Origin of the sequence: Thermococcus sp. (assembly GCF_027063845.1) — an archaeon.
Classification (GTDB): Archaea; Methanobacteriota_B; Thermococci; order Thermococcales; family Thermococcaceae; genus Thermococcus.
Genome location: NZ_JAMOQU010000019.1, coordinates 1 through 112,661 on the forward strand (window position 1 = coordinate 1; position 112,661 = coordinate 112,661).

Annotated in this window: 113 protein-coding genes, 1 tRNA gene and 1 pseudogene (1 of these 115 running past the window's edge); 62 read left to right on the forward strand and 53 right to left on the reverse strand. The window is 53.0% G+C overall.

The features are described 5' to 3' along the window. The 3 genes and pseudogenes from MVO87_RS01220 to MVO87_RS01230 all read left to right on the forward strand — a co-directional run. Positions 1–207, forward strand: a pseudogene (locus tag MVO87_RS01220) (phosphopantetheine adenylyltransferase); the annotation flags it as partial. After that, complete coding sequence (gene tpiA, locus MVO87_RS01225) at positions 173–853, forward strand: triose-phosphate isomerase (protein ID WP_297515688.1); 681 nt, start codon at positions 173–175, stop codon at positions 851–853. The pseudogene MVO87_RS01220 and the gene tpiA, both read left to right, overlap by 35 nt. Before the next feature lie 75 nt (positions 854–928). Next, positions 929–1,004, forward strand: a tRNA-Gln gene (locus MVO87_RS01230). 539 nt (positions 1,005–1,543) lie between these two features. On the opposite strand, the gene MVO87_RS01235 is transcribed toward MVO87_RS01230, so the two are convergent. From MVO87_RS01235 to MVO87_RS01260, 6 genes are all read right to left on the reverse strand, one after another. Continuing rightward, entirely contained in the window at positions 1,544–2,398 is an 855-nt protein-coding gene (locus MVO87_RS01235) for a hypothetical protein (protein ID WP_297515685.1), read from the reverse strand. Between the two features lie 25 nt (positions 2,399–2,423). Next, the gene (locus tag MVO87_RS01240) at positions 2,424–3,110 is read right to left on the reverse strand and encodes an eL43 family ribosomal protein (RefSeq protein ID WP_297551933.1); all 687 of its coding nucleotides are present in this window, start codon (positions 3,108–3,110) and stop codon (positions 2,424–2,426) included. A gap of 31 nt (positions 3,111–3,141) precedes the next feature. Beyond that, positions 3,142–8,436, reverse strand: a complete 5,295-nt coding sequence (locus MVO87_RS01245) for a DNA-directed DNA polymerase II large subunit (RefSeq protein ID WP_297551935.1) — start codon at positions 8,434–8,436, stop codon at positions 3,142–3,144. After that, positions 8,437–10,614, reverse strand: coding sequence for a DNA-directed DNA polymerase II small subunit (locus tag MVO87_RS01250; protein WP_297551937.1), 2,178 nt, complete (start codon positions 10,612–10,614; stop codon positions 8,437–8,439). After that, positions 10,614–11,867, reverse strand: coding sequence for an ORC1-type DNA replication protein (locus MVO87_RS01255; protein WP_297552007.1), 1,254 nt, complete (start codon positions 11,865–11,867; stop codon positions 10,614–10,616). The genes MVO87_RS01250 and MVO87_RS01255 overlap by 1 nt, the downstream gene beginning before the upstream one ends. 261 nt (positions 11,868–12,128) lie before the next feature. Beyond that, entirely contained in the window at positions 12,129–12,737 is a 609-nt protein-coding gene (locus MVO87_RS01260) for a DUF8183 domain-containing protein (RefSeq protein WP_297512120.1), read from the reverse strand. A gap of 686 nt (positions 12,738–13,423) precedes the next feature. Here MVO87_RS01260 and MVO87_RS01265 point away from each other — a divergent pair. From MVO87_RS01265 to nucS, 4 genes are all read left to right on the forward strand, one after another. Next, on the forward strand, positions 13,424–14,443 hold the full coding sequence (locus MVO87_RS01265) for a potassium channel family protein (protein WP_297512129.1): 1,020 nt from the start codon (positions 13,424–13,426) through the stop codon (positions 14,441–14,443). A gap of 181 nt (positions 14,444–14,624) precedes the next feature. Then, a complete protein-coding gene (gene radA, locus MVO87_RS01270) occupies positions 14,625–15,680 on the forward strand; it encodes a DNA repair and recombination protein RadA (protein WP_042692101.1) in 1,056 nt (351 codons plus the stop codon). 220 nt (positions 15,681–15,900) lie between these two features. Next, positions 15,901–17,202, forward strand: coding sequence for a hypothetical protein (locus MVO87_RS01275; protein ID WP_297515744.1), 1,302 nt, complete (start codon positions 15,901–15,903; stop codon positions 17,200–17,202). Positions 17,203–17,427: 225 nt separating this feature from the next. Next, positions 17,428–18,177: an endonuclease NucS gene (gene nucS / locus MVO87_RS01280; protein ID WP_297515741.1), complete on the forward strand. Its 750-nt coding sequence runs from the start codon at positions 17,428–17,430 to the stop codon at positions 18,175–18,177. On the opposite strand, the gene MVO87_RS01285 is transcribed toward nucS, so the two are convergent. After that, the gene (locus MVO87_RS01285) at positions 18,174–18,557 is read right to left on the reverse strand and encodes a DUF473 domain-containing protein (RefSeq protein WP_297515738.1); all 384 of its coding nucleotides are present in this window, start codon (positions 18,555–18,557) and stop codon (positions 18,174–18,176) included. The genes nucS and MVO87_RS01285 overlap by 4 nt on opposite strands. 9 nt (positions 18,558–18,566) lie before the next feature. Beyond that, a complete protein-coding gene (locus MVO87_RS01290; RefSeq protein ID WP_297515735.1) occupies positions 18,567–19,292 on the reverse strand; it encodes a proteasome assembly chaperone family protein in 726 nt (241 codons plus the stop codon). Between the two features lie 114 nt (positions 19,293–19,406). On the opposite strand from MVO87_RS01290, the gene MVO87_RS01295 reads away from it, so the two are divergent. The 8 genes from MVO87_RS01295 to MVO87_RS01330 all read left to right on the forward strand — a co-directional run bounded on the left by MVO87_RS01295 (position 19,407) and on the right by MVO87_RS01330 (position 27,529). After that, positions 19,407–20,180: an S-methyl-5'-thioadenosine phosphorylase gene (locus MVO87_RS01295; RefSeq protein WP_297515747.1), complete on the forward strand. Its 774-nt coding sequence runs from the start codon at positions 19,407–19,409 to the stop codon at positions 20,178–20,180. 109 nt (positions 20,181–20,289) lie between these two features. Further along, entirely contained in the window at positions 20,290–20,757 is a 468-nt protein-coding gene (locus MVO87_RS01300) for a thermonuclease family protein (RefSeq protein WP_297551938.1), read from the forward strand. 70 nt (positions 20,758–20,827) lie between these two features. Beyond that, a complete protein-coding gene (locus MVO87_RS01305; RefSeq protein ID WP_297551939.1) occupies positions 20,828–22,102 on the forward strand; it encodes an amidohydrolase family protein in 1,275 nt (424 codons plus the stop codon). After that, positions 22,089–23,072 carry a DUF835 domain-containing protein gene (locus MVO87_RS01310; RefSeq protein WP_297512799.1) on the forward strand — a complete coding sequence of 328 codons (984 nt, stop codon included), beginning with the start codon at positions 22,089–22,091 and terminating at the stop codon, positions 23,070–23,072. The genes MVO87_RS01305 and MVO87_RS01310 overlap by 14 nt, the downstream gene beginning before the upstream one ends. Continuing rightward, the gene (locus MVO87_RS01315; protein ID WP_297514875.1) at positions 23,065–23,604 is read left to right on the forward strand and encodes a [protein ADP-ribosylglutamate] hydrolase; all 540 of its coding nucleotides are present in this window, start codon (positions 23,065–23,067) and stop codon (positions 23,602–23,604) included. The genes MVO87_RS01310 and MVO87_RS01315 overlap by 8 nt, the downstream gene beginning before the upstream one ends. 123 nt (positions 23,605–23,727) lie before the next feature. Then, complete coding sequence (locus MVO87_RS01320) at positions 23,728–25,746, forward strand: PEGA domain-containing protein (protein ID WP_297514877.1); 2,019 nt, start codon at positions 23,728–23,730, stop codon at positions 25,744–25,746. Positions 25,747–25,859: 113 nt separating this feature from the next. After that, positions 25,860–27,302 (forward strand): NAD(P)H-hydrate dehydratase, encoded by a 1,443-nt coding sequence (locus tag MVO87_RS01325; RefSeq protein ID WP_297514881.1) that lies wholly within the window; start codon positions 25,860–25,862, stop codon positions 27,300–27,302. A gap of 14 nt (positions 27,303–27,316) precedes the next feature. Beyond that, positions 27,317–27,529, forward strand: a complete 213-nt coding sequence (locus tag MVO87_RS01330; protein ID WP_297514884.1) for a hypothetical protein — start codon at positions 27,317–27,319, stop codon at positions 27,527–27,529. A 142-nt stretch (positions 27,530–27,671) separates the two neighbouring features. On the opposite strand, the gene MVO87_RS01335 is transcribed toward MVO87_RS01330, so the two are convergent. Genes MVO87_RS01335 through MVO87_RS01345 form a run of 3 tightly spaced genes read right to left on the reverse strand, consistent with a single transcriptional unit; the run spans position 27,672 to position 29,116 of the window. Further along, entirely contained in the window at positions 27,672–28,229 is a 558-nt protein-coding gene (locus MVO87_RS01335; RefSeq protein ID WP_297514887.1) for an ArsR/SmtB family transcription factor, read from the reverse strand. Further along, a complete protein-coding gene (locus MVO87_RS01340) occupies positions 28,230–28,535 on the reverse strand; it encodes a DUF211 domain-containing protein (RefSeq protein WP_042692064.1) in 306 nt (101 codons plus the stop codon). Positions 28,536–28,540: 5 nt separating this feature from the next. Further along, positions 28,541–29,116: a winged helix-turn-helix domain-containing protein gene (locus MVO87_RS01345; RefSeq protein WP_297514891.1), complete on the reverse strand. Its 576-nt coding sequence runs from the start codon at positions 29,114–29,116 to the stop codon at positions 28,541–28,543. A 177-nt stretch (positions 29,117–29,293) separates the two neighbouring features. Between MVO87_RS01345 and MVO87_RS01350 the strand changes: the two genes are divergently transcribed. Then, entirely contained in the window at positions 29,294–30,697 is a 1,404-nt protein-coding gene (locus MVO87_RS01350) for an acetate--CoA ligase family protein (protein WP_297551941.1), read from the forward strand. A gap of 5 nt (positions 30,698–30,702) precedes the next feature. On the opposite strand, the gene MVO87_RS01355 is transcribed toward MVO87_RS01350, so the two are convergent. The 6 genes from MVO87_RS01355 to MVO87_RS01380 form a co-directional block, all read right to left on the reverse strand. Then, the gene (locus MVO87_RS01355; RefSeq protein ID WP_297513944.1) at positions 30,703–31,470 is read right to left on the reverse strand and encodes a hypothetical protein; all 768 of its coding nucleotides are present in this window, start codon (positions 31,468–31,470) and stop codon (positions 30,703–30,705) included. Between the two features lie 116 nt (positions 31,471–31,586). Beyond that, positions 31,587–32,354 (reverse strand): MBL fold metallo-hydrolase, encoded by a 768-nt coding sequence (locus MVO87_RS01360; protein ID WP_297513947.1) that lies wholly within the window; start codon positions 32,352–32,354, stop codon positions 31,587–31,589. Next, on the reverse strand, positions 32,351–33,196 hold the full coding sequence (locus MVO87_RS01365; RefSeq protein WP_297513950.1) for a DMT family transporter: 846 nt from the start codon (positions 33,194–33,196) through the stop codon (positions 32,351–32,353). The genes MVO87_RS01360 and MVO87_RS01365 overlap by 4 nt, the downstream gene beginning before the upstream one ends. A 48-nt stretch (positions 33,197–33,244) precedes the next feature. Beyond that, positions 33,245–33,688 carry a type II toxin-antitoxin system VapC family toxin gene (locus MVO87_RS01370; RefSeq protein ID WP_297513953.1) on the reverse strand — a complete coding sequence of 148 codons (444 nt, stop codon included), beginning with the start codon at positions 33,686–33,688 and terminating at the stop codon, positions 33,245–33,247. Continuing rightward, positions 33,678–33,869 carry an antitoxin family protein gene (locus MVO87_RS01375; RefSeq protein ID WP_297513957.1) on the reverse strand — a complete coding sequence of 64 codons (192 nt, stop codon included), beginning with the start codon at positions 33,867–33,869 and terminating at the stop codon, positions 33,678–33,680. The genes MVO87_RS01370 and MVO87_RS01375 overlap by 11 nt, the downstream gene beginning before the upstream one ends. 61 nt (positions 33,870–33,930) lie before the next feature. Next, on the reverse strand, positions 33,931–35,337 hold the full coding sequence (locus tag MVO87_RS01380; protein ID WP_297513960.1) for an ATP-binding protein: 1,407 nt from the start codon (positions 35,335–35,337) through the stop codon (positions 33,931–33,933). A 177-nt stretch (positions 35,338–35,514) separates the two neighbouring features. On the opposite strand from MVO87_RS01380, the gene MVO87_RS01385 reads away from it, so the two are divergent. Next, the gene (locus MVO87_RS01385) at positions 35,515–36,666 is read left to right on the forward strand and encodes a tryptophan--tRNA ligase (protein ID WP_297513966.1); all 1,152 of its coding nucleotides are present in this window, start codon (positions 35,515–35,517) and stop codon (positions 36,664–36,666) included. On the opposite strand, the gene MVO87_RS01390 is transcribed toward MVO87_RS01385, so the two are convergent. Continuing rightward, on the reverse strand, positions 36,663–37,625 hold the full coding sequence (locus MVO87_RS01390) for a hypothetical protein (protein WP_297513968.1): 963 nt from the start codon (positions 37,623–37,625) through the stop codon (positions 36,663–36,665). The genes MVO87_RS01385 and MVO87_RS01390 overlap by 4 nt on opposite strands. A gap of 92 nt (positions 37,626–37,717) precedes the next feature. Here MVO87_RS01390 and MVO87_RS01395 point away from each other — a divergent pair, with 92 nt between their 5' ends. Beyond that, a complete protein-coding gene (locus MVO87_RS01395; RefSeq protein ID WP_297513971.1) occupies positions 37,718–38,395 on the forward strand; it encodes a fumarylacetoacetate hydrolase family protein in 678 nt (225 codons plus the stop codon). Between the two features lie 2 nt (positions 38,396–38,397). Here the strand turns inward: MVO87_RS01395 and MVO87_RS01400 are convergent, their stop codons facing one another. The 4 genes from MVO87_RS01400 to MVO87_RS01415 are packed head-to-tail and all read right to left on the reverse strand — an operon-like array spanning position 38,398 to position 41,286. Then, positions 38,398–38,781: a hypothetical protein gene (locus MVO87_RS01400; RefSeq protein ID WP_297513974.1), complete on the reverse strand. Its 384-nt coding sequence runs from the start codon at positions 38,779–38,781 to the stop codon at positions 38,398–38,400. A gap of 39 nt (positions 38,782–38,820) precedes the next feature. After that, entirely contained in the window at positions 38,821–39,918 is a 1,098-nt protein-coding gene (gene trm14, locus MVO87_RS01405) for a tRNA (guanine(6)-N2)-methyltransferase (protein ID WP_297513977.1), read from the reverse strand. A 5-nt stretch (positions 39,919–39,923) separates the two neighbouring features. Further along, positions 39,924–40,997, reverse strand: coding sequence for a GTPase (locus MVO87_RS01410; protein WP_297551943.1), 1,074 nt, complete (start codon positions 40,995–40,997; stop codon positions 39,924–39,926). After that, positions 40,966–41,286, reverse strand: a complete 321-nt coding sequence (locus tag MVO87_RS01415) for a TIGR04076 family protein (RefSeq protein ID WP_297515725.1) — start codon at positions 41,284–41,286, stop codon at positions 40,966–40,968. The genes MVO87_RS01410 and MVO87_RS01415 overlap by 32 nt, the downstream gene beginning before the upstream one ends. Positions 41,287–41,360: 74 nt before the next feature. Between MVO87_RS01415 and MVO87_RS01420 the strand changes: the two genes are divergently transcribed. The 5 genes from MVO87_RS01420 (at position 41,361) to MVO87_RS01440 (ending at position 49,472) form a co-directional block, all read left to right on the forward strand. Then, on the forward strand, positions 41,361–42,824 hold the full coding sequence (locus tag MVO87_RS01420; protein ID WP_297515728.1) for a DUF515 domain-containing protein: 1,464 nt from the start codon (positions 41,361–41,363) through the stop codon (positions 42,822–42,824). 151 nt (positions 42,825–42,975) lie between these two features. Next, positions 42,976–43,863, forward strand: coding sequence for a hypothetical protein (locus tag MVO87_RS01425; protein ID WP_297515730.1), 888 nt, complete (start codon positions 42,976–42,978; stop codon positions 43,861–43,863). Between the two features lie 6 nt (positions 43,864–43,869). Then, positions 43,870–47,493 (forward strand): ATPase, T2SS/T4P/T4SS family, encoded by a 3,624-nt coding sequence (locus MVO87_RS01430; RefSeq protein ID WP_297551945.1) that lies wholly within the window; start codon positions 43,870–43,872, stop codon positions 47,491–47,493. A gap of 9 nt (positions 47,494–47,502) precedes the next feature. Beyond that, positions 47,503–48,555: a type II secretion system F family protein gene (locus tag MVO87_RS01435; protein WP_297514352.1), complete on the forward strand. Its 1,053-nt coding sequence runs from the start codon at positions 47,503–47,505 to the stop codon at positions 48,553–48,555. A gap of 5 nt (positions 48,556–48,560) precedes the next feature. Next, positions 48,561–49,472: a type II secretion system F family protein gene (locus MVO87_RS01440; protein ID WP_297514355.1), complete on the forward strand. Its 912-nt coding sequence runs from the start codon at positions 48,561–48,563 to the stop codon at positions 49,470–49,472. On the opposite strand, the gene MVO87_RS01445 is transcribed toward MVO87_RS01440, so the two are convergent. Beyond that, complete coding sequence (locus tag MVO87_RS01445; RefSeq protein WP_297514358.1) at positions 49,428–49,928, reverse strand: FKBP-type peptidyl-prolyl cis-trans isomerase; 501 nt, start codon at positions 49,926–49,928, stop codon at positions 49,428–49,430. The two genes, MVO87_RS01440 and MVO87_RS01445, sit on opposite strands and share 45 nt — an antisense overlap. Before the next feature lie 125 nt (positions 49,929–50,053). Between MVO87_RS01445 and MVO87_RS01450 the strand changes: the two genes are divergently transcribed. Further along, positions 50,054–50,350 (forward strand): hypothetical protein, encoded by a 297-nt coding sequence (locus MVO87_RS01450; RefSeq protein ID WP_297514377.1) that lies wholly within the window; start codon positions 50,054–50,056, stop codon positions 50,348–50,350. Here the strand turns inward: MVO87_RS01450 and MVO87_RS01455 are convergent, their stop codons facing one another. After that, entirely contained in the window at positions 50,351–50,842 is a 492-nt protein-coding gene (locus MVO87_RS01455) for a DUF2118 family protein (RefSeq protein WP_297514361.1), read from the reverse strand. It abuts the gene before it with no gap. A gap of 72 nt (positions 50,843–50,914) precedes the next feature. On the opposite strand from MVO87_RS01455, the gene MVO87_RS01460 reads away from it, so the two are divergent. From MVO87_RS01460 to MVO87_RS01480, 5 genes are read left to right on the forward strand one after another with little or no spacing between them, the layout of a single operon-like run. Next, on the forward strand, positions 50,915–51,835 hold the full coding sequence (locus MVO87_RS01460) for a DUF4129 domain-containing protein (RefSeq protein WP_297514364.1): 921 nt from the start codon (positions 50,915–50,917) through the stop codon (positions 51,833–51,835). After that, positions 51,813–52,265, forward strand: a complete 453-nt coding sequence (locus MVO87_RS01465) for a hypothetical protein (RefSeq protein ID WP_297514367.1) — start codon at positions 51,813–51,815, stop codon at positions 52,263–52,265. The genes MVO87_RS01460 and MVO87_RS01465 overlap by 23 nt, the downstream gene beginning before the upstream one ends. Next, positions 52,243–53,196 (forward strand): AAA family ATPase, encoded by a 954-nt coding sequence (locus MVO87_RS01470; protein WP_297514369.1) that lies wholly within the window; start codon positions 52,243–52,245, stop codon positions 53,194–53,196. The genes MVO87_RS01465 and MVO87_RS01470 overlap by 23 nt, the downstream gene beginning before the upstream one ends. Before the next feature lie 9 nt (positions 53,197–53,205). Next, a complete protein-coding gene (locus tag MVO87_RS01475; protein WP_297551947.1) occupies positions 53,206–54,498 on the forward strand; it encodes a DUF58 domain-containing protein in 1,293 nt (430 codons plus the stop codon). After that, the gene (locus MVO87_RS01480; protein ID WP_297551949.1) at positions 54,495–54,923 is read left to right on the forward strand and encodes a hypothetical protein; all 429 of its coding nucleotides are present in this window, start codon (positions 54,495–54,497) and stop codon (positions 54,921–54,923) included. Before MVO87_RS01475 ends, MVO87_RS01480 begins: the two co-directional genes overlap by 4 nt. On the opposite strand, the gene MVO87_RS01485 is transcribed toward MVO87_RS01480, so the two are convergent. Further along, positions 54,913–55,743: a carbohydrate kinase family protein gene (locus MVO87_RS01485; protein WP_297551951.1), complete on the reverse strand. Its 831-nt coding sequence runs from the start codon at positions 55,741–55,743 to the stop codon at positions 54,913–54,915. The genes MVO87_RS01480 and MVO87_RS01485 overlap by 11 nt on opposite strands. Positions 55,744–55,877: 134 nt before the next feature. Here MVO87_RS01485 and MVO87_RS01490 point away from each other — a divergent pair, with 134 nt between their 5' ends. From MVO87_RS01490 to MVO87_RS01500, 3 genes are all read left to right on the forward strand, one after another. Then, positions 55,878–57,377, forward strand: coding sequence for a carboxypeptidase M32 (locus MVO87_RS01490; RefSeq protein WP_297552009.1), 1,500 nt, complete (start codon positions 55,878–55,880; stop codon positions 57,375–57,377). A 91-nt stretch (positions 57,378–57,468) separates the two neighbouring features. Then, entirely contained in the window at positions 57,469–57,705 is a 237-nt protein-coding gene (locus tag MVO87_RS01495; protein WP_297513007.1) for an antitoxin VapB family protein, read from the forward strand. After that, positions 57,678–58,046, forward strand: coding sequence for a type II toxin-antitoxin system VapC family toxin (locus MVO87_RS01500; protein ID WP_297551952.1), 369 nt, complete (start codon positions 57,678–57,680; stop codon positions 58,044–58,046). Before MVO87_RS01495 ends, MVO87_RS01500 begins: the two co-directional genes overlap by 28 nt. Here the strand turns inward: MVO87_RS01500 and MVO87_RS01505 are convergent. After that, complete coding sequence (locus MVO87_RS01505) at positions 58,039–58,383, reverse strand: ASCH domain-containing protein (RefSeq protein ID WP_297513011.1); 345 nt, start codon at positions 58,381–58,383, stop codon at positions 58,039–58,041. The genes MVO87_RS01500 and MVO87_RS01505 overlap by 8 nt on opposite strands. A 9-nt stretch (positions 58,384–58,392) precedes the next feature. Continuing rightward, positions 58,393–59,505 carry a geranylgeranyl reductase family protein gene (locus tag MVO87_RS01510; RefSeq protein ID WP_297551953.1) on the reverse strand — a complete coding sequence of 371 codons (1,113 nt, stop codon included), beginning with the start codon at positions 59,503–59,505 and terminating at the stop codon, positions 58,393–58,395. Between the two features lie 60 nt (positions 59,506–59,565). Here MVO87_RS01510 and pcp point away from each other — a divergent pair, with 60 nt between their 5' ends. Then, complete coding sequence (pcp, locus tag MVO87_RS01515) at positions 59,566–60,165, forward strand: pyroglutamyl-peptidase I (protein ID WP_297551954.1); 600 nt, start codon at positions 59,566–59,568, stop codon at positions 60,163–60,165. On the opposite strand, the gene MVO87_RS01520 is transcribed toward pcp, so the two are convergent. After that, a complete protein-coding gene (locus MVO87_RS01520) occupies positions 60,151–60,480 on the reverse strand; it encodes a hypothetical protein (RefSeq protein WP_223211968.1) in 330 nt (109 codons plus the stop codon). The genes pcp and MVO87_RS01520 overlap by 15 nt on opposite strands. Before the next feature lie 118 nt (positions 60,481–60,598). Here MVO87_RS01520 and MVO87_RS01525 point away from each other — a divergent pair, with 118 nt between their 5' ends. Further along, positions 60,599–62,605 (forward strand): DUF460 domain-containing protein, encoded by a 2,007-nt coding sequence (locus MVO87_RS01525; protein ID WP_524540264.1) that lies wholly within the window; start codon positions 60,599–60,601, stop codon positions 62,603–62,605. A 32-nt stretch (positions 62,606–62,637) separates the two neighbouring features. Then, the gene (locus tag MVO87_RS01530; RefSeq protein WP_297551959.1) at positions 62,638–63,249 is read left to right on the forward strand and encodes a DUF2238 domain-containing protein; all 612 of its coding nucleotides are present in this window, start codon (positions 62,638–62,640) and stop codon (positions 63,247–63,249) included. Positions 63,250–63,259: 10 nt separating this feature from the next. Here MVO87_RS01530 and MVO87_RS01535 read toward each other — a convergent pair whose 3' ends face one another. After that, positions 63,260–63,559, reverse strand: a complete 300-nt coding sequence (locus tag MVO87_RS01535) for a transcriptional regulator (protein ID WP_297551961.1) — start codon at positions 63,557–63,559, stop codon at positions 63,260–63,262. A gap of 4 nt (positions 63,560–63,563) precedes the next feature. Further along, positions 63,564–64,178 (reverse strand): hypothetical protein, encoded by a 615-nt coding sequence (locus MVO87_RS01540; protein ID WP_297551963.1) that lies wholly within the window; start codon positions 64,176–64,178, stop codon positions 63,564–63,566. Positions 64,179–64,304: 126 nt separating this feature from the next. Here MVO87_RS01540 and MVO87_RS01545 point away from each other — a divergent pair, with 126 nt between their 5' ends. Beyond that, a complete protein-coding gene (locus MVO87_RS01545; protein WP_297514193.1) occupies positions 64,305–65,066 on the forward strand; it encodes a hypothetical protein in 762 nt (253 codons plus the stop codon). Here the strand turns inward: MVO87_RS01545 and MVO87_RS01550 are convergent. From MVO87_RS01550 to MVO87_RS01570, 5 genes are all read right to left on the reverse strand, one after another. Beyond that, positions 65,063–65,686, reverse strand: coding sequence for a CPBP family intramembrane glutamic endopeptidase (locus MVO87_RS01550; protein WP_297551964.1), 624 nt, complete (start codon positions 65,684–65,686; stop codon positions 65,063–65,065). The genes MVO87_RS01545 and MVO87_RS01550 overlap by 4 nt on opposite strands. Then, positions 65,679–65,975 (reverse strand): transcriptional regulator, encoded by a 297-nt coding sequence (locus tag MVO87_RS01555; RefSeq protein ID WP_297514188.1) that lies wholly within the window; start codon positions 65,973–65,975, stop codon positions 65,679–65,681. Before MVO87_RS01555 ends, MVO87_RS01550 begins: the two co-directional genes overlap by 8 nt. 1 nt (position 65,976) lies before the next feature. Further along, positions 65,977–66,546: a hypothetical protein gene (locus tag MVO87_RS01560; protein ID WP_297551966.1), complete on the reverse strand. Its 570-nt coding sequence runs from the start codon at positions 66,544–66,546 to the stop codon at positions 65,977–65,979. A gap of 62 nt (positions 66,547–66,608) precedes the next feature. Further along, positions 66,609–66,803, reverse strand: a complete 195-nt coding sequence (locus MVO87_RS01565; protein ID WP_297514201.1) for a TIGR04140 family protein — start codon at positions 66,801–66,803, stop codon at positions 66,609–66,611. A 70-nt stretch (positions 66,804–66,873) separates the two neighbouring features. Next, on the reverse strand, positions 66,874–67,851 hold the full coding sequence (locus tag MVO87_RS01570; protein ID WP_297514181.1) for a TIGR00269 family protein: 978 nt from the start codon (positions 67,849–67,851) through the stop codon (positions 66,874–66,876). Between the two features lie 53 nt (positions 67,852–67,904). On the opposite strand from MVO87_RS01570, the gene MVO87_RS01575 reads away from it, so the two are divergent. Beyond that, complete coding sequence (locus MVO87_RS01575) at positions 67,905–68,657, forward strand: hypothetical protein (protein WP_297551968.1); 753 nt, start codon at positions 67,905–67,907, stop codon at positions 68,655–68,657. Here MVO87_RS01575 and MVO87_RS01580 read toward each other — a convergent pair. After that, positions 68,641–69,801, reverse strand: coding sequence for a site-2 protease family protein (locus MVO87_RS01580; RefSeq protein ID WP_297514175.1), 1,161 nt, complete (start codon positions 69,799–69,801; stop codon positions 68,641–68,643). The genes MVO87_RS01575 and MVO87_RS01580 overlap by 17 nt on opposite strands. Before the next feature lie 74 nt (positions 69,802–69,875). Here MVO87_RS01580 and MVO87_RS01585 point away from each other — a divergent pair, with 74 nt between their 5' ends. Genes MVO87_RS01585 through MVO87_RS01595 form a run of 3 tightly spaced genes read left to right on the forward strand, consistent with a single transcriptional unit; the run spans position 69,876 to position 73,190 of the window. Then, entirely contained in the window at positions 69,876–70,994 is a 1,119-nt protein-coding gene (locus MVO87_RS01585; protein ID WP_297514172.1) for a glycosyltransferase family 4 protein, read from the forward strand. Further along, positions 70,991–71,974, forward strand: a complete 984-nt coding sequence (locus tag MVO87_RS01590) for a glycosyltransferase family 4 protein (protein WP_297514169.1) — start codon at positions 70,991–70,993, stop codon at positions 71,972–71,974. The genes MVO87_RS01585 and MVO87_RS01590 overlap by 4 nt, the downstream gene beginning before the upstream one ends. Continuing rightward, positions 71,952–73,190, forward strand: a complete 1,239-nt coding sequence (locus MVO87_RS01595; RefSeq protein WP_297551970.1) for a glycosyltransferase — start codon at positions 71,952–71,954, stop codon at positions 73,188–73,190. The genes MVO87_RS01590 and MVO87_RS01595 overlap by 23 nt, the downstream gene beginning before the upstream one ends. On the opposite strand, the gene MVO87_RS01600 is transcribed toward MVO87_RS01595, so the two are convergent. From MVO87_RS01600 to MVO87_RS01620, 5 genes are read right to left on the reverse strand one after another with little or no spacing between them, the layout of a single operon-like run. Continuing rightward, positions 73,187–74,410 (reverse strand): hypothetical protein, encoded by a 1,224-nt coding sequence (locus MVO87_RS01600; protein ID WP_297551972.1) that lies wholly within the window; start codon positions 74,408–74,410, stop codon positions 73,187–73,189. The two genes, MVO87_RS01595 and MVO87_RS01600, sit on opposite strands and share 4 nt — an antisense overlap. After that, positions 74,391–75,458 (reverse strand): glycosyltransferase family 4 protein, encoded by a 1,068-nt coding sequence (locus MVO87_RS01605; protein ID WP_297512762.1) that lies wholly within the window; start codon positions 75,456–75,458, stop codon positions 74,391–74,393. Before MVO87_RS01605 ends, MVO87_RS01600 begins: the two co-directional genes overlap by 20 nt. Before the next feature lie 5 nt (positions 75,459–75,463). After that, the gene (galU, locus tag MVO87_RS01610) at positions 75,464–76,294 is read right to left on the reverse strand and encodes a UTP--glucose-1-phosphate uridylyltransferase GalU (RefSeq protein WP_297512760.1); all 831 of its coding nucleotides are present in this window, start codon (positions 76,292–76,294) and stop codon (positions 75,464–75,466) included. Next, positions 76,291–77,574 (reverse strand): UDP-glucose dehydrogenase family protein, encoded by a 1,284-nt coding sequence (locus MVO87_RS01615; RefSeq protein ID WP_297552012.1) that lies wholly within the window; start codon positions 77,572–77,574, stop codon positions 76,291–76,293. Before MVO87_RS01615 ends, galU begins: the two co-directional genes overlap by 4 nt. A gap of 41 nt (positions 77,575–77,615) precedes the next feature. Further along, positions 77,616–79,154: a flippase gene (locus tag MVO87_RS01620; protein ID WP_297516776.1), complete on the reverse strand. Its 1,539-nt coding sequence runs from the start codon at positions 79,152–79,154 to the stop codon at positions 77,616–77,618. A gap of 116 nt (positions 79,155–79,270) precedes the next feature. On the opposite strand from MVO87_RS01620, the gene MVO87_RS01625 reads away from it, so the two are divergent. After that, a complete protein-coding gene (locus tag MVO87_RS01625; RefSeq protein ID WP_297516780.1) occupies positions 79,271–80,281 on the forward strand; it encodes an FkbM family methyltransferase in 1,011 nt (336 codons plus the stop codon). Positions 80,282–80,559: 278 nt separating this feature from the next. Here MVO87_RS01625 and mfnA read toward each other — a convergent pair whose 3' ends face one another. From mfnA to MVO87_RS01640, 3 genes are read right to left on the reverse strand one after another with little or no spacing between them, the layout of a single operon-like run. Next, positions 80,560–81,711 (reverse strand): tyrosine decarboxylase MfnA, encoded by a 1,152-nt coding sequence (gene mfnA / locus MVO87_RS01630; protein ID WP_297551974.1) that lies wholly within the window; start codon positions 81,709–81,711, stop codon positions 80,560–80,562. Between the two features lie 33 nt (positions 81,712–81,744). After that, entirely contained in the window at positions 81,745–82,920 is a 1,176-nt protein-coding gene (locus MVO87_RS01635; RefSeq protein ID WP_297514238.1) for a cation:proton antiporter, read from the reverse strand. Between the two features lies 1 nt (position 82,921). Continuing rightward, a complete protein-coding gene (locus tag MVO87_RS01640) occupies positions 82,922–83,170 on the reverse strand; it encodes a TIGR00304 family membrane protein (RefSeq protein ID WP_297514241.1) in 249 nt (82 codons plus the stop codon). 78 nt (positions 83,171–83,248) lie between these two features. On the opposite strand from MVO87_RS01640, the gene MVO87_RS01645 reads away from it, so the two are divergent. From MVO87_RS01645 to MVO87_RS01655, 3 genes are read left to right on the forward strand one after another with little or no spacing between them, the layout of a single operon-like run. Then, the gene (locus MVO87_RS01645) at positions 83,249–83,944 is read left to right on the forward strand and encodes an HAD family hydrolase (protein WP_297514244.1); all 696 of its coding nucleotides are present in this window, start codon (positions 83,249–83,251) and stop codon (positions 83,942–83,944) included. Continuing rightward, positions 83,916–84,539 carry a diacylglycerol/polyprenol kinase family protein gene (locus MVO87_RS01650; protein ID WP_297514247.1) on the forward strand — a complete coding sequence of 208 codons (624 nt, stop codon included), beginning with the start codon at positions 83,916–83,918 and terminating at the stop codon, positions 84,537–84,539. The genes MVO87_RS01645 and MVO87_RS01650 overlap by 29 nt, the downstream gene beginning before the upstream one ends. 38 nt (positions 84,540–84,577) lie before the next feature. Further along, positions 84,578–86,518, forward strand: coding sequence for an alpha-amylase/4-alpha-glucanotransferase domain-containing protein (locus MVO87_RS01655; RefSeq protein WP_297514250.1), 1,941 nt, complete (start codon positions 84,578–84,580; stop codon positions 86,516–86,518). Here the strand turns inward: MVO87_RS01655 and MVO87_RS01660 are convergent. The 3 genes from MVO87_RS01660 to MVO87_RS01670 form a co-directional block, all read right to left on the reverse strand. Further along, positions 86,515–87,165, reverse strand: coding sequence for a DUF257 family protein (locus tag MVO87_RS01660; protein ID WP_297514252.1), 651 nt, complete (start codon positions 87,163–87,165; stop codon positions 86,515–86,517). The two genes, MVO87_RS01655 and MVO87_RS01660, sit on opposite strands and share 4 nt — an antisense overlap. A 210-nt stretch (positions 87,166–87,375) precedes the next feature. Beyond that, positions 87,376–89,616 (reverse strand): 6-pyruvoyl-tetrahydropterin synthase-related protein, encoded by a 2,241-nt coding sequence (locus tag MVO87_RS01665; protein ID WP_297551976.1) that lies wholly within the window; start codon positions 89,614–89,616, stop codon positions 87,376–87,378. Continuing rightward, positions 89,613–90,044 (reverse strand): hypothetical protein, encoded by a 432-nt coding sequence (locus MVO87_RS01670; protein ID WP_297512697.1) that lies wholly within the window; start codon positions 90,042–90,044, stop codon positions 89,613–89,615. Before MVO87_RS01670 ends, MVO87_RS01665 begins: the two co-directional genes overlap by 4 nt. Positions 90,045–90,114: 70 nt before the next feature. Between MVO87_RS01670 and MVO87_RS01675 the strand changes: the two genes are divergently transcribed. Further along, positions 90,115–91,428, forward strand: a complete 1,314-nt coding sequence (locus MVO87_RS01675; protein ID WP_297512695.1) for a glycosyltransferase family 2 protein — start codon at positions 90,115–90,117, stop codon at positions 91,426–91,428. On the opposite strand, the gene MVO87_RS01680 is transcribed toward MVO87_RS01675, so the two are convergent. The 5 genes from MVO87_RS01680 to MVO87_RS01700 form a co-directional block, all read right to left on the reverse strand. Beyond that, entirely contained in the window at positions 91,421–91,915 is a 495-nt protein-coding gene (locus MVO87_RS01680; protein WP_297512694.1) for a hypothetical protein, read from the reverse strand. The genes MVO87_RS01675 and MVO87_RS01680 overlap by 8 nt on opposite strands. Next, positions 91,912–92,826 carry a tRNA-5-methyluridine(54) 2-sulfurtransferase gene (ttuA, locus tag MVO87_RS01685; protein WP_297552014.1) on the reverse strand — a complete coding sequence of 305 codons (915 nt, stop codon included), beginning with the start codon at positions 92,824–92,826 and terminating at the stop codon, positions 91,912–91,914. Before ttuA ends, MVO87_RS01680 begins: the two co-directional genes overlap by 4 nt. Positions 92,827–92,873: 47 nt before the next feature. Further along, positions 92,874–94,550, reverse strand: coding sequence for a hypothetical protein (locus tag MVO87_RS01690; protein WP_297551978.1), 1,677 nt, complete (start codon positions 94,548–94,550; stop codon positions 92,874–92,876). A 133-nt stretch (positions 94,551–94,683) separates the two neighbouring features. After that, complete coding sequence (locus tag MVO87_RS01695; RefSeq protein WP_297515712.1) at positions 94,684–95,727, reverse strand: DUF4855 domain-containing protein; 1,044 nt, start codon at positions 95,725–95,727, stop codon at positions 94,684–94,686. A gap of 150 nt (positions 95,728–95,877) precedes the next feature. Then, entirely contained in the window at positions 95,878–97,341 is a 1,464-nt protein-coding gene (locus MVO87_RS01700) for an NAD(P)/FAD-dependent oxidoreductase (protein ID WP_297515715.1), read from the reverse strand. 160 nt (positions 97,342–97,501) lie between these two features. On the opposite strand from MVO87_RS01700, the gene MVO87_RS01705 reads away from it, so the two are divergent. The 8 genes from MVO87_RS01705 (at position 97,502) to MVO87_RS01740 (ending at position 104,417) form a co-directional block, all read left to right on the forward strand. After that, a complete protein-coding gene (locus tag MVO87_RS01705) occupies positions 97,502–98,056 on the forward strand; it encodes a CBS domain-containing protein (protein WP_297515721.1) in 555 nt (184 codons plus the stop codon). A 39-nt stretch (positions 98,057–98,095) separates the two neighbouring features. Then, complete coding sequence (locus tag MVO87_RS01710; protein WP_297551980.1) at positions 98,096–99,238, forward strand: cation:proton antiporter; 1,143 nt, start codon at positions 98,096–98,098, stop codon at positions 99,236–99,238. A 10-nt stretch (positions 99,239–99,248) separates the two neighbouring features. Then, entirely contained in the window at positions 99,249–100,373 is a 1,125-nt protein-coding gene (locus MVO87_RS01715) for a cation:proton antiporter (protein WP_297551981.1), read from the forward strand. A 102-nt stretch (positions 100,374–100,475) separates the two neighbouring features. After that, a complete protein-coding gene (locus MVO87_RS01720; protein ID WP_297513631.1) occupies positions 100,476–101,090 on the forward strand; it encodes a MarC family protein in 615 nt (204 codons plus the stop codon). Positions 101,091–101,154: 64 nt separating this feature from the next. Next, positions 101,155–102,462 carry a histidine--tRNA ligase gene (gene hisS / locus MVO87_RS01725; protein WP_297513664.1) on the forward strand — a complete coding sequence of 436 codons (1,308 nt, stop codon included), beginning with the start codon at positions 101,155–101,157 and terminating at the stop codon, positions 102,460–102,462. 98 nt (positions 102,463–102,560) lie between these two features. Next, positions 102,561–102,947, forward strand: coding sequence for a DUF262 domain-containing protein (locus tag MVO87_RS01730; protein ID WP_297513634.1), 387 nt, complete (start codon positions 102,561–102,563; stop codon positions 102,945–102,947). Next, positions 102,944–103,777 (forward strand): GmrSD restriction endonuclease domain-containing protein, encoded by an 834-nt coding sequence (locus tag MVO87_RS01735; protein ID WP_297513637.1) that lies wholly within the window; start codon positions 102,944–102,946, stop codon positions 103,775–103,777. The genes MVO87_RS01730 and MVO87_RS01735 overlap by 4 nt, the downstream gene beginning before the upstream one ends. 64 nt (positions 103,778–103,841) lie before the next feature. Beyond that, complete coding sequence (locus MVO87_RS01740; protein ID WP_297513640.1) at positions 103,842–104,417, forward strand: DUF1524 domain-containing protein; 576 nt, start codon at positions 103,842–103,844, stop codon at positions 104,415–104,417. A gap of 130 nt (positions 104,418–104,547) precedes the next feature. Here MVO87_RS01740 and MVO87_RS01745 read toward each other — a convergent pair whose 3' ends face one another. Next, positions 104,548–105,300: a phospholipase D-like domain-containing protein gene (locus tag MVO87_RS01745; RefSeq protein ID WP_297513643.1), complete on the reverse strand. Its 753-nt coding sequence runs from the start codon at positions 105,298–105,300 to the stop codon at positions 104,548–104,550. Positions 105,301–105,437: 137 nt separating this feature from the next. On the opposite strand from MVO87_RS01745, the gene MVO87_RS01750 reads away from it, so the two are divergent. The 9 genes from MVO87_RS01750 to alaS all read left to right on the forward strand — a co-directional run. Then, positions 105,438–105,689, forward strand: coding sequence for a hypothetical protein (locus MVO87_RS01750; protein WP_297513646.1), 252 nt, complete (start codon positions 105,438–105,440; stop codon positions 105,687–105,689). A gap of 295 nt (positions 105,690–105,984) precedes the next feature. Next, positions 105,985–106,257, forward strand: a complete 273-nt coding sequence (sso10a, locus tag MVO87_RS01755; RefSeq protein ID WP_297513648.1) for an Sso10a family chromatin protein — start codon at positions 105,985–105,987, stop codon at positions 106,255–106,257. Positions 106,258–106,417: 160 nt separating this feature from the next. Beyond that, positions 106,418–106,996 (forward strand): SipW-dependent-type signal peptide-containing protein, encoded by a 579-nt coding sequence (locus MVO87_RS01760; protein ID WP_297513651.1) that lies wholly within the window; start codon positions 106,418–106,420, stop codon positions 106,994–106,996. Positions 106,997–107,029: 33 nt separating this feature from the next. Further along, positions 107,030–107,788, forward strand: a complete 759-nt coding sequence (locus tag MVO87_RS01765) for a SipW-dependent-type signal peptide-containing protein (protein WP_297513653.1) — start codon at positions 107,030–107,032, stop codon at positions 107,786–107,788. Then, positions 107,785–108,045 carry a hypothetical protein gene (locus MVO87_RS01770; protein WP_297551984.1) on the forward strand — a complete coding sequence of 87 codons (261 nt, stop codon included), beginning with the start codon at positions 107,785–107,787 and terminating at the stop codon, positions 108,043–108,045. Before MVO87_RS01765 ends, MVO87_RS01770 begins: the two co-directional genes overlap by 4 nt. Continuing rightward, on the forward strand, positions 108,042–108,530 hold the full coding sequence (locus MVO87_RS01775; RefSeq protein ID WP_297513659.1) for a hypothetical protein: 489 nt from the start codon (positions 108,042–108,044) through the stop codon (positions 108,528–108,530). Before MVO87_RS01770 ends, MVO87_RS01775 begins: the two co-directional genes overlap by 4 nt. Continuing rightward, positions 108,527–109,441: a signal peptidase I gene (locus MVO87_RS01780; protein ID WP_297513666.1), complete on the forward strand. Its 915-nt coding sequence runs from the start codon at positions 108,527–108,529 to the stop codon at positions 109,439–109,441. Before MVO87_RS01775 ends, MVO87_RS01780 begins: the two co-directional genes overlap by 4 nt. Then, on the forward strand, positions 109,422–110,444 hold the full coding sequence (locus tag MVO87_RS01785; RefSeq protein WP_297551986.1) for a DUF5305 family protein: 1,023 nt from the start codon (positions 109,422–109,424) through the stop codon (positions 110,442–110,444). Before MVO87_RS01780 ends, MVO87_RS01785 begins: the two co-directional genes overlap by 20 nt. Positions 110,445–110,491: 47 nt before the next feature. Continuing rightward, positions 110,492–112,661 carry the 5' portion of an alanine--tRNA ligase gene (gene alaS / locus MVO87_RS01790; protein ID WP_297514398.1) on the forward strand. Its footprint extends 572 nt past the window's final position, so 2,170 of the gene's 2,742 nt are visible here — the first part of the coding sequence; it begins with the start codon at positions 110,492–110,494; the stop codon falls past the right edge of the window.

Sequence of the window (112,661 nt, forward strand, 5' to 3'; positions counted from 1 at the left end):
CCGCTCGAGATAGTCGTGATTCCGATAATAAGGAGCTCCCTCGGCCCGAAGATAAGCTCCTCTCTGATAAGGGCCGGTTTGATAGACCCATTCGGCAGGCCCCTCTCCAGTGGAAACGAAACTCCCCGAAAGACGTTTAAGGGGAAAGGACTTAACACCAACGGTGATACCCATGGCAAAGCTGAAGGAGCCGATTATAGCGATTAACTTCAAGACCTACATAGAGGCAACAGGGAAGAGGGCGCTAGAGATAGCGAAGGCCGCCGAGAAGGTCTACAAAGAGACAGGGATAACCATAGTCGTCGCGCCCCAGCTCGCGGACCTGAGGATGATAGCCGAGAGCGTTGAAATCCCGGTCTTCGCCCAGCACATCGACCCGATTAAGCCTGGAAGCCACACCGGCCACGTTCTCCCAGAGGCAGTGAAGGAAGCTGGCGCGGTAGGAACGCTCCTCAACCACTCCGAGAACAGGATGATTCTGGCAGACCTCGAAGCGGCCATAAGGCGTGCCGAGGAGGTTGGTCTTATGACGATGGTCTGCTCCAACAACCCGGCCGTTTCCGCGGCGGTTGCAGCTCTCGGCCCGGACTACGTTGCAGTCGAGCCACCGGAACTCATAGGGACGGGAATCCCAGTCAGCAAGGCCAAGCCTGAGGTCATCACTGACACCGTTGAGCTGGTTAAGAAGGTCAACCCCGAGGTTAAGGTTCTCACTGGGGCCGGAATCAGCACGGGCGAGGACGTGAAGAAGGCTCTTGAACTCGGAAGCGTCGGAGTTCTCCTCGCGAGTGGTGTTACCAAGGCCAAAGACCCAGAGAAGGCGATAAGGGACCTGGTGTCGCTTATCGTCTGAGCCCCTTTTCCCACTTTTAAATACTGGTTTGTAGGCTTAAGATTTATAAGCCTGGACTCTGCTTTTCTATCGGGCAGCCCCGTGGTGTAGCGGCCAAGCATGCGGGACTTTGGATCCCGCGACCCGGGTTCGAATCCCGGCGGGGCTACCATAGAAACTTTGCCTTCGCAAAGTTTCATCAAAGTTTGTAGCTCTTTCTAGAAGGCCCTATTTCAAAATTTCAAATTAATTGGCTGTGTTGAGTAAGAGAACTTTTTAAATTGCCCCTTTTGGAAGGGTTTGATATTTAAATCGACGCCTGGAGGGCGTCAAGGGAAATAAACCCTTTTGAGGGTGTCGGCTCTAATGGTTCTCTCTTAAAAGGTACGGTTTTACAAGCAAAATCTGTGCTCCATTCGAGCCTTGAGCGGAGAGCTACCAACTTTTGGTGAAGCTTTTTCCAAAAGCTTCCTGTACTCTCAAACCCCTGGAGTGGGGCTTCGCCCCACCCTGAAACTTTGCCTGCGCGATGTCGAGCTTTGCTCGAGGTATGGGACAGCAGTTCCTCAGAGTTTGACCAAGTTCGTAACTCCCTAGAATCTAAATCAACGCCCAAAGAGACCCTCAAAAGAGGAGTAAACCCTCTATAGAGCTGTTTCAGTTTGTTCGCTCTTAAAAACTTCTTAGTCTCTAGCGGAATGCAGTCAAACTTTAGGGCTTTCTTAGTGTCCTCTTCTTGGGATGCATATTTAGATGTCTCCACAAGAAGAACAAAATAGATCTATCCTTTCTTGCGTGTTTGATCTTTTTTGCTTCTTTCAATTTTGAACTCTCAGCAGAGGAAACAAAAAGAACATCATCCAAAAACAATTTCATGAAAAACATTAGGAGAAATCCAGGGATTAAAAAAACCTCTGATGGAGACTTAAGGGTAAAATAACCCAAGACTAATATCATAAAAACAAACAATCCACAACCTTTTGACACTTTTAATGATATTAATAAAATGGAAACAGCAATAACCCAAATAATAACAGTCAGAACACTTACATGTACGAAGATTCCGCTCTTAATAAGTCCAACAATAACAAAGACTATTATGCTAATTCCAACAGCCGAGTACTCCCAAGTACGCGGAGTGAGATTTGGCTTTGGAGACAATTTTAGTTTTAGGCTTTCCTCAGCCATATAAATGAAAAATATAAACAGAAAGAACGCAACGCTAAATAAAGCTATCATACGGGGGAGATTGCTGATAAAATCCTTGGGATTATCTGATAGATACCTCGCAATTACAATTGAAACTGACAAAGCTAAAAAAGCATCAAGGAATGCACCAGCAATTTTGTCCATCCCCTTGTTTTTGTTGGAGGAATACACGTGACCTAAAGCAAATGACATAGCCATGAACATTGAGAAAACCGCTACAAAGACATATTCATCCTGTATCCCACTATCCTTGAGCATCTCCGACACAACAGTTGCGATTATCGTAGCAACTGCGATAAAGAAACTGAAGACGCTAATAGGATCTGGATGATCTGGATTATTTTTATCGTCAGCCATTAATCACCACCGTCTTCACTGTTTATCAAAACGCAAACTCCTCCACGCTGAACTGCTCGACGACTCTCTCGAAGTCAGTCTCAGGAGTGTAAACGAATCCACAGCGGGTGCACTTCAAAACGCCGTTCTCTTCGCTCAACGGGGAGAAGCAGACCGGACAGCGGTACTCCTCTCGCCTCAAAGAGTCATAAACCTCGTCCCTCATGACGAGCAGGTTGAGCTCGCTCTCCCAGTCCTCGTGGAGCATTCCCCAGTAGGGGGTCTCTACGGGGTAGAAGTCCTCGAGGATTAGGGCCTTAATCCCTATCCCCCTCACGCCAAGAGGAAGCCTCTCGGCGGGCTCAATGGAAACAACGAACTGGTCGTAGAACTCAATGTTCTCGGCCCTAACGGTTAAACCCCTCGACAGCCTTGAACGGAGCGGAATCAACTGGAGGAACAGGCTTTCCCGCTCGACGTCCCAGCTCGCGCTTATTGAGACGCTCCCCTTCACGAAGAACTGGGTTATCGAGCGCTCGTCCTTCTCTTCGCCAGCAAAGGAAAAGCCCAGCTTTCTCATCGCCCTTCCGAGGAAGTTCGGCCTGGGGAGCTTTTGGTAGTTAATCAGATACTCCCCTATCCACCCCGCAAGGGGCATGGAGTAGCCTATGAACGCCTGCCTCTCGACGCGCAGGTAGGCAACGCTGGGGAGGAGCTTGAACTGGTCGAGCATCGGAAGAAATAGGCAGAGGGACTATAAATAGCTAACTCCCGAAGAACTCATCGAGGCTTATGCGCTTCTTCCGCTTTGCCTTCGCCTTCTCCCTCTTGACTTCCTTCTTGAGGTCTATCGACTTTTCGGCCTTGGGCATCTTCTCCTTCTTGACCTCATTCTCTGCCTTCGCTTTCCCCGCCTTCCCGTTCTTTCCGTTGAAGCCGTCGAGGTAGCCGTTCTTTCCGTTGGAAGAACCCGTCCGCTCCCTAATCATCTTCTCGCACACATCCGCCGAGAAGCCGAGCAGAGTCCTCTGCTTTTCGGGCAAAACCGTCTCGAAGAGCGTCTTTATGTCCTTTTCGGTCAGGCAAATCCTCTGCCTCGTGTAGTCCTTGACTTTATAGCGGGTAACCAGCATCTTTGCAGTGGGCAGGTACTTTTCCACCGCACCTTTGCTCACAGTCAGGACGATTTTTCCACCGCACTTCGGACAGCGCCCGATGAGCGGAGGCCTCCGATATTTCGTGTTGCACTTCACACAGCGGAACTCCTGCCTCGTGAAGCTCCTCAGGTTACCCCTTAGGTCGGGAATCAGGTGGGAGTTGAGTATTGTTTCCGCAACGTGGTGTTCATCGACCGCGCGAATGCGCTCCGCCAAAGCGAGCTGTCTCTCGACCTTCTCGACCATGTCGCCGAGCTGTTTATACAGGCTCATCTTCGGACCAAGGCCTATGTCGTCCGTATCGTGGGTGAACTTTATCCCCTCGTACATCTCAGGCTTGCCGAGTCTATCTTCAACGCGCTCGATGAACTTAACTTCCTTCGGCGATTTCATCTCGTAGGTGGCTTTGTAGAACTCAAGGGGATAATAGCGAACGACGTCCATGTTGTGGACCTCGCTGTCCACCTCACGCGGGTCGAGCCTCGTCGTAACGACCAGCGGTGCGTCCATTTTACCGCCGCGCTTCTCGGGGAGGTAATACTTGCTGAAGTTTAGTAGCGCATCGAGGAGAAGCATTACAGCGTCCTCGTCGCCGTCGCATTGGTGTGTTACAATATTTTCATTTATTAGCACATCATGGTAGCTTTTAGCGTTCAATGAGAACACAAAGTCATCTTTAGGCTTGAGATATTCGACGTGCTTAACTTTGACAATCCATCCCATCTCATGTGAGTATCTGTCCCTGTTGTTTGTTTTGGCCGAATGAGTTGAATAGACAGAATTCTTGCGCTTACTGATGAACCCTATTTCTCTAAAGAACACATGGTAGTGCTCACCCGCAATGTTCAATGCATAAACTGTTGAGACGGGAACTTCGCTTCTACGTTCAAGGTGATAGAGCCTGCTACGAGCGTTTCCCCTGTTGGCATTCTTATCGAGAGTATAATATCCTCTGATTCCGAATTTCGAAATCAGTAGCGTTTCAATGTCCTCAAGGAGGGCCTTATTAACGCTGTAAACCACCACCCTCGGAACTGTACTGAGAGCACTTCCGTCGCCCTCAAAGTAAGCCCTCAGCATCTCCGCAACGGCGTCTTTCGGTAGTACATAAACCAGACTGGGAACGCGCTTTGTGTGGGCGTTCTTCCCTGCACTGAGAACTTCTGTGAAGAGCAGGTACAGAATACGCGAGCCAACGGTGACCTTCTCCCCGCGCTCATAGATTCCAAAACCATCACCGAAAGCCTCTCTCAATGCTCTCTTGAGGTCCTCGCGAACTTCATCGTCCGCTATCGAGAAGCTTATCTGGTAAACGCTGTTGCTTTCCCTCGCGTAGCCCTCGGCGAGGTAATAGCCAAGAACCCTCATCAGAGGCTTTATTGGAACAAAGCGCTTGATTGTGACTTTATCCCTCTTGAAAGCAAGCTTACAGTCGGGAACATCCTTAATGGACAGGCCCTTTTCCTCAAGAGCTTCAAGCACTCTGGAAAGCGGTACCGAGTCTCTCTGAAGGTAATCGTATTTGACTTCAGCCCCAATCAAAGAAAGCCAGTACGAAAGTCCGCGAACCATTATGGAATCCCAGAGGGATTTAAACTTCTCGTCAGCGAAGGCCTCCAACAGGTCAAGGTTTTCAAGGGAAACTTCTCCGAATTCAAGTCTCGGAACGAGTATCCTATCGCCCTCCTTCACCTCAAAGGCCCTCTTTTCCACGAACTTCCCGTTTTCGTAGACGAGAACCGGGTGATCGACGGTCGTTTCGAAGCTCCTCCCGAGTTCGAGCTCGAAGCGAATCAGGTGGTCGGTGCTTGGAGCTTTTATGACGTCCTCGATGTCGGTGAGAACAACCTTCCCGCTCTTGGGGTCAAAGGAGTAGACCTTAACGTTCCTCTTCGGCTTCCTTCTCACGTAGACCATATTTTCGTAGCTCTCCCCTTCAAACAGCTCGTAGAGCTCGCGGAGAGTTATCCTCGCAGGTTTTCCATCAATCTGGACTAAGATTCTCGTATCCCCAGGGAAGCAGTTCCTCCTCTTCGCCGCATGATAATACGGGTGCGCGTAGCCGACCAAAACGTCGGAGAAGCCTATTATCCTGCCGATGATTCCGGCAGAGGTGTGGGGCGCTAAACCGATGACGAGGTGGCCTATCAGGTCTTCCATCTTCTCGGCGTTGTAGAACCTCGGCAGACCGTAGAACTTCTCAAGCAGGTCATCGACGAAGCGCGCGACCTTGAGGAGGTATTTACCCGCCTCGTAGGAGAGGATTATGTCCTGAACCTTCAGCTCGACTATCTGGTCGTCCCTCTCAAGGGGCTTGCCCTCGAAGTCATGCGTATACCCGAGTTCGCGAAGCTTTTCAACGCTGACCCCTATCTCCTTCGGCTTGAAGTGGGTTATCGGAGCATCAGTGGCGTCGAAGCGGATTGTGCCGTCCTTGAAAACGTAGACGTCGTTCTTGACCCTCAGAAGGCCCTTTTCGAGGGGCTCGGCCATCTTGTAGCCCGAGGTCATACCCTTGACGCCCTTGAGCCTGTCGATGCCGTAGACCTTGACGTTCTCCATCGCCCTTCTGAGCAGTTCGGAGGGCTTTATTTCCCTCTCAGCGTAGGGCCTCAGCTCGACGTCACAGCGCGGACAGCGGAAGCCGAACTCCTTAGCCTCGCTTTCAGGATAATCAACGTTGCACTTGGGGCAGTGCCATAGGAGCTCCTTCCTCGTCCCGCAGACGGGGCAGAGGTGCTCGGGGCCAACGTGTCCGCACTTCGGGCACTTGAAGAATGCTATCTCAACCTTAGCAGTCTTGCCCTCCTCAGCGGCCTTCTTAATGTCCCTGCTCTGCCCGCCAGCGAGGCCAATCGGGAAGAGCACCTGAACAGGGGGCTTCATCTTCCTCTCCTTGGCCTTCTCGGGTCTGCCCATTCTGGCCCCTATCCAGCTTATTCCCCTGTCGCGGAGCTTTATCGGGTTGTTCTCGTTGATTATATCAATGACCGTGTGGAACGGCTTAGCCTTGAACTCCCACTCGAGGTTGCCGAGGGGCGTGAGAAGGGCCGAGCTCCAGGGATAGTCCACGACGATGACCTTCCTCCTGTCCTCTGTCCTCTCGAGCCTGTGGGGCAGGCCGAGGAGCTCAAGGTAGCGCTTGATTTGAGGGTCGTTTTCGAGGATTACCTTCTTCGCGAACTTCAGCTTCCTGAACTCGTCCCACTCGATTTGGGCGTTTAGTAAAGCCTTCTGGAGTTCCTCCACTTCCTCCGGCTTCAGCGTGTTCCAGTAGAGGGTGTAGTAGGGGTGGAAGGGTATGTCCAGAACCTTCGAGAGGTGTATCGCCAGCTCGACGCTCGGCTTAACCCGGAGTGGGTCTCTCAAAAGGCTTTCCAGAAAATCTGAGTCTATTTCAAGATATTCGGCTGCTTCCTCAACGGCCTCGCGCGGGTTGTCGGAGAAGGGCTTGAGCTCGACCTCGTAGAGCTCCTCGATTGCTTTCACCAGCTCCTGAACCCACCATTCCTCGACGTAGTTGGCCGGCAAAAGCGTCTGATTGTTCTCAACGAAGTCGCCGAAGTTCACGAGGGCATCTCCGACGTATAGAATCTCCTCAATCTCGTTTTTAACCCTAAGAGCCGTCTCGTAGTCGTCAACCCGTACGACGCTCCCGTCCTTGAGCTTGACTATCGGGCCTTCCACTGTTGTCGCGGGGGTAACGATACAGCCCTTTCCGGGCCTCTCGGTTTTCATCTGCGTTCCTATCGCTATGAACTCGTCGAGGATTATCATTGTGGCCGGGTTAACGCTCCACGTCGCGAAGCCGCTAACGCGACTCCTTCCGTAGCGCAGGCGGAAGCCACCGTTCTCTGAAGGCTCGGCAAAGAGGGGCCTGCCACCTATTATCTCCTTCGTGTACTTCTTGTTGGGGGCGATGTTGGCTCTAAACCTCTCGTAGAGCTCGTAGTAGAAGCCCTTTTCAACCTTCTCGGTGATTTCCTCTTTAGTTGAATCCTCGGCCTTGGATTCGTCGGCCTTGGGCTCCTCGGATTTGCCCTTCTCCTTGGCCTCCACGAACTCCTTTATCCAGTCCCAGCCTTCCACGCCCATCTTGTCTATGTACTTGACGAGCTTCTTTGCCTTCTGGAGGACGCCTTCCGCCAAAACGAGAATCGCTCCACCGCGCAGGTGGTTGGTCTCGACGCCGGGAACGTTCCTGTGACTCACTTCCACCTTATCGGTCTCTTCACCGGTTATCTCGATGGGGATGTTTCTCATCGCGAGCCTTACCTCATCGGCCTCGGGGTGATACTGCAGTCTCGTAACGGCTCTATGATAGAGGTCTATCTCCTCGACCATCCTCTCTATATGCTCCTCGCTCGGCTTGAAGCGGTCGAGGCCGAGCTTTTTCCTCACGTAGTCGCCAACGAGAACGCTCAACGCCTGAGCAGTTCCACCGGAGCTCCTAATTGGGCCCGCGTAGTAGAGGGCCAGGTACTCGCTGTTGTCAGCCCAGGTGTTGCGCTTGATTTTGACGTCAGCTATTCCCTCAAGCGGAGCCGAGACGATACCCTCTGTGAGTATCGCGAGGGCAGTTCTGACGGCCTGCTCCGCGTACTTCTCCTTGCTCCCCAGGTCGCCGAACTTGCCCTCGATGATTTCATCAACGACCTTAAGAGCCGCCAGTTCCTTACCGTACTCCTTGACGAGCTCTCTAATCCTTTCGGCGACTCCAGGGGGGCCGACGAGGCTCTCAACACGGCCGGCCATGTCGGTTGCTTGGGGAACCTCAACGTCGAGGCTTGGGTCTTTCCCCTGGGCCCGGGCCTTTCTCGCAATCTCGTAGGCCCTGTCAATCTCCCTCTGGAGTGATTCGAAGTAAGCCTTCATCTCAGGCGAGTAGAGCTCTTCCCCCATTCAAACCCCCTCGCAGAACTGGTCAAAGCTCACAACGGCTCTCAAACGGGCCGTCTCAACGTCTATTATCGGCACGCGCGCTGGAGTGGGAACTATGTTCACCATCTTCTGGAACTCGGTCTGGGCCTGCCAGGTTCCGCTGTTGATGACGAAGACGCCGTTGTAAATCCGGTACTCCATAACGTGAACGTGGCCGGCCTGGAAGAGGTCAGGAACGCTCTCGATGACGAGGGTATCCTCGGGGTCGGGAGCTATGGGAACCTTGTTCCCGAAGGTCGGCGCGAGGTGACGGAGCTTGAGCAAATCAACCATCGCCTCGGCGGGCCTGTGGTGGCTCCTCCCAGGAATGAAGTCAACGACGTCCTCTATGCCCCTTCCGTGCGCGATGAGAAACTCCCTGCCGTGGAGGTTTATCACCGCAGGGTTGCTTATTATCACGGCGTTTTTGAGCTTGTATATCGGCTTGGCGTACTCCTCGTAGAAGCCGGGCTGTGGCAGAGCGGTCCTCGCGGCGTCGTGGTTGCCCGGGCCGATGAACATGGTTATATGCTCCGGAACGTTGCGGAGGAGATTGGCCAATGCCTCGTACTGGTCGAAGATGTCGGGAATAGCCAGCTCGTTGTACTGGCCAGGGTAGATGCCGACGCCGTCAACGACGTCACCGCCGATTATCATGTACTTAATCCTGCTCACGAGCTCCTCCTCGGCCCTGCTGTTGACCTCGCCGTTGAGCCATTCGAGGAACTTCTCAAAGGCCTTCTCGCAGAACTTGTTGGAGCCAACGTGGATATCGCTCAGCAGGATAGCGTAGACCTTCTCTTCCAGTGGAGGCTTCTCGCGCCTGAACTTCGGCACATCCGGGAGGAAGACGCGGTTGGCGAAGAAGATTCCCCTGCCCGGCTGACCGCGGAAGGCAACGACCGAATCGGGCATTATAGCGTTGTATGCCTGTGAAGCGTTCTCCTTGTCCCTGCCGAGGAAGACCTTTATCCTCCCGGTCGCGTCCTCGACCTCGAACATGTAGCCCTTCGCCGTTTCGCGCTTGTCGTTGACGAGGCCGATTATCGTGACCTCGTCGTCCCGGACGTAGCTCAGCTTCGCGATGTCTATGACCGTCCCGATTTCGGGGTTCTCTCGGAAGATTCTGCGCATCTTCCTGAGCCTCGACTTGAAGTAGCTCGAGTAGGCCTGGATTATTATTTCACCCTCCTTGCTCGCGGCGTTCTTGACCTTCGGGGCTTCAAACTTCACGTTCTTGACGTCGAACGTTATCTCCCAGTCGTCGGGAATCTCCTTCGCGCGATAGCGGAAGCCCTCTTTGGGCCTTATCACAACGTCTTTGTACGTCGAGTAGCTCTTCTCGCCCTCGACGTCTTCTCCGACGTACGCTATGGGAATCCCGTAGTCGCCGTAGACGATTTTGGGCTTCACTCCGTTTCCATTCTCGCCGTTCTCGTAATACTCCTCACTGTCGGCGTAGTTTCCGTAGCCGTTACCGTTCAGGGGCTCGGCTTCCACTGGAAGTGAGTCCTCGACGACCTCGGTTAGTGACGAATCCAATGAACCAGCGGCCTCATCCACGAGTTCTTCAGGTTCAGGTGTTCCAGTGGAAACAAAACTCTCCCCCTCCGAAATCTCGCTGGAAATTGGTTCTTCAACGGGATTAGATGCAGGAGATTGCTCTGATTCAATGGTTGTTCCAGTGGAAATTGAAGTCCCACCAACAATTTCAGCAGGTTCAACGCTCTCTTCCCCAGAAGAAGCCGTGACAACCTCGCTTTTCACAACATCTCCAGTGGAAATAGAACCCGATGCTTTCATGGATTCAACGTTTTCAGAAGAGGGAATTTCTTCGGGCCGAGAGGCTACAACAGTTTTAGAAACTGGAGTTTCATCGGATTCAGCAAATTCCTCACGTATTTCCTCCTGAGAAGCCCCAAGAGGCTCTTCTTCCGAAACCTCAAGGGGGGTCCGCTCAGTGAGCTCTCCAGTGGAAAAGAGACCCTTCTCGGCGAGGAAGGCCTCGGCTGTGGATGAGTCTATGACGAAGGTCCCCCGAGCTTTGGCGAACTTTATCAGCTCGGCAAGCGTGAAGTCCCTCTTGTAGTGGGGTTCGAGGAGGTAGTAGGCGGAGGGAGTTATCAGGTATTTATTCTTGATTAAATCCTCAATCAGCATCAGAACAACCTCCTCTGCTTGGAGAGGGTGAGGGTAAGCAGGCTCCTAACCTGCTCGTCGTGGCGGTAGATGTTCTTCACCATGTAGGGGGTGACGTTTAGCCTTATCTCCTTCGTTCTGCCGTAGCGGCCCTTGCTCACGACCTTGGCGTTAATTATGCCGAGCATGTCGAGCTCGTTGATTAGGTCGCTCACGCGCCTCTGGGTTAACGGCTCGACGTCAAGGTGGTCGCAGAGGGACTTGTAGACGGAGTAAACGTCGCCGGTGTTGGCCGGCAGCTCACCGTTCTCGTCGAGCATGACTATCGCGTAGAGGAGGACCTTCGAGTGGAGCGGGAGGGTCTTTATGACTTCCTCCATCGTGTCCTGCTCAATCTTCTCCTGTGCCTTCCAGACGTGCCTTTCGGTTACCTTGCTCGCCCCCTCGCGCTCCGCTATCTCTCCAGCGACACGAAGCAAATCAAGAGCCCTCCTCGCGTCGCCGTGCTCGCGAGCAGCTAAAGCCGCACAGAGGGGAACGACCGCATCGTCAAGAACGCCCTCGTAGAAGGCCTCCTTTGCGCGCTGCATGAGAATGTCCCTGAGCTGATTGGCGTCGTAGGGTGGGAAAACGACTTCCTCCTCGCTCAAACTCGACAGAACGCGGGCGTCAAGATACTCCTTGAACTTGAGGTCGTTTGAAATTCCAATTATACTGACCTTCGCCCTCGAGAGCTCGGTGTTTATCCTCGTGAGGGAGTAGAGTATGTCATCCCCGCTCTTCTTGATGAGCTTGTCTATCTCGTCCAGAACGATGATTACAAAGCGCTCCCTCGCGTCTATAACTTCCTTTAGCTTGGCGTAGACCTCATCGGTCGGCCAGCCGACGAGGGGAACCTCTACACCGCTCTCCGCCTTGAAGTGGTTGACTATCCTCGCGAGAACGCGATAGTGGGTGTCGACTATCTCACAGTTGATGTAGATGACCTCGACGGGAATGTTGTACTTCTCGGATATCTTCTTGAGCTCCTCGGTTACGAACTTCACCGTCACGGTTTTACCGGTTCCGGTCTTGCCGTAGACGAAGACGTTCGAGGGCGTTTCACCCCTTAAAACCGGAACGAGGATATGAGCCAGCTCATCAATCTGCTCGTGTCTGTGAGGGAGTTCCTTTGGCGTGTAGCTGTGCCGCAGGACTTCCTTGTTCTTGAAAATCTTCTTGGCGTGGAGGTACTTCTCGAATATCGACGTCAGGTAGTCGTCCCTGTCCCCCATGGCTCCCATCTCCACCGGAAATCATACTCTCACGCCGTATTACCGTCGTAATTAAGCCCACAAATGGGAACATTTTGTCAAACATGCCAGATATTATCTGGATTTAATCCAGATATTTCTTGAAATTTTGCACATTGTATCAAATCTCCACCGGAAGCACCGGATACAGTGGAAAGCATAGCAAGTGTGGGGTCTGGGTTTATATGCCTTGTTGAACAGGAGAATGTAAAAGGAGAATGCAGAAAGAAGGGGAAGTTGCCCCTAAAGGTAGCCCCTATCCTGTTCTTCGGGAAGAACCTCAGCGAGAAGTGCCAAAGCCTCGTTCTCGGGCATCCCCACACGGGAAACCAGAAAGTCAAGAAGCTCCTCTCTGCTCGCACCCTTGCGAAGTCTCTCGTAGACCATCGCGAGCACGCGCTCCTTTAGCAGGGCCTCAAACTCCTCCTCGAGGTTAAGCGCCGAAACGGCTGAGAGCAGACCAACGAGAAGGGCCGAGAGTGCGTCGTTGAACTCCGCCTTACCGAGGTTGGAGGTGTCCAAGTCAACCGCGAGGTAAACGTCGTCGTTCATGCCCATAAGGAGGAACTTCATCAGGTTGATTTCCGCGTTCAGCCGAAGGAGTGCATGGTAGACCTTGAGCTTTTCGTCCTTGGTCATGGAAAACGTTTCAAGACCCATAGGGGCCAGCAGTCGTATGAAGCCTTCTCCGAACGAGAGAAGCAGTGTGAAGGGCATCTTGGGGTGCTCAGCCACATAGAGGTTCGGTTCAAGTTGCTTGACCTCCCAGGGCAGGTCCACGATGTCGTTGGCATCGTCCTTGCCGGAGCGCAACCAGTCGAGAACAACATCCCTAATCTCCACGGGAACCACCAACCGAAATACGGCGTTGGTGAATTAATGGTTTGCCCTTCCAGAGGAAACGGGAAAGTCAAATGCCCATAGATGTGCACGAGGTTTGGTATTTGGAAACCCGAAACAGATTAGGATTGGTTATTTCCACTGAAAGGAAAATGAACATGTGTGGCTATCAAAAGATGAGCACTAAAGAACAGTTTAGTTCAGTTTAGTTAAACAATAACGATTGCAGAATTAGAAAAGTTAAATAGCTTATATCCCCCCCAGAGTTTTGTTTCCAGTGGAGCGGGCTTTTGAAGCTTCCCATAGAAGACCGATTTAGAGTTGATAAAAAGCTCCCATTCTTCTTATCGGTGCCAGTTTTTATATCTTTCTATGAACAAACAACTAAATTAATGTGGACAATGCACGAAAATTTTGAACAGTATAATAAGATTTTGCACAATTTATTGAACGATTCAACAGCTACGTACTTAAACAATCTCCCTGAATCCCCATTACATTTAACTACCCTGTCAAAACCGTCCGTTTTCCGAAAATGGGTTCCAGTGGAAATGAAACTCTGGGGGGTCTTTTCGATGAGCATCGAAAAAGACCTTTGTTTCCACTGGAAAAACTGTTCCTGATAGTATTTTAATGACCATCAATGAATTGTTTTGAGTATAGGACATCTTTTTAAGGTTCGAGTGGAAATGAAGCCCATGCTACCTGTAACCGTCGTGAGGCGACTGCTCCGCGTGAAGGTCAAGGTGAGCAGAAACCGGTTAATTCAGATAGCCCTCGCGGTTCTGCTCCTTGCAATAGCGTTTGCAACCGCTTTTGCTTACTTTGAGGGCGTTGACTTCTTCACTGCCTTCTACTGGGCCGTCATAACGATGGCGACCATAGGCTACGGCGACGTTACGCCAAATACCGGGGCGGGGAGAATCGTTGCAATGGTTGCCTCCGTCGCCGGAATCTCGACTTTTACGGCCCTCGTTTCCCTTCTGGCCGAGAACTTCATTTCCTCGTCCCTGAGGAGGATGATGGGCATGCACAGGGTTAGATATTCCAACCATTACTTGATAATCGGGCAGGGGAGTAGCGTTTCAACCTGCGTTAACGAACTTATCGGTGCAATCGAGCGCGGTGAGCTGGGGCTGGCCCCGATTGTTGTGGTCTTTCCCAGCGAGGAGGAGCGCAAGAAGGTTGAGCTTCCAGAGGAAATAGAGGTCCTCATAGGGGACCCCACCAACAGGGAGACCCTTGAGAGGGCCCGTGTTGAAAAGGCTTCTCACGTAATCTTGGCCCTCGAAGACGACTCAAAGGCCGTCTTTGTTACCCTCATGGTGAAAAGGATGTCAAATGCAAGGGTTCTCGTCGAGGTCCTGAGTGAGGAAAGCGTTGAGCTCCTGAAGGGGGCCGGTGCGGATAGGGTCATCGTGAGCAGGAGCCTGGCAGGAAGGCTTCTCGCGAGTTCTGTCTTCGAGCCTGAGGTGGTTGACGTTATAGACGACATAACGAGCTCGGTTAAGGGCTACGACGTCACCGTGATAGACGGACGGGACTTCTGGGGCAGGCCGTACATAGAGGCCCTCCGCGAGCTCAAGGAGACAAAGGAATTGTTTCTCCTGGGTTACTACCGCGAGGGCCCGGTTCTCAATCCCCCTCTCGACGAACCGATTCCTGAGGGTGCCAGACTGATAGTTCTGAGGAGTTCCATTTCCACTGGAAAATCCTGAGCTCGTGGTCTATCTTTTGTAGTTCTCTTCTTTCTTGGCTTTTCAGTAAAATTCGGGCGTTTATAAAGTTCGTTTTTCGAAACGGGCGAAAATCTTAAAAGATTGCCTCCCCGATTTTTCCGGGAAAAGTTATTTAACCACCGAACTTTACCCCCATTAAGGGTATTCCCGGGTGAGTCTCATGGCGAAGAAGAAGGTTGAAGAGGTTAAAGAGCTTGAGGAGTTCGAGGAGCTTGAAATAGCCGAAAGCTCACCGTCATCGTCCTCAAAGAAGAAGGAAAAAGAAATCAAGACCCTTGAGGATTTGCCTGGCGTTGGTCCTGCCACTGCTGAGAAGCTTCGCGAGGCCGGTTACGACAGTATTGAGGCCATAGCCGTTGCTTCACCGCTCGAGCTCAAGGAGATAGCGGGAATAAGCGAAGGTGCCGCGCTCAAGATAATCCAGGCCGCCAGAGAAGCCGCTAACATCGGAACCTTCATGCGCGCCGACGAGTACATGGAGAAGAGGAAGACCATTGGCAGGATTTCCACTGGAAGCAAAGCCCTCGACAAGCTCCTCGGAGGCGGAATAGAGACACAGGCCATAACCGAGGTCTTCGGTGAGTTCGGAAGCGGAAAGACGCAGCTCGCACACACCCTCGCCGTCATGGTCCAGAAACCGCCTGAGGAAGGTGGCCTCGGCGGTTCGGTGATATGGATTGATACCGAGAACACCTTCAGGCCCGAGAGGATAAGGCAGATAGCTGAGGCCCGCGGTTTGGACCCCGACGAGACGCTCAAGAACATCTACGTGGCAAGGGCTTTCAACAGCAACCACCAGATGCTTCTCGTTGAAAAGGCGGAGGAGATAATCAAGGAGAAGGCCTCAACAGACAGACCTGTTAAGTTACTCGTCGTTGACTCGCTCATGGCCCACTTCAGGAGCGAGTACGTCGGCAGGGGAACCCTCGCCGAGAGACAGCAGAAGTTGGCCAAGCACCTCTCCGACCTGCACCGTCTTGCCGACCTCTACGACATAGCGGTCTTCGTGACGAACCAGGTGCAGGCGAAGCCCGATGCCTTCTTCGGCGACCCCACGAGGCCCGTCGGCGGTCACATACTTGCTCACAGCGCGACGCTCAGAATCTACCTCAGGAAGGGCAAGGCCGGAAAGAGGGTTGCAAGGCTCATAGACAGCCCGCACCTGCCCGAAGGAGAGGCCGTCTTCAGGATTACCGAGAAGGGAGTTGAGGATTGACTTGGATTATCATGTTTTCTGTTTGTTTTTGTACTCTTACCCCTTTTGACTAGTTCTTTTTATTTGGATAATTCTACTTTATGTAAGAGTACTATTATGTAACACAACTTATCAACAGTAAAGTTTATATTAGTTGCCAGTTATTATCTGTAACAGCTTGTGGGTTGCGCTAAATGCCTGTCTGACTTGTCCACCCGGGTGAAGAAGAGAGGTGTTTTAGATGAATAGGGGTAATACCGTTTTAGTAATCGGTGCGGGTGTGGATAAGACTCCCGGGATAGACATGCCTTTAGCTGCACAGCTTGTTCCAGAACTGGCAAGGTTTTCTGAGGAGGAAGGGAAAGAAATTGAACAAACGATAAGATCATTTCTCCCGGGGTTAAGATTTTCGTTCAATAGATTTATCAAGGAAGCAATAGAATCAATAACAAAATCTGATGAGAACCAAATGGAAGATCTTGTAAGAAAACTAGAATACCAAAAAAATCAGATAGATAGTTATGATGAAAAAGATAAAAAATTGGCAGAGCTACTCATAAGATTATTCAAGAAAATTAAGACCATTCAAGAGGGTAGCAAACTGGATGATGAAACCGTTGAATTGATAAAAGAAGTTTTTGGAGAGGATATCATAGCCGAAATAGAGGACGAATCAATAATCGAATTTACAAAACTCTCATTTTCGGATTCTTTCAAAGTCATAATGAAGAGAGTTTTAAGACAAAGTTTGAAAGAACCAGAAAACCCGATATATAGAGTATTGAGCACCCATTTTTTGGACATAGAAACTTTACTTGTTGAAACATTTCTTGGTTTTTATAATGAGAAACCCTCTGATATTAAAAAATACCTCTACATTTCTTGGATGATGTGGGCATATCTAAAAATGAAAGAAAATGAAGTTTTATCAAAAATAGATGAAAATAGCATACCTTTTTATTCTATGATTCCAAAAGATTTTAAAGTTATTTCTTTTAATTATACTACCTTTTTATCCAAGGTCCTACCGCATGATAATTATTTGTATTTCCATGGCTCCCTTAATGAATATCTTAGAATGGATCTTAGAGATTTACTAAATATCGAAGATGCAGACGAAATTAATGCGTTTTTGGAAAACACTATAAAACCGAATATTGATTTTAACAAGAACAAATACGTAATACCAGGTATAATTCCACCTCTGAAACTTAAACCAGTATTGTCAAATAAATTTATTGAAATATGGTATAAAGCAAGTGAATGGATCCGTAATGCTGATAAGATCATTGTCATTGGATACTCATTTAACTATGCTGATGAACATTTTAACGATATCATACGAGCAAATAGAGGAAAACCAATTTATATTGTGGGTCCATCCGCTGGAAGTTTAAGGAGTAGGCTTAGTAGAATATTTGGTTTTCGAGAGGATGATTTTACTGAAACGACGTTTCAAGGTAAGAGATCATATCAATGTCACAATATCCACATCATTGAAGCAAAAGCCCACGAAATCAACTTGGAAGAAGGGTTTAAGTGACAAAGCTTACAGAAAAGTTCTAGTGGGTTTTAAATTACTAATTGTTTTATTTTGATATCCTTTGTAGTATTATGTGTTATTTCTAAATGAATTGGAATGCTAAAAGTATTAAAAATCATATTGTGAATAATGTGTGTTTAGAATACAAGATACTAGATTATAATCTAAGAATGCAAGTAGCTTTGTCAGTTTAAACCTTATAAACGGCCCCTCAAACTCTTCTCCATGCCCAAGGTTGAGCTCAGGGAGAACCCATCTCCAGAGGAAATAAAACTCCTCGTCGATTTGGCCGTTTCCTCCGAGGGAGTGCTTACAATCTTCGCCTGCTGTCGGGTTCACTACGACGGCAGGGCCAAAAGTGAACTCGGCCCAGGCGACAGGGTGATTATAGTTAAACCCGACGGCTCTTTCTTGATACACCAGAAGGAGAAGCGAGAGCCTGTCAACTGGCAACCGCCAGGAAGCGTCGTTAAACTTGAGCTCCGCGAAAAGCCCGTTCTCGTCTCGGTCAGGAGGAAGCCCAGGGAAACGCTGGAGGTCGAGCTCGATGAGGTCTACCTAATCACGGTCTTCCACGCAGAGGACTACGAGGAGCTCGCTTTGACGGGTAGCGAGGCCGAGATGGCCGAGCTCATCTTCGAGAACCCCGAGGTGATAGAGCCCGGCTTTAAGCCACTCTACCGCGAGAAGCCCATTAAGCACGGCATCGTTGACGTTTTGGGGGTTGACAGGGACGGAAACCTTGTAGTTCTCGAGTTGAAGCGCAGGAGAGCGGATTTGCATGCGGTCAGCCAGCTCAAGCGCTACGTCGAAACCCTCCGCGAGGAGCACGAGAACGTCAGAGGAATCCTCGTGGCCCCTTCACTCACCTCTGGCGCCAAAAAACTGCTCGAAAAGGAGGGCCTTGAGTTCAGGAAGCTCGAACCGCCGAGGAGGGGCAGAAAATCGAGGGGAAGACAGCTCAGGCTGTTTTAGCCCATGCTCATCTCCTGCGGGAACAGCTCCCTAACCCTCGCCACGAGGATTCCGTCCCTTCTCTCGACCTCCACAACCCGCCCGAGGCCGACCAGCTTTACCTTTGCCCTGCAGACTGTGATTTCCCTCTCGTCGCTCTCCTCCCAGGGGACCCTCGTCTCAAGCTCTCTGGCCTCTATCAGCTCCGCGAGGAGACCTTCGGTTCCAGTGGAGACGTCGTCAAAGGGGTCGTAGGTGAGGAACAGCCTGAGGGCCTCGTCTATCGCCTCTTCGATTGCAAGGATGTTTCTCGCGCTTCTGAGCTCTATCGTCCTGTAGGGGTTCCTCAGGAGCTCGTCTAAAACCCGTCTCGCGATTCCAGCGAGGATTACCGCCTCCATGTTACCACCTCACAGGTAGATGCTCTCGTACTGCTTCATCTCCTTCTTCCGTGCCTGCTCCATCTGCTCGTGCATCTTCCTGAGCTGCTCCTCAATCATCTCCGCCTCCTTGATGAGCGGTTCAGTCGAGACGTCAATCGGCGTGAGCTTCTTGAGTACCTCGATGACGTTCGCTGCCGCCCGAGGGTCGGGTCTGTCGCCGAACGTCTCGCCGAGGAGCACGTAGGCGTTTAAGCCCCTCTTTCCGGCCTCCCAGAGGAGCTTTCCGCTCATTCCCATAATCGAGCCGTACTGGAGTATCTTCGCTCCGGCCTCTTCGAGCTCCCTGTTGAGCTCTTCTCTCGCGCCGACGCCCCACACTTCCATCTTCTCCTTGAAGAAGCCTATGCCGATTCCGCCGATGGAGATTACCTTCTCGGCCTTCATCTCGCTGAGGTAGCTCGCGAGTTCCTTCGCTATCTCGTTGACGAGCGTCGGGGGCACGTAGATGTCCGCTACCGCCACGATTACGTTGTCCTTGCCGTAGAAGCGGAGCGGTGGGTTGGGCTTCCCCTCGAGGACTATGCTCATCGGAGGTATGAAGGGGCTCTCAACGTAGCCTATCATCTCCATTCCGAGTTCTTTGGCCAGGAAGTTGCCCGCTATGTGGCCTACAAGGCCTATTCCCGGGTAACCCTCGATGAATATCGGGTTCTTTACCTCCGGCAGGACGAGCTTGACAGGTTTCTCCTCCATCTCACCACCCCCGGAATATTTAGTTCCCAAAGGTTATTAAAGTTTCCGCCCTTCGTTTCCACTGGAAAGGCAACCCTTATATGAGTGGAGCGAGCATTTAACACGGTGATGACCATGCTGAGGATAGGCATCATAGGTGGTTCCGGGGTTTACGGCGTCTTCGAGCCGAGGGAGACCGTTAAGGTTCACACGCCCTACGGCAGGCCCTCGGCCCCGGTGGAAATAGGCGAAATCGAGGGCGTTGAGGTGGCATTCATACCGAGGCACGGCAAGCACCACGAGTTCCCGCCACACGAAGTGCCCTACCGGGCCAACATCTGGGCGCTCAAGGAGCTGGGCGTCGAGAGGGTCATAGGCATAACGGCAGTTGGCTCGCTCCGTGAGGAGTATAAACCGGGGGACATCGTCATAACCGACCAGTTTATTGACTTCACGAAGAAGCGCGATTACACCTTCTACAACGGGCCCAGGGTTGCCCACGTCTCGATGGCCGACCCCTTCTGCCCCGAGATGCGGAGAATCTTCTACGAAACTGCCAAGGAGCTCGGCTTCCCTGTCCACGAGAAGGGAACCTACGTCTGCATCGAGGGACCGAGGTTCTCTACTAGAGCGGAGAGCTTCATGTTCCGCCAGTACGCCCACATAATAGGAATGACGCTCGTCCCAGAGGTAAACCTGGCCAGGGAGCTTGGAATGTGCTACGTGAACATCGCAACGGTCACCGACTACGACGTCTGGGCCGACAAGCCGGTTGATGCCCAGGAGGTTCTCAAGGTCATGGCCGAGAACAACTACAAGGTTCAGGAGCTCCTTAAGAAGGGCATCCCGAGGATTCCCGAGGAGAGGAACTGCGGCTGCGCCGACGTGCTGAAAACGATGTTTGTTTGAGCTGGGTGGTTGCTTTGTTTTCTATTTCTATGTTGAACTCTTCTTTAGCTCATCACAATTTAGCCGGGAATTTGGAAAACTTTAAAATCTTCAGTTCCCTCTTAGAGTGGTGGTCGCCGTGAGGAAAGCCCTTGCGATTGTTCCGGTGGTGTTCTTTCTCCTGATTTCGGGGTTTGTCTCGGCCTACGAGCTCCAGGCCTATGGCTATGTAACAAAGGTGGTTGACGGCGATACAGTGTGGTTCCACTCCTACTACGGTTATAGGGCCGGAGAAACCTTCAAGGTTCGCTTCGCCGACATAAACGCTCCCGAACTATACACGGCGGAAGGTAAGGAGTCCAAGGCTGCCCTGGAATGGCTCTTCGATACCTACGGACGTCACGTTTACCTCGACGTTGATGACGTTTACGAAACCGACCATTATGGGAGGGTCGTCGCGGTCGTTTACCTTCCATTCTGGTATTATGGCTATGCCCTCAACGTCAACGAATGGCTGGTGGAGAGGGGCTACGCATCCATCTGGGACCACTACAACGAGTTTGACCCGTACTCATGGAGCCTCTGGGTTCCAATTTGAGGTTTTTCTCTTCTCCGACATCTTTTTAACCTCGGCAGAAAACACACCCCTTTAAAAGGGGGTGGTCGGAGTGAGCATTCTCATCAGGAACGGTTACGTTCTCTACGGCGAGAACCTTGAGGTCGTTAAAGCGGACGTTCTAATCGAGGGCAACCGAATCGTTGAGGTCAAAAGGAGAATCAACGAGGGCGCGGATACCGTCATAGACGCGACCGGAAAGGTTGTTTCGCCCGGCTTCGTCAACCTCCACACTCACTCGCCGATGGGTCTTCTGAGGGGCCTTGCAGACGATTTACCTCTGATGGAGTGGCTGGAAAAGCACATCTGGCCGAGGGAAGCGAAGCTGACGCGCGAGCACATCAAGGTCGGCGCCTACTTGGGAGCTCTCGAGATGATTAAGACCGGCACGACAACCTTCCTCGACATGTACTTCCAGATGGACGCGGTTGCCGAGGCAACCCTTGAAGCTGGTCTTCGTGGGTATCTCTCCTATGGCATGATAGACCTCGGCGACCCCGAGAGGACGGAGAAGGAAATTAAAGAGGCCCTGCGCGAGATGAAGGTCATCGAGGGCCTCAACTCCGAGAGGGTCCACTTCGTCTTTGGGCCCCACGCGCCCTACACCTGCTCCCTTGCCCTCTTGAAGGAAGTTAGGAAGCTCGCGAATGAGTATGGTAAGCTGATAACGATTCACGTGGCAGAGACAATGGCCGAGCTCGGAAAGATTCAGGAGCGCTACGGGAAGAGCCCCGTTGTGCTCCTCGACGAAATCGGCTTCTTCGGGAGCGATGTTATAATAGCGCACGGCGTCTGGCTCGACAGCAGGGATATCTCTATACTCGCGAGGAACGGCGTCACCGTTGCCCACAATCCAGCGAGTAACATGAAGCTTGCCAGCGGTGTGATGCCCCTCCAGAGGCTCCTGAACGCTGGAGTTAACGTCGGCCTCGGGACAGACGGGAGCGCGAGCAACAACAACCTCGACATGGTAGAGGAGATGAAGCTTGCCGCTCTGCTCCACAAGGTTCACAACCTTGACCCAACGGTTGCAGACGCCAGAACCGTCTTCAGGATGGCAACTGTAAACGGCGCAAAGGCGCTCCGCCTCAACGCCGGCGTTATAAAGCCCGGCTACCTGGCCGATATAGTCATTTTCGACTTTAACAGACCCCACCTGAGGCCGATTCATGACATAGTGAGCCACATCGTTTACTCCGCCAACGGCAACGACGTCGAGACGACGATAGTTGACGGAAAGGTTTTAATGCTCGACCGCGAAGTTCTTACGCTGGATGAGGAGAAAATACTGAACCGGGTGGAGGAGGTGGCGCGTGAACTATCTTGACCTTTTCCTGGGCGTTGCACTGCTCGTTTCCTACGTCCTCCTCTTCTACAACCATCACATTACTGGCCGAAAGGCGCTCCTCTACTACTCGTTAGCCTGGCTGAGCCTCGCCGTTCCGGTCTTCTCCTCGGATATGGGAGTCTACATCGTTGGCCTGGCCTTTTTCTCGGCCTTTCTGTGGGCCGGCAACGTCGAGGCGATAGACGAATTGACCCTAAACAATGAAACAGCGAGGAGTCTGCTCTACCTATCGATTCTCCCGGTGCTCATCGTTTTCCTGTTCTATCCTGAGCACGAAACGTCAGCTTATATTCTTCTCGGCCTGTGGATTGTCCTCTCGGCCGTTCTCCTCGGGTTCTATGGGGGGAGAACGCTCCTGCCGATGTCGGTCCTTCAGGCTTTCCTCGGCGTCGTCGTGGCACTCTCAGGATTGATTCCCTTCTTCCGGCTCCGCATCGTTCCCGCTTTCCTCGGCGTTGTCCTCGCCTTTGAGTCGGTTAGAACCTTCCTGAGGACTTCTTTCGTCGGGGACTTCTCCATCGGTTCAATCAAGGACGTTGGCCTCGATGGAAAACCCGGTCTCTTTCTCGTCCCCTCTGTCCCTGAGGACGTTCTCTCCTCCGCCCTTGTGTTTTCACGGAGTCCGCGGAACGCTCCCAACTGGTTCTGGATAACGACGGTTCACGACGAGCGGACAATCTCGCCGACAAACCTCCCCAAAATTCTCGACATGGCGGTCAAGTTCATGAGGGAAGCTGGGGAAGCCGGTAAAAAGCCCATCATCGTCATTGACGGTCTCGATTATCTCGTCCTCGAAAACGGCTTCTCCAGCGTCCTCAAGTTCCTGTCGGCGCTCAGGGACTACGCCCTCGTCCACGGCGCCACGGTGTTTATAGTTGGGAGTGACGATTTCCTCTCAGAGAGGGAGAGAAAGCTTTTGAGGAGCATCGTGGGTGAGGGCAATGCTTGAGGTTGTTAAAGGTGACATCACCCGCTTTCCGGCCGAGGCGATTGTAAACGCTGCGAACCGCTACCTCGAGCACGGTGGTGGTGTCGCCTACGCCATAGCCAAGGCCGCCGCTGGAGACGCCCGCGAGTACATCAGGATAAGCAAGGAAGCCTTGAGAGAACAGCTTGGAAAGGACTCAATGGAGCACGGCGAAGTCGTTGTAACGCCGGCGATGAGACTCGAGCGATACGGGATTAAGTACGTCATTCACACGGTCGGCCCCTACTGCGGCGGCCGCTGGGACGGGGATAAGAAGGAGAAGCTCAGGAAGGCTATACTGGGGGCGCTCAGGAAGGCAGACGAGCTGGGCGTTAAGAGCGTGGCCTTCCCGGCGATAAGCGCCGGAATCTACGGCTGTCCCCTTGAGGAAGTCGTTAGAACCTTCAAGGAAACAGTTGAGGAGTTTTCAAGGGAAGCGAGAAGCGTGAAGAATGTTTACCTGGTGCTTTATTCGGAGGATGCCTACCGGAAGGCGCTTGAGACTCTTTGTTAGCATAACAATATGTGTCTCTTCATGTTTTATATTTTACTCATGGTTTGTGGGCTATGCTTCGTTGACTTTAACTAATGGAATTCGTAACCTTTAAATATCTTTATTTTAACTCGCAAGGGTGATATGATGATGGGTTATAATAGTAGGAATTCCGGTTTGCTTCTGGCAATCTTTGTTGGGATGCTATTGGTTGTTCCGGTAGTTGTGGCTTTTGATGTTAAATTGGCTTTTGTTGAGTCTCAGGATGATTACTCTGGAATATATTTCACAAATGGTCTCTGGGTGATTTATCAAGAGAACTCCACATCACATATGCACTCCACAAGGATTGTAAACGCTTCATCTGGTGAGACCGTTTTAACGATTAATGATTTGCTCGGTTCAGTTGTGCCAGTTGATGAAGGTTACCTGCTAGTGTCAACGGTTTCGAAAGAAAACTCTCTTCGGCTATATCGATTGAATGGTGAAAAGTATACACTCGTGTGGAAGATTGACACTAGTAGGTATGGCTGGGTTAGCTACATCCTGCCTGTGCATGAAAAGAATCTTATTCTTGCTGGAACTGTTGATGCATCTAAAGAGAATTTAGGGGGACATTATATTATTGGTGTTGACTTCGGCGGTAAACTCAAATTTGCGACAAACCTCCATGTAGTTGGGAATACTGTTTCGAGTATACTTCCTGCTGGGAATGGAAAGTATCTGGTTGTAGTTCCCGGTTTTGGCAAAGGGTTGCCTTATTTTGGCCTTATAGATGAATCCGGTAACGTTTTGAAGTCTGTTAGAATTAATTATCCTGTTGCATCTATTAAAATTTATATTCAAGATGACAAATTTGTAATGGCGTCATGGCGTGATAAGAGTGAGGGATATATACCGGATATAAAGACCTATTATGGAATATGGACTCTGAATCTGACACCAGTAGCCATTGTTGAACTTCCGTATGAATTCCTTGGAGCTGTGCCAATTTTCGATAACAATTCCCTTTACTTGTTCATGGTAAAACAATTAAACTCAACGTGTACTCTTGTAGAGTCTAAGTATCTTTTAAACGGTACTCTTCAGTGGAGAAGGGATGTTCAGAGCTTAAAGTTTAGTGAGCCTTTAAAGGGCTACTGGATGTCCACAAACTCAATTAGCACGGTATTGCTTCCTTACCATAACGTCCACGTTGGGGTGTACCCATGTGGAGCTACTGTTAACGTTGTGGCCATTGATTTCAGAAATGCGGTTCCCCTTGCGAGTACTTATCTACCCATGGGAAAGGGCCCAAACTATTATTTCGCTTATTATGATGCCAAGTACATTTATACTGGTCCTAAGGTTTATCTTATTGACACATCTTGGGTTCCCTCTGCAGTGCTTATAGATTCCATACCTCCTGGGAACGTCACTATCGATGAAAGACACTTTGGATTGACGCCGTTATACACCCGGCTTAGCGCGGGGAGACATGAAGTACGTATAGTCCGTGGGAACTACTCTCCGGTAGAACGTGTTTTGACGATTGGTCCTCATGAGGGTATTAGACTCTCTGTACACCTTAGTCCGTTGAATGCAACGCTTTGCCTTAACTCTACTCCGGTTGCCGAGGTTGATATCGTGCCAGAGGGTATAACCGTTTATACCCCTGCTAAAGTTTCTCTCCACAACGGCACGTACATACTTATCTTTAAGTCTAAGGAATATCCGGCACAGTATGGTAGCGTTAGAAAAACTGTGGAACTTTCGCCAAACGAAACCGCCTTTATAAACGTTGAGCTTCCACTAATACGTTCCGAACTCATAGTTACATCAAACGTCGTGAATGCCACAGTCTACGTGGATGGAAAACCTGTCGGACGTAGCCCAGTTCGGGTGTTTGTTATTCCTGGGTTCCACAACATTACAGTGAGGGCAAATGGCTACATTATGAAATCAGTTGTGGTTAATGTAACAAAGCCGACTCTCAACGTCTCTGTTGATTTATCCCCTGTTGTTGAGCCTGGGACTTCACCGATAAAGCCTCTTTCAAACACAACACAAATTCTAACTTCAAGTACCAGTAAAGTCAACAATAACTCCTCTCACTTGGTCTGTGGGCCTGGTTTAATTGTGATTTTTGCAGTAAGTGTCCTGATTGTAAGGGTAAGACTATAATATTGCGGAATAGTTTCTATTCTTTATTCAAAATTTTGTTTAAGACTATATACTTTTTTCAAAACGACTGAAAACGATTTAACACGTTGGGCCTAACACCCAACGGTGATACCATGAGGATTGAGGACGTTTACGTCTGGGACATAAACGCGAAATGGCTCGGTATAACACCTTACCAGCTCATGGAGAACGCTGGAGCCGGCGTTGCAAGAACGATAGAGGAGCGCTTTGGAAAGGGCCTCAGGATTGCGGTCTTCTCGGGAACCGGGAACAACGGTGGGGACGGCTTCGTCGTCGCGAGGCATCTTAGCTTCGAAAACGACGTTACGGTTTTTCTGGTGGGCGATGAGGCCAAGATAAGGAGCGGGGAAGCTAAACACAACTGGGAAATCCTGAAGAACCTTGACTTCGTGAAAATTAAGGTTCTGAAGGATTCCGCCTACATAAAAGGGCTTGACCTGAGCGGTTACGACGTCATCGTGGATGCCCTCCTCGGGGCCGGAACGAGGGGTGAGCCGAGAGAACCCATACGCTCGGCCATCGAGAAAATCAACGAGTACGCTGGAAGGGCGAAGATTGTCAGCGTTGACCTGCCGAGCGGTTACCCGAGCGACGTACGCGTTAAAGCCGACTTCGCCGTCACCTTCCAGTGGGACAAGGAGGAGTACGAGGGATTTGAGAGGATTATAGTAAAGATAGGCTATCCCAGGGAGCTCTACCACCTCGTCGGGCCGGGCGATGCAAAGTTCGCGCTCAGGAAGAGGGGCCAGCACAAGGGGCAGAACGGCAGGCTTTTGGTCATCGGCGGGAGTTCAAGCTACTACGGCGCTCCCTATCTTTCCTCCAAGGGGGCGAGCTACCTTGTTGACCTCGTTTACCTCGCGATGCCGGCTGAGCCTGCGAGGAGGATAAGCGACCCAGATTTGATTCTGAGGCCCTTCCCTGGCGAGAACTTCTCGACCGAGCACCTTGATGACCTGCTTGAGCTCGCCGAAAAGGCGGACGCCGTTGTCATAGGGCCAGGAATAGGTCTCGCTAAGGAAACTAAGGAGTTCGTTAGAGGGTTCGTGAGGAGCTGTGAGAAGCCGATGGTCATCGATGCGGACGGGTTGAAGGTGATAGCCGAGGATTTGGGCGTTCTCAAAGGTAAATCCTTTGTTCTAACGCCCCATGCAGGTGAATTCAGCGTTCTCTTCGGCGTTAAGCCTTCCGAGGGGCTGATTGAGCGGGCAGGGCTGGTGAAGGAAAAGGCCCGCGAAATTGGTGGCGTAATCCTGCTGAAGGGCCCCTACGACGTCATCAGCGACGGAGAAACCTGGAAGTACAACAGGACAGGCAACAGGGGCATGACGACGGGGGGAACAGGCGACGTTTTAGCCGGCCTCGTCGGGGCCCTGCTCACGCTCGGAAACTCCCCGCTGAGGTCAGCCTCGGTCGGTGCCTTCCTCAACGGCCTCGCTGGGGATATGGTGAAGGAAGAACTCGGAGAAAACTTCACGGCCCTTGAGCTCGCGAAGCGGATTCCAGAGGCAGTAAAATGGGTGGAGGAGTTCTGAGCCGGGGTGCTGGCATGGTGGGGCTGGGGTTTAACTGGCGTTCTCTCTTCTACTTTTTCTTCGGTTTTCTCCTCGCGTTTAGCCTGCCGACCGGGGCTTTGGCTATCTTAATTGGCCTCCTCTTCGTGAGACTTGAAACGCGTTATGAGTTATTCCTCTCCCTTGGAGGTTTTGTAATTGGAACCCTCGCGGGAACATTTGTCTGGGGGGAAGTCTTGGATTTTTGAGGCCCTGAAGCAAGGTTACCAGGAGCAGGGCGTTTGGGGCTTTGTTGGGGGGCTTCTGGTTATCCTCGGACTGTCTCTCACTCTGGCACTGCTCCGCTCGCTCCTTAACGGAAAAAAAGTGACGGTGAACCGTCTTGAGTTTTTAAACCTCTATCAGCTTCTTAACCTTCTTGGCCATCTCACAGAGCTCACAGCTCTGGAGGAAAACGAGCATGTTGAGGAAGTGGAATAGCTCTATTTCGCTGAGCTCCACGTCGGCCTCGGAGATTCTCCTAATGAAGGGCTGGGAGTTAATCTCGATTTCGTTGAGGATGTCCTTTGTCAGCTCTTTCAGTTTTTCCCGGTCCTTAATTTTTATTCCCGCTTTTTCGAGGATTCTTACGAGTTTTTCTGCCTCCACTTGGAGGTACTCCTGCCGGAAGTTCTCGATGCTCTCGTGGGGCTCGGCCTTTATTAGGAAGAGCCTCGCGGTTCTGCCGTAGAGCTTCTCGTTGCCCTCACTGCCTAGCTCTTCCACAAAACCCGCCTTCTCAAGGGCCTTGACGTGCCTGTAAATCGTTGTCCTGTCCCTGCCTATAGCCATGCTGAGCTCCCATATCGTCATTGGTCTCTGCCTGAGGAGCTGAAGTATCTTGAACCTGGTCTCGTCTGACAGAACCTTGACCCTTTCGGGCTGGGTGATTATTATGACTTCCCTCACTCAGTACTCCTCCAGCTTGTCCTGAGGAGTTTCCTCTTCCTCGACTATTCTCCTACCAGCTGCGACCATATCAATACTGTGCACCACACCGCCGAACTCCTCTATCGTCCTGACTATCTCGTCGTAGTCGAGGTCGTCGCCCATTATCGTTATCTTGACGTTCTCCGTCTCCTTATCAATCTCGACGAGCGTGATGTTGACTCCCTCGACGCCCTCGAGCTCGCTCAGTCCGAGGGCCAGCTCCGTGACTATCGGCTGGTGGGGCTTGAGCACGTCAAGCACGAGAAGCCTGATTCCCCTCGCCATGGCAATCACTTCTTGAGCAGTTCACCGAGCTTCTTGAGGAGTTCGAGGCTCTCCTCATCGCGTCCCATTCTGGCCATTGCGAGCCACTCTATGGCGTGGATTATGTCCTCGTTGGAGAAGTCCTTGAGTTTGTCCTCGTTGGCCTCGATTTCCTTGGATATCTCGGTTTTGAACTCGTGCTCCTTCTTGAGGAGTTCGTCCATGACGTTAAGGAGCTCCTCATCGTTGAAATCGTAGCCGAGGACCTTGAATATCTCCAGCTTGGTCTTGAGCCGCGAGCGTGCAAAGTACCTTAACTCCTCGTCGCCGAGATAAAGGTTGATGTAGAACGCGTCGGCGGTTCTTCCGTAGTACTTCTCGACGAGATTGCCCTTCATCTCGGTCCTCTTGACCTCGACGAGGCCTGCTTCCTTGAGCTTTTCGATGTGGTGGTATATCGTCTGTGGAGTTTTTCCGAGAATCTCGCTCAGCTGTGAAATAGTCATCTCTCTGTTCCGCAGTAGGGCTAATATTTTTCTCCTCGTATCTTCAAGCATCAGTTTTATGACCTCTGGGTCGGTTATTACCTTCACCTTAGACATTATGACCACCCAATCTTAACGCTCCAACGTTTCTTTAAACGCTCAGGTGTTTTAACCTTTTCCGTTCCGGTAGCTTTATATATGTAAAGGTCAACGGCCTCTGCTCATCTTTGGATAAAACGTCCACCCTCGGAAGCCTTAAATAACATCGGCCGAAAAAACTTCGGAGGTGGTTGTATGGGGAGCCTCGACTTCCTGTTTTACCCCAAGAGCGTCGCGGTCATAGGCGCTTCCCACGTGCCGGGGAAGGTTGGAAACGCCATAATGCGCTCGATAACGCTACGTTTTGAGGGCAAAGTCTACGCCGTCAACGTCAAGGGCGGTGAAATCGAGGTCAACGGGAAGAAGTTCAAGGTTTATCGGAGTATCAAGGACATCCCCGACGAGGTTGACGTCGCGGTCATCGCGGTTCCAGCCAAGTTCGTGCCGGACGTTATAGACGAGTGCGGTGAGAAGGGCGTTAAGGGTGCGATAGTCATTTCGGCGGGCTTTAAGGAGGCCGGAAGGGCCGACCTCGAGGAGGAACTCGTTAAGCGCGCCAGGAAGTGGGGCATTCGCGTCGTCGGTCCGAACTGTCTTGGCGTCACGAACCTTGAGAACGGCTTCGACTGCAACTTCAACCCGCCCGAGAGGCAGGCCAGGCCACCCTTCGGAAAGGTCGCCTTCATGAGCCAGAGCGGTGCCTTTGGTGCCGCAATCCTCGACTGGGCGGCCAGAGAGAAGATAGGAATGAGCAAGTTCATCAGCCTCGGCAACATGGCCGACCTCGACGAGAGCGACTTCATGGACTACCTCGGCGACGACGAGAAGACGGGCGTTATAACCGGCTACCTCGAGGGCGTCAAGGACGGAAGGAAGTTCCTTGAAACGGCAAAGCGCGTTACCCTCAAGAAGCCCGTCGTAATCCTCAAGAGCGGAAGGACCGAGGCCGGTGCCAAGGCAGCAGCTTCCCACACCGGTTCCCTCGCGGGTTCATACGCGATTTACAGGGCGGCCTTTGAGCAGAGCGGTGTTCTGGAAGCGACCACGATGAGACAGCTCTTCAACTACGCGAAGGTCTTAGCTATGCAGAAGCCGGCCAAGGGCGACCGCGTTGCGATAGTCACCAACGGCGGTGGAGCAGGAGTCATGATGAGCGACGGCCTGCTCGAGCGCGGTTTGAAGATGGCTGAACTTAGCGAGGAGACGCTTAAGAAGTTCGAGGAGGACGTCAGGGCCGGAAAGCTTCCCGCTCACATGTCCTACAAGAACCCGATTGACGTCATAGGCGACGCCCCGTCGAGCAGGTACGAGATAGCTATGCGCTACGCCCTCGAAGACCCGAACGTTGACGTCCTCGTCGTCATCGCACTCTTCCAGAGCCCGGCCCTCGACGAGGGAATCATTGACGCGGTCGAGAGAATGAAGGCCTACGGCAAGCCGATTGTCTTTGTTGCCCCCGGTGGAGACTTCCCGCACAAGATGGCGAGGAACATCGAGCAGAAGGGTATTCCGGTCTACGAGACCACCGAGGACGCGGTTGACGCCGTCTACGCCCTGGTTAAGTACGGAGAATGGTTGAAGGATAACGGGAGGCTTTGAATAGGCTAAACAGAGGCCTCGATGATCTTTTTGATTCTTTTAAGTTTGGAAACAACTTCTATGGCTTTTTTCCTTATATGTTTCGGGGGTGTTATTTCTAGTTCATTGTTGATTATTCTTTCATGTCTAAAAATTGCTATGTCAATTAACCTAATGGCTTTCTCAGGAGTGATTTTGTAGGTTATTTTCCATTCTCTAAAGTCCTTGACACAAATATCTTGGGGATCGAGCTCAACGTAACCATTATACTGTATTGGCAGGAGCACTGTTGAGTATTTTTTACTAGCCACTAGGCGAGCTGTATATTCCTCTCCTTCTAGAATGGATTTTAGATAGTTAATGTGCTTTGTGGGATTGTTCCCCCTCCAATTTCCAGTTTCGACTATCTTTTTGATATTATTGACAGCTTCTTCGGGGAGAAGATCGATGACTCTGACACCAGTACGGAAGCCTTGAGGATCGTATAATGCATGTCCATAAACCCCGACGAAATAAAACCTGCTTCTTCCTGGTGCAGGGTCTCGTGGATCGATGTACTTTGAAACAAAAAGTACTGTGCCTGCTGTAAATTTTTGTGGATTGCTTTCGATGTGCCCAAAATATACATTCTTTCGAAAGTGCTCATAAAAATTCCATAGTTCGTGGCCAAATCCAGTATTTACTATGTAATCAAACTGGTACAAGTTCCTGTTTTTGAACATTTCGTCATCGAAGCCTTGCCATCCTCTGGGAGACCAGCCAATATTAGTTACTAGGAGCCCGTTATCTTCCATATTGAACCACCATTAGTAACGTGACTTGATATAGCTTTTAAACATTGTGATCAATTAACATGTTACATCTTCAAAATTATTATGCTTGGTAATTACTTTGGGCTTTTAAGGCAGACCTAAACCTCAACCCACGTGAAGTCCCTCGCGACCTCACCTTGAACCCCTGCTTCCCTGACTTTCTTCTCCAAGACCTCGTGTGGGTAGTTGCTGTGGCTTATGTGCGCGAAGACGGTGTAGCCCGCCCCCACCCTCTTCGCCAGCTCTATTGCCTCCTTGACACCAAGGTGCGAGCCGGGAATGGCTTCCCTGTGGGTCATCTCGGCTATAAGCAGGTCGACTCCCTCCATCAGCTTTAGGGCCCGCTCGTCCTTCAGAATCTCAGGCCCTGTGTCGCCGGTTATCGCTATCCTCTTCCCCTTCATCTCGATGACGAAGCCACCAGCCGTTACCGTGTGAGTGACGGGGAAGTGAACTACCCTCATCTTTCCGACTCTCGTCTCCTTCCAGAACTCAAGCTCGTTGTAGGCCCACTCGTGCCCCTCCGGGCTTTCCGAGCCGAAGGCCAGTCTCGTTAAACTTTTCGCGACTTCAAGTGCCTCTCTGTGGGAGTAGAACTCAACACGCTTGAAGACCTGGAGCTCGGGCAGTCCGAATACGTGGTCGAAGTGGCCATGAGTTATTAAAACTCGCTCCACCCTCTTGTTCAGCCTTTCCAGGTGGTAGTGAAGGTCTGGACTTGGGTCAACGAGCGTTTTATCAAAGTAAAGCGAGAACCGCGTTCTCCGCAGGGCTGGATTAATCCTCGCCCGCGAGCAGTTCTCGCAGGTGCAGAGGGGCTTGGGCGTCCCGCTGTATGAACCCGAGCCGAGGATTACAACTTTCATTCTCTCACCCCGCTCTCCTCTCTGCTGATGGCTAACGTTCCGAGGGTTATTAAGGCTAAGCCCGCTAGGTGATAGAGGGTTACCCTCTCGCCGAGGAGAGCAATCGAGACGAGGGCAGTCAAAGCGGGCGCGGGCGTTAAAATGGCAGTCGCCTTCGAGAGGTTAATCCGCGCTATCGCTAAATACCAGAGACTCTGGGTGAGCGCTATTATCAGGCCCTCCGCCAGCGCGAGCTTCGTGAAGGCGAAGCCCGTTGCAAGGGCCGGGACGAGGAGGAGAAGCCCGCCGAAGGTGTTCCTCAGCGTTGCTATCGTTAATGGGCTGTAATCGGTTCTCTTCGCCATCGCGTGCCCGAGCTGCCAGAAGAGGGGAGTTAGGAGAAGCAGGACGTCGCCCCTCAGGAGCTCCGGTCTCTTTCTCTGTGCAATCACGAGGAAGACGCCCGTGATTAGGGCGAGTGCGGAGAGTACGGCCCTTTTGCTTATCCTCTCCCTCAGGAGGAGCCACGAAATGAGGAATGAATAAAAGACCTCGAAGCGCGTTAGTATTGCCGAGTTTATGGCAGTGCTCAGCCTCGTTCCGTAGGAAAACAGCGAGTAGGCTATCGCCGTCGCGAAAAGGCCCGTTAGAAAGGCCTTCCTCAGCTCGGCCGGCTTCTCTCGGATTTCTCTCGCCCAACCGCTGAGAAGTATAACAGGCCAGAGGGTTAGCGAGGCTATTAAGGCGGACAGCGAGGCGAAGGCGAATGGATTAACCGGGTTGGCCTTGATTACGGCCGGCTCGAGGCCGAACAGGATTAGCACGATGAGAGCTAAGAGCGTCCCCTCGGTTTCTCGGTTCATGAATGAGGATGAGCGGTGGAGTTTTTATGGGCTTTTCTTTTCGAGTATTCATTGTTGGTTGCTGATAATCTCCAGCCATTTGACACGCTTGAAATCCTCGTCAAACGTTGCTATTCTCCGTATTCCATAGAACTCGCAGGTAGAGACTATTAGGGCATCGTTGGGAAGCAGATAATAACTTTCCATTGCCCTCTTCGAGTTTTTGACAATCTCTGAGTTGACATCGAGCATGTTGAAGAGTGAAAACAGCTCAAAGACGGGCTCAAGCTCGATATCTGCAAGAACTGACGGCTTTTTCTTGATTTCGTAGGATTTTAAACCTGTCTTGGCCTTTACATAAAAGAATAGGACCTCAGAAGCAACGATGGGATTAATGAATCCCTTAATCCTACCATCTTCCACGCTCTCAATGAGGGGCTTTGCCAGTTCTACTCCACCGAGATGGTATATTAGAACGTTGGAATCAAAGAAGACGTTCATCTCACCATTCATCTTCAATCTCCTCGATTATCTCGTCAATTTCCCTCTTGCTCATCTTCGCTATCCCAAAGGTCCTCTCGGACACTCTTGTTGGGACTATCTTAATTCTGACCTCACTCCCCTCAGGAAGGTTGAGCTTTTTCTTAGGCTTCAGGACGCCGTTTTTATAGACGGCTTCGACAACCACTTCCATTCTCTCACCCTACTGAATCTTTGTCATCCCAACTTTAACCTTTTCCAAAAATCTAGGCTAGTTAGCTCTCGCCCCCGATGCTCAAGCTATCCTTACTCCCTGCCGTTTCGCTTAAGCGCTTGGTAAAGACCTCGTCAAAATCCCCTAGGTCGAAGGCCAGCCCAAGGTTTTCCTTCCCCTCGATTCTCTTTGCGATTATTCCATAGTGCTTCTCGTAGTCCTCCAATCCAACGAGTTCGGCTTTCTTTTCGAGCTGTCTCAGGACTTTTCTCGCCTTTCCCGCCGTAAGGTCGCTCCACTTGACCTCGACGAATAGGGCCTTTTTCGAGCCTTCGTCGAGAGCCACGATGTCTATTTCCTCCCCCCTGCGCCACCACCTGCCGAGCTTGGTGAAGCGGAACGGCAGGAGGTTCTTTCGGTTGGCCTCAATCAGGAACTCCCTTGCGATTCCCTCGAAGGGCCTTCCAAGGAAGGTGTTGAAGTTCCTTTCGAAGTCGAAAACGGCGGCCTCGGTGAAGTTTCCCTCAATCTCCTCGTAGTAAGGGCTCACAAAGCGCGACCAGAAGAGGAAGTAGTTGTCGGCTATCTCGTAGATTCCCTTCTTCCCAAAGAGGGGAGTTACCTTCCTCACTATTCCGAGCTCGCCGAGAACCCGCAGGTAGGGCACAACCTGATTTTCCTTCATGTAGCAGAAGTTCGCTATCTGGGTAACCTTTGTGTTCCCCCTCGCTATCGCCTCGAGTATGGCCAGATAAGTGGACAGCTCCCTCAGCTCTTCACTCAGGAGCGCCCTTGCTTCCCTGAAGAGAAAGGCTGAGGAGTTGAAGAAGTTGGCCTTTATCTCCTCCTCGACGTTCCTCCCGCTGAAGAATTCGAGGTACTTGGGCGTTCCACCAGTAACTGAGTATATTTTCACGAGGTCTTCCGTACTCGCGTTGAACCATTCGTAAAGGTGCTTGAACTTCAACGGCTGAACCTTGATGTTGGCGTCGCTCCTTCCGTAGATGGGGCTCGAATAGTCGAAGAACTCGCGCTCAAGCAGGGAGACGTAGGAACCCGACACCACAACGAGGGCGTTGAGGTCTCTGTTCTCTTCTATGGCCCGTGAAAGCTCGCTGAGTATCCCCCTGTCTTTTCTGATTAAGTAGGAGAACTCGTCGAGGACTACGAGAACCCTTTCGTTCGTCAGTCTTTTCAGCAGGGCGAACAGCGACGGAAAATCTCCCACCTCAACGTTGAATCCAATGAACTCGGAAACCTTCTTGGAGAGGAGTCTGAAGTTGTATTCCCTCGGCTTGTCCTCGAATATCACGAACACCCTGTTCTTGCCCCGCGAAAACTCTTCAAGAAGCCTCGTCTTCCCGACCCTTCTCCTTCCGTAAACGAGAGCGAGCGTTAACCCCTCCTTGCGCCACAGGTCTTCAAGTGTCTTTAGCTCATCCCGACGGTTGACAAATTCTCTAAGCATGATTATATAAACGCGATTAGAGTTTTTAAGAATTTCGTGAGAGCGGTTTTCCAAAAACTTTAAATTCTCCTCTCCCCTTTCTCTTCCCATGCTCGGTGGTTGTTTTTGGCTTTGGTGAAGTCCCTCTCTTCTGCACCGCCTTAGCCACGAGTTTCGTTTCCACTGGAAATGGAGGTGTTGAAATTGGAGTTTAAGGTTACCCCCTGGGACGTTGAGGGCATGGTGGACTACGACAAGCTGATAGAGCAGTTCGGAACCAGCCCGCTGACGGACGAGTTGCTGGAGAAGACGGCAAGGCTCACGAAGAGCGAATTGCCCATTTACTTCCGCAGGCGCTTCTTCTTCTCCCACAGGGACTACGACAAGATTTTGGAGGACTACGAGAGTGGAAGGGGCTTCTTCCTGTACACAGGGAGGGGCCCGAGCGGGCCGATGCACATAGGCCACATAATCCCCTTCTTCGCCACCAAGTGGCTCCAAGAGAAGTTCGGCGTCAACCTTTACATACAGATAACCGACGACGAGAAGTTCCTCTTCAAGAACCTCACCCTGGACGAGACCAAGCGCTGGGCCTATGAAAACATCCTCGACATCATAGCGGTCGGCTTCGACCCCGACAAGACTTTCATCTTCCAGGACAGCGAGTTCACCAAAATCTACGAGATGGCCCTGCCTATAGCGAAGAAGATAAACTACTCGATGGCCAAAGCTGTCTTCGGCTTCAACGAGCAGAGCAAGATTGGAATGATTTTCTATCCTGCCATACAGGCCGCACCGACTTTCTTCGAGAAGAAGCGCTGTTTAATTCCAGCAGCAATTGACCAGGACCCCTACTGGAGGCTCCAGAGGGACTTCGCCGAGAGCCTCGGCTACTACAAGACAGCTGCGCTCCACTCGAAGTTCGTTCCGCCGCTAACGGGCCTTGAGGGGAAGATGAGCGCGTCCAAACCCGAGACAGCGGTTTACCTCACCGATGACCCTGAGGAAGCTGGAAAGAAAATCTGGAAGTTCGCCTTAACGGGCGGTCAGCCGACGCTCAAAGAGCAGAGGGAGAAGGGCGGAAACCCTGAGAAGTGCGTCGTCTTCAAGTGGCTTGAAATCTTCTTCGAGGAGGACGACAAGAAGCTCATGGAGCGCTATCACGCGTGTAAAGCGGGAGAGCTAACGTGCGGTGAGTGCAAGCGCTACCTCATCAAGAAGGTGCAGGAGTTCCTGAAGGAGCACCAGAAGAAGCGCAAGGAGGCCGAGAAGAAGGTGGAGAAGTTCAAATACACCGGTGAGCTTGCCAGGGAGCAGTGGGAGAGGGCGATTCCAGAGCCACTTCGCTAATCCCAGAACCCCCACTCCTCCTCGAACTCGCTCCTTTCCCTCTTTTCCGCCTTCTCTTCCCTCAGTTCAACCCGAAATTCAGCCTTCTCAACGACGTCCCTCGCGAGCGGAACGTCCAGAATAGCCTTGAGCTCAAAGGCTCCGTGGCCGAGAATCGTGGAGTCCTTCCAGAGGGCCTTGACGAGCGACATGGGACTTACGGTCTTGTAGTTGGCGAAGACTACAGTTTTCTCCTCGGGAAGGGGTGAAAACGTGAAGTCAAAGCTCTGCCCTTCGGCTATTCTCTTCCACACCTTCCCGAAGCCGACCTCTATTCTCACCTTCCTCGCCTTCGACAGTTCGGCCTGCACGCTCCCCCTCAGCTCCCTTCCCTCTCCCCGGAACGTCACCGTCGCGACGTCGCTCCCCTTACTCAGGGTAATGCTTCCCGAGCCGGTAACTTCCCCATCGTCCGTGAGGAAAATCAGAAGGACGTCTTTGTAAGGCCCGCTGAGGATTCTTACCGCTGGTGCCTCAACTCTACCCGTTCCGTCGCGGAGTACTTCAACCCTGAATGGCTCGTTCGGAAACTCCACGAACGCCCCTGTTTTCCTCTCCCAGGCCTCGAAGCTTCTCCTGACGTGATATGTCCTGCTCCGTCCGGTGCTCGTCCAGTAGCCTTCAAGAGCTACCCTGCCGGTCTCGTAGTCGAGCTCCTCTGGAAACGTAACTCCTCTCTCCGCCAGGGAGGAGCCCTCGAAGAGCGCCGAGGCCTTTTTATTGCCGGTGAGAATTCCTGTCCCCTTCGCGAGGGCGATGAGAATGAACAGAACCGGCATGGCCAGAAAGAGGAGTGCGAACCACGTCGGCGCGAAGCCCAGCATTCCGATGGCAACCCAGATAAAAAAGACCGCAAACACCACAACCGCAAAGACAGCAAGGGTTCCGCTCTCCTTCACGAGGACCTTTTGCAACCCCACCACCGCTCAATCTTTGGCGTTCCCCCTTATTACTTTTGTCCCTCGTATGACAAGGTTTAATTCGCCTCCCTGGAACTCCGAACGGTGATGGCATGGTCCGGTTGCCTTACATGGACGGCTTCTACGAGCTGAGGCCGGGCAAAATAGTGGCCCTCGCCAAGAACTACGCCGAGCACGCGAGGGAAATGGAGAGCGACGTTCCAGAGAAGCCCGTCTTCTTCCTCAAGCCTCCAAGTGCGCTCATCGGCCCCGGCGAGCCGATAATCTTACCCAGGATGAGCAAGCGCGTTGACCACGAGGTCGAGCTGGCAGTGATAATAGGCAGAAGGGCCAAGCGCGTTCCAAAGGAGAAGGCTATGGATTACGTACTCGGCTACACGATACTGCTCGATATAACTGCTAGAGACCTCCAGGTTGAGGCGAGGGAGAAGGGCCTTCCCTGGACGATTGCGAAGGGCTTCGACACCTTTGCGCCCGTCGGCCCGAGGGTCGTAGATAAGCGCGAGCTGAAGATAGACGACCTCGAAATCGGCCTGAAGGTGAACGGCGAACTTAGGCAACTCGGAAGAACCAGCGAGATGGTCTTCAAGGTTCCTGAGCTGATAGAGTACATAAGCTCCGTCATGACGCTCGAGCCCGGAGACATTATAGCGACCGGTACTCCAGCAGGAGTCGGCCCGCTGAGGCACGGCGATAAGGTTGAGGCGTGGATTGAGGGCATCGGAAGGGTCGAGTTTGACGTCCTGGGCGAGGACTCGATTCTGTGCTGATTTCACTTTTTGTCCACGAGCTTTACTGAAATCCACTGCATACCCTGCTCTTCGTTCTTGATGACAAGGAGATAATCCCCATCTGGAATTCTGACGTCGTTGAGCTCGACCGCCTTCACGTGCTCCCAGGCTTTGTAATAGCTGAAGGGCTCGCCTTTTTTGAGCTTCTTGAAGTCCCCCTTCGTCAGGATGTAGACGCTTACCTCGCCGTCGGCCTTCACGTAGCCGTTCAGCGTCGAGTTCCCGATGAGCCGGTACTCTCGATAATCTTCGAGGTTGGTCTTCCACTGGTAGTTGAAGTTGTAGTAGTTGAAAGAATAGTATACCACCCCCGCGAGGGCCACCATAAGGACCGCGAGGACTAAAACGATTGACTTTCCCTTCATGTAACCACCAGAAAAAGTAGGGAAAATCCGCTTAAAAGTTTATTCGATCACGTAGGTGTGAACCATAAGCCCGCCGTGGCCTATAAGGCGGTAATGCTTGATTTCAAACCCGCTCTCCTCTATGGCCCGCTCTATCGCCCTCTTCTCCGTGGTTATGAAGACACCGCGCTTCTCCAAGACCTTTGCGAGCTCCCCGAAGAATTCCATGTAGAGCTTCGGGATGGCGCTTTTGCGACCAATTTTGAGGCCGTAGGGCAGATTGCTTACCGCAAAGTCCACTTTGCTCACGTGCTCGCTCAGCCTCGTCGCATCGCCGAGAATGAACTCTATCCCCTCCAAAACTCCAGCGGAGAGTGCGTTCATCTTGGCCCCGTTGAGGTGTTTCCTGAACTTCTCGAGGCCGATTATCCTTCCCTCGTAGCCTCTTAAGGCGAGCTCTATCGGAATCGTCCCGCTGCCGCAGAAGGGGTCTATGAAGGGCCCACCGTCCGGTTCCGCAAGCTCAATCAGCGCGTTCGCTATGCTGGCCTTTAAATGGGCTGGATGGTCGTAGACGCGCCAGGGTCTCTTGTGGAGCGAGCTATCGCCGGTCGTGTCAATCCCGAGGAAGAAGACCTCACCAATCAGCTCGGCCCTGAAGATTACCGCCGGGTGGTCGAGGTTCACCTTTGGACTTCCAAAGCGCTCTAAACGCTCGAATATCGACTTTCCAACGGTTTTCGCGATATCAACGCTCGTAATCTTGTGCTCACCTTTCCTGAAGGAGCGAACCGCGAAGCTCTCGCTGACCTTAACAAAGCGCTCCACTGGAAGTGAAGCCACGAACTCCTCAATTCTCCTGAGGGCCCTCTCGGGTTCGTCTTCACCGATGCCCTCAAAGCGCTCGCTCGCTATCTCGACTATAACCCTGTGGAGAAGCCTGGAACGTTCGTTCAGGTAAGTCGAAACGCTCAGCTCCCTCTTCCGTCCCTTCTCGTCGGTGTAAAACGCTCTATCGACCTCAGTCAACACCCTCCCCTCGACGCCGAAGGGCTTTTCCTCCACCCGAAACGGAACTCCAAGGTCGGAGAGGAGCCTCTCAACCTCGGCCCTCGCGAAGTCCTCTATTCCCCGCGATGTCGTCAGGATTAGTCTCATACCCATCACTCCAGTATCGCTATAACTCCCTTCCACTTCTTCCCGAAGCACTCGCTCGCGATGGCACTCTTTCCCGTCAGCTCCTCGAGGAATTTCAACGCCGAGTCGCACTTCTTGAAGCCCGTCGCTATGCCGACGGTTATCCCTTCTATCTCCCTTACCCCCGCCCTCTTCTGGTTGTCGAGCTTCTCCCTCAGCTCATCCCCATAGCGCCAGAGGATTCTCCTCGGGTCGAGGAGAAGTTCTTTCTCAACATCTTCGAGGACATCTTTGAAGTCCCAGATGAAGTCCTGGCTTTTCTCCTCCTCGCTCGCGAACAGCGTGAAGCGACCCGTCTGCCACTCGCGGAGGAACCATCTCGCCGTTTCTTCCAAATCAACCTCTCCACCGGCCTTTATGAGGCCTCGCTTTTCCCCTATCCGCCTGAGGATTTCCTCTTCGCTCTCGAACTCCTCGATGCCGAACTTCTCGGTTATGGCTTCCCTCCTCGTCTCGAGGATTCTGGAGATTAGCTTTAAGGCCGGCTTAACTGGTTCCTCAATCTTATCCGCCGGGAACCCTCCTTTAATGACCAGCTCGTCGAAGTCGTCTATCGGAACAACTCCCGGACTGTCGAGGAGCCAGAGCTTCTTGCTGAGCCTTATTAACTGCTTTCCCTTGGTGTAACCTGGTATCGGAGCAGTTCCGACGGCCCTTTTTCCTTTCAGGGTGTTGATTATTGTGCTCTTGCCGACGTTGGGGTAGCCTATGAGGGCGACCTTCACCCTTTCCTTCTCGTCAAGGAGGGGCTTTGCGAGCTTTTTGAGTTCCCTCCTCAGGATTCCGGTCCCCTTTCTCTCCCTCGCGCTTATGAAGACAACCGGTATCTCGCTCTTCCGCTTGTACTCCTCGGCCCACTCCTTCGGCACCAAATCGGCCTTGTTCATCACTATGAGGAGCGGTTTGCCCTCCTCCTGCACGAGTCTTTCGAGCTTTCTGTTGCGCGTTCCTATCGGGTCCCTGGCATCTACTACCTCGACTATCACGTCGGCCTCGTCTATGACTTCCCTAACGACCTTCCAGGCTTTCCTCTGCTTCATCTCTAACCACCGTTATCTCGAAGATTACAGTTCCTCCGTCGGTGTACGGCGGTCCCGGGTCGAGGCACTGAATGTAGGCTTTCTCTCCCCTTCCGAGGCCTAGCTCGCTCGGTTTAATACCCTTTCGCAGGGCCACTATGTAGGGAAGTAGCGAGGCAAAGGCATGGGTACATATAGCGTCGGTCTCGTCCAGTTTTATTGTTGGGCCTTCTACAACGATTCTGTCACCTTCTTTGAAGATAGGGCACTTTCCTCTCACTTCTTTGACAACTATTTCCAACCGTTCCACGTTCTCACCGAAACTTAAATAAGGATTAACGCTCAAAAATCATTCGGGACCTTAATGGGTTAGCGATAACTATGATGGTGGTGCTCAAAGTGGCAGAGGATATTGAAGCGAAAATACGTCGTCTGAGGGAGCTCGGGAAGGTAACGGCCGAGCCCGAGACTCCCCCGGTTAAACCACCGACGGCTTCGGCGAAGAAGCCACCGCGCAGACCGCGCTCCATCAGTAGCATTCGTGAGAGGGAGAGGCGCAAGAGGATTCTGATTGGTGCGTCAATTTTAATCATAATCATTCTAATTATCTCTATCGGCGTTTATTCCTATATGCAAAGTCGGGGGACAAAAGAACTGAGAGACCTCCGAAACAAGAAGCTCAATGAGGTCAACTACTACTTCTCACATTACAACTTCTCCAACAAGGACTGTGCCCAGAAAGCTGTCCAGGTTAGAAGCCAGGTTCTCCAGAAGATTCAGAGCGCCAACAGCGTCGATGAGCTGAGGGAGATAAACGTTAAGGCTTATTTTGACAAGGCGGTTCAGGTTTATCAGGAGTGCGTCAAAGAGCAGGAAAGGATAGCCTATGAGAAACAGCTTAACCAGACCAAGCAGGCTAAGATTCAGGCCATTGAGGTTGCGTTCCAGCCGCTCCTCTCGATGCCCCTCCCCGACAGTCTCAGGACCAAGGTCGTCTCCGCCATGAAGACTCTCGAGAACCAGGTCATGAGCGCCAAGACCATTGAGGAGGTCAACTCTATAAATCCCGATTCGTACCTTCTCTCGCTCTGGAGGGACTACTACTTCTGGAAGATTGACAGCATTCCTGGTAACGATGTTATTATTGAGAAAGATGGCACCAAACAGCTCCTATCCAAGGCGGAAGCTAAATCTCTCCTGAGTACTGTCACGAGCTACACCGAGTTGCTCCAGTACAAGGTCTACAAGGTTCAGTACGTTGAGATTGCCCTCGTCCTACCGAGGGACAGGATTACCGGTGGCTTCATTCAGCCGGGCGACGCCGTGATGTTCTTCGCTAAAAACGGCACCAAGAGTTCTTACCGCGAGATAGTCAACCAGGGCTACGTTGAACTCGTCCTCCTTCCGACAAACGCCGGTCAGATTTCGGTAAGTGAATCCCAGAGCCAGAGCAGTTCGACCAGCTCCTCCACCTCGACCACCTACAACGAGAACCATGCATCAACCTACAATCCGGGCGACTTCCAGTACTCCAACGGCACCACAGTCTCGGACACGTACTCAAACTCTCAGAGCGCCAGCCAGAGCTCCTCTGCCAGTTACTCCTACAGCGTTAACCTCGCGGAGATACTTAAGGCCATAGCCGCCGGAAAGATACAGGCCAGCGACCAGGCGAGGGAGGCCCTTCAGAGCTACGGATGGAAGGTCATAGACCTCGAACAGTCCTCGGACATGCTTGTGCTTCCGCCCAACACCGAGTTCCTCGTAATCGTTAAGGTTCCGTCAATCTTCGTCCCGGACATACTCCAGAACCAGCAGTACCTCTACGTGGCAAAGGTTTCAACGTGAGGTGGTGCCCATGAGGAGACTCCTTTCACTTCTTTTGCTTTTCACCCTGTTATTCTCGCTTCCCTCATTTTCCCTAGCCCAAGATTACACCCTCCCCGGCACGCTTCCTGGGGGAATGAGTTACAATAACATAGGCCTCCTTGGTGAAATAATGGTTGATTTCAACGTCACGCTCGTTAACACTGCCCCCTATCCCAAGTACGTCTTCGTTAATCCCAGGTATGACTTCAGGGTTCTCCGCGGAAACGGAAGCGAGTACCTCTACAATTACAGAACGGCCACCGGTGAGCTTCAGGGTGCGGTTTCAAGGGAGCTCCTCTCCAAATCCGTCAACTACCTTGTTGGCTTCTGGCTCGCGCCCTATGAGACCGTCGTGGTCAATTTCAGGATAACCGAGAACTCCTCCTACCTTGTTCCACTCCTCGATTTCAACTCGCCCTGTGGCGACGTGGGCAGGCTCACCAAGCTCACCTACGAAAACGGCACTCTCGTCAGCGCGGTTCTCGAGAACAACGGTGGCCTTGATAGTCTCGTCTGCGGCTCGGTTTATCCCCGGCTCATAAACAGGCCCACTTTCCTGAGCGTTCGCTCGATGTTTCCCATCCTCGACAGAAACGTGAAGGTGCTCAAATACGAGGGTCTCGTTGACTTCAGGATTACCAACGTTCCCAACTTCAACAGCAGGGACAAGCTGTTCCACGTCTTCTTCGCGGTTGCCCAGCCTGTTATATTCCTCGATGGCGAAACCTACGACTACACCCCCAACTACACCATGACCTACCAGGAGTACCTTCAGAGGTTCGTCTGGGGCTACTCCGGTGTTAAGGGGCCGGCGAAGAGGGCAGTTAACGTTACAATGCCTGAAAACAACCTCTTTAAACTCACCGACACCCTTATCTCTGGCGTTAGGGTGGGTTCACCAGTTAGGGTTGATAGGAAGCCTTATAACGGCCCTGACTTCCCGGTGTGGGTAGTCTTCATGGGTGACAGGATTGATATAACCTATCGCGTGAGCTGGAATAACAACTCCGGACGGTGAGAGTTCGTGTTCGGCGAGAAAAAGAAGAAGGGGGAGGGGTTCTCCTGGATAGACGAGATACTCTCCGGCAACGAGGACCCTCTTGAGAAGGTTCTCAAGAAGAAAGAGGAAGAGCCACCCCTCCCATTTTCATCTTCCGGTGGAAGCCTTGAGGACATACTTGGGGGCGTTTCAAAGGATAAGCCAAAAGAGGGGTCAAAGAAGACCGGTGCTGACCTTTTAAGCTCCATACTCGGGGGGAAGGAAGAGGCTCCAGCACAGAAGCGGGAGCAGTCAACACCCGAAACTGGTGCCGACCTGCTGAGTTCTCTCTTGGGGGGCTCCTCGACCCCCCAGCCGAAACCGAAACCCAAGCCAGTTGAATCAAAAGTCTCACGTTCACCCCCACTTCCCGCGGCAAAGGATAGCGAGACCGGTGCCGATTTCCTGAGCGAGATTCTTTCAAAACCCGAACCTATTCCCACCCCACCCGCGAAGAGCGTTTCCCAGCCTGCTGGGAAGCCCTCCGCTAATATACAGGACATCCTTGGGGCATCTGCCCCAGAAGAGCCCTCCTTTGCCGGCAGGGGTGAAGTTTTGGACGCATACGGCAACGTCCGTATAATCAAGGTTAAGGGTGAGCCTGTCCCAATCTACGAGGTCCGCTTCCCCAAGCTCAGCAGGGAGGAGCAGCAGCTCTTCAGGCGCATTAAGGAGAGGGCCATAACCGAGATTCAGATAGACCCAACGGCGATACCCAACCCAGAGGAGCGGAGGAAGGTCTTCCTCAACGCGGTGAAGAAGATGATTAAGGAGGAGGCCCCCCACTACTCGGAGGGCAGGATTGAGGTCTTGGCCGACATGATAGTCCAGCAGATGATAGGCTACGGTAAGCTTGACCCGCTCGTCAGGGATGACAACCTTGAGGAAATTATGGTCATCGGAACGGGAAGGCCGGTCTACGTCTGGCACAGGCGCTTCAACATGTGTAAAACCAACATAACTTTTCCCGAGGAGAAGGAGATACTCAACATCATCGAGAGGATAGCGAGGGAAGTCGGCAGGAGGATTGACCAGCAGAGCCCGCTCCTCGACGCCCGTCTCCCGGACGGAAGTCGTGTTAACGCAACGATTCCTCCGATAAGCCTCGACGGTCCGACGATAACCATCCGTAAGTTCAAGAAGGACCCGCTTACCATAATCGACCTCATCAAGTACGGAACTATAAACTCCGAGATAGCGGCATTGTTCTGGGTCTTCGTTGACGGCCTTGGGGTTAAGCCTGCCAACGTTCTCGTCGCTGGGGGTACTGGTTCCGGAAAGACGACGATGCTGAACTCCCTTGGAATGTTCATCCCACCGAGCGAGCGCGTCATAAGCATAGAGGATACAGCGGAGCTCCAGCTCCCTGTCGAGCACTGGATAAGGCTTGAGACGAGGCCACCGAACCTCGAGGGTAAGGGAGAAGTCACTATGGACGACCTCGTCAAGAACACCCTCCGTATGCGTCCCGACAGAATCATCGTCGGTGAGGTTCGTGGCCCAGAGGCAAGGACGATGTTCACGGCAATGAACACGGGCCACAATGGAGCCCTCTACGACTTCTCGGTTATCCAGCTCTCGGACGGCCGCTTCGTCCTCATTGGCTACCTGCTTGAGGAGCTCTTTAGGAAATACTCCGAAAGGATTGAAACCTATAAGGATTTGGAGTACGTGGTTCTCGATGAGAAGGATAGGTTCGAAGTCGTCAGCGTCGGCCCGGACCTCAAGGCAGGAAAGCACGTCGTTTCGAGGGTCTGGAGGAGGAAGGTTAGAGAGGGAGAAAAGCTCATCCGCGTGAGGACTAGAACGGGCAACGAGGTGATACTCACCAAGACCCACCCCTTCTTCGTGTTCTCGAACGGCGACGTGGTGAGAAAGGAAGCAGAAAGGCTCAAGCCCGGCGACAGAGTGGCCGTGATGAGAAAGCCTCCAAGGCCGCCGCAGAGGAGGGCAATCATCAACCCCGAGGTTTATGCGGGAATAAGCGACTACTATCTAATCCCCAACGGAAACGGCCTCGTGAAGGTTCCGAACGACGGCATTCCTCCCGAGATGGCGCAGTATCTACTCTCAATCAACTCGAAGCCCGTGAAGCTCGTCCGCGAGGTAAATGAGAGCCTTTCCTACGCCGTTGGAGTCCTCCTCGGAGACGGCTATATCTCCTCGGACGGCTACTACATTTCGGCCACCTTCGACGATGAATCCTACATGAAGGCCTTCACCTCCGCCATCTCAGAGTTCCTTCCCGAGAGCGAGCCGCAGGTAAAGCGTGAACCCGCTTACACGGTGGTAACCTACGGCTCAAGGCCCTTCGCCGAGTTCCTTCACAGGGCCTTCGGAATACCCAAGGGGCGCAAGGAGAGCCTCGACGTTCCCGACCTGGTTCTCTCGAACGACGACCTGCTGAGGCATTTCATAGCGGGTCTCTTCGATGCCGATGCATACATAGACGAGAACGGCCCTGCTGTCGTCCTGACAACGAGGAGCGAGAACCTCGCGAGGAAGGTCTGGTACGCCCTTCAGAGGCTTGGAATAATAAGCACCGTCTCCCGCGTGAAGAACAGAGGTTACAAGGAGGGCGTAATATTCAGGGTCACGGTCAGGGGAGTTGAAGACCTGATTAGATTCCACCGCTCAATACCGCTCAGGCACTCGAGGAAGAGGCAGAAACTTGAGGAGCTCATCAGAAAGTACCGCTCCTATCGCGGAAAGAGAACCGACCGCGTTCCAATTTCACCGGCAATGCTCGAACCCCTCAGGAGAAGGCTCAACCTTACGGTTTCGGAGCTTTCGAAGCTCGCCTCAAGCTACGCCCGCGAGAAGGTCTCGGAGAGCCTCATAAGGCACGTTGAGAAGGGAAGGATGAAGGAAATCAGGCGCTCCGCGCTCAGGGGCATAGCGCTCGCCCTCCAGCAGGTTGCGAGCGACCTTGGGGATGAAGAGACCTGGGTTCAGGCGAAGAGGCTTGAGCTCATCGCTGACGGCGACGTCTACTGGGACGAGGTTGTAAGCGTTGAGGAAGTTGAGCCTGGGGAACTGGGCATAGAGTACCTCTACGACCTGACCGTTGAGGAGGACCACAACTACGTCGCCAATGGAATCCTTGTGTCGAACTGTATGGGAACAATCCACGCAAACAGCGCCCGTGAGACGATAGTCAGGCTGGAGAGCCCGCCGATGAACGTTCCGAGGATCATGATTCCTGCCCTTGATATAATCATCATGCAGGTCCGCTTCCACAGCAGGAAGAAGGGAACAATAAGGCGCGTTACGGAGATAGCTGAGGTTTCAGGAATGGAGGGTGAGAGCATACAGCTCAACAAGCTCTACAAATACGACCCGGCCAAGGATGAACTCGTCCCCACTGGAGTTCCGAGCAGAACCCTTAACACCCTTGCCCACCATACTGGTATGAGCATGAAGGAGATAGAGCTTGAGATTGAGAAGCGCAAGATAATCCTTGAATGGATGATTGAGAACGGCATCAGGAGCATGGACAAAGTTGGCTACTACATCAGGCAGTTCTACATTGATGAGGAAGGTCTGATGAAGAAGATAGCCTCCGAGAGTAGCATCGAAACCAGCAAGCAGATTCAACGGATGATGTGAGGTGTTACCATGGGGCTCATGGAATTCCTTGAGAAATTGGGTGGCAAGACGATAGAGATTACCGAGAAGCCCCTCCGTCGCGTTCCACAGGGTAAGTCTATCCAGGAAAGGCTCCGTGCCCTCAAGGAGCTCCAGAAGGAGATAGAGCAGGAAAAGATGCAAAGCGAACAGGAAAGACTCGTTGAGGAGGTCATCGAGTGGCGTAAGGAGGAGATTAGCGAATCGTTCTCCGAGAGGCTTGCTGATGTAGTGCTCAAGTACTTCCGGGGCCCCGTTGAGTCCCTTACGAACTCCATCAAGGGCCTCGACCAGGACCTGTACCGGGCGAGCATCTTCATGCCCAAGGAGAAGTACGTAGCCTACATGCTCGGTGTCGCCATGATATCCGGGTTCTTCGGTTTCGTGTTCGCGTACCTTCTCTACATGCCGATAGACACCTCAATACTCATAGGGCTCCTCGGGTTCATAGGCGGGTTCTTCTACATGAGACAGTACCCCAAGATGGTGTGGAGGAAGCGCGTGGCCGAAGTTGAGAGGGCAATGCCCTACGCTCTGAGGCACATGGCGTCCCTCCTCAGCGCCGGCGTTGGTATAGCGGAGGCAATACTGTCGGTTGCGAAGGCGGATTACGGGGTTCTCTCAGAGGAGTTCGAGCTAATCCTGAGGGACATGAGGACAGGTTCCTCCTTCGAAGACGCCCTCACCAAGTTCGAGGAGAAAATGGCCTCTGAGAACATAAGCAGGGTCGTTAAGCAGATTTTGAGGGCAGTCAAGTTCGGTGGAAACCTTGCGGAGATACTCTACAAGCTCGCCGAGGACTTCTCGTTCGAATACAGGATGAAGCTCGTTGAGTACGTCCAGAAGGTCAACGGTATAGCGTTCATCTACATGTTCATGACCATCGTCATGCCGACGATGTTCGTCGTGGGTGTCCTTGCAGGTTCAGTGATGGCCCAGCAACTGATATTTGACATCCAGACCCTCGCGATTATCCTAATCCTAGCCTTCCCGGCGATGTCCCTGATTATCATCAACATGATTAAGAAGGCTGAACCGAGGTGAGGGTGTTGGCCAGTAAGGGAATTTCATCGCTCCTCGTTGCGCTGGTTGAGAAAATAATCCCCGAGAAACACCTCAAGCGCTATGAACTCTACATTTATTCAGCCGGTATAAACTTCCTCGCGGCGGAATACTTGGTGGTCTCCTTCCTTATAGGCGTTATCGCGGGGCTCCTCGTTTCCATGTTGACCAACGGGCTCTACGGGCTCGTTGCTTTCGTTGGTGGCTTCCTCGGCATGGCGTTCGTCTATCCTTACTGGAGGATATCCAAAAGAATCGAGGACATGGAGAAGAACCTGCCAGATGCGTTCTTCTATCTGGCCAGCTCTCTTAGGGCGGGTATATCCTTCTCCGAGGCGCTGGAAGAGCTAACGACCGCCAAGTTCGGTGCCCTCACCGAGGAGTTCAAGAAGACCGTCGCGGAGATAAAGAAGGGCCGTTCAACGGTGGATGCCCTCAGGGCCTTTGCCATAAGGAACAGGAAGTCCCAGGTTATCTACCGCTCGATGATGATTATCATAGAGGCCCTCGAAAGGGGAGCGCCGATGAGTGACGTTCTGGTGTTTGTTGGAAACGACGTGCGTGAAATCCTCAGGATAAAGCAGGAGAGAAAGGCCTCTACTGGAATGCAGGCGATGTTCTTTATAATCACAAGCGGTTTTGTGGGTCCACTAATCCTCGGCATAGTCACAAAGGTCATGGCATCAATGAGCGGTCCGGGAACCGGAGTTAATCTGCCCGTTGACTCAATGGCGAACATACTGTTCATCTTTGTGATAGTCCAAGCTTTTGTCTCTGGACTCGGAATAGGGGTAATAAGAGAAGGGAGCTACAGTGCCGGTTTAAAATACTCAGCACTGCTTGTTGCAATGGGTTCAGTTATCTTCAAGGGTGCTTCCCTTATCAACATCGGCTTCTGACTTCTTTACCTCTATTACCTCGACCTCGAAAATCAGCGTTTTTCCTGCCAGGGGGTGGTTGAAGTCAAGGGAAACCATGTTTTCCTCGACCTTCAGAATCTTAGCTATCCCCGAGTCGGTCATGACGTAGAGCCCTTCCTGTGGCTCAAGGCCCGCCCTCGTGAACTCTTCGACAGGAACCTTGATGATGAGCTCCGGGTTTGGCATGCCGTAGGCTTTCTCCGGAGGAACCGTGACGGTCTTCTTCTCCCCCGGCTCCATGCCGATGATGGCCTCGTCGAGGCCCGGGATAATCTCACCAACACCAATCCTGGCCCACATTGGACCGTACTCCCTCTCTTCAACGTAAACACCGTGTTTCATAGCGAGTTCCTCTATGCTCGTGTCGAAAACTTCACCGTTCTCAAACCTTCCAACGTAGTTGAACAGAACGTAATCGCCAGCTTCAACCTTCATTTCCTTCAACTCCAAAAATTGCTTCACTGGGACTTACTTCGACCCCTTATAACCCTTTTGGTTCCTTGCTTTCTCGTGCGGTAAGTATATAAGACCCTTTGCCCAATGTTATAACGGTGATTGATATGGGATACCTTTCTGACGTCCTTCGGGACGAGTACAGTAACCTTGAGGTTCGTGAAGTCTACTCTTCGAAGCTCGGGGAAACGGACGTTGAGATAGTTGAAGTGAGCTCTGGCGGTGAGAAGTTCATCGCGATGTTCCAGAGCATTCCGGTTAAGGACGAAATCTACAAATGGTCCCTAATCATAACCAGCGCCCACAACACGCGCACGATAAAAGGAATGGACAGGCTCGACGCCATAAACCTCGCGCTGAAGTCGAGCATCGATGCGATGATAAAGGGAATAAAGGGCGAGTGACTATTCCTCGGGGAGGATGTAGTAGACGTAGTGGGGTCTGTTCGTTATCTCGTCAATGAACACTACGGTCCCGTTCCTCGGCGGCTTCAGGTAGTGGACTTCCCCTTTTCTCGTCGTTACTGCAGCGAAGGCGTCCCCCGTTCTAACCCTGTTTCCGACGTTCGCTATCAGCGTTTTGGTGAAGCCCTCAACGGGGAGAAGCATCAGCTCGTCGCCTTTCTTGAGGTAAATCCTTGTCCTGCCGTCTGGGAGAACGAGAACCGCGTCGGCGCTCATCCTGTTGGTGGTTCTGTCCACGTAGAGGTAAAAGCGGTCGTAGACCTCCTTGATTAGGAACTTCGCTTTCTCCCCTATGAAATCCGGAACTGCGTCTCCTTTTTTAAGCCACACCTCGACGTTGCCGTCTATTATCACGCACTCCCTCGTTGTTTTTCCGTTCTCAACGCACTCCTCCCTTTTGCCTTCAACGTAGAGCTTCGGAACCCTCTCCATGCTCTCACCTGAATTTTTACTGGCTCGTAAACCTTTTAAACCTCTCCCCGTTACAATTCCCAGTGGCTCAAAATGTCCACTAAAGTCAGGTTTGTTGCGTTGCTGACAATAGCGGTAATCCTGATGTCGCTCCTGATGGCGAGCTATTCCTTTTCGGCGCCGCATAAGAAAAACCCTGAAGCGGCCGATTTCCTGACGTTTGTTATATTCTTTGGAGTTTTCGTCGGGCTTTTGATTCTCGTAGTGCTCGCGCTCTACATGAGGGATTTGCCTGGAGCCCGGAAGAGACTCAAGTTCATGCCAGATGAGGGATTTTCCCTGAGGAATATCATTTCAGCCTTTGTATTCGGCTTTATTTTAACGATTCTATTTCGGGTTATATTCTCGGGGGGTGGGCCAGGAGTTCTTCCGCCCAACTCTACGAACTGCATTCCAGTCAACGGCACTCTCAACTCGACAAACATTACTGTTAACTCGACCAACTGCACCATCGTTCCTGATGTCGGTCCTCTCATAGGCGGGAACGGCAACTATACGACGAAGTTCCTCAATCATCCAGTGGCAACTCATCTCTGGCTTGTCTTTTTACTCCCGATTCTTCTCGGGCTCGTTTACCTTGCGTACTACTACATAAAGCTGGCCAGGGAGAAAGTTGAGAGGAAGAGAAAAATCGAGAAGGCAGTTGAATTTGATAAGGCATTGGATGAGCTCGGCCTTGAAAGGTTCTCCGACCCGAAGGAGGCGATAGTTGAGATTTACAAGAACGCCGTGCTGTGGCTCGAGGGACTCGGCGTGCCCTACAGGGAGAGCTGGACCCACTGGGAGCACGCCGAGCATGTGAAGTACATGCACGATGCCTTCGTCGAGCTCACAAAGCTCTTCGAGAAGGCGAAGTACGCCCCCGAGAGGCTGAGCTGGAGTGACGCTGAAAGAGCCCTTGAGGTTTACAACAGGCTGAGGGGGAAGGCCCGTGAGCTTGCGGAAGCTGATTGAGGGGCACAAAGGGAGAGTCGTGGTTGTTGCAGTGCTCCTGTTGCTCTCAATCGCCCCGGGTGAGTACTACGTACGCTGGATTAGCGCGGTGGCGCTGGCAGTTTTCCTCGGCGCCGTCCTGATAGGGGAGGACGTGAAGATTCCCCACAGGAGGGGCGTCTCGGAGGTCGAGTACATCAGGAAGAGGCCCGACTTTGAGAGGGCCCTAACCATCGTGAAGCGCGCTAAAAAAGGTGGCTCTGGAAAATTAATCGAGGAAGAACTGCTGGAGATGCTCTACATCCTGACGGGCAGGAGCTACCACGAGCTCCGCGCCAATCCTCCCGAGGCGTTGAGGGTCTTCTACTCATCTCGCAACCCCTACGAGGGCCTCAAGAGGGCCCTAAAGGTTTTGGAGGCTGAGCTGGATGAAGATAGAAGAGGTTCATGAGAAGTCCAACCTCATCCTGAACGAGGTTGGGAAGGCGATAGTCGGGAAGAGAAACGTACTGAAGATGATACTCACGACGATTTTGGCCGACGGCCACGTCCTGCTCGAAGATTTACCAGGTCTCGCAAAAACGCTGATGGCTAAGAGCTTTGCAAGAGCCCTCGGCCTCGAATTCAAGCGCGTTCAGTTCACGCCCGATTTACTGCCCAGCGACATACTCGGTGTCTCGGTCTTCAACCAGAAGACCCTTGAGTTCGAGTTCAGGAAGGGGCCAATCTTTACGAACATCCTCCTCGCGGACGAGATAAACCGTTCCCCGCCGAAGACGCAGAGCGCTTTACTTGAGGCGATGCAGGAGCGTCAGGTCACGATAGAGGGCAACACCTACGAGCTTCCAAAGCCCTTCGTCGTCATAGCGACGCAGAACCCGATAGAGCAGGAGGGAACCTACCCTCTCCCCGAGGCCCAGCTCGACCGTTTCCTCGTCCGCCTCCGCGTGGGCTACCCGACGAAGGATGAAGAGAAGGAAATCCTCAGGAGGAGAATGGAGCGCAAGAGGGAGGACGTGGACATAACGCCGGTTGTGACGCCTGAGGAAGTTCTTGAGATGCAGAGGGTCATCGAGGACGTCTACATCAGCGACCCGATACTCGACTACATCGTTGACATAGTCGAGATGACGAGGAGGGACAAGAGGAGCGTTGAAATAGGCGCCTCCCCGAGGGGAAGCCTAGCCCTCATGAAGCTCTCCAGGGCCTACGCGGCAATAGAGGGCAGGGATTATGTTATCCCCGACGATGTAAAGGCCGTTGCCGTCCCCGCTTTGGGCCACAGGCTCATTCTCAAGCGCGAGCTCTGGTACACAAAGGTTTCACAGGAGAGCGTCATGGAGAAGCTTCTCGAGAAGGTTCCCGTTCCCAAGTTCGAGTGAGGGGTGAGCATGCAGGGCCTCACGGGAATCCAGTACCAGCCATCGGCGGTCAGGCTCGAGGAAGAGGAGGAAGAGGCCGAGCTTTCACCAACATCGAAGCTGGCCCTCTACCTGATAGCCGTCTGGGTTATCCCGATAACCTCTTTCCTTCTCCTCCGCTGGAGCCTCGTTTACCTCGTCCTTCCCTATCTGACGCTTCTCTCAGTTTCCTACCTGTTCTTCAAGCCGAGCGGAAAGGTTGAGGTCTGGCGCGTGGTTCACCACAACCGCTTCCTCGAGGGGCAGGAGGTTGAAATCGAGGTCCACGTGAAGACCGACTTCAGGGTGGACTACCTCTACGTGCGCGACCTCGTTCCGGGCCTGGAAACAATCGGAAAGCCCGAGAAGGTCTTCTCCCTGAAGCCGGGCGAGGAGGGAGTCCTCAGGTACAGGGTCAAGATGAAGCGCGGAATCCACAGCTTCGAGGGCTTCCGCGTGGCCTACCGAGACCCCTTCGGCTTCTTCTCATCCGACAGGTTTGTTGACCACTTCACGGAGATAGTTGGAGTTCCAATCCTCTACGACGTTCAAACGCCTTACTCAACGAGGGGAACGAAGATAACGATAGGTCCCCTCCCGTCCCCGCTCATCGGCGAGGGCCTGGAGTTCCACGCCATCAGGGAGTACCAGCCCGGCGACCCGCTCAAGATAATCAACTGGAAGGCCACCGCGAGAACCGGGAGGATAATGGTCAACGAGTTCGAGAGCGAGAGGAAGGTTGACGTCGTTTTCATCGTCGACGCGTCGAAGCACAACGAGCCCGTCTTCGACTACCTGATACGCGCCGCGGCGTCGCTCATGCTCAACGCCCTCAACGACGGCACGAGCTTCGGTCTCCTCCTCGCGGAGAAGGTCCCCCTCTGGGTCCGCATTGACTACGGAAAGAGGCACTTCTTCAAGTGCATAGACTTCCTCAGCACCGCCCGGCCGGACGAGAACAACATAATCGCCTACCAGGTCGAGCACCTCGTCAAGACCGCGCTCCCGCCGAGGGCCCAGATAATCTACTTCTCGCCCCTCCTGACGGAGGAGAGCAGGCAGGCCCTCAAGATACTCGCCGAGTTCGGCTACAACGTTGTCGTGATAAGCCCCAACCCCAACAGCCTCTACGAGCCAAAAACGGAGGAAGAAAAGCTCGCCATGGAGCTCGTCCAGCTCAAGAGGAAGGTCGTCCTGAAGAGCCTCGCCGGCTATGGCATCATAATCGACTGGGACGTCATGAAGCCCCTCAAGGTCGCCATAGCGGAGGTGGTCGGCAAATGATTAGGAAGCTCCTTTCCGCGGGCTTGTTCATCCTCTTCGCGTTTTTCGTTTACATGGATTTTAGCCCCGGTATTGAGCTCATTCTCGTGTTGTCCCTGGCCATAGTGGCCCCTCTATGGGAGTCAGTCGGGTATCTTTCCCTCGCATTTCTGGGATTTTTGCTGGTTTATCGCTCGATAGGGGGCTTTGTGGGTATTTTTACGCTAATATTCGCCATCGAGTACGTTGAATCAATTCACCTCGCCAAGAGGAACGCCCCTGCTGAGCACTACTATGTCCTCTTTGCGGGAACTCTCCTCGCGGTGCCTGTTTACTACTTCGCCTACCTGCTGTCCCTTTACGCTCCGAGCCTCGTTAACACGGTTGTGGGGGCAGTCTTCATAGTGCTCCTCTACGTCCTCTTCTACCTCGTCGTCAAACGCTGATGCTCCAGCTTCCCCTTTTTTTCAAAACCTCCCGCGCCCGCTGGAGGCCGAGCCTCGCGCACTCCTCAAGCGCTTTCCCCTTCACGAGTCCAGCAAGAAAGCCACCCGCGAAGGCATCGCCTGCACCGGTTGGGTCAATTTCCCCCTCAACAGGAAGCGCCGGGAACTCGTGGAAGTCGCCGTCGTAAATCAGGACTCCCCTCTCCCCCCTCGTTATAACAACAAGCTCCGCCCCCCAGGAGTACAGCTCCTCGGCGGCTTTTCTAACGTCATCAAGCCCTGTGATTAGCCTCGCCTCCCTCTCGTTTGGAAAAACTGCGTAACTTATAGATACGAGCTCCCTCACGAGCTCGGGCTTTCTCCGGTAGTCCTCGTAATAGGTCGGGTTGAAGTCGAGGCTCACCTTCTTCCCTTCCAGCCTCCCAAGGACCTTCAACTGCTCCTCGGGCGGAATCGGGGCCACGTGAAAGATTTTTGCCTTGAGATAATCCTCAGGAATCAGCGTCTCGCCCATTCTCTCGGCAACACCCATCTCGACCGGTGACTCGACGCTTCCGTCTTCCCTGTAAATTACCCAGATGTGAATCGTCTTTCCGGGCAGGATTTGAACTCCCCTGATGTCAACGTATTGAGCCAATTTTTCAAGCCACTCCTTTGGAAAATCCTCTCCGACTTTCGTGACGAGACCGACATTTGCTCCCGCCAGTGCGGCGGAGGTTGCAACGGCCGCCGCGGCCCCTCCGGGCATCTCGATTCTCCTCCCGTCCGGGAAGACTATCGTGTCTATCGAAACGTGACCGAGGACAACGAGCTCGACCATTCTACCACCTCTCTTCAATTTCGCCCATTCCTTTAAGCCGTTTCGGGGCATTGTAATCAATTTCTAACTTTCCGTTTAGATGCTTGTCGAAAAAGGTTAAAAAGTTCCGTTCCCAAAATTCAGCGGTGATTGCAATGGAGAGCGTTTTCCAGAACGAGACGATTAAGGAGATTCTGGCCAGGTACAGGCGGATATGGGCAATCAACCACGCCCAGAGCGTCCTCAGCTGGGACATGGAGGTGAATATGCCGAAGGAGGGAATCCTCGAGAGGAGCGTTGCTCAGGGCGAGCTTTCCGTCCTCAGCCAGGAGTTCCTCCTCAAGCCGGACTTCGTTGAGCTCGTCGAGAAGGCCAAGGGCATAGAGGACCTCAACGAGTACGAGCGCGGTGTCGTTCGCGTCCTCGACCGCTCGATAAGAATCAGCAAGTCCTTCCCGCCCGAGTTCCTCAGGGAGATGAGCGAGGTCACGAGCCAGGCAACTAAAGCCTGGGAGGAGGCAAAGAAGAGCAACGACTACTCCAAGTTCGAGCCCTGGCTCGACAGGATAATAGACCTCGCCAAGCGCGCCGCTGAATACCTCGGCTACGAGGACGAGCCCTACGACGCTTTGCTGGACATGTTCGAGGAGGGCCTCACCACCAAGGAAGTCGAGAGGATGTTCGACAAGCTCGAGAAGGAACTCAAGCCCCTCCTCGAAAAGATAATGGAGGAAGGCAAGGTCCCGAGGGAGCACCCTCTCGAGAAGGAGAAGTATGAGAGGGAGCAGATGGAGAAGGTGAACCTTTGGATTCTCGAGAAGTTCGGCTTCCCGCTCGGAGTCCGCTCCCGCTTGGACGTCTCCGCCCACCCGTTCACGACCGAGTTCGGAATCCGCGATGTTAGAATAACCACGCGCTACGAGGGCTACGACTTCAGGAGGACGATACTGAGCACGGTTCACGAGTTCGGACATGCCCTCTACGAGCTCCAGCAGGACGAGCGCTTCATGTTCAGCCCGATAGCCGGCGGGGTTTCCCTTGGAATCCATGAGAGCCAGAGCCGCTTCTGGGAGAACATTATCGGCCGCTCAAGGGAGTTCGCGGGGCTAATCTACCCCGTCCTGAAGGAGAACCTGCCCTTCATGTCCAACTACACGCCTGAGGACGTTTACCTGTACTTCAACATCGTTCGCCCGGACTTCATCAGGACGGAGGCCGACGTCGTCACCTACAACTTCCACATACTCCTCCGCTTCAAGCTTGAGAGGATGATGCTCAACGAGGGCGTTAAGGCCAAGGACCTGCCAGAGCTCTGGAACGAGGAGATGGAGAAGCTCCTCGGCATAAGGCCGAAGACCTACGCGGAGGGAATCCTCCAGGACATCCACTGGGCGCACGGAACGATAGGCTACTTCCCGACCTACAGCATCGGAACGCTCCTCGCGAGCCAGCTCTACTACCACATGAAGAAGGACATCCCAGACTTCGAGGACAAGGTGGCTAAAGCGGAGTTCGAGCCCATCAAGGCCTGGCTGAGGGAGAAGATACACCGCTGGGGAAGCATCTACCCGCCGAAGGAGCTCCTCAGGAAGGCTATCGGCGAGGAGCTGAACCCGGACTACTTCATCAGGTGGGTGAAGGAGAGGTATCTGTGATTTCTTTCTTTCCTTTAGTGAAGCAGGTTTTCAAGTCTGTGCTAGCAATGTTTAAATGTGATGCATGCACACAATGCATTGGTGGAAGACCATGGTTAAGACGATAACAATTTCGGACGACGTTTACAATGAACTCGTCAGGATTAAGGGCAAGAAGTCCTTCAGTGAACTGTTTCGGGAGCTCTTAAGGGAGAAGAAAGGAAACGTTGATGCCCTGCGCCATCTGAAAGGAATTCTGAGTGAGGAAGAGTACCGAGAAACAAAGAGAAAGCTCAAAGAGATTGAGGAGGAGTTTGAGAAATGGGGGCAGTCCTTGACACAAACGTGATAATTGAAATCGCTAGGGATAACGAGGAAGTCTTTGAACAAGTCACGGCTTTAGACAACACCTTCTACATAGCTTCCATAACAAAGTTCGAGATTCTCCTCGGAATGCCCAAGAAAGACGAGCTCATATGGCTTGAAACGCTCATCGAGCTCCCCTTTGATGGGAAATGCGCGGAAATGGCGGCATATCTCCACAAGAAACTGAGAGAAAAAGGGAGGCCAATGTCCCTAAGGGACCTGTTCATAGCGTCAATTGCGATTGTTAATGGCCTGCCGATAATAACCTTGGACAGCGACTTCGAGGTTTTGAAGGAATTGGGCTTTGAAGTTTACATTATTTAGGCTCTCCAATCCACGCTACCGGCTCGACCTCTATCGCAACCACGCCGTACTTCCTCTCCTTCTCCTCGGAATAAAAGCGTCTGTAGACCTTAACGCCTTCCTCGATGCTTTTCACCCCTGGCAGGACGTTCTCCAATCCTTCTTTCCCCAGCATCTCCCGGAAGGACGAGTAAACCCTCAGGTCCTTCACGACGCAGACGAGCCTGTTCTCGAAGACTATCTCGTCGCCCGGCTTTATCGCTTGTCTCTTCTCGTCGTACAGGCGACCTTCAATCTTCTTTCTTCCCTCGGCTATCGCCTTTAGGTACTCCTCCTGAAGGCCCATCTTCCACCTCATGCTCCCACCTCACAGCAGGGCTTTAATCAGGCTCGGGCTGACCTTTATGAGCTTTGTGAGGAGCTTGGGCCTTTTGAGTATCGCCTTTGCGGTTCTCAGGTGGTCGTCGAAGTCCGCCTGTGACTCTATTACTTCTCTGGCTTCCTCACTACCGAGGACTTCAAAGATTCTCTCTATCGCCTCCTGGTCGAGGCTGAGGAAGAGCCTTCTGAACCTGAGGCCAAAGCTTACCTGCTTCCTCACCCACGAGCAGTAGTTCCAGTAGTTCCCGGGCCTGCCCTCGAGTAAGGCCTTCCTCAGGCTCTCGGCGCAGAGCATCCCGTAGACTATCCCCCCAGCGGTCGTCGGTTTTATCTGAAGGGCGGAATCACCAACGAGCGCCACGTTGCCCCGCACCCAGGGCTTCCTCCAGCCGAGGCCGACGGTTCCGGCCTTGAACTCGAGAACCCTCGTGGGTTCTAACCTTCTGAGCCGTAGAAACCTGTTCAGGGCCTCTATGCTTCCGAAGGTTCCAACTCTGGCCGTTTCGCCGTATATCGGCGCCACCCACGCGAAGAAGTCGGGCGTTATCTCCTTGTTCACCCAGACCTCAACACTTTTTCTCTCAAACTCGCCAAGAACCTCAACCTCGTAACCGCTGAGGAACTCGGCCTTCGTCTTCGCTCCCATTGCCTTCGCCACCGTGCTGTTCACGCCGTCGGCCCCGACGTAGAAGTCCGCCTTTACCTCAAGCGTCTCCCCGAGGTGCTGGAGAATAGCTTTCCCGTTTTTGAAACCCTTGAAAGTCGTGCTCATCAGGTAATCGGCGCCCCTCCGCATAGCCCTCTTCGCGAGCTCCCTCTCGAGAGTCTTCCTGTCCACGAGATACGCTTGGGGACTCTTCCTCCCAATCGAAAAGCTCTGGATTCGCGAGTAGAAAGTTGCCCCGTAAAGCTCGTTCAGGACGGCTTTTTTTGGCAGTCCAAGCCTCTCGTAGTTCTCGGCTCCGATTATGCCGGTGCAGGCCTTCCCCCCGAAGGAGTTCTTCCTCTCGACGACGGCGACGCTGTAATCCCTGGCGAGAAGGTTAGCGAGATAATTGCCAACGGGGCCACCTCCAATGATTAGGACGTCGTACCTCATCTTCACCCCTCGCCTGGAGTAGCTTTTAAACCCTAAAAACCTACCCTTTCGGGTGGTTCCATGAAGGTTCTGGTCACCGGCTTCGAGCCCTTCGGCGGTGAGGAGATAAACCCCTCATGGGAGGCCGTTAAGGCACTTCCCGACGAGCTCAACGGCGCAACGCTCCTGAAGGTTCGGCTACCGGTTTCGTTCAAGAGGGTTAGAGAGATTCTGCCGAGGCTAATCGCCAGGGAGAAACCCGATATCGTCCTCCTGACAGGCCAGGCAGGCGGAAGGCCGAACGTGACCGTCGAGAGGGTCGCGATAAACGTGATGGATTCCACGATGCCGGACAACGACGGCTTTAAGCCGGAGGACGAGCCGGTATTCGAGGGCGCTCCAGATGCATACTTCGCCACGATACCAATAAAAGCCGTTGTAAAGGCCCTAAGGAAGGCCGGAATCCCGGCCGGCGTTTCCAACACTGCCGGAACCTACGTCTGCAACACCGCGATGTTTACAGCTTTGCACACAATAGCCGTATCTGGAATGGAAACGAGGGCGGGCTTCATCCACGTGCCCTTCAGCCACGAGCAGGCCCTTGAGAAGCCGAGGCCGTCGATGGCGCAGGAAACGATAAACGAGGCGATAAGGAAAGCGCTGGAGTTACTCCTTGAATAGCTCGTTGAAGTCAATCTCGTAGACGACGGAGCCGTTAAAGCTCTGGGCCTCCTTGAACCTCGCTATGAGTGAGCTGAAGGTCTCGACGAGGGCTCCCCTTATTTCGCTCATTATTTTCTCCGCGTCCTCTCTCGTGCCTGCCTTGAAGACTTTCTCAGTCAGCTCGTTGAGGCCGAGCTCCTCGCCCCTAATCCTGACCTTGGGGTCAAAGCCGTCGACTATGGCCTTCAGCTCCTCGTCCAGGTCGAGTTCCCTGACCCTGACGATGTACTCCCCGCTCACGATGTCGTACTTTTTGTCAAAGACGAGGCGCATCTTCACCCTATCACCCCGGAGTTGAATATAACTCAAGGGCTAAATAACGGTTTTGGTGAAACTTTAAGCCCCCTCAGCCAAACCATTAAAAAGCCACCCGCGTCACTTCCGTTGGAGGGTGGTGCTCATTCTCATCATCGGCCTTGACGTCGTCGGCGAGAACCCGAAACGCTTCGCGGTCGTGAGCTGGTACAACGGGAAACTCGAGCGAAAGGGTGAGTTCACACTCTACCGCTTAATCCGCTTCATCCAGGCGAAGAGGCCTGATATAGTTGCTATAGACAGCGTCACCGAGCTCGGTGACGACCTGCGGAAGTTCCTCCGCGCCCTCCCGCCGGGCACGAAGCTCGTCCAGGTAACGGGAAGGCCCGGCGAGCAGCGCTCACTCCAGAGCCTCGCGAGGGAGCACGGTATAAGAACGACCGACAGGTTCGACCCTTATGAGGAGGCCAAGCTCTCCGCCCTGCTCGCGAGTAAGGGAGTCGGCTACGAGGTTTTGGCCTTTGAGGACGAGGTCATAGTCAAGGTAACCAGGGGAAGGAGTCACGGCAAGGGTGGATGGAGCCAGGACAGGTATAGAAAGCGCGTTCACAACCTCATCCGCGACAAGGTTAGGGAAATCGAGGACAGGCTGAGGAGGGCTGGGGTTCCCTTCGACCTCGAGACCGAGGAGAAGGACTACGGCTTAGCCAGAGGCGAGTTCAGAATCTACGCGAGCAGGGAAGAGCTCGCTGGAATCGTGAGGCCTATGCGAGGCGGCGACGTCGAGGTCAGGATTTATCCCGTCGAGAGGGCCGAGCTCGGTTTTGCTCCCCTTAAGGGCGAGGAGGCCGTAAGGGAGAGGCGGAGCGTCATCGTTGGCATAGACCCGGGCATAACGGTTGGAATAGCGGTAATAGACCTCAACGGCAACGTGCTGGCGCTCCACAGCGAGAGGAACATGCCGGTCGGCGAGGTCTTCAGGTTCATAAGCGAGATCGGGCACCCGGTTATAGTTGCCACCGACGTTTCCCCGGCCCCGGGTTTTGTCGAGAAGATAGCCCGCTCCTTTAAAGCTAATCTCTTCGTCCCGAGGGAGAGCTTAAGGGTCGAGGAGAAGAACGAGCTGTTGAGGAGCCTTGGCGTCAAAGTTGACGACGACCACCAGCGCGACGCTTTGGCCGCCGCCTACAAGGCCTATCTCCGCTTAAAGCCTAAGCTCGAGCACGTCGAGGCGAAGCTCCGCGAGGCGGGATTGAGCAAGAGGGCCGAGGAGGTGAAGGCCCTTGTAATCCAGGGCTACAACCTCGGCGAGGCGATGCAAAAAGTTGCGAGGCGCGAGAGGCCGAGGGAGGAGGAAGAGCCTGAGAGCGGAGAGAGCGTTGACGTCAGGCCCTACGTGAGGAAAATCCGCGAGCTTGAGGAGAGGATAGCGTTTCTTGAGAGGGAGAACGAGGAGCTTAGGGGCATCATCCGTGAGCAGAGGAGAACAATCGAGAGGCTTGAGCGCAGAATAGCGGATTATGACGAGGAAGTAAGGAGGAAGGTCCTCCGGGAGAGGGAGCTTGAGGCGAAGGTGAAGCGTATAGAACTCCTCGAAAAACAGCTGAGGGAAGCTAAAGCGGTCATCGAGAGGCTGAGCAGGGATTTGGTCAAGGTCAAGAGGATGAACGTCGTCGAAATCCGCGGTAGCGCGGTTCCGCTGAAGGTGTTAAGAGTTCTCAGCTGGCGCGAGCTCGAGAGGATAGAGCGCGAGGTGGGCCTGAGGAGGGGCGACGTCCTCTTCGTGGTGAATCCCGCAGGAGCTGGAAAAGCGATAGCGGAAGAGCTGGTGGAGAGGGGGATAAGGGCTTTGATAACCGAGAAGCCCCTCCCGGGGCCCGTCAGAGAAGTTCTTCGCGAGGCTCATCTGCCCTTCTTCACGAGCGAAGAGCTCGACGTCAAAAGGGTTGACGAGTTCGCGGTCGTTGAGCGGGAGACGCTGGAGCGGGCCATTGAGGAGTTGTTGGAGCGCTGGGCGGAGGAAGATAGGGAAAAAGAAGCTGAAAAGTTCCTCAGGCTTGTGGAGGAGTACCGGATTGAGCGCATTAAAGAGCTTAAGAGAAAGGCCGAGGAAGAGCTTGAAGCGGAGAAGAGGAAAAGGTAAGGGCTTTAAGCCCCAGCGCCCTACATATTCCGGTGACGGAAATCAAGCGGGAACGAATTGTTATGCTGTCCTCGCTCTTTCTGGTCTTCCTAGGCCTTTTGACGGCTTTGCTTAACGGGAGGAGCGACCACATTTACCGAACCTTGCTGGCAATGGCTGGTCTCTCGGTTCCCTTAGTCCTTCCGAGAAGGCTTCCGAACCCTCCCGAGAAGCTCAGGCCATTTTTGGCTCCAGTTTACGATGAAAAGACTATGGCGGTTCTTTCCATCTTCATAGCGGTTCACGTTTCGCTCGTAAACGTCCCGTTTACGGACTACGACCTTTTTCACAGGGACTGGAGGAACGCGGATATGATAAGCCACTTTCTCGGGGGACTTACGGTGTGGCTTATTACTGCCGAAATTCTCTCGGGCTTGAGGTCTCTTGGGATTAGCCTCACGAGAGGGCAAATAGTTGCATATTCCTTCGTGGTCTTTTACGAGTTATCGCTCGGCTGGGAGATTGCGGAAAAGCTGAGCGAGAACTGGATTGGTTTCATAGCGGAGAGCACCGCTAACAAGTTGCGAGACCTGCTCATGGACACCCTCGGGGCGCTCTTCGGGCTCTGGATGGTCTGGAGGAGGGATTATCCGTTTCCATTGTAAGCTGATGTAATCACCCTATCCCCTCGAGCACGCTTTTGAGGGCCCTCAGGTACCTCGCCGTCTCTTCCGCCCCCTTCTCCGTTATCCTCACCGCCGTTCTCGGCCTGTCGGCGAAGACCTTGTAGAGCTTTACGTAGCCCGCTTTTTCGAGGGTTCTTAGATGGGAGTCGAGGTTTCCCGGGGTTACCTCAAGAACTCCGAGGAGTTCCTTGAAGAGAACTTTTCCCCTCGGCAGGAGGTAGAGCATGATTCCCAGCCTTACGGGATTCCCGAGGACGTGGTTTCTCGTGAGCTCCCTGAGCGATTCCATCCTATCACCGTTCGATTGCTTTGAATGCTGAATAGAGGTACCAGAGTATTGTGAGGGCGAAGCTTAAGGCAACAGTGAAGCCGGCCCAAACCATGGCACCCGTTTCCATGTTCCACACGATTGGTATTCCCATCGCGGGTATCAAAAACGAGGGGATTATTTCCCGCTCTACCCCACTGTATCTGGCAAAGACCAGCCACATACCGAAGATCGAGAGCGTTATGAAGCTCAAGAAGCCCACTGCAAGGGCGGCGCCTTCACTCACACCTACTCCCATCCTTGGGATTATTCCCCATCCGAGGATTATTCCCGTTATCCAGGATACCATAACAAGGATTCCACTGGTTTTTGACCCCTCAATTTCCCTTCCGGTAACCCTTCTGAGCCTTTTAAGTTTCTTCCAGATTCTCCCCGTGAAGACCATTGCAACGGCAAAGCCCAGCGGCCAGTAGATTAGATTGAACTGCCAGGAAATATCAAAGATGCCCAGCATGACGTAGTACAGGAGCATTATCGATGACCACACCCCGAAGTTCATAGCTCCGTATATTTTTCCTGCCGCTATCAGCTTGCCTTCAACTCTCTCAAGAACGTTTCTAAGTTCGGTAACCTCCTCCATTTCCCTCACCCGAGAAGAATTTGGGCGTTCTCCTATTTATACCGTGGACTTTCTCTGAATCTCAGAGCGTCCCGGCCGGTTAAAATTTAAATAGCTCCCCTCCTAATTTTAAAAGGGTGGGACGTCGTGAGGGTTCTCAGCACGGGCATCCCCTTTCTTGACGAGGCCCTTGGAGGCGGTCTCCTCGAGGACAGCAACCTCCTGATAATCTACACAACGTACTCGCGAGGGTGGACCCTTGGTTTTGAGATTCTGAGACGCAGGATGGGTATGGGTGACTTTGGGGTTATCCTCGATTCAGTCCTTCCGATTACGCCCCTCCGTATGGAGCTAAGGGCAATAAACTTCGATATCGACGAGTTCGGAAGGAGGGGTGACCTTGCCGTTGTTGATATCTTCTCGTCCTTCTACGGCCTCGAGTATCTAGAGGGTTACATCTACACGGATCCGACCATAGACGGGAGCACCTTCCTTCCGAAGTACACCCGGCTCTACTACCGCGTTCTCAGGGAGAGGATCGGCGATAGAAGGCCGGTGGGAATAGATGTTACGGTTGACGGTCTCGCCTTTCTCCTCGGGGAGAAGAACTTCATCCGCGTTTTTCAGCGGCTTACGGCCCTCAAGGAGCGCGCCAGAATTTCAGAAAAGAGGAAGAGGCCCCTCAACATATTCCTCCTCAACAGGAGCCGCGCTTCAGATGAGCTCGTTTCCTGGATGTCCCTGTACAGCCAGTACGTCATAGAGTTCCAGCCCACGAATAAACCCGGTGTTGAAAGGATGATAGTCAGGAGCTCACCGCTCCCCGATTTCGAGCCGAGCGTCGAGGGCTATACTTTCAGGCTGGTAAAGGGAAGGGTCGAGATAGAGAAGCCGGAAAAGTTCCGTTAGTTTCTGTTTTTCTCTTTAAACCTTAAGACAATCAGTCCCGCCAAATTCGCCGAGGAGTGAAGCACGATTGCCGGGATTATGCCGCCGAGGACGAAGAGGTAGCCGGCCAGTGAGCCGAGAACGAAGGCCCCTCCGACAACTCCAATCTTCTGTCTTTTGCTTCCTTCGTAGGCCCTCCAGTGGGGCAGGGCGAAGAGCAAAGCGGAAAACAGGATAGCGCTCCAGAAGTGGTCGTAGCTCAAAAGATAGCCCTCGATGAGTCCCCTTGTGAAGGTCTCCTCCCCCAGAGGAGCTAGAATGAGGAGGAGAACAAGCCTTTCAACGCCCTCGGGCATGAACTCCTCCATCGGCACCGAGGGATTGCCTTCGAGCAGGTTGATTATAAGCGAGGCACCAAAGCCAAGAACAACTGCCTGGGGAATGTATTTGGAGCCTACATCGGGACAGAATCTCTCTGGCCCGCCCATGAGCTCAATCACCGCGAGAGACAGGGAGAACATCGTTAGCTGCATCGCGAAGCCCGCCTTTTTCGCCCACCTCCCGGCGACCAAGGTGGTAACGGCCCCTGAAGCGGATAAAATCAACAGCCACAGGGCAAAGGCAACCGCGAACTCAATCATTTCCGGCAACCTTCCTTAAAATTTTGAGGACTTCCCTGAGCTCTTCAATTCCCTCTTCGGTTATTTTGACGAACTTCCTCGGCCTCCTTCCAAAGCCATAGTATGTCCTAACGATTCCGGCCTCCTCAAGCGCCTTCAGGTGAAATTCAAGGTTTCCGGCGGTGAGCTTCAATGCTTTTCTCAGGCCTGCGAAGGTCGCCCTCTCCCTCGACAGCAGGTAGAGTGCTATTGCCAGCCTCGTCGGATTGCCGAGCGGAGACCTTGAAAGCTTTGCCAGTTCTTCGAGCATGTCACTCCCTCATTGCCCCCTTCAGGTGGAGGTAAGCCGTGAGCGAGAATGCGAAGGCAACGGCCATCATGGCGTAGCCAAAGCCCGTGTAGAGAGCCGTCGAGGAGAGCAGTATCACCCCTGCCAGCGCTGTCTTCCAGTCCCTTTTTCCAATGAAGATGAACTCAACGCCCGTCAGGAGGAACAGGCCGAGTCCTATGAAGACTAGCATCCACAGGCCATCATTCTCGGTGTACACGCTGGCAATCAGGGCCGAGAGAGGCCACACGATAACCTGGGCAAGAACATAACCCCTGGGCGTTTCCTCAATGCGTCCTAGGGCCTCTTCCAGCTGAATAACTCTTCTGAAGGTCTTTCTCTCTTCGGCGATGAATCCCACGACTGCCGCCAGCGAAAGCCACTGGATGGCGTTTCCTTCACTAATCCCGGCATACTTTGACAGGATTTGTGCGAGGAGGTAAACCCCGGGCATCGCCCACGCCCAGTAGAGGAAAACGCTCGCTCTATACGCCTTCTTCGCGAAGTTGAGCTCCCTCTCGATGGCCTTTAGAGCTTCACTGAGTTCCTCCATGCTCCCACCGAGAAAAGTTTTCCTAACTCCTTAAATACCCGCCCGGAAGTTTGGGGCGCAAACTAACCGCCGGCCCTCGCCAGGCGGAGCTTCCCCATGAAGCGCTCGATTTCTTTGGTGGGGCCTTCCACAAGAACCCGATTGAGGACTATCCCGTTCCTCTCGATGGTTCCGAGAAGGGTTAAGCCAACCCCAGCCCCGCTCTTCCGCCTTATCTCCTCAAGCTCCTCAAAGGGAATGGCCGTCTCGATAATCAGGGGGAACACCTGGTGAAGTTTAACAAGTTGTTCAGTATACTAAACAGGTCTTTATAAATGGCTGTTCAGTTTACTCGACCCTGAATGTCAGCCCCTTCTCTTTAGCTTTCCTCTCGACCTGAAGGCGGAACTGACAGGCCTTGCATATCTCTCCCGTCGTCGGCTGGCCGCATATCTTACAGCGGTTCAGCTCGCTGGTTTTTTTCGTGTAGGTCTTCGCTATCAGCGGGAAGAGCTTGTCGTAGCTCCTGAGTATCTGGTACTTCGTTCCAGGGTGTCTTTCCTCCATCTCGTTGAGCCAGTCGCGGATTTCGGCTCGGAAGGCCTCGACCGCGTAGGGGCACTCGCTCAAATCGACCTCAATGTTGTTCAGGACCGCGTAGAGGACAATCTCCTTCTCGGGAATCTCGCGGAGGGGCTTTATCCTCGGGACGAGCTCGGGGTGAATTTCCTCATAGTAGGGGCCCGTTCTCCCCAGTCTCGCTATGTCCCCACGAAGAATGTTCATTATGAACATCTGCACCTCGTCGTCGAGGTTGTGGCCGACGGCCAGCTTGTCGGCGCCGACGTCCTTGGCCGCGTAGTTGAGGAGCCAGCGCCTCCAGACACCGCAGTAGGAGCACGCGCCGACGCGTTCGCCCCTCTCAAAACTTCCCATTATCTCAACCGTCTCGTCGAGGGTAAAGCCAATGTATTCCTTAAAGGAATAAACGCGGTGCTCTATACCGAGCTTCTTCGCGTTCCTCTTCGCTATCTCAACACTTGGAGGCCTGTACCCGGCTATGCCCTCGTCAATGGTTATCGCGACGAGTTCAAACGGAAACTTCTCCCGGAGTTTAGCCAGGAGATGCATCAGAACGACGCTGTCCTTTCCTCCGGAAACCCCAACCGCTATTCGCTCGCCCTTTTCTATGAGGCGGTACTTCTTCACGGTCTCCTTGAACTTCTTCTCCACCATCTCGTTGAAGTGCTTGTGGCAGTAGTATCTTCCCGTGTAGCGTGCGTGGTAGACCGCTGGACGACCGCACTTGGAGCATTTGGCTGGCATGGGTTGCCCTAAGAAAAGGCTTTTAAAAAGGTTGGGTGCCCATTCAATTGGGAATGGTTATGGGGTATAAGGTTTTTAAGACTGGTGTTGGTGCCCTCGACGAGATGCTCGGAGGGGGTATAATCGAGGATGGGGTTCTTCTTGTTGTCTACAACACGGGTTCCTACGGGTGGGCGCTTGGAGTAGAGGTTTTCAAGGCCTTCCTCTCCAGAGGCTGGTATGGGGTTGTAACGGATTACTCACTGCCCTACGGCCTTCTTAAAAAATATGCCACTGCTGTTCGCTTTGCCCTTCAGACCCTTGGCAGGGAAGACCGTTTGAAGGTAATCGACGTCTTCGGCTCCGTTAACGGTATTCAGCCGAGGGAGCCTTTCGTCTATACGTTGGGAAGGGTTGATGGAAGCACATTCCTCCCAAAGATTCTTGCAATCTACAAGAAGCTGATTGAGGGAAGGCCAAGGAGAATAGGCCTCGCCGTTACGATGGACGGTTTCGTTGAAATCTTCGGCGAGGACACCGGAATGAGGATTCTGAAAAAGAACATGGCCCTGAAAGAGAGCTATCCCCGCTCAGAGGGGGAGGAGGTTCTTAACGTTTTCCTCATAAACAGGGACAGAGTCTCCCCGAGGTTCCTCTCGTGGCTCTCACAGTACGCGGAGCACATAGTCGAGCTCAGGCCAACCGAGAGACCCGGCGTTGAGAACATGCACGTTGTTAAGTCCCTGCTCCCGGACTTTGAGCCCTCAACCGGAATCTTCAGGTTCAAAAAGGGAAGGGTGAAAATCCTGCCTACCTCGCGAGATTGAGTATCGCCGGCAGGACGTTCAGGGCCAAGAGGAACAGGCCGATTCCTATCGTTGCGTACCGTATGGGCTTGGCAATCCGCTCTGGTAAGTATTCCTTCATCACGTCGTCAAGCATCCTTCCTCCGTCCAGCGGAACCAGCGGAAAGAGGTTCATGAGGCCTATTCCTATGTTGAGGAGGTAAATCCAGTAGAGAGCGAAGAACAGCGGCAGGACTATTCCGTCGTGCCCCACCTTGGAGGTAACGTGCTGGTTTGGACGTATCCCTATGAAGCCCTTTCCGGGGTTGTCTGGGTTTTCCGCGAGGGTTAGCTTAAGGTTCAGCTCCTTTCCATCCCTTAGAACCGTGAGCGCTACCGTTTCGCCGGGTTTCGTCTTGTTCATGAGGGCTATGAACTCGTCCATGGTTTTGACGCCCTGGCCGTTTATCGCGATTATTACGTCTCCCTTGTGAAGAACTCCGTCGGCGGGGGCGCCTTTTATGACATCCCCTACCTCTATGCCGTTCGGCACGAGAAGGGGAGTTATAGCGTAGCTCAGAATGAGCGCCGTAATGATTGCTGTCACGACGTTCGCCATTGAGCCGGCACCGTAGACGCGGAGCCTTGAACGCAGGGGCGCCTTCGATAGCTTTTCCTCGTCGGGCTCGACGAAGGCACCGGGAATAACCGCGAGGAGAACCAGGCCAACGGACTTCAGCGGAAGCTTTTCAGCCCTCGCGACCACACCGTGGCTGAGCTCGTGGACGACCATGACGACGGCAAGGCCTATCAGTCCGTACCAGAGGGGAATCGTTACGCCCGGTATGACGAGCTGAACCCCGGAGGGGCTCTTCTTCGTCTGGAGGGTTTTCAGCGCGGTCATGAGGAGCGCGTAGAAGACGTAGGCCATGCCCATGTAACCGAGGGCAATTCCAATGTCGCCGTAAACTTTCCAAAAACGCCTATTAACTCTGGAAAGCCGGTCTATAAAGCCGAGGAGTCTCTTGGTTCTCCACATAGCCACGAGGAAGTCAACGCTCAGCCCTTCTTCCTTCTCCATCGGCTCTCCCGTTTCGGGGTCTATCTCCTTCTTCCCGAACAGGGAGTAGAGAATGAGCCAGAACGCAGTGAGTGCGACTACTACGATGACCGCGGTGCTCACCATGGTTCAACACCCTTTTTCCGCTGGGCTAACTTCATTAGATGGTCTTATAAACGTTAGCGGACAAGTGTGGGGCGATGGAAAGTCTAAGGATAGCCTTCATCTATGACGTGGTCTACCCCTGGGTCAAGGGAGGGGTTGAGAAACGGATTTACGAGCTCGCGGTCAGGTTAGCCCGGTTTCATGAGGTTCACGTCTACGGCTACAGGCATTGGAACGGGCCAAACACAATCGAGCGGGATGGGATTCACTACCACGGTACCGTTCGCGCTGGCAACCTGTACTTCGGCGGGAGGCGTTCAATCGTTCCTCCCCTCCTCCACTCGCTCTCGCTCGTTTCCGAGCTCAAAGGCGAGCGCTTCGACGTCATAGACTGCCAGGCGAGCCCTTACCTCCCAGCTTATTCGCTCAGGGTTCTCAAGGCGGAGAACGTCTTCATAACCTGGCACGAGTTCTGGGGTGATTACTGGCTCGACTACCTCGGATGGGCCGGTTTAATCGGGAGAGCCATTGAGAGGGGCCTGTTCTCCTTCGAGAGGCACATCTCGGTCTCTCAAAAAACAAAGTTAGACCTATTAAACGCTGGCCTCAGGAAGCCAGTTTATCTCGTTCCCAACGGCATAGATACTGGCCTGATTCGCTCGGTGAAGCCCTCACCAGTGGAATCGGATTTTCTCTTCGTCGGCAGGCTTATCCCCGAAAAGGGCGTTGACTTCCTTCTCCGCGCCCTGGCTCTGCTTAAAGAGAATTTCCCCGACTTCAGGGCAGTTATAGTTGGCGACGGCCCCGAGCGGAAGAAGCTTGAGGGCCTCGCGCGGGGGCTAGGAATCGGTGATAACGTCACGTTTACGGGCTTTTTGAAGGATTACGGAGACGTCATCGCTTTCATGAAAGCGTCGAGGGTCTTCGCGTTTCCCTCGCGGAGGGAGGGCTTCGGCATAGCCGTCCTTGAGGCTATGGCCTCTGGTCTTCCGGTAGTCACAGTTGAGCACCCGATGAACGCCTCGATGCACCTCGTCGAGAACGGCAAGACGGGCTTCGTCGTTCCCTTAAACGAGGAATCTTTCGCTAGGGCGTTGATGCTCGCCTATGAAAGCTCAAGGGTGCTCGGAAAGATTGCAAGAAAAAATGCCGAGCGTTACGACTGGAACGAGGTCGTTGGGAAGCTCCTCACGGTCTACGGGGTGGTTGAATGAAGGTCTGCCTAATCGTCCGATGCCTGAGCACCAAGGCGGGAGGAATAGCTGTCTACACCCGCAACTTAATCAGAACCCTGGAGCGAGAGGGGCACGAGGTTGAACTATCGCCCGGTGAGAGGTTTTCATACCTCCTCTGGCAGTTCTTCAGGGTTCCCCTCTGGCTCGTCCGCTCCAAATGCGACGCCTACCATGCTGTTGGTGTTATAGAAGCCATAACGCTCCCGTTCTTCAAGCCAAAGGCAGAGAAGAGGGTAACCATCCACGACCTCATCCCGCTGAAGCATCCGAGGAAGGGGCTCAAGGGCCTCTTTGAGCGCTTCTTCATCCGCCTCGGCCTTCTCTCGGCGAGGAAATGCGACGTGATTTATGCCGTCTCTCACCTGACGAAGGTTGACCTCGTCCGCTTTGCGGGAATCCCGGAGGATATGATAACCGTTGTTCACCAGCCGATAGACGAGCGCTTCTTCATCGAACCGCCCCGCACTGGAAAGTTCAGAGAGAAGGGGAAGTTTATGGTGGGCTACATCTCGAGGATGGACTACCACAAGAGGCACGCCCTCCTCGTTGAACTATTTAGGCAATGGGACAATCCGAACGCGAGGCTTCTCTTGGCCGGAACCGGAGAGGAGTTCGAACGCGTTAAAAAGCTGGCCGAAGGCGACGAGCGGATAAAGCTCCTCGGCTTCATACCCGATGAGGAGCTGGTTGATTTCTACGACTCGCTCGACGTCTACGTCCACGCCTCGAAGTACGAGGGCTGGGGCCTGCCGATTGTTGAAGCGCTGGCGAGGGGGAAGCCGGTTATCGTTTTCGATGATGCGGAGATACCCTCTGAGGTTAGGGATAAATGCCTGGGCGTTTCCTCCAATCTGCTTGTGGAAACCCTGGAGCGGCTTTATGCGGATAGAAAATCCTTCAGAAAGCTGTCCACTATGGCGTCGCGGGGTGTATGTTATGAGGTTCCTGTTCGTGAGTGAGTATTATCCCCCAATGCACATGGGTGGTGCTGAGATAAGTCTCAAGCTCCTCGTTGAGGGACTCGCCAGGTTCGGCCACGACGTTACAGTGCTGACTCCCAACTACGGCTCTCCAAAAACTTCAGTCGAAGAGACCAAAAACCTCCGCGTGATACGGTTCAAGTCTCCGAGGAGGCTCCTGTTCAGGGAGAGGGCGAGAAGCGTCTCGTCTGAAACCTACAAGGGGAACAAGCCCCTTTTTTACCTCCAGCTCGGGCAGTACGTCCGTTTCTCGTCCGCTGAACTCAGGAGACGGACGGTGGAGCTCCTTAGGAGAGAGGATTTTGATGTTGTTCACGCCAACAACCTTGAATCAATTCTGGCGGTTTCTCAAATTGAAACCAAGGCCCTGAAGGTTGCCCACCTCAGGGACTTTGCTCTCCTCTGCTGGAACAGAGGGCTGAACAACGGGGGGGCCCTGTGCCCTGGCTGTTCGACGGATGAAGTGCGCAGGTGCATGGGCGCGGGGCTAACCGCGCCTCTCCTATCGTACCAGATTCACCTCAGGAGGGACGTCCTGAAGGGCTTTGACGTCCTCGTCGCAATAAGTGGTTTCGTTAAGGGCCAGTTCCTCAGGCGGCTTAACCTCAAGTCCGCCGATGTCGGGGTTCTCTACAACCCTGTTGGTGCGGATGCGGTTTCTGAACTTTCAAAGGAGGGGGCAAGAAGGTTACTCGGGCTCCCCGAGGAGAAAAGGGTTGTCCTTTTCGCTGGGACGCTGAGCGAGATGAAGGGGGCCCACCTCATACCCCTCCTTGCCGAAAGGCTTCCTGAGTATCTCTTCGTTGTCGTCGGGACCGGGCCCCTGAGGGGTGTCTTTGAGAGTTCCCGTCTGCCCAACCTCCTCTACGTGGGATATAAACCCCTAAAAATCCTGAGGCACTATTACAGGGCCTCTGATGTCCTCGTGGTTCCCTCGCTCTGGCACGAGCCCTTTGGCAGGGTGGTTGTTGAGGGAATCGCCAACGGGAGCTTTGTCATAGGAAGCAACAGGGGGGCAATCCCCGAGGTAATCCGCTGGGCGGGGGGAGGGGCTGTTGTTGAGCCCGAGGTTGAGAGCATTGCGTCTGCCATTGAGTCCTATTTTGAGTCTCCAGTTCCTGTGGAACGCGCAAGTAGACGGGTGGTTAGGTACTCGGAGGAATACCCCCGGGAGTTCCTGAAGCTGGTTGGCTAAAGTCTTTCAACGATTGCGTTCATGACTTCCTCAAGGGCTCTCTCCCTTGAGTCGCTCTTCACCCTCAGGTCGAAGAGGTTTTTTATGAGCTCAAAGTCCCTCAGCTGGCTCTCGATGAGCTCCCTTGAGAGTCCCCTCCTCCTTTCAACGAGGACGTCGGGGTCGTTGTAAACGTAAACCACGAGCGTTGGCTTTGGAAGGAATTTTATCAGGATTCTCGTGAGCCTTTTTGAGGCGTTGGGAGAGGTTATGAGGTCGTAAAACCACCTGTCAGTAACGACAAGCTTGTATTTCAGCCTCTTAGGATACAGGCACAGCGTCCTGAGGAAGTATTCGATGTAGTAGATGACGGGCGTTACGAGGCGGACGGTTTTTGATTCGTACCTGACTATCTCTTTCCTTCCGTCACGTCCCGCCGTTGCCTCCACCCTCTTTCCGCCTCTTTTTGCACGGTTTCTTGCCCAGTTTAGGGGTTTGAGACACCTGAACGTGTATCTGCCCCCGTATTCGTAGTAGGGCTTGAATTTGCCTTTCTTTGCGACATCGACCACCGCCTTTGCGAGCGTGCTCTTTCCGCTCCCGTTGGGACCGAGGAAGACGACGTGGGGTGCTGGATGAAAGAGCCTCCAGAGCTGGCGCATGGCCTTGAATCCCACGTTTCTGGTGAAGTAGGCCCCTCTGATGACCGTGTGCTTAAACCTGTGCCTTGGCCTTAGCTCTTCAAAGCGACCCTCCCTGAGTGCCTTCAGGAGCTCTTCGCTGTTTTTGAAGTACCTCTCGAGATAGCCTTTTAGTCTCTCAAAGTCCACCGCTGGAAGGTGCTTTTTCAGGTATCTTTCGTACTTCTCAACGGGCTCCCCGAGCCCAACGCGGTAGACGTAATAGAAAACCTGTCTCGTCGAATCGAGCCAGTAGCTTTCTCCAAACCCGAGTATGTCCTTCGAAACCCCCTCGTATTTCCCGAGGTGAACGTCGAGGAGGATTATCTCCCCATCCCTGTATACCACGTAAAACCTCTTCCACGGCGGGAACTTTGAAAGGAACCTGAAACCCATTTTCCTCGCGATTTTGTCGAACTTTTCGGTATCTTCCCTGTGAAGGCACAGGTCGACATCCCTTCCCTCGTCCATCCAGCGCTCGTCGAGGAAGAAGAACCTGACGTTTTCCCGCCTGAGCTCTTCGGCCATGGCGAGGATGAACTCAACGTTTGACTTCTTCATGCCGACCACCGATTTCTTCGTAAAGGCTCAAATACGACATGAGCACCGCTTTTTCGTCGTAGTTTTTCCCGACGATGCGCTTCGCGCGTATCCCGAGCTTTCTCCTGACCTTTGGGTTCTCTATCAGGTACACGACCCTTTCCACAAACTCATCCACGTTCCCTGGTTCGGCGTAGAGGACTGCTCCTTCTCCCGCCTCTCTGAGGTGCCCGATGCGGGACGTAACAACGGCAACGCCGCAGGCCATGGCCTCGAGGAGAACGAGGGGCGTCGCTATGCTCGACAGTTCGTGCCTGTAGGGAAGAATCAGGACGTCAATGGAGGAATACATGGCTCTCAGGTCTTCCTGGGGGCCTTTAACCTCTATATCCTCTTTCCCTAAGAGCTTCTCAACGCTGATTCTCGCGGGGTTCGACAGAAACAGCACTTTTCTGACCCCTTTCAGTCTCTTCATTATTTCAACGGCCTCGATGATGCCCTTGCTCGTGGAGGGATGACCCACGTATCCAACGGTTACGGTTCCTCCCCTTCTGGGGCAGTTCTGAAACTTCTGAAGGTTTATCCCAATCCTTATAACCTTCCCGTTGCTGGCACCCACTCTTCTCGCCGTGTACCTATTGGAAAATACGGCGACCTCAACGGTCCTTTCAAAAAGCCACCTCACGAGAGGAGTGGGTACGGAGCACGAGACCATCGTAAGGGCTGTTCTCAGGAGTATATTCCGCAGTGAGTTTTCTCTAAACCCAGGATTTCGAATCCTCAAGAAATCAACTGTGTCCCTGACAACGTTGAGGGGGCTGGTCTTTAGGTTGGAGTACAGGGAGTACACCTTGCCCCTCCTCGGGAGCCTCGCGTACTTTATCAGCTCGAATATCCCCGAGGAGTTTATGTGTACGACCGAGCAGTTTTCGATGTTCTCCGATACGGCTATCCCCGATTCCCTGAGGAACTCGTAGAGCCTCGATATCATCTTGGTCCTGCCCTCGTGCTTCCTGTTGGGGTCGCCGAAGCTGGGCCCAACTATGCAGACCCGTCCTTTCCCACTCATAACGTTCACCTGAGGATTCCAGCAAGCCTTCCGAGTTCGACGTTGGCCCTTAACCATCCCTCGGGGGTCCCCACGTCGTACCTCTTCCCCTCTATCGTTTTGGCGTACATGCTCCGCCCGTTCCCCACGAGAAGTCTCAGGGCGTCCGTGAGCTGGATTTCACCCCTCTTGTCGGGCTTAACCTCCCGCAGGGCGTCAAAGACCTCTGGTGTTAGAACGTACCTACCAACAATCGCAACGTTACTCGGGGCTTCCTCCTTTTTCGGCTTTTCAACGAGGTCTTTTACCTTATACAGACCGCTCTCAACTTCCTCCCCTGCAACGATTCCGTATTTCTCAACGGCTTCCCATTCAACGGTTTCCACACCGAGGACCGGAGCGTTAAACCTTTCGTAAACCTCAACCAGCTGGCCGATTCCAGGCCTCTCGCTTACGATGATGTCATCCCCGAGGAGGACGGCAAAGGGCTCTCCGTTTACGTGCTTCTCCGCGTGGAGTATTGCATCTCCAAGGCCGAGGGGCTTCTTCTGCCTGACGTAATAAATGTCAACCATTTCGCTTATCTCCCTGACGAGCTCCAGCTCCCTTTCCTTTCCCCTCTCCCTGAGGTAGTACTCCAGCTCAAAGTTCCTGTCAAAGTAGTCCTCAATTGCCCTCTTTCCCTTTCCCGTTATTATAAGAATGTCATCAATGCCCGCCTTGATGGCCTCTTCAACAACGTAGTGAATCACGGGCCTGTTGATAACCGGCAACATCTCCTTGGGCATGGATTTGGTTATTGGCAACAGCCGGGTTCCCAAACCTGCTGCTGGAATGACTGCTTTTTTAACCTTCACCAGCACACCCCCTCGTAAACTTCGGCCGTCTCCTCGGCCTTCCTCACGCGCCTTCCATCAATTACGATTTTACCAGAGTAATCAAGCTTCTCAAACTCGGGCCACTCGGTTACAATGAGGACGGCATCACTCCCCTCAAGAACCTCCTCACCGGAGCTCGCGTACTCAATCCTATCACCAACGTCGGGATAAAAGCGCTTGAAATTCCCCATCGCCTTCGGGTCGTAGGCGAGAACTTTTGCACCCTCCTCAAGCAGTTTTTTGACTATAACGTAAGCCCTCGTCTCCCTGACATCGTCCGTATTCGGCTTGAACGCCAAACCGAGAACGCCAATAGTTTTACCCCTCAGCTCGGGAACGTGCTTTTTGAGTAGTTCAATCAGCTTCAGCGGCTGTCTATCGTTGACCTCAACGACGGCCTTGAGGATGATGGGGTCTTCCCCGATTTCTTCCGCCTTCCTGATGAGTGCTTTAACGTCCTTCGGGAAGCACGAGCCACCCCAGCCAATCCCCGTCCTGAAGAAGTGCGGACTAATCCTGTGGTCGAGGCCAACTCCCTCAAACACCTTCCACGAGTCAATTCCGAGCCTCTTACAAATGTTCCCAATCTCATTGGCAAAGCTGATTTTTGTCGCGAGAAAAGCGTTTGAAGCGTACTTAATCATCTCAGCAGTCTTGATGTCAGTGAAAAGCTTGGGGGCGTTGATAGGAGCGTAAAGCTCCTCCAGAACGTTTTTCGTCCGTTCATCAAGGACTCCAATTACAATCCTGTCAGGGTTAAGGAAGTCCCTCAAAGCCACTCCTTCACGCAGGAATTCGGGGTTCATTGCGAGACCAAAATCCTCGAATGCCCTTTTACCTGACTTCTCCTCGATTATGGGTTTGACGACGTTCTCGGTTGTCCCTGGAAGAACAGTACTCTTGACGACGACAACGTGATACTCTTTCTTCTCGCGGAGGGCTTTTCCGATTTCCCTCGAAGCCTGCTCGATGTAAGTTAGGTCGATTGACCCGTCTTCTCTTGATGGCGTCCCAACGGCGATGAACGTAACGTCTGAGTTGAGTATTGCATCGCGGTAATCTTTGGTTGCCTGATACTTCCCCCGGAATTCCCTCATGAGTTCTTCGAGGCCCTCCTCGTAAATTGGAGGTTGGGCCTTGTTTATCATTTCGATTTTCCTCTCGTCAACGTCAACGAAGATGACCTCATTTCCCAGCTTGACGAAGCCCATTCCAGTGACGAGACCGACGTAACCAGAGCCGATAACCGAAACCCTCATCAACCACACCCGCAATGGGTTGTTTTCTCAGCTTAAAACCTTCACTCACTTTTCCTCTTTAGTATCTTCACGAGCCATCCAACTGGAATGCCATACCTTTCGCCCGCACTCTCTATCAGTCCAACGTCTTCGTCCTCTGGGATACCTGCGAGCACGGCGATTCCATAGAAAAGGAGCGTCGCCACGGCCGTTGCGACGAGCGCCTGGATTATTCCCTCTGCCCTTACGAAATGGAAAACACCGAGAACGAGCCCCGCATCGGCGAGGAGCAGGGCGTGCCGTTTTTCGTAGGGCCTAATTCCCGACCTCAACAGAACAGACAGCTTGTAGGCTATTGTGGTCGCGTAGGAGGCGAGTGTAGCAACCGCGGCACCAATCATGCCGATGGAATTTATGAGGGCGTAGTTGAGGACAACGTTCACGGTGGCCCCTAATAGGTCCCCCTTCATGTTCTCAACGGTTTTTCCCATCGTTACGAGCGTCTGGATGAGCGGGCCAGCCACAGCTACAAGCGCAAAGCCGAGGGACAGGACAACGAGAACGCTGGACGCCTCCGTGTAGCTGGGCCCGAAGAGCGTCCCGATGACCTGTTCCGGGTATTCGACGAAAATGAAGATTAGGGGAAACGCCAGCAGAAAGGCCCATTTGGCCGCTATGGCGTAGAACCTCTCCACGAGCTTGAGCTCGCCTCTGGCAAATAGCCCCGTAACCACGGGGGTGTAAATCGTCATCAGGGCCATGACTACCATTGAGATAAACCTCGCCAGCGGACTGGCCGAGCTGTAGAGCCCAACGACACCGCTTCCGAGGTAGTGCCCGAGCATCAGGGAGTCAGTCCAGGTGAGAACCATTGCAACGATGTTGGACGTCAGGAGGGGGAGGGAGAAGAGGACGATGGCCCCAACCAGGTCCCTGGCAAAGGAGATGCCTGAAATAATGCCCGCTTTCTTGAGGTCCCTAAGGAGCAGGGCCAGGATTATCAGGTATGACGCAACGTATGCCGTGATGACGGCCTTTAAGCTCCCGAGGGTATAAACCGCAAGGAGTGCGAGCACGAAGTATGTCAGGGGAAACCCGACTTTGCCGTAGTAGATGTACTCCCTCACCCGCTTGAACCCCTGGGCTGCCGCTATGAGCGTGTTCATGAGGCCCGCGAAGGGCAGGCCGAGGAGGACGATAGGGAGGAGGGACTTTAACAGCTCTCTGCCTTCGGGGTTTGCGGTTAGCAGGCCTGCAAGCCTCTCCGTTAGTGGGAGAAGGATTGCAAGTGCCAGCGTTGATGTTATCGTTACCAGGATGAGTGTCGTTGATACAAGTTCCTCCACCCGTTTCCTGTTCTTCGTGAGGAAGTATGAAACCTGCCTCGGGAGCCCCGTGGGAAGGCCGAACATGGCCAGGACGAGGGCTATGGAGAAGACCGTCATTGTGAGGCTGTACGCCCCGTACTGCACGGGTCCGAACACTCTCCCAACTAATGTCCTTACGAGAAAGGCAAAAACCGCCGAAACTACGAGCCCAATTAGCGACAGCAGTCCTCCCCTTGCAACCTTCCCGAGCTCGCTATCTATTTTTTCGTCCATCTCCCATCCGTTGAGATTCTGCTATCTTAAACCTTTTTGCCCCTTTTAGTTTTCAAACATGGCCTATCAAAAGTATTTTAAGAGCCATGGGGCTAAGAAATTCTGGAGTGGTGTTTATGGATTTAAGGGGGATGCTCAAAGGACTCCAGATTTTGATTTCGGAGACGAGAAATCCCTTTGAACTTCTCCGTCAATATCGGCGGGGAGAAACACTGCATGTAAGGTGTAGGGGCGGTTTTGAATTTGAGGTGGAGTCACGGGATGTGTACTTTGTTTCATCCGTCTCCGCACTCTGTGGTCTCTTGAGGGATGGAATCGTCAGACTTCGGAACGGGGTTCCTGTGATTGGGGACTGTCCCGTTAACGTGAACGTTGCGGTACCGATGAGAGAAGTTTCACGGAGCTCAAGATTTCTCTGTGAGAAGGGGGTTCCGTTCGTTGAGTTCACTTACAAGAGGCCCCTCCGATTCAGGCTTTTAAAGGGTTTCATGGGCCTCCAGGGCATACATGAGACCTTCTTCGAACGCAACTACGAAGTTTTTGACTTCCGTGGGAAGAGGGTTCTTGATGTGGGTGGTTTTATCGGGGACACGGCGGTTTACTTCGTTGAAAGCGGAGCCAGGGAAGTTGTGACAGTCGAACCGCTTTTCCATGAAGTCCTTGCCGAAAACGTTCGACTGAACGGAGTAGAAGAACGTGTAACCGTTGTGAAGGGGGCTTTCAGCAATACAGGGGGGACAACGACGGTTCATCTTGATGAGAACTGGGCGGGAGCGTCCTCTGAGTTCGTTGGCCAGTTCAGGGGAGGTGGGAAGGCCATTTCTGTTCCAAACGTTCCCACTAAGGAGTTTTTCAAGGAGTTTGGAACGTTTGACGTTGCCAAAGTTGACTGTGAGGGCTGTGAGTACCGTGTCCTCTGGGATGTCCTTGAGAACGTTGCGGAGGGTGCCGTCGTGGAGTTCCATTTCTGGAACGACGAGATGAAGAGCCAGTACAGTAGAACGCTGGCTAAACTCAGGAGTGGAGGGTATTCTGTTGAAGTCTACAGGAGGTCGGGTTCAGTTTCTCTGGTTAAGATTACCAAGGGGCGTCTTGAAGTCCCTGGCGGGAGGCCTGTTAAAAGATGAACGTCACTCCTCTGCGTTGAAACCTTTTTAAGTCTCCTCTCCTATTTTTCCTTGCGATGATGAGTGATGGGCGAACCGAAGGGTGAGGAAGGAAAGGTGATCGCTGAGCAACCCTTTTAAGCGCCCGTTCCAACTTTTTTCGGGATGATGAGTTCAGCCTTGTCCGAGCCGTGACGAGGGAGTGACGGACTGACCGCCACTTTTTAAATTAAGCTAATCGAATCACGATTTGAGGACCCACTACGTTGGGAACAGGCTCCACATTAAATCCTGCGTTATTAACCCTGCACAATCTCCCTCAAATCCATCAAGAACTCCTCTAAGTGCTCCCTCCTCACGTGGGGCATCATGACAACCCTGATGTAACCGCGGTGCGCGCTGATTCCCCAGCCTCTCCTCTTCAGCTCCTCCTCGACCCGCTCAAGGTTCTCGGTGCCGAAGGAGACGATATTCAGGACTGGCTCGCGGATGAGGTAAATGCCCGGTATCTTCTTCAGCTCCCCCGCGAACCATCTGCTCAGCTCCATGGCTTTTCTCACGATTTCCTTGTAGCCCTCGAAGCCGAGGTGCTTAATCATCGCCCAGACAGCTAAGGCGTTCGCCCCGGGCCTCGTTCCCGTTATGGTGGCCTGCCATATCCTCCCACCGGCCAAGTAAGGGGCCAGAATGCTTATCGCGTCGATGTATTTCCTCTCGCGGAAGATTATTCCCCCCGCCGGAATCGGCACCATGCCCATCTTGTGGGGGTCTATGGTTATGCTCTTCACTCCTTTGAGCCTGAAGTCGAAGTCCGGGATATCGTAGCCTAAAGCCTTCGCGAAGGGAATGACGAAACCGCCAAATGCCGCATCGACGTGGAGCGGGAGCCCGTAGTCCAGAGCTAAATCGCTCAAAGCTGGTATGTCGTCAACCACCCCGAGGCCCGTCGTTCCGGCTATTCCTACGATTCCAATCGTGTTGTCCGTAATCTTCTCTTCAACGTCCCTCACGTTGACGGTGTAATCATCGTTCAGCTCCGCCCAGACGAGTTTAACTCCGAGCATCTCGCCCGCCTTGATAAAGGAGAAGTGGGCGCTTTTCGGAAGAATCAGTTCCGGCTTTTCCACCTCCGCCAGGTTCCTGAAGGCCCTAACGGCCAAGATGTTGGCCTCGGTTCCGCCCGAGACTATGTGCCCGTAGCCCCTTTTAAGACCGAGGAGGGTTGAGAGCATCTCGACGGCCTCTTCCTCGACTTTACGGCTCCCCGTGTGCAGGCCGGGGTCGCCTAGGTTCCTGTCTATGAATTCCGTGATGATTCTAACAGCGAAGGGATGTGGATACGTGCACATCGAGCCGAGAATCTTCCCGGAGTCAAAGGTCAGGTCTTCAGAGGTCTTCCGCCGTAGCTCCTCAAGCACTTCATCCTCGTCCGCTCCCCTCTCTGGAAACATGCTCTCACCTGGGGGCGGTAGGGTTCGTTGAATTTAAGCTTTCCTCCTTTCGATGTACTTCTTAAAGAATATCGGTGTCGTCAGCGCCGTCAGCATCGAGACCGTTACGACGCTCGCGAAGAGAGCCTGGTCTATTATTCCACTGCTGAGTCCGAAGGTGAGTATCGCGAGCTCAAGGCTTCCCCTTCCGCCCATCCCTATGCCGACGGTGATGGAGTCGTCCCAGTTGAGGCCGGAGAGCTTCGCGCCGAGACCGCATCCGAGGAGCTTTCCGAGGACTGCCGAGAGGTAGAGGAGGCCTATGAGAGCCGGGTCGAGGGCTTTCACGGGCGGATTGAAGACGAGACCAACGTAGATGAAGAACAGCGGTATGAAGAACTCGGTGAGGACAACCTGGAGGTCTTCAATCAGCTCGTTGAGCTTAATCCTCGTGACAACGAGCGGGTCTTTTCTCTCGCGAAGCCTGCTTATGGTGAGTCCGGCCAGGTAAGCCCCGATTATCTGGTTAAGGCCGACCCACTCCGCTATTATAGCCAGGGTGAAGGTGAGGATGAGCGTGAAGGTGAAGAAGACGTTGAGGTTCCTGACTATGGAGTAAAACCACCTTGCCCTCTTGAAGATGAGCTCCGAGACGAGGAGGGTGAAGGCTATAAAGGTGAATATCTTGACGGTTAGGATTCCAAAGGAAACGGCGTCGAGGCTCCCCTTCGTCATGCCTGTTATTATGCCGATGAGATAAACCGCGACGATGTCGTCAACGAAGGCCGCGCCCATGAGAATCGAGGAAACTTCTCTCTTCACTCGCTCCTTGACGAGGACGCCGCTCGTGACCTCTATCGCGGTGTTTCCGAGGGTAGCGCCTATGAATATGGCCGCGGCTATTCCCTTTCCGAAGGCGTAAACTGTGAGGAAGCCGAAGAGGAACGAGAAGGCAACTCCAAGGATTGCCACCAGGACGGCCTTGCCCGTGTTCTGGGCTATCGCCGAGAAGTTGCTCGTCAGCCCCATGTAGAGCATCATCATTATGAGCCCGAACTCCGCTAAAACTTTGAGCTCTTCCCCCGGCTCAACTATTCCGAGGATAAAAGGTCCGAGGATTATTCCTGTAACCACGTGGGCTATTATTGGGTGTATCTCAAGCCTCTCGAAGGCCCACTCGAGGCTCTTTGCAACGACCAGGAGAAGGGCGAGGGAGGCGAGGACCTCCACGTCATCCCCTCCTCGCGAGGAGAACCCCTATTATCCACAGGAGCATGAGCAGGAGTGCGATTATTGAAGCCACCGTCACAGCCCCTCTGCTCGTTCCGAAGACTATGGGTATCGGGCCAATCATTATCACTCCCCCGCCCTCAACGTCACCCTCACCGCCGAGGGCCGAAATCAGCGTTCCAATGAACACTAACAGAAAGCCGATGAATATCAGCACTATTCCCGCTCCGATGAGAACTTCCCCCTTCATCGGCGTGAAGTTGAGGTTCCGGTTTTTAAACTTTCCCGCCCACCGGAAGGGTTTAAAGAGCCCCCTCCAACTCCTAACATGCTCGTGCTCGTTGACCTCGACGATACCCTGTGCAACACGTGGGAAGCTGGAAAGAGGACGATGCTCCACGCGATTCCCTTCCTCCTGCGCAGGGGCAAGCTCAGGGCCCTTCTCTACCTTCTGACGGCCAAGTACCGCGGTCTTGAGGGTTCAAAAAGACTCCACACCCTTGACCTTCACGAGCTCGTTGAAGAGCTTTTCAGGAGGATATACCCCGAAATAACCGGGGAAGAGCTTGCCGAGCTATCCTCATTCGTGGAGGAGCACTTCTTCAGGTATCTCCGGCTTTACGATGATGCCCTGCTGTTCCTTCGGGGTCTTCGGGAGCTCGGTGCGAGGGTCGTTCTCGTCACTGACTCCTCTACGAACTGGCAGAGGAAGAAGCTTGAGGTGCTTGGGATAGGGGCTTACTTCGACGCCGTAATCATAAGCGGTGAAACGGGCCACAGCAAGTTTGAGGACTACAACTTCCGCCTCGCCCTGAAGAGATTCCCGGACCGGGAGGTCTACGTCGTCGGTGACCGCGACGAGACGGACATGGCCGGCGCAAAGGCGATAGGTGCCGTTGGGATACTGGTGAGGAGGGGCTACTTCAGCGGAAGAAAGGTCAGGAATGCCGACTACGTAGTTAAGAACCTTGGTGATGCCCTGGAGGTGATTAAACGTGAGCATAAAAAGAGAGCTGAAGCGTAAGGCCCTTCATCTCACCGGACTAACGGTCCCGGCTGTTTACCTGCTCCTCGGGAAGACATACACGCTCACCTTTGTTGGGGTCGCGTTCATTCTTTTCGTCGTCCTGGAGCCTTTCCGTGTAATCGAGGAGTGGAGAGACCGTATAAAGAAGGAGCTGAACCTCTACGTTTCTCCCGAGGTTGTGGAGAAGATAGAACTCCTCGAAAACCACATCAATGACATAACGCGCGAACACGAGAGGAACCGGGTTGCGGCGCACATCTACTTCGCGGCGGCATCTTTCATAGTGGTCTACTTCTTCCCCGAGGAGGTTGCCATAGGCGCTATAACACTCGCCACCCTCGGCGACGCGCTCGCGGCGATAATCGGAAAGACCTTTGGCAGGCACCGCTTCTCCAACGGGAAGAGCGTCGAGGGAAGCCTCGCCTACTTCATTACCGGGATGGCACTACTGACCCCCCTCGTGGGTCCGTTTCCAGCCTTCGCGGGTTCGCTCGCCGGAACGATAGCGGAGTTCTACAACCTCCCGCCGGACGACAACTTCTCCAACCAGCTCGCCGTTGCGCTCACTCTCTACCTCTTCCTCCAGCTCTGAGGGAAAAGGTTATATCACCTTAGGTGATACTGATACTGGTGGAGGGCGTGAAGTTCATATTCGGAATCCACAACCACCAGCCCCTTGGGAACTTCGGGTGGGTGTTCGAGAGCGCCTACGAGAGGGCTTACAAACCGTTCCTTGAGACGCTCGAAGAGTACCCAAACATGAAGGTTGCCGTCCACTACTCCGGCCCGCTCCTTGAGTGGATAGCCGGCAACAGACCTGAACACCTCGACCTCCTCAAAAGCCTCGTGAGAAGGGGCCAGGTCGAGATTATCGTTGCCGGCTTCTACGAGCCGGTTCTGGCGTCCATCCCCGAGGAAGACCGGGTCGAGCAGGTTAACCTCCTCAAGGAGTTCGCCGGAAAGCTCGGCTACGATGCCAGGGGACTCTGGCTGACCGAGAGGGTCTGGGAGCCCGAGCTCGTGAAAACCTTGCGGAAGGCGGGGATAGAGTACGTCGTCGTTGACGACTACCACTTTATGAGCGCCGGCCTGCCGAAGGAAAGCCTATACTGGCCCTACTACACGGAGGACGGCGGTGAAACTGTGGTGGTCTTCCCGATTGACGAGAAGCTCAGGTACCTCATCCCCTTCCGTCCGGTGGAGAAGACGATTGACTACCTCCACGCCCTCGATGACGGCGACGAGAGCAAGGTCGCGGTCTTCCACGACGACGGCGAGAAGTTCGGTGTCTGGCCTGGAACCTACGAGTGGGTTCACGAGAAAGGCTGGCTCAGGGAGTTCTTTGAGAGGGTTTCGAGCGACGAGAGGATAGAGGTTCTCCTCTACTCAGAATACCTGAGGCGGTTCAAGCCGAAGGGCCTCGTCTATCTGCCCATAGCTTCCTACTTCGAGATGAGCGAGTGGTCCCTACCTGCCGAGCAGGCGAGGCTTTTCGTCGAGTTCGTGAACCGGCTGAAGGCTGAGGGGATTTTCGACCGCTACCGCGTCTTCGTAAGGGGAGGAATCTGGAAGAACTTCTTCTTCAAGTATCCCGAGGGCAACTACACCCACAAGAGGATGCTCATGGTGAGCAGGCTCGTGAGGAACAACCCCGAGGCGAGGCGGTTTCTGCTGAAGGCCCAGTGCAACGATGCCTACTGGCACGGCGTCTTCGGCGGAATCTACCTCCCGCACCTCCGCAGGGCCGTCTGGGAAAACCTGATACGGGCGAACAGCTACGTTTCCACTGGAACGTTCGTCCGCGACCTCGACTTCGACGGCCTCGAGGAGGTCTTCATCGAGGGCGAGGGCTTCTACTACTCCTTTAAGCCCGGCCTCGGAGGTTCCCTCGTCGAGCTGAGCTCCAAGGGAAGGTTCGTGAACTACGCCGACGTCCTGACAAGGCGCTACGAGCACTACCACTCCACCGGAAGCGCCGTTCCCGAGGAGGAGAGCGACGGTGTCGAGAGCATTCATGAGCTCTCGGGTGAGGTTCCTGGAGAGATTAAGAAGGAGGTCGCCTACGATTCCGTCAGGCGGGCGCTCCTCCAGGACAGGTTTCTAAGGCCCGAAACGACCCTCGACGACTTCAGGCTGAACCGCTACGAACCCCTGGCGGACTTCGCCGAAAAGCCATACTGCTATTCGCTCGATGGAAACGGGCTGAGGCTCTGGAGGAATGAGGGGGACTTCTCGGTCGTCAAGGTCTTCAGGCCCCATGAGAAGGGCTTCACCGTTGACTACGCCGTCTCCGGAAGGGGAACTTTCGCGGTTGAGCTAAACCTTGCCGTTCACAGCGTGATGGAGGTGCCGGGGGAGCTGGAAGGCTCAAGGATTGAGGTGGACGACCGCTACGCCGTCGGGAGGTTCTCCGTTGAGCTCGATAGAAAAGCGAGGATGTGGAAGTTCCCGGTAAAAACGCTGAGCAAGAGCGAAAGCGGGTGGGACTTCATCCAGCAGGGCGTGAGCTACACCTTCCTGTTCCCGCTTGACGGGGAGCTGAAGTTCAGGCTCTCCTTCAGAGAACGCTAGACCCTGAGGGAGACCCCCTCCATGTCCTTTCTTATTGACTTGACGACGTTGAACTCCGTCATTCTTCCCAGGGACGATACCCTAATGACCGTCGTGGCAACGTCTTCCAAGAGCCCCAGGAGAAACTTTTTGCCCTCATCGAGCAGAGACGTCTTGATGAAGTGAACCGCCAGCCTGTCCTCGTTTCCAACGTATTGGGCTAGGAGGCTGAGGAGCAGGTGAACGTTTTTGGGCGCTACCTCTGAAGTCGCGAAGAGCTTCTCGATGCCCAAGGCTATCGTTAGAACGGGTGCGTTTTCCTCAACAAACTTCTCGTACGCCTCTTTAAACTTTCCCATCAGTATGACGGGTTCGCTGAGGTCGCTTATCCAGGCAACGACATTTCCGTTCTTTATTTTCCCTCCTATCTTTATGACGTTGACGTTCTCAAACGTCTCGCCATCGAAGCCTGCCAGCTTGGCCTTGGCCTTTATGAGGTGCAGGGAATCAATGACATCAACAACGAGGACTGTGTATCCTTTGGAGAGCCCCCAGGTTATGAGGTGGTGCAGCCCAAAGTACTGGTCTTTAACGTCCGTTCTCTCTATCAGCACGATTTCCCCCGGCTTTAGTGAATCCCATAGGCCGTTGATGACGTCCCCGAGCATTCGTCCACCTCCTTTGATAACTTTGGGTTAGTTTATGCCCTCGAGGTATATAAACGATTCGAAATACCATCGAGGGGACTAAATAAAAAAAGAAAAGCCGTTTGCAAGCTCTTACATTTTTCTTTCGAAAGTCCGCTTCCGAATGAATGGGCAAACCATCTTAGAGGCCCGCCGGTTACCCATCGGAAGCCTCGGATAGGGTGGCCTTCATCACAGCTCAGGGCCCGAAAGTCTCCTCATCGGCGCGAACTTCATCATTGTGTAGATAACTAGTATCTCCCAGGCAAGTGCGGAGTAATAGCGGAGCCTCTCGAAGGGGTCCCTGAAGGTGGCCTTTACTTCCGAAACTCCCTCTTCAACGTTTATTAACGTCAGTCCCGTTCTGTCGTCCCGAATGACTTTGACTTTACGTCCGTTCACGTAGACCTCCCAGTATGGGAAGTACGCCTCTGACACCCTTAAGAGCACGGGCTTTTTGGCCGTTACCCTGAACGAATACCGGCCGTCCCCGCGGACGAGTTGGCCTATCTGAATCTGGCTCTCTTCTCGGGGAATAATGCTCTTCAGGACTTCCAGCTCGTATTGGGAGCCCGTGTAGGCTATATGGTACAGGAAGTTGCCGCCGAGGACGTAGAGGGTTCCGTTTCCAATCTGTTTGGCCCCTATCAGCGTCCACTTTCCCATGCTCACTATTGGGCTCACGTTCGTGAACACCGGCCCGTACCACGGGAAATCCCCGTACCTGAAAGACGCGAAGCGGGAGACGTTGTAGACCTCGGAGGAGAGCTCTGAAGCGTTTATCGGCCTTACCTGCGCTCTGACCCCGAAGAGCGTGTCTGTGCTTTCAGGGGCCCATACAAGTGTTCCCCCGCTTTTTACGAACTCCCAGAGATTTTCTGCCGTGTGGTTGTCCGGGTTGCCTGAGTAGATAACGGTGGTTACCTCCGAGAGGTTCGTAGGGAGCTCCCTGGTGTACGCATAGTCGAGGGGCAGGTCGTAGAAGTGGCCGGCCATGAGGGTTGAAACCGGCTGGACGAAGCTCACGTTGGCTTCGTAGACCCTATAACGTCCAATTGTTGCCATTTTCACGTAGCCAGGTTGCTCTGCGTTGATTAGGTATTTCACGTCGTAAGCTTTCAGGTAGGGGCTTGCGTTTCCACCAGTTGCAAGAAGGTACCAGAGTCTTTCCATCTCTTTGTCGGTCGGGTTGCCCTCATGGTACCAGCCGTTGAGTGTGTCCTTCCCGGAGAGGGCCGGCAGGTAGCTGTAAACTGCCCCGGGATAGTTCACGAGAAAGCGCCAGTCCTTTCCGGGTTGCTTCGAGAGGTATTCCGCGAGCTGAAGCGTGTCCTGGGGGATGCTTTTAATGTAAGGAATCTCCTCTGTGAACGGCACGAGCAACACGACGATGGTTATTAATCCCACAACGGTCGCTTTCCTAACTTCCAGCCCGTTCAACGCGTCTGCCACGATGAGGGGAACAAGGAGGTTTGTGGCATCGAGCCACCTGTACGGGGGAATCATGGAAACGACCGGGAGTGAGTACAGCTCGGGGGTTGGGGAGTAATAGCCGAGGCTGAGGTAAACCGCCGCTGAGATGAGGGTAATCTTTCTCAGGTTGCTTCTTCCGGACTTCCAGGCAACTGCCCAGAAAACGACTATCAGGGCGAGCGGGACTGCCATCTCTGGTCTTGCGAGGGTGTCTGGATTGAGGCTGTAGTGCCGAAACAGCCACGGGCTCATGTTCACTCTCCAAAAGTGTGTCCATTCTCTGTCGTAGAAGAACGGGATGTACCAGAACGCGGTGAGGAAGATTACCGCTCCCATGACCCTCAGGGCGTTTCCGATAACACGGAGCTCCGTAAGGCTATCCCAGTGCAGTGCGAGTGCGAGGATGAGGAGGGGAATCACAATTGAGTGGTGGGTGAGGACGACCAGCGAAATCGAGAGGGCCGAGAGGAGCAGGTATCTCTCCCTGTATTCCCGCAGGAGGAGGACTCCGAGGAGGAAGAGGGGAGCAAGATGGATGGCGTTCGCCCTCGGGAAGTTGCCCTCGATGTACGCGACCCCAAGGTGCCACGGGAAGAGCAGGAAAACGAGCGGTGCTACGTAGGGCTCTTTTTCAAGCCTCTTCAGGTAGGTATGTAGGGCGAGGGCACCAAGGAACGCGCTCAGCATCAGTGTAACCGCGTAGCCCCTGACTGCACTCCCAAAAACCTTCCCGAAGAAAGCCGCGATAATGTACGAACCGGGGGGATAGAACCTGAGGAAGGGGAAGCCCGCGTACCATTCCTCTATCCACGGCTCCCAGCCGTCCTCCATTAGCTTGTGGACTTTAAAGAGGTGTCCGAGGCCGTCTCCCTTCAGGTCGGGGTGGGCTGGGGCGAAGAAGAGGGGCAGGAATTCAAGCACTGAGACAGCAAGCAAAAGGAGGACGTATCCCCGCTTCATCTCCCTACCTCCAAGATTTCAATGAGCTCTGCTATCCCCTGAACCGTCGCAGAGAAGAGCCAGTTTGTTCCATCCCAGCCAATCCATAGTCCGTCTCCTGCATGGGCCACTTGTATTCTCCCGCCCGGGACCTCTATGAACGCCTCTCCCTTTATCTCTTGCCCGGGTAGAATACCAACCACGAGCGCCCTTCCGAGGTACCTTGTGAGCTTTAGAATCCTCCCCAGAACGTCCACGGTCGCCTCATCCTCGAACCAGACGAGGACCTCTCCCGTTGAGTAGTTGTGGATAACCCTGCACCTGTGCTTCCCTGTTGTGAACTCCGCGGAGTACCTCTCCGCGCTTTCTCTCTCAACCGCTCCGCTCCCAGCAAGTTCCTTTGTGAACCTGCCTGGGTGAGAGGCCCCCACGATTTTTATCCCTGCCATTTTAACCAGTAGTTATTTATATACCCTTCCTAAAACTCTTATGATGAGGCCCTCCCTCAAATTCCAATCCGTGCTTTACTTGTACATTCTCCTGCTCGCGGGGTTTTCAGTGTTAGTTCCCGTTCCTTACATACTTGAGGCCGTTCTCCTGTTCCTCTTTTTGATGGTCTCGTCCGGGCTTGTCTTTTACACTCTTCTGATTCTGGCCACTCAGAGAGATTATCCGACGGAACCAAAGCCAGTTCCTACTGGATTCTTTGAACCGACTGTCTACGTTCTTATTCCTGCTCACAACGAAGAGACTGTCATAGAGAAGACAGCCCGCTCCGTACTCAACCAAAACTACTCAAACTTCAAGGTGTTTTTGATAAACGATAACTCGACCGATGGAACGCTTGAGGTTATGAGAAGAATGGAGTCCTCGTGGAGTGGAAAGGTTTTCGTTATCAACGTTCCGCCTCACAGGGGTAGAAGCAAGCCGAGGGCCCTTAATTACACCCTTGAACTCATTGAGACTGCGTTTAAATGGCCTGATTACATCTTCATACTGGACGCCGATTACCTCATTGGGCCCAACGCTCTGAGGACCCTCGTCGGTATCATGGAGGGGGCACCGAACTATGTTATCGGCGTTCAGGGGAACGTCAGGCCGAGGAACTGGGACAAGAACTTCATCACGCGCTTCATAACCCTCGAGAGACTCGTTGGTTTTAACGTGGCCATCGAGGGTGACATGAAGCTCAACGAAAACGGCAAATACGGGGGAACCGTGGCGTTACTTCGGTTCTCGCACCTTCTACGCCTCGGTAAGTTCCGTGAGGACTCCGTCACTGAGGACACTGACCTATGGGCGAGGGCGCTCATCGAAGGCTACCGCTTCTGGTACTACCACGGTGTAGTCGGCTGGGAGGAGGCCGTCGAAACGCTCAGAGACTACGTTAGACAGCGCTCCCGCTGGGCCCAGGGGCATCTCCAGGTCATGCTCGACTACTACTGGCCGGTTCTAAGGAGTTGCTCTGGCCTCATGGAGGCATTCATAGAGCACTTTTATATGATGAGTTACCTCGTTCCGGTCTTCTGGTTCCTGTCCGTTGTTCTCAACGGCTACCTTGTCCTCTCCGGAGGCGTTCCTCTGGCCCTTGCTAGGCCTCAGCTCTTCCTGTCTGTTTCGATTCTTGCGTTTCTTGTCTTTTGGGTCTCGGTTGCCTATTCGAACTGGCTTGAAAAACGGAGAACTGGGTTTGGAGTCCAGTGGTGGTTCGTTGGGGCTTACCCCGCTTACTTCCTTCTCTTCGTCCTTGCGGGGGTTGTTTACACGATGCGTGGCCTGCTGAGGCTCCTCGCCGGCAGGCTCCACTGGGAGAAGACGAGGCGCTTCACTTAAAGGGGTCCTTGAGTGCGAGCCTGTCGAGCTCTCCGTTCAGGACTTCAGAGTAAAGAAATGAGACCGCTTTCAGGTTGTCCACAAATCCCTGAAGTGCGTGCTCGAAAATGCCTTTCAAGATGAGCATGACTGCGAGGAATGCGTACCCTCCCCTCAAGACATCGGCGGTTATAAAAATCAGTCCTGTGAGAACATGGAGCATTGCGTAGCCGCCGAGGGGAGGGGAGTAACGACTGAAGAACCGCCAGTACGCCGTGAATCGCATCTTCTCAAGCTCTCCCTTTAAATCTGAGTACATGAGTGCGGAGGTTGTAAAGAAAGCCCATGAGGTGAGGTATATTATGGCGGGGGCCAACTGGCCGTTCACGGTATTCACTCCTGTTATCACAATAGAGACAGCTGAACACATCCAGAGGAAGATAGTGTACGCTTTCATGACTGTGATGAAAGTCCTTCTCAGCTTTGGGAATGTTGCAACGGTTCTCATCGCCTCACCCTAAAGTCTATCGGTTTCTCCAGTCTCCAGAACCTGCAGAAAGAGCAGACCTCACCGCTCGACGGCATTCCGCAGACTCTGCACTCCCTCAGCTCGGCCTCCTGGAGCTCTGTCTCGAAGAGGTGCTTCTTCCTCAAAAAGCCCTTGACGAAGTTGATTTTCGTCCCGGGCCTCTTTTCCTCCATCTCGTTGAGTATCTCCTTGTATTCAATCGTTGTCGCTCCAACGGAATAGGGACACTCCTCCATCATGTACTCGATGCCATTAGCGAGAGCGTAGGCTACCACTTCCCTCTCTGTGACCTCGTACAGCGGTTTGACCTTCTTCACGAGCTTGCCGTTGAACTGGCTTGGGGTCACAGGCCCCTGCTTCGCTAAGTACTGCGTGTTCCAGTGCATCATGTTCGAGAAGATGAAGCTCGCCTCGTCGTCGAGGTTGTGGCCAGTAGCGACAGCGTCGAAGCCGTTGTCGTAGGCGAACTTGTTGAATATGTACCTCTTCGTTAGACCGCAGTAGGAGCACGTCGGTCTTCTCGTTTTCACCTCGCCGATTCCCTTCCCGAGGAGCTCCTTAACGCGGACGATGTGGAGAGGAACGCCTAAGGCCTCACACTGTTTTTTAGCATAGCTCTCGCTCTTCTCGCTGTACTCGCCGATTCCAAGGTTTATGTGAAGGCACTCGATGTTGTAGCCGAGCTTCTTGAGGATGTAAGCGGTAACGGCCGAGTCCTTCCCGCCGCTGACAACCACCAAAACCCTCTCGTCAGGCTTGAGCATCTTGTAGCGCTCTATCGTCCGTTTGACCTTTCTCTCGAAGTACTCCCTGAAGTGCTCCTCGCAGAGGTACATTTTTGGGTAGTGAAGCTTGATGAAGGCGGGCTTTTCGCAGAACTTGCACCTCATCGGCATTTCTTTCCACCGGAAATAAAAGAGAGAGGTGGCTTTTAACGTTAACCTTTGGTCGATTCTCTGCGTTGCACTCTTCTCACTGGAAGCGCGGCACCCAGCGCGACAATCGCTATCAGCCCGGGTCCGCAGATGCTTTTTTCTTTTGGTGTGGCGGTTGTTTGAGTAACTCTCACCGAGGTGTTTGACTGCCACTCCAGACCGCACAACCCAAAGGTTACGCTCGAGTTGAACGGGTTCGGCAAGTTCCTAACCAAATCCCCCTTCAAACTCATAAGCCTGAGCAAGTCAAAGACCGGCCTTAAAGTCCCGTTCACGTAATAAAGAGCGTAAACGCCAGAGGAGTTGTCAACCGGCAGAAGGAAACCCCCGGGAACCCACACCAGCCGGGTAACGCTGTAGTGGAACCATGCATCGGGCGTTATGAGGTAGCCGTTTCCGTTCTTTGCCGCTGCTAACTTCCATCCCCAAACCCTCGGCGGGTAATACTTCGCCAACTCCTTCAACGGAATCCTGAGGGTTGTGTCGTTAAAGTGAAAAACCATGTAGTTCCCTTCAACCGTTCCGTTGGCGACGAAGCCCGGGAAGTTGTGGAAGTTGCCAATTAACATCCAGCAAGTTCCGTTGAGCCGGTAAGCGATGGAAGAGTTCAACACTGGAGGAGACTTCTCCCAGAGGAGCTCGTAGTGATTTCCCCAAACGCCGAACTTGAACTCGTATCCACCGAAGGTCCATTGTTCCTCTGTGCTCGTCCACGTTGGCGAGAGGTTGAAGAAGGCGGGTGTTCCGTCCACTACGAGGTAGGGATAATAGAAGGGAATCCAGTCATCAACCGTAACGGTCAAAACTGCTGAGGAACCGTTCGAAACGAGGGAATAATGAAGCTTGTAGTATCGGGAATAAATGGTGTCCTCAAAGTAGTTGAGAATGTCCCGCTGCGTCGCCCGCGTTATCAATCTTTGGAGCGTGATGACGGGGTTTTTTAGATTCCTCAACGGGTCGCCTTGGGGAGTAATCAACCTTAGGACGTCCACGAGGGGTTTTAGCTTCCCCTCCGCGTAGAGGAGGATTGGGATTGATTGATTGGCCTTCAACTCAACGCCCTTCGAAAGGTTAGTGCCGATGTAAACTTTTCCATTGGCCTTCCAGTAACTCAAGCGGAGCGGGTAGATGAGAAAGGCTTTTCTGTGGATTGCCACGTAAGAGGCCGTTGTTGAGTTCCAGATGTAAACCACGTCCCTGTAAATGACTCCCCTGAGGTCGTTTAAGAACTGCTCCGGATAGTATTTGGAAAGGTCTCCCTCTGGAATCTTGAGGGTTGTGTTTGAGCCGTTAAACACCACGTAGTTCCCCTCTAAGTGTCCAACCATCTGGGAATTCTTGGTGTAGTGTGTAACGACCACCGGCAGTGCAACTTCTTTATCTCCGGCGGACGGACCAATCCCGAGGAAGTAGTCGTAGGTTGTGCCATTTTTCGCCTGCCAGTGGAGGACGGGAGTGTCGTCATAAGAAAAGATGGTAAAGTTGTTAGTTGGCCATGGGAGTGTTACGTTTCCGAGCCTGTAAGTGATTCCAGGGAAGTTCGTTAGGTTCACGTACTCAAAAGTCCAGTTAGTGATGTTGTAGTAAGAGGGGTATGCGAAGTAGAGGAGGCGATACTCGCCAGGGGACGAGTCGTTTACTTTCCAGTAGGGTTTTACTGTGAAGATGAAGTGCGGCAAGATTCCAATGCTTGCGGGTTTAAATCCCTTAACGGTAATTTGATAGGCCTGGAAGGTTTGAGGTGTTGAGGCGGAGACCCCTTGAGAAGAGATAATGGAAATTAGAAATAGGAGGATAAGAAAAAGACGGAGACTAGACATATGGCTCATTAAGTTCCCTCCAGCACTGCTCTTGAAGGGTGTCTATTACTTTGAAATCTGTACTGAAGTAGTATGCCAAGTTCGATGGCTTCCAGTCTATATCCTTTAGTGCTCTAACATAATCTAATGCGTAGTTGATTGCCTTTTGGGGATGGTGGTCTCTGCAGTGTTCATAACAAGTATGAATATTAGAATCACAGTTCATACCTTCTGGACAGTCCCCTGGGCTGGTACAATGAATTCCCAGTACGGTCCTGTCGGCTTCCATTTCTATTGAGGCCGTTGTTATTTTGGCATTTGGATTGTGTTCTCTAATCTTCGTGGGAAGCTCCTCGTAAACCCAGCGAACCTTCTCCACAAGCTTCTCGTAGGTATACTGTAAGCCGAGATTCCCTTTTTCATCGACCTTGGAGTACTCGTAGTAGTTTGGCTGGACGAAAACGTAGTCAAAGTAGCCACCAATCGTAAGAATACCATCATAATCCGGGTCATTCAAATAGGACACGCCTCTAACTGAGCTTCCGCTTCCTGTTGCAGGAATCCAGATGAATTCTTGGTTGTGATTGTGGATATACTCTGCCATCTCTCGAATAAACTCTTCAGTAACATGGGCTTCATCATGTGGAGTTGCTTGGAGGCAGCTCTCGTAACTCCAGAAGAAGCCGAGCCTATTATTGTCAAAGACACTAAGAACACCGTCAATCCAGTCCTTCCAGTAGGAGTTGGCGAAACCCTTGGATGGGTCATCTCTCAGCTTTTTACTCCCGTACTGGGAAAACGGTATCGTGACGTAGTATTTTATCGAGCTGATGTGGGACATAATCCAGAGAGCCAGATAGCGACCATCCTCGTACCCATTGCCTGTGTAACCAATGTTCTCTCCCTGGTTACCAAGAAACACGACCCTGTCAAAATACCTCTTCTTAAACCACTGAACAACCTCATCATAGGAGGTCGGCACCCTGCCTCCAAGAGTCATCCTTGATATGTACACACCATTATCCCACATAACCCACCACAAACCAAACTTCGACATAAGGAATCACCAACGTAAGTAAGTAACTAACAATATAAAAACCTTTCTGTTAAATAAACATGACTTAAATAGGATAAATAGTCCCAAAACAAACCAAATTCAGAGAGTAGTAACCACTTACAATCCCCCTGTTCATGAACTCGGTTTCACCTACTCAAGCGCCTCAATTCTCTCCTTCCAGTTCCCGGGCTTCCTGAAGTCCTTCTCCGTGTGGAGGCCCTCCTTCTTGAGTATCCCTCTCGCCGCCAGAAGCCCTGTCGCGGCCGCGTTGACTATGTCCCTGCTCAAACCTGCTCCGTCGCCGGCGGCGAAGATTCCCTCAATGCTCGTTTCGAGGTTCTCGTCCACCTCGACCTTCATGGCGTAGTACTTGATTTCTGGCGCGTAGAGGAGAGTATGGTCGCTCGCAACACCCGGCAGAACCCTGTCGAGCTTTTCCAGGCCCTCTATGATGTTCGTCACGACGCGGTGGGGCAGGGCCATCGCTATGTCGCCGGGCGTTACGTTCTTTAAGGTGGGCTCGACGTCGCTCCTCCTTATCCTCGCCCACGTGCTCCTCCTTCCCCTCCGCAGGTCCCCGAGGCGCTGAATGAGGGGCTTTCCACCGCCTATCGTGGTAGCTAACTGCGCTATGCTCTTGCCGTAGGCTGTCGTATCCTCTACAGGCTCGGTGAGCTCTATCCTGCTCAGGAAGGCGAAGTTGGTGTTGTTGCTCTTCTTCTCGTGCATCGAGTGGCCGTTCACACCGACGTAGCCGTCGTAGCGCTCCTCGACGACGAAACCGTTCGGGTTAGTGCAGAAGGTTCTAACAAAGTCGTCGTAGGTGTCGGTGTAGATGTGGAACTTGGGGTCGTGGTTTATGCTCGTTATCGGCTCCATGACTATGGCCGGAACCTCGACGCGGACGCCAACGTCAATAGGCCCGTGCCTCGCCTTGAGGCCTATTCTCTGGGCCACCTCGTGGAACCAGTCGGCTCCGCCCCTGCCCGGGGCGACGATTATGTAGCGGGCTTTAATCTCGAAGACGTCCTTTCCGCGCCTAACCTTAACCCATCCCTGGCCGAACTCAAGGGCCTTTGTCCAGAGGAGGAACTTCACGCCTTTGTTTTCGAGGTGTCTCTTTATGTCGTCTATGACCTCGGGCGTCCTGTCGGAGCCTATGTGCCTCTGGATTATCGGGATGAACTTTACTCCCGCCTGCGCCGCCCTCTGCTCCCAGTATCTAACCTGTTCGGGGTCGCCCTTGTAGAGGTTCCTCGGTGCTTTATGCCTTAGAAAAATCTGGTCGACCTCCCAGACGAGCTGCCAGGCGTAGTTTTCGTCGTTCGTCAGTTCGCTTAGGTCGCCTCCGATGTCCGGGCGGAGGTTTATCGTGCCGTCGCTTAATCCGCCGGCTCCTCCAACGCCGCTCATTATGTGGCAGGGCTTGCACTCGACGCAATAACCGAGCTCGAACATGGGGCAAACTCTCTGCTTGACGTCGCCACCTTCGTCGATGACGAGAACCCTCAGGTCGCTCTTTTCAGCCAGCTCGTAGGCCGCGAAGAGACCTGCGGGTCCGGCTCCGATAATCACAACGTCGTAGAACCTTTCGCCTCCGTTTCCGGAAACCATATTTCCCTTGCCGAGTTCTATGACTTTGGCCTTAAAAATCTTTTGGCAAGTTTTTGGTTAATTTATTGATGAAAAAGCGAATTTTTTGACATTTTTTGCTCAATACAAACCCCGAAATCTTTAAACGCCCTTGCACATTAGCGTCCTATCAGTGGGGAAAATGGAACCATTGAACTCGGGGGAAGTGCCCAAGGACGTTAAGACAAAAAAGGTTCAGATAATCCATACCAAGCGCAGAATGCTCCAGCTCAAGCGCAAGGAGGAACTTAGCCACAACATCCGCTACATCTCAAAGGTCCCCGTGAAGCTTGTAATGGACAGGGAGTTTCTGACCCTTCACCCGGAGGACTCCTTATCAAAGCTCGTCCAGAGCCTCAGGGGTGAGGAGAGCTCTGCGGTGGTTGTTGACGATGAAGGTAAACTCCTCGGCTTCATCACGATGAAGGACCTCCTCCGCTTCTTCGAACCCCCGAGGAGGTACTCCATAGTGGGCATAAACCTGCTCAAAAAGTACTCCATAAACAACGCTTCCCGCGTGGAGGACATAATGGTTCGAAAGCCCATAACGATTCACGTCAATGAAAACCTCGGGCGGGCGATACGGATAATGCTCGAAACCGGAAAGCACCACCTCCCGGTGGTTGATGATAAAAACCGCGTTCACGGTATCCTGGAGGTCAAGGACATAATCCGTCTGATACGCATAGTGTCATAGTAACGGCTGGAATCTAAAGCACCCACAGGGATGATAATCATGGACGTGTTCCTGGAGCTGGCTCTAATACTAATCGTTGCGAAGCTCTTCGGCTACCTCGCCGTTCGCCTCGGCTTTCCAGCGGCCCTCGGCCAGCTGATTGGCGGGATTCTAATCGGGCCGTCCATTCTGGGACTGGTCGGCTTCGACGAGGCCGTGAAGCTCCTGGCTGACCTCGGCGTCGTCATGCTGCTCTTTCTGGCGGGCCTCGAAACGGACGTTGAGGAGTTCAAGCACGTCGGCATTCCCGCCTTTATAATAGCGTCCCTCGGCGTTCTCATACCCTTCATCCTCGGCTACGTCGGGGCTCTGGCCTGGGGATATTCGAACATTGAGGCAATGTTCCTCGGTGGGGTTCTGACCGCCACGAGCGTTGGTCTCACCACGAGCATACTTATGGAGATGAAGAAGCTCCGCACGAGGGTCGGAACGACGATTTTAGCTGCTGCCGTCGTTGACGACGTCCTCGGCATCATCGTGCTCACGATACTCGTTGGAATAAACACCAGGGGGAGCGTCTACTTCAAGGACCTCCTCATAATCCTCGGCGAGGTCGTCCTTTACTTCGGCATTGGCCTTCTTATCGGCAATCCCGCCGTCAGGGAGGCTTTGAAGCTTTCGGAGAGAATCACTTTACCTGAGACCGTTACGGCTTTTGCCATAGCGATAATGCTTATCTTCGCCTACCTCGCCGAGCAGTTCCAGATAGCGGGCATAACCGGTGCCTATCTGGCAGGTCTCCTCGTGGCGAGCACCGACGAGGCGAAGGAAGTTGACAGAAAGTTCATGACGATAGGCTACTCCCTCTTCATTCCAGTGTTCCTCGTGAGCATAGGCATAGAGAGCGACGTGCGGGTTTTAGCCCACGCTGGAACCTTTGCCCTAATCTACGCCATACTCGCGATAGTGAGCAAGGTGGTCGGATGCGGCTTCGGCGCCTTCGTCTCGAAGTTCAGGCCGATTGAGTCCCTTCAGGTGGGCGTTGGCATGATACCCCGCATGGAGGTGGCCCTCATCATGGCCAACGTGGCCCTCAACGAGGGCGTCTTCGACAGCGGGACGTTTTCCATACCGGTCACGATGGTTCTGGTGACGACGATAGTGACGCCGTTCCTCCTGAAGTGGGCATTCTCAAGGGAATAGGGGCGGTAGCATGGAGATACTCCTCCTGATAGCGGTAATGCTCGCGACGGCGAAGCTGATGGGGTATCTCTTCGAGAGACTGGGTCAGCCCGTTGTCCTCGGCCAGATATTCGGGGGCCTGCTGATTGGCATCTTCTTCGAAACTAACCCGGTGATAGGCCAGTTCGCCAACCTCGGCGTCCTCCTGCTTCTCTTCATGGCCGGTCTTGAGAGCGAGCTGGAGGAGTTCAAGCGCGTTGGAAAGCAGAGCGTCGTTGTTGCGAGCCTCGGCGTTCTGGTCGCTTTCCTCTTCGGCTTTGCCGTGGCTTACCTCTTCGTCCCCCTCCACGAGGCAATCCTCTACGGTGCGATGATGACACCGACGAGCGTGAGCATAACGGTAAAGGTGCTCATGGAGATGAGGAAGCTCAACACGCGCGAGGGGACGACGATTTTAGCGGCTGCGGTCGTGGATGACGTCCTCGGAATCCTCGTTCTCACCGTGGCGATTTCGATGATAAAGGGAGGCGAGGTCAACTACGCGAGCCTCGCCGAGGTCGTTCTCTCGGTCTCTCTACTCCTCTTCTTCTTCCTCTACTTCGGGCCCGGCCTCGCGGACAGGGTCTTTCGCATTCTCTCAAGGATTGACCTGCCCGAGAGCGAGACGGCCTTTGCCCTCGTTTTCCTCATAGTCTTCGCCTTCCTCGCCGAGCACCTGAACCTCGCCTCGATTCTCGGTGCCTATCTGACGGGCCTCGCCCTCGGCCAGAGCTCCAAGAAGAAGACGATAATGGACCACATGAACGTCCTCGGCTATTCCCTCTTCATCCCGCTCTTCTTTGTCGAGGTCGGGATGAGGATAGAGCTGGACTACATCCTCCACGCGGGCCTCTTCGCGGTCCTCTACACCATTGCCTCCATAGTGAGCAAAATAGTCGGCTGCGGCCTTGGCGCCAAGCTGGCCGGCTTTGACTGGGGTGCCTCCCTCAGGATAGGCGTCGGAATGATTCCGAGGATGGGTGTTGAACTGGCGATGCTGGCCGTTGCCATGGGGAGCGGAATAATAGGCCCCGACGCCCTGACCGTGGCGATTCTCATGGTGTTCGTTACGACTGTGATAACACCGCCCCTGCTCAAGTGGCTCTATTCGAGGTAGCTCCGCCAACCGAGTGTTCATCACGACTCAGCCAGTGCCGGTTTCGTCATCGCTCGCCCTGGGTTGGCATAGGTTTTTAAATTGCTTTCCCCAGCTTCCAGCATGAGCGAGCTCTCAACGATACTCAGCTCGGCACTGCTGATGCTCATCATGATTGACCCGAGCGACAAGATACTCCTCGTTAGCTTCCTGCGCGAGGATTTTCACATAGAGGACATAAAGGCCCTAATCGTGAGAGCCAACCTGATAGGCTTCCTTCTCCTGGCGAGCTTCGCGGTGGCAGGTCAGATAATCCTCCAGGAGATTTTTCACATCGACATAAACGCCCTGAAGGTTGCCGGGGGCTTCGTTCTCTTCAAAATTGGTCTCGAGGCTTTAGAAGGCGGTGGAATGTTCACGCTGAAGAGGGAACGCGATATTCTGGCTTTGGCCGCCGTCCCCGTCGCGATGCCCCTCATAGCTGGCCCCGCCGCTATAACCGCGGTAATAACCCTCACAGCAGAATACGGCTATCTCGTCTCGCTCTCCGCAACGGCCATAGCGATTGCAGTCGTTGCGCTCTCGATGTTCGTGGCGCTCTACATGATGAAGTCCGTCAACAAAACCTTCCTGAGCGTTACTATCAGGATAATCGGTCTCTTCATAATGGCCATTGGGGCTCAGATGATGGTCGAGGGCGTCGTTGGGATATACCTCCTCATGACATCTTCTGGATAAACGTCAAACTTTGTCGGGATAACCTTTTAACTCCTCCCTTCCCTCTTCCGAAAAGGTGAGAGGGATGAAGGTTGAGCGCGTTAAGGGGACGAGGGACTTTTTACCGGAGGAGATGGCGAAGAGGAGATGGGTCTTCGAGAGGATTCGCGAGGTCTTCGAGCGCTATAACTTTCACGAGGTTCTCACGCCAACTTTCGAATACACTGAGCTCTTCAAGCTCAGGAGCGGTGAGGAAGTTGTAAAACAGCTCTACGCCTTCCTCGACAAGGGCGGGAGGGACATCTCGCTCCGCCCGGATATGACTTCGAGCGTCGCGAGGCTCTACGTTTCAGCCTTCCAAACGGCTCCGAAGCCCATCAAGTGGTACTACATCGCCAACATGTTCCGCTACGAGGAACCGCAGAGCGGTCGCTACCGCGAGTTCTGGCAGGCGGGCGTTGAGCTCATCGGGAGCGATAAGGTTGAGGCCGACGCCGAGGTTATAGCGCTCTTCACCGAGAGCTACCTCGCCACAGGCCTTGAGGACTTCACGGTGAACATCGGCGACCGCGTTCTGCTCGACGAGTTCGCCAAGATGCTCGGCGTCAAAGACGATATCGGGCTCATGAGGCTCATAGACAAGAAGGACAAGCTTACCCAAGAGGAGTTCGTCAAAGCTTTGAAAGACTTCGGGCTGAGCGATGAAGGAGTCGAGAAGGTTCTCTCGCTGATTGAAATTAAGGGCGAGTCAAATGAAGTCCTCCCAAAGGCCGAGGAGCTCTTCACGAGTGAGAAAGCCAAAGCCGAGATAAGGCGCCTCTACGAGCTGGTTGACCTGCTCGACGCCTATGGAGTCTCGAAATGGATTAGGATTGACCTCGGAATAGCGCGCGGTTTTGACTACTACACGAGCGTGGTTTTTGAGGCGATAGCGCCGAACGACCTCGGAATCGGCTCGATTGGCGGTGGTGGCCGTTACGACAACCTCATCGAGGTCTTCGGTGGCAAGCCTACGCCAGCGACGGGTTTCGCAATAGGCATAGAGAGGCTCATCCCGATACTCGAGTGGAAGGGCCTTATACCCGAAATCAGGCTCAGGCCCGACGTTTACGTGATTCCCATCGGAAAGGATGTTGAGCTCAGAAAGACGGCCATCGAGGTGGTATCTGCCCTCAGAAGGGCGGGCGTTAAGGCCGACGTCGAGCTTACTGGGAGGAAGCTGAGGAAGGCCCTCGACCATGCTGGCAGGCTCAACGTGCCGTACGTGGTTCTCATCGGGAAGAGGGATCTCGAGAACGGCAACGTCACGATAAGGGACATGGAAACGGGCGAGCAGAGGGTCGTGAAGAAAGAAGACGTTGTGAAGGAGCTCTTGGAAGCTCTGGGGCTTTAGAATTTTTGGCCAATTGTTCTTTTCATTGCACCGTAACTTTTAAACCTGGTTTTGTGAATTACTGGAGTGTTATGTTATCATGTTAGTTGGTGGAGAAAATGGACAAGCTTGACCCCAAGATGGAAGGGCTCTTAGACATATTAAAACAGGCTGAAATGGGAAAACTTGTTTTGCCTCAGTTTCAGAGAGACTTCGTGTGGTCAAGGCAGGATATCGAGGATTTGTTGGTATCTTTGCTTAATGGGTACTTTGTTGGCACATTTCTTTTCCTCAGAACAGACCCTACAAAACCTCCATTCAAATGGAGACCAATTCAAGGTGTCCGTCTGCCAGTTGATAGGGAGGGTAACTATATTGCGGAGCCTGAGGCTATGATTCTTGATGGCCAGCAAAGGATAACGTCACTGCACTATGTTTTTTATGCACCTCCAAAAGATGTTGTCACACCAAAGTACACCACTAGGCGATACCTCTTTTCTTCTTGAGGCTTGAGGAGTTAGAGAATGGTAATGTTGAAGAAGCCGTGTTTAGCGTAAATGAGGACGATGCCGAGAGACACAAGTACTTTGACAAAGCTTATCAGTTTGAGAAAAGGATAGTGCCGTTCACGGAGTTATCCAGCAAGGAAAAGTGGAAGGCTTGGAAGGATGGGTTTGTTGATTACCATATTGGAAAATATTCCGATGAATTAAAAGATAGAAATGTTGGATTTGATGAAGGGTGGAAACTAGTCCAGGAGTATAGAAGGTCACTGGAAGAAAAAATTAATGTGTGGGAGAAGTACATTAACAACCTCTTGGACTTTAAAGTCCCAGTCTTGTACTTGCCAAAAATTGGGCCAGATGACAAACAAAAACTTAGTGAAGTATGCACAATTTTTGAGAAAATGAACAGTACGGGGGTCCGGTTGTCGGTCTTTGATTTACTAACGGCCAGACTCTACAAGGAGGGTATTGACCTTCATCAGATGTGGCAGGATACCCTTGATGTATTTGGTAACATCAAGAAATTATCTGAGGACAATCCAGACCTCTTCAAAGTGTTGCTACTCAGGGCACTGGGGCTTATGAGAGTGCTCAGGGATAAAGATAAGGGTGAGAAGGAGATTAGCGATGTTAAAAACAGGTCTTTGATTAATCTGTCACCAGTTGGTTTCGAGGAAGATTGGTGGATTATGGCAAAGTATTTTGACAGAGCCATTGAGAGTTATGAGCACCAATCAAGATGGGTTTGGAGCATTCTTGCCAAAGTGGGTTCCATACAAACCCATACTTCCAGTATTGGCGACACTTCTTTACTATGTGGAAGGCACTAAGGAGCTATCCCCCACAGAAAAGAGCAGGGCATATACCCTGATAAGACAGTGGTACTGGAGTTCGGTGTTCACCGAGAGGTATAGCAGTGCGGTTGAATCCAAGTCTCTGAGCGACACATTGGAACTAATAGAAGCCTTCAAGAACTCCGAGTCTGTGCCTTCAATGGTTGCCGACGCGAGGACCAAGATTACATCCCTAAACTTTTATACTGTCTCTCGGAGTGGGAGTGCAGTTTACAGGGGCATAATGAACTTGATAGCTCTGAATCATGCGAGGGATTTCCTTCAGGTTGATGCTATTGAGTTCCACAATCTGGAAGACCATCATATATTTCCCCAAGCCTTTCTGAGGAGGCAGGGATTTGGAAACAAAGATAAGTCGAAAATTAACACTATACTTAATAGGACGCTTATCACTGATGAGACCAACAGAAAAATCTCAGCGACGTCTCCCAGGGAATATCTCAAATGGATTCCAGGAGATGTGGAGGAAGTTTTAAGGCCACACTTCATTGACTCGGAATGCATTGAGGCTATGAAGGAGAACAATTATGAAAGGTTTTTGAAAAGACGAAATGAGCTTATACTTAACAGAATCAAAGAGCTCATAGGTCAGCCTCAGCCCAAAAACTCAGTTTGACGCCAATGTTATCTGTGTCCTTGGTATTTAGCTTGAACTCCTTTGCCTTCCTCTTCATCCTCCACTCCTCAAGCCTTCGGACGAAAGGAGGGCGGGCGCGCCACATTTGGGGTATCCAAAGCCTCATTCTCTAAAACCCCCTTCTAATCTCGTTGAAGTAATTCAAGAGAACATCCGCCATTTCCCTGGACTCGATTCTAACGCTGACCTCGTGGTTCCAGTCGAGAGCGGCTTCGCTCCAGTTGTGGCTCCCAATGTACACGATTCTGCCGTCTATAATGACCATCTTCGTGTGAAGGGTCGTTGACGGCGAATCGAAAACTACATCGACGCCGTTGGAGCGCAGGTAGTTGTAAGCGGCCCTGTTGTCATCTATGCTGTTTTCAAGCACAACGTGAACGCTCACACCCCTCCTTCTGGCCTCAACGAGGGCCCTGATTAGGTCGTTGGCGTGGTCGTAGCTGTCCGCGGGGTCGTACTTCATGAGGAACATTGTTACGTAAATGCTCTTCTTGGCGCTTTTCAAGTCGTTTATTAGTCGCATGTAGTACTCTCCATCGATTAGCAGTTCTGGTTGGGAGAAGTTTTCTTTTGTCCCTTCTTGACCCTTCGTAATGCACTCCCTGTATTTCTCGGCAAGTTCGATTAGGTTCTCGCGGGTCTGATTCAGCGTTGCGTTCAGGAGGGACAGCTCTTCTGTGCAGCGGGTAAGGTTTTCTCTCAGCTCGGCCTCTGCACTTTTGTTTTCTACAATAACCGTCTTCGTAATAGTGATTGTTTTTGTGAAAGTTTCTGTTTTCTCCACTGTCACCGTTTTTGTCTTATCTCCTGTTTCCTGGCCGAGGCATCCTGCGGTGAGAATGACCGCAATGATTATGAACACCAGCACAGAGTTTTTTGGTCTCATAGAGCATCAGTTCCCCGTGACATTTAAATTACTTATGGGTGAATTGTTGTTGTTTGGGATGATGAGTCTGGAGCCCCCTGATTGGTGACGACGTTTCGCGGGGCTGACCGGTCATGAAGAGACGTATCTGCCGCGAGTACATCGAGGAGATTGAGAGGCTTGAGCGCTCTATCCGCGAGCTTGAGGAGGAGATAATAGAGCTGAGGATGCAGTTGAAGCTCAAGGTCGACGAGGTCAACAGGCTTGCCATCGAGAACGCGAGCCTAAGGCACAAGCTTGAGATGCAAAAGAAGACTTACCAGCGCATGGTCGAACTGCTGAAGAAAATGAAGTTCCCTATAATCCTCCTTCCAGATGATGAGTGATTCGGATGTAGTCTTGTACTCTTGTATGTATTTGTGTATTATTGTAGTTTTGCTATGTCCCTTAGTACTTTATTGTGTTTTTTCCAATGTAACTAGCTGAGCTCGGATTGCCCCTACTCCGAATGTTAGAGATTATCTAAATTACTATTAAAAATCTTGGATGTTATATAACCCACAAAGTTTAAATAGAACTTCGACGTTACTCTGTTTTGTATAACCAGGTTGTGCTACAATCTGTTCTCTAAAATACAGCTCTCAAATACGGCTTGCAATCTTTCCTGTTGGGGGTTGGGGCATGAGGCGTTCGAGAGTTGAAATTATTGCTGATATCCTAGAGTCAGCCAACGGTAAGGGTGCGACAAAGACCCAGATAGTTTACCGAGCGAATCTGAACTTCAAACTGGCCACGAACTACATACGGTACCTCCTCCAAAAGGGGTACCTTATTGAAGCCATAGAAGGTAACCGGCGGATATACAGGGTCACGGACAAGGGAAGAACGTTTTTACGCAGTTTCTCAACGATTTACCGTGAACTAGGTGATTTTGATTCCTTCGATGGCTTTTGATTTCTTCCAATGTCTCTGAACTTTGGGTCCTTTCGTTTTCTTTTCCGGAACAAAGTTACGGATTTCATGTCAGAACGTTCTGTTCTAAACTCATTTTCTTGGAGCTTATAAACCTGAAAAATAACATATAGTACGGGCATGTTGCCCGGAGGTGCATGGAATGAAGAGCGGAATCCTGGCCCTGTTGGTTGTTGGTGTTGTACTGTTTGGACTTGGAGCAGGAACTTGGGCGTACTTCGACGACACGGAGTCAAGCACTGGGAACTACATAACGGCGGACATTCTTAACCTTAAAGTCAGCCATGATAACAGCACTTGGTACGATGGAACTGACGTTCCCTCGAGCATTGATTTTGGGATGGTTTATCCCGGTTGGAGTGGTAGCGATAACGTTTACGTCATGAACGAGGGTGGACTTCCAGGTGAAGTCTATCTATACCTGAACTACTCCCTCGATGAGAACATCAACCCGGAGTCAGAGACCAACGGTGGACAGACCCTTGCGGATGTTATATACGTTAAGATTTACTACAACGATGCCCTCGTTTGGGAAGGCTATCTCAAGGACTGGACTTATGACGACCCCGGAAATATGCTTGACCTTGGGCCTCTCAACGGCGGGAAGACCGGAAAGATAACGGTTGAGGCGTCTATTGACTACAACGACGCTGGAAATGACATCCAGGGTGATAAGCTTATCTTCGATGTCCACCTCTACCTCAAGCAGGTGCAGGAGTGATTCCCTTTAACCTTTTTACTGGGGTGAGCAGGAATGCGCAGTGCCCTCTTTGCCTTTTTCCTGGTTGGAATCGTTGTATTGGCCGTGGGTTACGGCACATGGGCATACTTCAGTGACATTGAGGTCAGTGCCGGAGACTATGTGACTGCTGATACCCTTGACCTCGTGCTCACAGACCACACTAGCGATGCTAACGCTCAGTGGGGCTATTTTTACATAGCCCCTGGCAGGGTACCTGGGGTGAACGGAGGATATAGTGGGGGTGATAGGGCTATTCATATTTTCAACAACGGTACATACCCCAACACCACAGTCGAGATATGGTTCACATTTGAGTGCTATGAAGACAACGATGGTAATTACACAAATGGACTTCAGCCGGGCCCTGAATCAGATACTCTGCAGACAAATGAGAGTGCTTATCTAATGTTGAATGAAATAACATTAAACACTATGGAGTATACAGATAGTCAGGCTGTCCGTCTCATTTATGACAAAAAACTCACTAGTTCCGGGTATGATTACCTTGCTCCAGAGCTCAAAAGCGAGTTCAGTCCTGGACAGGAAATTACCCTTGCGGACTTGGCCAGAATGAAATTCGTGGGATTGCCAGGTCCGGAGCCTCTCTACGGGACGTTAGACACTAGCAGTAGTCAGTACCTGGATGAGCCCAACACTCAGCTCTCCTTGGATGGTCCCGAAGGAAAAATGCTAAACTCCAGCCAGAACTACTGGCAGGGCGACGTCTGTATAATGACCGTCCACGTGCGGTTAGTGCAGTCGGAGCCGTGAGCCCCATGCGGGTTCTCTACGCCATCTTTTTCTTTGTTGCAGTTACGTTCACACTATACCTCCTCACCATGTATGAGGTAGGCAACATTGAACCTCAGGCTTCAAGTGTCTTTGATAACGTGACCCAGAACGTCAGTGCCACTCCAGCCGAGATGACAATGGCCCTTGGAACGATTTCGTTCCTTGCGAGGGTTGGCCTCGCCGTGGTGTTCCTGACAATGGCAGTTTACGTAATCTCCGAGCTGGTGATGAAATGATGAGGGCTCTCTTGGCATGGCTCGTGGTCGTTTCAATTTTTGTCTACTCGTACTTCGGCTCGTTTGCTTACTTCTCGGATTCTGCTTCAATAAGGCTGTCGCTTCAAATGGAGCAGACTTCGGTTCAAATCAGCTGTGAAAACCTTACTCTCATTCACTGTCACTGCTCCTGCCCCTGCTTCTGCGGCTACTACATCCTCAGGGGCATTATTGTTAACACCACCGGCAACTCCACGCTTGATGGAATCTATTTCAATAGCAGGGGATGGGTTTTAGGCGGTGTGATTGTTGACAATTCAAGCTTTAGGGTTAGAACTGGCCAGTACATATCCATAAACGCTACTCTATCCCCCGGGGTTCACAACGTTTCCCTAATCTTCTACAGGACGAATCCCTGCAGAAATGGACATACCATGTACTTGGTGTTCTACATTAATGGTGGAGAGTACCCTCTGTCAATCGTTCCAAGGTGGTGTCGGCGATGAGAAGGCTTCTCTCATTCGCGGTCATCCTCGTGCTCCTGCTGACCTTTCCAAGGCTCAGGACGCTGACCCCGCTCGTTGTTCTAAGCGGAAGCATGGAGCCTTACTTCAATCCCGGTGATATGGTCTTAATAGAGCCGGTGAACGCCTCCGGTGTTCAAATCGGGGACGTGGTGGCCTTCCATCCGGCGTGGGCTAAGGGAGAAGAGGCGCGCAATACACTGTACACCCATAGGGTCGTTGGCATAATCAGGAACGCAACCGGTTTATACTTCGTCACCAAGGGGGACAACAACGAGGAAAATGACCCCGCGCCGGTTCCCGCCCAGAACGTCGTCGGGAAGGTCACCATCGTCCTTCCCTATCTTGGCTACCTGACGAGGCACAATCCGGATAGAAGGGTGCTCCTGGCTGTTTACGTGCTGTTCATTTTGCTCCCAGGAATTTACATACTCGTGTCCACGCTTCGAGGGCTCTCTGAGCGTCCAGTAGTAGCACGGAGGGAAGAACGCCTCCAGATAATTAGCTCAAGGTATTCCCGTCTTGTTTTCCCCAAGAAGGCTCTCTCCATATTCATCGGTTTTCTGCTGTTTTTCACTGTCTCACTAACTCCCCGGCTTGATTCGGCCGAAGATGGGTTTACCAACGGCGGAAAACTGCCGGTGCTCCTAATCTCAGAGGGAGTTCCTGGATACGTTTACCTCGACCCTGGCGACTCCTGCGCCTGCAACTACACATCCGCAGTGAACGCCGTTCTCCCGGTTCAGTGGCTTGTCTTTCTCTCCTGGATGCCCCTTTTTCCCCGGTCGCTCGCTCTTCTCCTAGCTCTGCTCTCAACTCTCATGCTGTATCCTCTCTGGACGTCCAGGTTCCCGAACGTGGAGGTGAAAAGGCATGGACCCCGCTTTATTTGAAGTCCTCCTTAAAATTAGGCGGAACTGGCTGGCCGTTTTCCTGCTTTCCCTGCTACTCTCCGGGGCGCTGGCGTACGCCTACACGGTGACCCCTGACGTCGTGCGCGAAACCTCAAAGGTCTCCAAGCCCCTCTACCGCTGGGGCAGTGTCCTCAACGCTTCCGCCGTCGTTGCAAAGGAGAACCCCATCTGGTCTTTGGGGGAGAGGGTTAGCCTTCCAATCTACCCCCTTGACGTCACCCCCGTGCTTGAGCCGACGCTAACATGGAAAATCTACGCCAAATCCGCCGACGTCAACGTCACCGCCCACATGAATGTTCTCTATTACGTCTCTTACAACGGCGAAAGGCTGTTTGAGAAAGTGTACAACGCATCTTCGGCATCGGGACATAACGGAGTTGTTCTTTCAATCCCAGTCAACGTCTCCGATGTCGTTTCAAGGATTGAGGCCGATGTGGCCTTCCTGAAGTTGCCCCGCTTTGAGAGCGGTATCGAGGTGAAAGGGGACTTCTCCTACTCGGGAACCGTCGAGGGAAAGCCCGTTTCGGGAAGCGGTTTCCTGAACGGAAACGTTAAAGTGTCCTACGGCTCGGTTTATACCTTTACCGGTGACGCCGTCAACGGCACGGGCACGTACACTGAAACTGTAACCTTCACGAGGCCGGTCAACCGCGTAAAGCGCACACTGCTTCTCGGAGGCTCTGTCCTGGCTATCGTCCTGGCCATTGTAGCGCTTGTGTTGAGGTTCCGCTTCAATCCATCTCCTGAGGAGGTGGAAAGGGCTGGGGCCATGGCGGAGCTCAGGCGGTACGGCAAGTGGATAAGCACGGGAAAGCTTCCGGAGAGCTACGTCCACTCACCGCCCAAGGTGGAGTTCCCGAGCCTCGGAGACCTCGTTGAAACGGCCATTGACCACGGAAAGAGGGTAATCCACGACCCGGAAAGGGGACTTTACTTCTTCGTTGACGGGGGAGTTCTCTACGTCTTCTCTCCGAAATCCTAACGAAAGCCTTTTTTACATCCCCTTTCAGTTACCCCCAGGTGAGAATTATGAGCATGGACATGACCACGAGAATGTTTAAAGAGGAAGGCTGGATAAGAAAGAAGTGCCCCAAGTGTGGCAAATACTTCTGGACGCTTGACCCGGACAGGGAAACCTGTGGCGACCCGCCCTGTGACGAGTACGGGTTCATTGGAAAGCCCGGCATACCGAAGAAGTACACCCTCGACGAGATGCGCGAGAAGTTCCTGAGCTTCTTTGAGAAGCACGGCCACGGAAGGGTCAAGCGCTACCCGGTTCTGCCGAGATGGAGAGACGATGTGCTTTTGGTTGGCGCTTCAATCATGGACTTCCAGCCCTGGGTAATCAGCGGTGAGGCCGACCCGCCCGCAAACCCGCTCACCATAAGCCAGCCCTCGATAAGGTTCACCGATATAGACAACGTCGGAATAACGGGCAGGCACTTTACGATTTTCGAGATGATGGCCCACCACGCCTTCAACTACCCGGGCAAGCCGATTTACTGGATGGACGAGACCGTTGAGCTCGCCTTCGAGTTCTTCACGAAGGAGCTCGGCATGAAGCCAGAGGACATTACCTTCAAGGAGAACCCCTGGGCTGGTGGAGGAAACGCCGGGCCGGCGTTCGAGGTGCTCTACCGCGGTCTTGAGGTTGCAACGCTCGTCTTCATGCAGTACAAGAAGGCCCCAGAAAACGCCGACCCGAGCCAGGTGGTCGAGATAAAGGGCGACTACTACGTCCCGATGGAGACGAAGGTCGTTGATACCGGCTACGGCCTTGAGAGGCTCGTCTGGATGAGCCACGGCACGCCCACCGCTTATGACGCCGTTCTCGGCTACGTTATCGAACCGCTCAAGAGGATGGCCGGCGTTGAAAAGATAGATGAGAGAATTCTGATGGAGAACTCCCGTCTCGCTGGAATGTTCGACATCGAGGACATGGGCGACCTGCGTTACCTCCGCGAGCAGGTGGCGAAGCGCGTCGGCATAACCGTCGAGGAGCTTGAGAAGGCCGTTAGGCCCTACGAGCTAATCTACGCCATAGCGGACCACACCAAGGCCCTAACCTTCATGCTCGCCGACGGCGTAATCCCGTCCAACGTCAAGGCAGGCTACCTCGCGCGCCTGCTAATTAGAAAGAGCATAAGGCACCTCCGCGAGCTCGGCCTCGAAGTTCCGCTCGCTGAAATCGTCGCGATGCACATCAAGGAGCTCTCGCCGACGTTCCCAGAGTTCAAGGAGATGGAGGACGTTATCCTCGACATAATCAATGTTGAGGAGAAGCGCTACCACGAGACCCTCAAGAGGGGAAGCGACCTTGTCAGGAGAGAAATAGCGAAGCTCAAGAAGAAGGGCATCAACGAGCTCCCGCTCGAAAAGCTCATCCTCTTCTACGAGAGCCACGGCCTTACCCCTGAGATAGTGGCGGAAGTGGCTCAGAAGGAGGGCATAAAGGTCGAGATTCCCGACAACTTCTACACGCTCGTGGCTAAACAGGCCGAGAAGACCGAGAAGAAAACCGCCGCTGAGTATGTAGTGGACTTCGAACTCGTTAAGGACTTACCCGAGACGAGGACGCTCTACTACGAGGACCCCTTCATGAAGGAGTTCGACGCCGAGGTCGTTAAGGTCATAGACGACTGGGTCGTGCTCAACCAGACGGCCTTCTACCCTGAGGGCGGAGGTCAGCCCTACGACACAGGAACGCTTGAGGTTGATGGGGAAGAGGTCAAGGTTACGAACGTCCAGAAGGTCGGGAAGGTAATCCTCCACCGCGTTGATAAACCTGAGCTCTTCAAGCCCGGAGCGAAGGTTCACGGAAAGCTCGACTGGGACAGAAGGATACAGCACATGCGCCACCACACTGGAACGCACGTCCTCATGGGAGCTCTCGTCAGAGTCTTAGGAAAACACGTCTGGCAAGCTGGAAGTCAGCTCCACACCGACTGGGCCAGGCTGGATATAAGTCACTACAAGCGCATAACCGAGGAAGAACTTAGAGAAATCGAGCGCCTCGCCAACCGCGTCGTCATGGAGAACAGGAAGGTGACCTGGGAGTGGCTTCCGAGGACTGAAGCGGAGATGAAGTACGGCTTCCGCCTTTATCAGGGCGGCGTCGTTCCCGGAAGAACGATAAGGGTCGTTAAAATAGAGGACTGGGACGTTCAGGCCTGCGGTGGAACGCACCTGCCGAACACAG

Bases quoted from the DNA above. Each gene is read 5' to 3' on its own strand.
- MVO87_RS01575 (WP_297551968.1), top strand. From the start codon at position 67,905: ATGGTTATGGGGTATAAGGTTTTTAAGACTGGTGTTGGTGCCCTCGAC.
- MVO87_RS01595 (WP_297551970.1), top strand. From the start codon at position 71,952: ATGAGGTTCCTGTTCGTGAGTGAGTATTATCCCCCAATGCACATGGGT.
- MVO87_RS01730 (WP_297513634.1), top strand. From the start codon at position 102,561: ATGGACAAGCTTGACCCCAAGATGGAAGGGCTCTTAGACATATTAAAA.
- MVO87_RS01275 (WP_297515744.1), top strand. From the start codon at position 15,901: ATGAATAGGGGTAATACCGTTTTAGTAATCGGTGCGGGTGTGGATAAG.
- MVO87_RS01590 (WP_297514169.1), top strand. From the start codon at position 70,991: ATGAAGGTCTGCCTAATCGTCCGATGCCTGAGCACCAAGGCGGGAGGA.
- MVO87_RS01585 (WP_297514172.1), top strand. From the start codon at position 69,876: ATGGAAAGTCTAAGGATAGCCTTCATCTATGACGTGGTCTACCCCTGG.
- MVO87_RS01750 (WP_297513646.1), top strand. From the start codon at position 105,438: ATGAAGAGACGTATCTGCCGCGAGTACATCGAGGAGATTGAGAGGCTT.
- MVO87_RS01710 (WP_297551980.1), top strand. From the start codon at position 98,096: ATGGACGTGTTCCTGGAGCTGGCTCTAATACTAATCGTTGCGAAGCTC.
- MVO87_RS01400 (WP_297513974.1), bottom strand. From the start codon at position 38,781: ATGAAGGGAAAGTCAATCGTTTTAGTCCTCGCGGTCCTTATGGTGGCC.
- MVO87_RS01695 (WP_297515712.1), bottom strand. From the start codon at position 95,727: ATGTCGAAGTTTGGTTTGTGGTGGGTTATGTGGGATAATGGTGTGTAC.
- MVO87_RS01480 (WP_297551949.1), top strand. From the start codon at position 54,495: ATGATTAGGAAGCTCCTTTCCGCGGGCTTGTTCATCCTCTTCGCGTTT.
- MVO87_RS01395 (WP_297513971.1), top strand. From the start codon at position 37,718: ATGGTCCGGTTGCCTTACATGGACGGCTTCTACGAGCTGAGGCCGGGC.
- MVO87_RS01365 (WP_297513950.1), bottom strand. From the start codon at position 33,196: ATGAACCGAGAAACCGAGGGGACGCTCTTAGCTCTCATCGTGCTAATC.
- MVO87_RS01460 (WP_297514364.1), top strand. From the start codon at position 50,915: ATGTCCACTAAAGTCAGGTTTGTTGCGTTGCTGACAATAGCGGTAATC.
- pcp (WP_297551954.1), top strand. From the start codon at position 59,566: ATGAAGGTTCTGGTCACCGGCTTCGAGCCCTTCGGCGGTGAGGAGATA.
- MVO87_RS01670 (WP_297512697.1), bottom strand. From the start codon at position 90,044: ATGGCAGGGATAAAAATCGTGGGGGCCTCTCACCCAGGCAGGTTCACA.
- MVO87_RS01290 (WP_297515735.1), bottom strand. From the start codon at position 19,292: ATGGAGGAGAAACCTGTCAAGCTCGTCCTGCCGGAGGTAAAGAACCCG.
- MVO87_RS01680 (WP_297512694.1), bottom strand. From the start codon at position 91,915: ATGAGAACCGTTGCAACATTCCCAAAGCTGAGAAGGACTTTCATCACA.
- MVO87_RS01495 (WP_297513007.1), top strand. From the start codon at position 57,469: ATGGTTAAGACGATAACAATTTCGGACGACGTTTACAATGAACTCGTC.
- MVO87_RS01775 (WP_297513659.1), top strand. From the start codon at position 108,042: ATGATGAGGGCTCTCTTGGCATGGCTCGTGGTCGTTTCAATTTTTGTC.
- hisS (WP_297513664.1), top strand. From the start codon at position 101,155: ATGAAGGTTGAGCGCGTTAAGGGGACGAGGGACTTTTTACCGGAGGAG.
- MVO87_RS01375 (WP_297513957.1), bottom strand. From the start codon at position 33,869: ATGGAAGTGGTTGTCGAAGCCGTCTATAAAAACGGCGTCCTGAAGCCT.
- MVO87_RS01325 (WP_297514881.1), top strand. From the start codon at position 25,860: ATGAGGATTGAGGACGTTTACGTCTGGGACATAAACGCGAAATGGCTC.
- MVO87_RS01410 (WP_297551943.1), bottom strand. From the start codon at position 40,997: ATGAAGCAGAGGAAAGCCTGGAAGGTCGTTAGGGAAGTCATAGACGAG.
- MVO87_RS01500 (WP_297551952.1), top strand. From the start codon at position 57,678: ATGGGGGCAGTCCTTGACACAAACGTGATAATTGAAATCGCTAGGGAT.
- MVO87_RS01785 (WP_297551986.1), top strand. From the start codon at position 109,422: ATGGACCCCGCTTTATTTGAAGTCCTCCTTAAAATTAGGCGGAACTGG.
- radA (WP_042692101.1), top strand. From the start codon at position 14,625: ATGGCGAAGAAGAAGGTTGAAGAGGTTAAAGAGCTTGAGGAGTTCGAG.
- MVO87_RS01250 (WP_297551937.1), bottom strand. From the start codon at position 10,614: ATGCTGATTGAGGATTTAATCAAGAATAAATACCTGATAACTCCCTCC.
- MVO87_RS01475 (WP_297551947.1), top strand. From the start codon at position 53,206: ATGCAGGGCCTCACGGGAATCCAGTACCAGCCATCGGCGGTCAGGCTC.
- MVO87_RS01705 (WP_297515721.1), top strand. From the start codon at position 97,502: ATGGAACCATTGAACTCGGGGGAAGTGCCCAAGGACGTTAAGACAAAA.
- MVO87_RS01360 (WP_297513947.1), bottom strand. From the start codon at position 32,354: ATGAAAGTTGTAATCCTCGGCTCGGGTTCATACAGCGGGACGCCCAAG.
- MVO87_RS01540 (WP_297551963.1), bottom strand. From the start codon at position 64,178: ATGGAGGAGGTTACCGAACTTAGAAACGTTCTTGAGAGAGTTGAAGGC.
- mfnA (WP_297551974.1), bottom strand. From the start codon at position 81,711: ATGTTTCCAGAGAGGGGAGCGGACGAGGATGAAGTGCTTGAGGAGCTA.
- MVO87_RS01645 (WP_297514244.1), top strand. From the start codon at position 83,249: ATGCTCGTGCTCGTTGACCTCGACGATACCCTGTGCAACACGTGGGAA.
- MVO87_RS01245 (WP_297551935.1), bottom strand. From the start codon at position 8,436: ATGGGGGAAGAGCTCTACTCGCCTGAGATGAAGGCTTACTTCGAATCA.
- MVO87_RS01340 (WP_042692064.1), bottom strand. From the start codon at position 28,535: ATGGCGAGGGGAATCAGGCTTCTCGTGCTTGACGTGCTCAAGCCCCAC.
- MVO87_RS01420 (WP_297515728.1), top strand. From the start codon at position 41,361: ATGGTGGTGCTCAAAGTGGCAGAGGATATTGAAGCGAAAATACGTCGT.
- MVO87_RS01660 (WP_297514252.1), bottom strand. From the start codon at position 87,165: ATGCTCGGGGACGTCATCAACGGCCTATGGGATTCACTAAAGCCGGGG.
- MVO87_RS01330 (WP_297514884.1), top strand. From the start codon at position 27,317: ATGGTGGGGCTGGGGTTTAACTGGCGTTCTCTCTTCTACTTTTTCTTC.
- MVO87_RS01380 (WP_297513960.1), bottom strand. From the start codon at position 35,337: ATGCTTAGAGAATTTGTCAACCGTCGGGATGAGCTAAAGACACTTGAA.
- MVO87_RS01370 (WP_297513953.1), bottom strand. From the start codon at position 33,688: ATGAATGGTGAGATGAACGTCTTCTTTGATTCCAACGTTCTAATATAC.
- MVO87_RS01765 (WP_297513653.1), top strand. From the start codon at position 107,030: ATGCGCAGTGCCCTCTTTGCCTTTTTCCTGGTTGGAATCGTTGTATTG.
- MVO87_RS01435 (WP_297514352.1), top strand. From the start codon at position 47,503: ATGGGGCTCATGGAATTCCTTGAGAAATTGGGTGGCAAGACGATAGAG.
- sso10a (WP_297513648.1), top strand. From the start codon at position 105,985: ATGAGGCGTTCGAGAGTTGAAATTATTGCTGATATCCTAGAGTCAGCC.
- MVO87_RS01580 (WP_297514175.1), bottom strand. From the start codon at position 69,801: ATGGTGAGCACCGCGGTCATCGTAGTAGTCGCACTCACTGCGTTCTGG.
- MVO87_RS01320 (WP_297514877.1), top strand. From the start codon at position 23,728: ATGATGATGGGTTATAATAGTAGGAATTCCGGTTTGCTTCTGGCAATC.
- MVO87_RS01455 (WP_297514361.1), bottom strand. From the start codon at position 50,842: ATGGAGAGGGTTCCGAAGCTCTACGTTGAAGGCAAAAGGGAGGAGTGC.
- tpiA (WP_297515688.1), top strand. From the start codon at position 173: ATGGCAAAGCTGAAGGAGCCGATTATAGCGATTAACTTCAAGACCTAC.
- MVO87_RS01450 (WP_297514377.1), top strand. From the start codon at position 50,054: ATGGGATACCTTTCTGACGTCCTTCGGGACGAGTACAGTAACCTTGAG.
- MVO87_RS01780 (WP_297513666.1), top strand. From the start codon at position 108,527: ATGAGAAGGCTTCTCTCATTCGCGGTCATCCTCGTGCTCCTGCTGACC.
- MVO87_RS01315 (WP_297514875.1), top strand. From the start codon at position 23,065: ATGCTTGAGGTTGTTAAAGGTGACATCACCCGCTTTCCGGCCGAGGCG.
- MVO87_RS01505 (WP_297513011.1), bottom strand. From the start codon at position 58,383: ATGAGGTGGAAGATGGGCCTTCAGGAGGAGTACCTAAAGGCGATAGCC.
- MVO87_RS01760 (WP_297513651.1), top strand. From the start codon at position 106,418: ATGAAGAGCGGAATCCTGGCCCTGTTGGTTGTTGGTGTTGTACTGTTT.
- MVO87_RS01470 (WP_297514369.1), top strand. From the start codon at position 52,243: ATGAAGATAGAAGAGGTTCATGAGAAGTCCAACCTCATCCTGAACGAG.
- MVO87_RS01295 (WP_297515747.1), top strand. From the start codon at position 19,407: ATGCTGAGGATAGGCATCATAGGTGGTTCCGGGGTTTACGGCGTCTTC.
- MVO87_RS01235 (WP_297515685.1), bottom strand. From the start codon at position 2,398: ATGGCTGACGATAAAAATAATCCAGATCATCCAGATCCTATTAGCGTC.
- MVO87_RS01560 (WP_297551966.1), bottom strand. From the start codon at position 66,546: ATGGAGGAACTCAGTGAAGCTCTAAAGGCCATCGAGAGGGAGCTCAAC.
- MVO87_RS01520 (WP_223211968.1), bottom strand. From the start codon at position 60,480: ATGCGCCTCGTCTTTGACAAAAAGTACGACATCGTGAGCGGGGAGTAC.
- MVO87_RS01510 (WP_297551953.1), bottom strand. From the start codon at position 59,505: ATGAGGTACGACGTCCTAATCATTGGAGGTGGCCCCGTTGGCAATTAT.
- ttuA (WP_297552014.1), bottom strand. From the start codon at position 92,826: ATGAGGTGCAAGTTCTGCGAAAAGCCCGCCTTCATCAAGCTTCACTAC.
- MVO87_RS01620 (WP_297516776.1), bottom strand. From the start codon at position 79,154: ATGGACGAAAAAATAGATAGCGAGCTCGGGAAGGTTGCAAGGGGAGGA.
- MVO87_RS01715 (WP_297551981.1), top strand. From the start codon at position 99,249: ATGGAGATACTCCTCCTGATAGCGGTAATGCTCGCGACGGCGAAGCTG.
- MVO87_RS01625 (WP_297516780.1), top strand. From the start codon at position 79,271: ATGGATTTAAGGGGGATGCTCAAAGGACTCCAGATTTTGATTTCGGAG.
- nucS (WP_297515741.1), top strand. From the start codon at position 17,428: ATGCCCAAGGTTGAGCTCAGGGAGAACCCATCTCCAGAGGAAATAAAA.
- MVO87_RS01605 (WP_297512762.1), bottom strand. From the start codon at position 75,458: ATGAGTGGGAAAGGACGGGTCTGCATAGTTGGGCCCAGCTTCGGCGAC.
- MVO87_RS01265 (WP_297512129.1), top strand. From the start codon at position 13,424: ATGCTACCTGTAACCGTCGTGAGGCGACTGCTCCGCGTGAAGGTCAAG.
- trm14 (WP_297513977.1), bottom strand. From the start codon at position 39,918: ATGAGACTAATCCTGACGACATCGCGGGGAATAGAGGACTTCGCGAGG.
- MVO87_RS01350 (WP_297551941.1), top strand. From the start codon at position 29,294: ATGGGGAGCCTCGACTTCCTGTTTTACCCCAAGAGCGTCGCGGTCATA.
- MVO87_RS01570 (WP_297514181.1), bottom strand. From the start codon at position 67,851: ATGCCAGCCAAATGCTCCAAGTGCGGTCGTCCAGCGGTCTACCACGCA.
- MVO87_RS01550 (WP_297551964.1), bottom strand. From the start codon at position 65,686: ATGATTGAGTTCGCGGTTGCCTTTGCCCTGTGGCTGTTGATTTTATCC.
- MVO87_RS01555 (WP_297514188.1), bottom strand. From the start codon at position 65,975: ATGCTCGAAGAACTGGCAAAGCTTTCAAGGTCTCCGCTCGGCAATCCG.
- MVO87_RS01285 (WP_297515738.1), bottom strand. From the start codon at position 18,557: ATGGAGGCGGTAATCCTCGCTGGAATCGCGAGACGGGTTTTAGACGAG.
- MVO87_RS01355 (WP_297513944.1), bottom strand. From the start codon at position 31,470: ATGGAAGATAACGGGCTCCTAGTAACTAATATTGGCTGGTCTCCCAGA.
- MVO87_RS01445 (WP_297514358.1), bottom strand. From the start codon at position 49,928: ATGAAGGTTGAAGCTGGCGATTACGTTCTGTTCAACTACGTTGGAAGG.
- MVO87_RS01490 (WP_297552009.1), top strand. From the start codon at position 55,878: ATGGAGAGCGTTTTCCAGAACGAGACGATTAAGGAGATTCTGGCCAGG.
- MVO87_RS01255 (WP_297552007.1), bottom strand. From the start codon at position 11,867: ATGGGGGACAGGGACGACTACCTGACGTCGATATTCGAGAAGTACCTC.
- MVO87_RS01640 (WP_297514241.1), bottom strand. From the start codon at position 83,170: ATGAAGGGGGAAGTTCTCATCGGAGCGGGAATAGTGCTGATATTCATC.
- MVO87_RS01700 (WP_297515715.1), bottom strand. From the start codon at position 97,341: ATGGTTTCCGGAAACGGAGGCGAAAGGTTCTACGACGTTGTGATTATC.
- MVO87_RS01485 (WP_297551951.1), bottom strand. From the start codon at position 55,743: ATGGTCGAGCTCGTTGTCCTCGGTCACGTTTCGATAGACACGATAGTC.
- MVO87_RS01535 (WP_297551961.1), bottom strand. From the start codon at position 63,559: ATGGAATCGCTCAGGGAGCTCACGAGAAACCACGTCCTCGGGAATCCC.
- MVO87_RS01240 (WP_297551933.1), bottom strand. From the start codon at position 3,110: ATGCTCGACCAGTTCAAGCTCCTCCCCAGCGTTGCCTACCTGCGCGTC.
- MVO87_RS01600 (WP_297551972.1), bottom strand. From the start codon at position 74,410: ATGAAGAAGTCAAACGTTGAGTTCATCCTCGCCATGGCCGAAGAGCTC.
- MVO87_RS01615 (WP_297552012.1), bottom strand. From the start codon at position 77,574: ATGAGGGTTTCGGTTATCGGCTCTGGTTACGTCGGTCTCGTCACTGGA.
- MVO87_RS01425 (WP_297515730.1), top strand. From the start codon at position 42,976: ATGGTTGATTTCAACGTCACGCTCGTTAACACTGCCCCCTATCCCAAG.
- MVO87_RS01720 (WP_297513631.1), top strand. From the start codon at position 100,476: ATGAGCGAGCTCTCAACGATACTCAGCTCGGCACTGCTGATGCTCATC.
- MVO87_RS01665 (WP_297551976.1), bottom strand. From the start codon at position 89,616: ATGAAGCGGGGATACGTCCTCCTTTTGCTTGCTGTCTCAGTGCTTGAA.
- MVO87_RS01345 (WP_297514891.1), bottom strand. From the start codon at position 29,116: ATGTCTAAGGTGAAGGTAATAACCGACCCAGAGGTCATAAAACTGATG.